Source organism: Pararhizobium sp. P1_E7 (genome assembly GCF_056405855.1).
Map to the genome: position 1 here is coordinate 1 of NZ_JBFUBH010000001.1, position 115343 is coordinate 115343.

Sequence of the window (115343 nt, forward strand, 5' to 3'; positions counted from 1 at the left end):
CGAAAGCAGCCTAAATGCGATATTCGGCTCCGCCGAATACGCAGATCAAGGCGACAAGTCCTTCGGACTTGCACCGGCGCGATTTTGCTGACGCAAAACGCTGATGCGACAATCCTTACGGATTGCACGGATACACAGACGCGACAAATCCTTCGGATTTGCACGGATAACGCGGGGTGGAGCAGCCCGGTAGCTCGTCAGGCTCATAACCTGAAGGCCGCAGGTTCAAATCCTGCCCCCGCAACCAAAATTTACAGGCAATATCAAAGGGCTCCGAGGAAACTCGGAGCCCTTTTTGCGTTCAAAATATCCCGCTAGCACAAAACCGGGGGCGGTTTGACAAGTAGGCATACGGTGAAGGCTGCACATACGGAAAGGGCGGGGAGATAGCGGCAGTATCTTTGACCAAAGGCGCAGGACGCCATTGCCACCTATGACCTGCTGGTGACCCCTGATCGGGGCGGCATTGAGCGCCGTTGCGGTTGCGGCATTCGCCGATCAGACAATTATTTCGCAGGTTGTCGATGCGATGTTTCGAGTTTCGGAGATTGATCCGCCTATCGCATGATCTGCAAGGGAAGCTCGGTGCTCTTCTTCAGAGTGCGCAGGACGATACTTGACCTCACGGACGCCAGCCCGCCGGCGACCTTGATCATCCGTTCCAAGAACGCGCTGAGGTGATCAAGGTCGCTGGCCACTATTTTCATCAGGAAGTCGGCCTCGCCCGTCTGCGAATAACACTCCAGGATTTCCGGAGAGGTTTCGATGAAGCGGTGCAACTGTTCATTGCCTTCCTCCGTATGGGCGCGCAGGCTCACCAATGTATGGGCAACGACGGAAAATCCGAGCTTTTCCGGATTGAGTATGGCCACGACATTCTGAACAAAGCCGTCGCTCCGGAGGCGGTCAAGCCTTCTGGAGCACTGCGCGGCAGACAGGTTGACGAGTTGCGACAGCTCGGCCTGCGTCAGTTCCGCGTTTCTTTGGATTGCCGCAAGGAGCCGGATATCAAACTGGTCAAGTGCCTCCCCTTTGATTCCCATGTCGATTCTCTTGCGTAAATATGGAAAAAACAAAGAATTCCGTGCGCAAGTTTATACGCTTGCGAACGAAAATGCAAGAAATCGCCATCGCCGTGGCGGTATGGTGACGTCATATCCTACAAGCGAGGTGGACGATGTTCAACAAACTCAAAGAGCAGCCAGCCGATAGCCTTCTGGCGCTTATCAAGGCGTTTCACGCTGACCCACGTCAAGCCAAGATCGACCTCGGTGTCGGTGTCTATCGTGACCAACAGGGCAAGACGCCGGTTATGCGCGCCGTCAAGAAGGCGGAAAAGTTTTTGCTCGAAACGCAGGACAGCAAACGCTACCTCGGCCCAGAAGGCGATTTGACTTTCGTGAATTTGCTCAAGCCGATTATTTTCGGCGCCACGAACAACTTGCTTGATTGTATCGTCGGCATTCAGACGCCTGGCGGAAGCGGCGCCTTGCGGCTTGGCGCTGAATTGATCGCGGCTGCCAATCCGAATACTCAGGTCTGGTTGGGGACGCCGAGCTGGCCTAACCATGCGCCGATCTTTGGATCCGCCCGGCTGGACGTCAAGGACTACCGGTTCGTCGATCTGGCGACGCAGAAGATCGATTTCGATCGCGTTGTCGAGGCGCTGTCATTGGCGAATGCGGGGGATATCGTTCTTCTCCATGGCTGCTGCCATAACCCCACGGGAATCGATTTTACCACTGAGCAATGGAATCAGATCACGGCGCTGCTGGTTGAACGCGCGCTCATTCCGTTCATCGACCTCGCCTATCAGGGGCTAGGCGATGGTCTTGAGCAAGACGCAGAGCCGACACGCCTTGTTCTCAATGCTGTCGACGAAGCCATGGTCGCCTATTCCTGTGATAAGAATTTCGGACTTTATCGCGAACGGGTCGGCGCTCTTTATCTCATGAGCCGGAATTCCAGGGAACTTCAGGTTGCCGAGAGCAACCTGGCGTCCTTGGCTCGTGTCAACTGGTCGATGCCGCCTGATCACGGCGCGGCAATCGTTCGCGCCATTCTGGAGAGCGCGGAGTTGACGGAAGTGTGGAAGGCTGAGCTTCAGGAAATGTGCTCTCGCGTCAACGGAAATCGCGCCGCACTCGCTGCGGCGCATGCTGATCTTGCATTTATCGCCAAGCAGCGTGGTCTGTTCTCGAACCTGGCCATTTCAAAGGAAACCGCCGCGGCGCTGCGATTGAAGCACGGGATCTACATGGCGGATTCGGGCCGCATGAACCTTGCGGGAATGCAGCCCGACGACGCCGACGCCATCGTGACGTCTCTTCACGCAGAAGGCGCGTTGAACGCGCGGTCCGCTGCCTGATCTCATTCCAGATTCAAAGCCAGATTCAAAGTTGGACAAGTGATGACGAAAATGGAAACCACGGGTCAGGCCATTGCCCGCTCCCTGATCGAAAACGGCATTGATACGGTATTCGGCATTCCCGGCGCCCACATGTATGATTTCAATGACGCTCTCTACGAAAAGCGCGACGAACTCCGTTTCATCCACACCCGCCACGAACAGGGTGCCGGCTACATGGCTTACGGCTATGCCCAGTCAACCGGTCGGATCGGCGCCTATACAGTCGTCCCCGGTCCCGGCGTCTTGAACTCCGGCGCTGCTCTGTGCACGGCTTACGGCTCCAATTCGCCGGTTCTCTGCCTGACGGGCAATATCATGTCTCACTTGATCGGCCAGGGGCGAGGGCAGCTTCACGAACTGCCTGACCAACTGGCGACCATGCGGGGGATCACCAAGGTTGCCGAGCGTATCGATCACCAATCCCAGAGCGGAACGGTGATGGCCGAGGTTATCGGCAAGATGCTTTCCGGACGGCGCGGGCCGGGCGCCGTGGAAGCGCCATGGGATGTCTTCGGCATGGCGGGACCGGAACTGGATCTTCCGCAGACCAGACCTGCTCCCGCCCCGCAGGTCAATCCAGAGCAGATCAAGGCAGCCGCCGCCATCCTCGCAAATGCAAGGAACCCGCTTATCATGGTCGGCGGAGGCGCCGTGGAGGCTGGCGATGAGGTGGCTCTGCTGGCAAAAGTCCTCAACGCGCCGGTCACATCACACCGTTCAGGCAAGGGCGTCGTCAGCGACGATCATCCCAACTATCTCAATTTGGTGGCTGCCTTCGATTATTGGAAGGATACAGACGTCCTGATCGGTATCGGTAGCCGCCTTGAACTTGAATACATGCGCTGGCGGTGGTTGCCGAAGGGACTGAAGGTCATTCGCATCGACATCGACCCGACCGAGATGGTCCGGCTGAAGCCGGACGCCGGTGTGGTTGCCGACGCGAGGGCAGGGACCAAGGCTCTGATCGACGTTCTGACGCCGACGACCGCTGCCGACAGGACGACCGAGTTTGCAGAACTCAACCGCAAGGCCAGGGAGCGTTTTTCGGCTGTGCAGCCGCAGGTCGATTATCTCAACGCGATCCGTGAGGCCCTTCCCAGAGACGGCTTTTTCGTCGAGGAAGTCAGTCAGATAGGTTTCACTGCTCGATTTGCGTTCCCGGTTTACGGCCCAAGACAATATGTCACGTGCGGCTACCAGGACAATCTCGGCTTTGGCTTCAATACCGCGCTTGGCGTCAAAGTCGGCAATCCCGACAAGGCCGTCGTATCCGTGTCCGGCGACGGCGGGTTCATGTTCGGTGTCCAGGAGCTGGCGACCGCCGTTCAACACAATATCGCGGTTGTAGCGATCGTCTTCAACAACAGTGCCTACGGTAACGTCCTGCGCGACCAGAAGCAGACCTATTCAGGTCGCTACATTGGTTCCGAACTGACCAACCCGGACTTCGTGAAGCTGGGTGATAGCTTCGGCGTCAAGACATTCCGTGCCACATCGCCAGACGAACTCAAGTCGCTGATTATCGAGGCGTTGGTTCTTAATGCTCCCGTCTTTATCGAGGTGCCGATCGAGAAGGGTTCGGAGGCGAGCCCGTGGCCCTTCCTCCATCCAGCGCCGCCTGCCGTGTAGGCGCTGGGCGTGACGCGCCGCGCAGCTCAAGATCGCATTGGATAACCGATCCTTGTATTGAAAAGCTCCTGTCGAAGACCCCGTTCCAAGTCTCCGAGAAATCAGAAAGGCTATTTATGTCCAAAGATGACCTACCCCTGAAACTTGATAGAATTGAGAGCTATCATGCCCATGTCTATTTCGACGGCTCCGAGCAGCGCGAGACTGCGGAATTGTTGCGGGAGGAGATAGCCGAACGTTTCTCCGTTCTCCTCGGTCGCTGGCATGATCGACCGGTCGGACCACACGCGCTGGCAATGTATCAGGTGGCCTTCTTGCCCGTCGAGTTCGCCCATCTTGTGCCCTGGCTCATGGTCAACCGGCGCGGTCTGACCATACTGATCCATCCCAACACGGGAGAGCCCAAGTCTGACCATCTTGAACGTGCGCTTTGGCTGGGCGCGGTATTGGAAATCGATTCCGCACCATTATCCGACCATGAAGATTCAGAGGTGGAGATTGTCCCTAATACCCATCCGACGGTCAGCCCATAATCAATCCATAGCGCGACCCAGGTCGGGCACTAGCGAACAATGACGGTCGAAAGCGTGAATTTTGCCAGACGCGTTCAAGCGACAGTAACTAAATCGCAGTCTTAGCCCGAAAATAATGGCTCAGGCGTTTCGGCGCCAATTGCCGGGTGTCACGCCGACGATATTTGAGAAAACGCGGGTGAAATGGCTTTGATCCGCAAAGCCGCAGGCGATGGCGACCTCGGCAAGCGGTGCGTTCGAGGCCCGAAGCAACTCTCGGGCGCGATTTATCCGTTCGCTGAGAAGCCACTGATATGGTGTCATCCCGGTCGTTTCCCGAAACGCACGAATGAAATACCCGCGAGACAGATTGCAAGCCTGCGCAACGTCCAGGATCGAGATGTCGCCTTCGAGGTTTTCGAGAAGGATATTTTTCGCCAGATCCTCATGTGAGCGCGAAAGGATTCGTGTTCGGCTGGCGATCACAGCCGGCCGGCCGCCGTAGCGTTGGACCAGATAGGTGCCGATCGCTGTCGCCATCTGATCGACGAGACGCTCTCTGTCGTCCATCTCAGCCATTCCTATGAAAATGGAGACCATCCGGTCTTCCTTCCGCCGGACAATGCCTTTCTGGTCATGCTCTATCTCGTCGATGTCGACCACTTTGACATCTGGCCGGACCGACCGCCGGCACCTTTAAAGAGGTATCCCAAGGGCTCGATCTGCCTGATCAATCTGAAGGATGGTGCTGCAATTTCGGTTCGCGGTCAATTCGAAGCGCTCGCCTTTTATATCCCGCGCACGCATCTTGCCGAGCTCGCGGAGGAAGCAGCAGAACCCTATGTCGATGACCTGGTGACCTGTCGCGGGATTGACGATCACGTCATTCGCAATCTTGGGTCAGCCCTGATGCCGATGTTCGACATGCCGGACGAGGTGAGGGACACGCTGCTTCCGCATGTCGGGCTGGCGTTCAATGCTCACCTCGCGCATCGTTACGGACGGTCGCCTGCCCAGAGCCTTTCGGCTACCGGGCGGCTATCTCCCACGCAGGAAAAGCGCATCAAGATGTACATAGCTGCGAACCTATCGGGCGACAAACCGCTCGATGACATCGCCGAAGCGACCGGTTTTTCGGTGGATGAGCTTTGCTCCGGCTTTGTGGAGACGACTGGGCAATCCGTTCTCGAATGGATTTCGGCATGTCGCATCGACAGGGCCAAGTCACACCTGAGCAGGACCGGCGAACCCATCGCCCGAGTGGCCGAAGCGTGCGGTTTTTCGGACGAAAAGACGTTCATCGAAGACTTTACGAGGGCGGCAGGGGTCACCCCATTCGAGTGGCGCTCACGCAACCGGCATTAACACGCTTTGCGGTCGAGCAGCGCTGCGGCAATGCCATACCTGGATGGTCGTTTCAAAGGTGACCGGGTGCGGCTGGTATACGCCGCACCCGGATTGACAGGTTCAGCCTTTGATGAAGGCAAGCAGGTCGGCGTTCAGAACATCGGCATTGACGGTCAGCATGCCGTGCGAGAAGCCGGGATAGGTCTTCAGCGTGCCGTTCTTCAAAAGCTTGATGGCCTTGTGCGCGGAGTCTGCGATCGGCACGATCTGGTCGTCCTCACCATGCAGGATCAGCGTCGGTACACTGATCGACTTTAAGTCCTCGGTCTGGTCGGTTTCCGAAAAGGCCTTGATGCCGTCATAGTGGGCCTTTGCGCCGCCCATCATGCCCTGACGCCACCAATTCTGAATGACCCCTTCATGTACGGTCGCACCTTCGCGGTTGAAACCGTAGAACGGCCCAGCCGGAACATCGCGGAAGAACTGCGCGCGATTGGCGGCGAGTGCTGAACGGAAACCGTCGAAGACTTCGATCGGCAGGCCTTCCGGATTGGCGGCAGTCTTCAGCATCAAAGGCGGTACCGCTGAAACGAGAACAGCCTTTGCGACACGGCCGGCCGGTTCGCCGTGCTTGGCTACATAACGCGCAACTTCGCCACCGCCTGTCGAGTGACCAATATGGACGGCATTCTTCAGGTCGAGCGCCTCGACGACGGCAAAGGCGTCGGCGGCGTAGTGGTCCATGTCGTGACCGTCGGAGACCTGAGCAGAGCGGCCGTGACCGCGGCGATCGTGGGCAACGACGCGGTAACCCTTTGCAAGGAAGAACAGCATTTGCGCATCCCAGTCGTCAGACGAGAGCGGCCAGCCGTGATGAAACACGATCGGCTGTGCGTCCTTCGGACCCCAGTCCTTGTAGAAGATTTCGGTTCCGTCTGCGGTGGTGACAAAGCCCATGGTATTTTCTCCTGTGTTTGCCTGGGTGATGGTTCCAGCGGATGCTGCGAAGGTTGAACGGATCGGAAGCGCGAGGCCGGCGGCGAATACAGCGCCGGCACGAAGGGCGTCACGACGGCTGATGGGGAAAGATATTTCGGTCATGTGGCTCCTTGATACTCCGATGTGGTTGTTTTGCCGTGTGTTGCGATTGTCTGTGCAGGGACAATGGACCGGGGAGACACTGCGGACAATTACAATAAAAGTTCCTAGTTAATTGCGAATTTTGCAATATTGGAGGCAGGTGCACTGCCCCTGATGCATCAGGTCGCCCTGCCGGGGTTGTTGATCGACAGCAGGTGGCGCACGACAGGCCTTTCCTGACCCGTATGAAACGCCAGGACCTTGGCCTGCAGGTCGGCGTCGGCGTTTGAGACCCGCCTGTGCTGACGCAGATGCTCCGCCCAGGATTCGACCATGAACCATTCCGTGATCTTTTCGGGATCGGCGGAATCTTCGGTTACGCCCCAGCCATAGGCACCGTCGCGACGACGCTCCGCGGACATGTCGTTGAGAGCATGCAGGAACTCCGTGCGGTTGTGCGTGGCGACGTGGTAGTCGATCAGGATCAACACGGGGCCACGGTCGTTCGCCACAGGCGCAGCCACGAGCGGTTCGGGCCAATGATTGGACGGCACCAGATCGGCCTCGCCGGACGGAAGCTTGATTCGGTGCATGATGAAGCCTGCGATGAAAAGGCCAGCGGCGCCGATCAGCAACGTGCCGGGTACGCCCACTGCTTCACCAACGGTACCCCAGCCAAGGCTACCGGCCGTCATCGCTCCATTGAACACCGTCAGATAGACAGCAAGGCCGCGCCCCCGTACCCAGTTCGGCAGGACAGCCTGCGCTGCGCCATTCAGGGTGGTCAGCGCCGTGATCCACGCCGCGCCGAGAAAAAGCAGAACGACGACTGCAAACCACTGCGGCGGAGAAAGGGAAAGAGCGGCCATGACGATTGATGTCACGATCGCCGACCCCAAAAGGAGGCCGTCGGAATCGAAACGCTCGCGCAACCGCGGCATGATGAGCGCGCCCCCGATTGCGCCAGCACCGACCGAACCGAGCAGAATTCCGTAGAAGCCTGCATCGCCGCCGAGAAGTTGGCGCGCAACCAGCGGAAGAAGCGCCCAAACCGCGCTGGCAAAGGCAAAGAAGATTGCCGCCCGCAGCAGCACGACATGCAGCGGCTTGCTTGCACGCGTGTATCGCAATCCGGCCCGAAATCCGCCGAAGAAACTTTCCGACAGTTCGTCGTTGGCATTCTTGGCACGCGGCCACCAGACGAGCGCCGCGATGACAAGGATGTAGCTCGCCACGTCCGCCCCGTAGGTGACGGCGGCTCCGAAGGCGGCGAGCAATAGGCCACCAGCCGCCGGGCCGATGGAACGTGCAATATTGATTCCGAGCGAATTCAAGGCGACAGCGCCTTTCACGTCTTCGCGCGGTACCAGTTCCGGAACGATTGCCTGCCATGTCGGCCCCATCAGGGCCGCGCCGATACCGCCCAGGAACGTCAGCCCAATCAGTGCGCTGACCGACAACATGCCCATGTAGGACAGTGTCATCAGCGATATGCTGACGCAGGTGAGCAGAAGCTGAATGGCAATCAGGAATTTGCGTCGATCGAGGATGTCCGAAAGAACCCCCGCCGGGATCGCCAGCAGGAAGATCGGCAGCGTAGCGGCTGCCTGCACCATGGCGACGGCTGCGGGTGCGGCCGAGAGATCAGTCATCAGCCAGGAGCTGGCCACGTCGCGCATGAAGCTGCCCGTGTTTCCCAAAACCGTCGCTGTCCACAACACTGCGAAAACAGGCTGGCGGAGCGCCGCGAAACTACCGCCTGCGGTTTTTGTGGCACTCATCTGCTCGCTTCCTTGGCGATATCGATGCCTGCGACGATCACGAACGCACCGGCGAGGCCTAGATGTTCGAAGAAGGCGTTGGTCGCCATCATTCGCTCCATGCCCAAGGGCATTTCCCAGAACCGGAGGGCGATGAAGGTCGCGAGAAGTGTGAAGGCGGCAAGCGCCAAAGCGCCGAGCCAACGCAGGAAACCGGACAGGATCATGGCGGACGCCGCCAGTTCGAACGCGATGACGGCGACCGCGAAGAATGCGGTTGGATGAAGGCCGAAATGCTCCATCTCGGCAATCGCACCGGGGAAATCGAAGAGCTTGGTGAGCGGCCCCTGAATATAGGCCGCACAGAGAGCGAGGAGTGCTGCGAAACGGACCACGGGCGCATTGACGAGCAATGCAAGGCTCCTCTGGATACTGGTCTTCGATATCATGATCGTCTCCTCACACGGCCCAGCAGGCGCAACCGAGCGCACCGAAGAAGCCCTTCAGATCGGCGATCGGCAGCTTCGATGTCCAGGCTCCGGCGTGGTCGTGGCCATGAACAGTGCAGGAATTTGCGCAGCCGCAGCTCGAGATCGCGGTTCGGCGCAATGAGTTCTTGCCTGCGCCCTGCGGCTCGCCCCAGGCCGCATAGCCGCCGAATGCGCGCACGGGGGACCAATCGGGCATGGCGGGAGGTACGTCGTTCTCGTCGAGCGACCTGAAGTCGCCCGCACCGTAGACGATCTTGCCGCCGACCATGGTCAGGTCCGACGTCAGGAAGGAAATCTCACCCTCGGAGCAGGTGAAGAAGTCCTTGTCCGGCACGACCAGATCGGCAAACTGACCCTTTTCGATCCGGCCCTTCTTGCCTTCCTCATTGGAGAACCAGGTAACCTTTTCGGTCCACATGCGCAGCGCGGTCTCGCGGTCGAGGCAGTTGGCGCGTGGATAGAGCTGCATGCCGCCGACCGTCTTGCCAGTGACCATCCAGGAAAGCGAGACCCAAGGATTATAGGAGGCAACGCGGGTCGCATCTGTGCCGGCAGAGACGTTGACGCCCTTCTCAAGCATGCGCTTGATCGGCGGCGTCGCCTCGGCAACGCCATGACCATAACGCTCGACAAAATATTCGCCCTGATAAGCCATGCGATGCTGGGTCGCGATGCCACCGCCGAGCGCTGCGATCCGGTCGATCGAACGGTCCGAAATTGTCTCGGCGTGGTCGAAGAACCAGTTCAGGCCCTCGAGCGGGATATCCTTGTTGACCTTCTCGAAGACGTCGAGGGATCGGCTGATGGTTTCGTCATAGGTGGCATGCATGCGCCAGGGCCAGCGGTTTTCGGCCAGGACTCGAACCACCTCTTCAAGTTCGCCTTCCATCTCCGGAGCCAGCTCGGGCCGCGGTTGACGGAAGTCTTCGAAGTCCGCGGCGGAAAACACGAGCATTTCGCCTGCGCCATTGTGGCGGAAGTAGTCGTTGCCCTGCTTGTATTTGACCGACTGCGTCCAGTTGAGGAAGTCCTGCTTCTCTTCCTTCGGCTTCTGCGTGAACAGGTTGTAGGCCAGGCGTACCGTGAGCTGATTTTCGTCCGAGAGCTTCTGGATAACGGCGTAGTCGTCCGGATAGTTCTGGAAGCCGCCGCCCGCATCGATGACCCCGGTGACGCCCAGCCGGTTGAGCTCCCGCATAAAGTGGCGGGTGGAATTGATCTGATATTCGAAAGGAAGCTTCGGCCCCTTGGCGAGAGTCGAATAAAGAATGCCGGCGTTCGGCTTGGCGAGCAGCAACCCTGTCGGATTGCCGTTGGCATCGCGGATGATCTCGCCGCCGTGTGGGTTCGGGGTGTCCTTCGTATAGCCGACAGCGCGAAGGGCAGCACCGTTGAGCAGCGCGCGGTCGTAGAGGTGCAACAGGAAGACAGGCGTATCGGGCGCGACCGCATTGATCTCGTCGATCGTCGGCAGGCGCTTCTCGGCGAACTGGTGTTCGGTGAATCCACCGACGACGCGGACCCATTGTGGGGCAGGCGTGATCGCGACCTGGCGCCTCAGCATGTCCATCGCATCGGCGAGCGAGCGGACGCCGTCCCAGCGGAGCTCCATGTTGAAGTTAAGGCCGCCGCGCACGACGTGGGTGTGGTTGTCGATCAAGCCAGGCAGGGCGCGCTTGCCCTTGAGATCGACGATCTTCGTGTCGGGTCCAGCGAGTGCCATGACTTCGCTGTCTGTGCCCACCTCCATGAAGAGACCGTCCTTGACGGCGATCGCAGTGGCGTTCGGATTTGCGCGATCAAGCGTCGTGATCAATCCGTTGTAAAGGACGATGTCTGCGTGCATGGAAGCGGCTCCGGTTTTGACGGGATCGGCGGCATCGGCCGATGAAAACAGATTCGAAAAGGCGAGGCTCGATGCTGCGCCCAGGAATGTGCGGCGTGTCGTCATCAGCTTTTCTCCGATGTCGGATCTTCCCGGGAAGGCGTCACATCGACAACTTTCAGTCCGCCTTTTGGTAGGTGACCGAACATGTGCGGTTTTACCTGATGATACCATGAAAGGGCAGCAGGCTCGCGAGCCCAGATGCTTTTTGCCAGCGGCAGGAGCTGCTCGCCGACAAGGATGCCGAGTAGTCCGATAAGAGCGACGACGGGCGGTGCGGGCGAGCGGACATTGAGCAGGCTGTAGACCACGCCCACCAGCAGGCCGGCACCGAGTGACAGGAGATAGAGTTTCATGGGGGGACCTCGCGTGGTGAAAAAAAACACTCCGGCAGGAAGCAACCTGCCGGAGTGGTTGGCGTTTACTTGGCAGGGTTCGGGCCGATCCGTTTGCCGTGCTTGACCCGCTCGGCGCCGCCGTGGACATGTGTAACGGCATAATCGATGCCCATGCCGTAAGCGCCGGAATGCTCCTTCACCAAGGAAGTGACGGCGTCGTAGGTTTCCTTGCGGGCCCAGTCGCGCTGCCATTCGAGCAGGACCTGCTGCCAGGTGACAGGAACAACACCAGCCTGGACCATGCGGTCCATGGCGTATTTGTGTGCATCGACCGACGTGCCGCCGGAAGCATCGGCGACCATGTAGATCTCGTAGTCGGTGTCGTTCATGCAGGAGAGCGCGAAGGTGGTGTTGCAGACCTCGGTCCACAGACCTGCGACCACGATCTTCTTGCGGCCGTCGGCGGCATTCTTGGCAAGCGCATCGCGGACGTTCTGATCGTCCCAGGAGTTCATCGAGGTGCGCTCGAGGATGTCGTTCTCGGGAACGACGGCGAGCAGTTCAGGAAAGGTGTTGCCCGAGAAAGAGTCGGTCTCGACAGTTGTAATCGTGGTCGGGATTTTGAAGATTTTGGCAGCCTTGGCGAGGCCAACGACGTTGTTCTTCAAGACCTGGCGGTCGATCGACTGGACGCCGAAAGCCATCTGCGGCTGCTGGTCGATGAAGATGATCTGGCTGTTCTGTGGGGTGAGAACCTGAAGCTTGTTGGACATGTCGTGTTTCCTTCTCGTTGGGTTGAAGATAGGCAATGGAGCAGGGAAGGCTGCGCGTCTTGAACGTTCGGACGCTGGTTTGTTTGAAAGCAATGTTGAACGACGTCAGGCGGCGAGCGGCGTGAGCCCGGCTTCGATCTGATCGCGGAAAGGCTCGTAGCGGGCCGGCAGTTTGAGAACCTCGCCGAGATGCGCCGTGTCCTCATCGCGGTCGAAACCGGGTTCGTTGGTCGCGATTTCGAACAGCACGCCGCCGGGAGTGCGGAAGTAGATCGCCCAGAAGTAGTCGCGGTCGATCACCGGGGTGACCTGGTAGCCCGTATCCATCAGCGCCTTTCGGACTTCGAGCTGCTTGGCGCGGTTTTCGACAGCGAAGGCGATGTGATGAACTGAACCAGCGCCCTGCCTCGCGAGAGGCACCTTTGGAGCCGCCTCAAGGTCGATGGTGTCGGCGCCGTTTCCGCCTGGGATCGTAAAGCGGGTGACATCGCCTTCGGTCTCGGTGCGCTGGTAGCCCATGAACCCCAGCAGTTCAGAGGTGGCGGCGGTGTCATGCAGGCGGAACTTTGCCCCGGAAAAGCCCCGGATGGCGACATCGTCGGCAATGCCGGCTCCGTTCCAAGCCTTGCGGGCATCGCCCTCTGCTTCGATCAGTGCGAACCCTTCGCCGTCTGGCCCATTGAACCGAAGGCGATTTGCACCAAAGGCAGTGTCGGCTTGCAGGTTGCTGACGCTCTTTGCTGTCAGGCGATCCTGCCAGAAGGGAAGGGAGCCTTTCGGGACTGCGAACTGCGTCTCGCCCACTTCTCCAATGCCTGGGCGGCCGCGCATCACGTCAGGGAACGGGAAGTAGGTCATGACAGAGCCGGGGGTGCCAACCTCATCGCCGTAGTAGAGGTGGTAGACGTTCGGATCGTCGAAGTTCACGGTCTTCTTGACGCGGCGCAGTCCAAGGGTGTCGGTGAAAAACGTGTTGTTTTGACGAGCATCAGAAGCCATCGAGGTGATGTGATGCAGTCCTTTGATATCCTTGATCATGATGCTTGCCCTTCCGTGGCTGACTTCGTTTGTCTGGTGTGATTAGAAATCTACGTCAGTTGATCAATGATCGGAATTGCAATAAAACTTGTGAATGAATTGCGCTGGATGAAATAATAAAATGAACGACTACAAGGCCCTCCGAACGTTTCTGCTGGCTGCCGAAAAACGAAACTTCGCCCAGGTCGCACGCGAGCTGGACATGACGCCCGCAGCCGTTACGCGAGCGATTGCCGCCCTGGAGGAAGACCTTGGCGTGCAGCTCTTTGTCCGAACGACGCGTCAGGTCTCGCTCACCACCGACGGCGCGATCTTTGCCGCCCAGATTCAACCCGCTGTACAAGCGCTCGAAAATGCCCGCACAGATGTGATGAACACCCACAAGGCTGATCACGGTCGGCTGCGGATCAGCGCGCCGACCTGGTTCGGCCAGCAAATCCTGCCACCTATCCTGTCGGGCTTCAGGGAGCGCTTTCCGAAGATCAGCTTTGAAATCTCCTTGGCGGACAGTCTCGTCAACATCATTGACGATGACTACGATCTGGCGATCCGCATCTCCTCAGCACCATCGGACAAGTTCACGATCTGGCGTAAGATCAGCGTCGTTCACCGTATTCTCGTTGCAGCGCCAGGTAGTCGTTTTGCGGGCATGCAGCATCCGAACGAACTGACCCCTGATGATTGCCTGGCATACAGCGGCGAAAGCAAGCGGGAGACCTGGTCATTGTCGGACGGCAGCGGTAGCGCCACGATATCGGCGGGTCGAGCGTTCAGTGCAAATAGCGGAGGCGTTCTGGCCGATATGGCTGCTGAAGGCGCCGGGGTGGCCATGCTCCCGAGGTTTGATGTGGCCGAGCATCTGCGCACGGGAAAGCTGGTCCATGTCCTGCAAAGCTGGTCGCCGCCGGACTTGTGGCTGACACTCTATTATCCACCATACCAGGCGCTGCCACCGCGCATTGCCTCGTTCTCCAAATTCTTCGAACAGCAAGTGCCGGCGTTTATGACGACGATGGAATGACCTTTGCCGTCATGAAGCGGACTCCTGCGCTTTTATAAAAGTCTCCGAAGACAATATTATAGCATCCCGGGCGCAGGCTTTGCAAAAGGGTTTAACCGCGTCCCATCGGGCCGCCAGTTCTATCGATTTCAAGTCGGTCACTATTCTCATCTGGCGAACCGGCTCCCCTCGCCAGGACGGCGACGGGACCCGGAATCGCTATCATCGTAAGGCCTCGGGTTCTTCGCGTTTGGCGAAGGCAAGTGTCGCTGGTCGTGACCCAGGGTCTCAGGTCACCGGGGTTATGAAGTTGCGGGATGAGTGCCTGGAGGGGCGATCGCCGGAGATGGGTTCCGCAGGCCGCTACGCCAGCAGGACGAGGTGAATGTCCGTGACATTCGAGACCGTATCACCGACGAACAGCAGATCACCGGACGCCGCCAGCGCCGGCGACGGGTCGCCGCTCGCTACCTGCAGCGCAGGATCGAATCCGAGTTGCCGCATCCAGGCACACGAGCCAGCATCGACGACTGCCCCGGCAGATTTGCCGGATCCGCAACGTCCCGCCGTGTTGCCGCTCAATAGCACCCACGGACGGCCGACCGGCTTGCGCTCGGCCAAAAGCGCAAAGCGCAGCGCGAACTCCTGATTGCGGCCGCTGGACGCTATCCGTCCGCAAACCAGCGCAACAGGACCGTTGCCTGCGTCTGTTTCACACACGTTGCGATGGAGTTCCGCGACCGCTCTTGCGATGTCATCATCGAGCCAGCTTTGCCCGACGAGCGGCGTGCCGTGGCAAGCCATTGCCCGGTCGGCCGCTGCTTTCAGACTTGCGCCGTTGCTGCCGATGACGAGATTCTCGACGTTTTCTGCAAAGCGCGTTGCGCCTGAACCCGAGCGGTTCCTGATATATTCAACAATCGCCGGATCGATAACATCCATCAGGCCGTATTTGGCTATCACGGCAAGCGCTGCCACGCGCTGATCGGCCAGTCTGGCCGCCGGGCCATTCGCAATCGCCAAAAGGTCGTCGCCCGAAGCTTCAGAAAGGATCAGGGAAAGAACCTTCGCCCGCGACATTCGCTGCACGAGGCCGCCATTGCTGAACCTTGAGACCGCATTTCGGACCGTCACGATCTCCTTCATGTCGGCGCCCGCGCGATGAAGCATGTCCTGGAGCCTGGCTTTCGAGCCCGGCTCGATGCCCGGCACCGGTGCGCAGAGCATTGCAGGCCCACCGGCACTCACCAGCAAGAGAACCAGATCCGCAAGCGTCGCCTTGGAAACCGCCTCTTCGATCTGCAATGCGGCCTGAATGCCGGCACCATGATCGACAGTCAGGGCGCGCGCGCCATCGCATGGATCGTCGCCGCAAACCACCACGACCGTTGAGGCTGCCTTCTGACCGACAACGTCGATTGCGGCTTCCGCCATCAGGCGCGCCGCGCCCCCGATGGCGACAATCACGACCCGTCGCGCCTCGTCGAGTGTCGCCTGCTTGCGCCTCAAGGCCACGGTGACCGCGCGCGCTGGTTCCACGGCCTCGACGCCCGCGAGGAATATAGCCCTGGCGTCGGCGCGCATCTTCAGCATCAGGCGAGATGAATGGGTCAAGGCTTCCATCGGCAATCCCTTCTGCGCGGTCGGGCGCGGTGTGCGTCGAGGAAACAGACCCGAAGCGGCCACGAAATCGCGGCCGCGAGCCCAGGATTCTGCCTCTACGCGGATTTGCGGTGCGAGTGCCGCATCACAATGGAGCCTTCGTCTTTCGGCTGAAACACCCCGACGGGTACAAACGATGTTCAAACGGGTAGGTCTCGGCCTACCCGAATGCTTCATTCAGTTTCGGTGTTTGAGCTCTGCAAAATGAACACGGACGGCCATGGTCCGGTTTTTGACCGCCAGCTTCTGATACAGGTTCTTGAGATGGAATTTGATCGTGTTTTCGGAGATCCCCTCCTTTGCCGCGATCTGGCGGTTTGACCACCCTTGCGCGAGCATCAGCAGGAGTTCCCGTTCGCGCACCGTCAGCCGTGCCAGCGGAGAGCGGGCTGCACGCGCCAGATCGATCGAGGGAACGCAAATGTGTCCATCGGCGACGGCAGCAAGCGTATTGAAGAGAACGGAAATGTCTTCGAACTGAAAACAAAAGCCGCGCGCTCCAAGCCGGACTGCCAGCTTGACAAGCTCAATGTTATGCTCCGCACTGAAGATTGTGATCCGAGCGGCAGCCTTGCATTCACGCAATCTTACCAGCAGCTCAGTCGCATCCATGTCCGCGAGGCGCCAGCCGACGATCGCGACGTCGAACTGCGCGCGTGACGCAGTCTCCAGAACCGAGTTTCCATCCTTTGTCGCGCCAACAAGAACAAAACGATCGTCGGCAGCGATTTTCTCAGCCAACGCCGATGCGACAATTGGATTCCGCTCGGCCAGCAAAACCCTGATTGGCTGACAATCGCGCGCGCCCGGCAACGCCGAAGCCACAGCGTGCTCCTTCAACAGGGCTTCGCTGCTGCTCATATCGACGGTGCCGGCCTTCTCCCGCTGTCGGTCAGGGGGGCGTGGGCCGGCCCTTCTCATGCGGACAAGACCTGCTGCCAGGAGACACACGCCTGTGGCCCCCAAGCGGTGGCTTGTTGATGCCTTCGTCGCGCCACTATAGCGATCCGCATCTGTTGGGGCGCGCATCCGTAGTTTTCCCGGTACGTCTTTGAGAAATGCGAGGCGGACACGAACCCGCACGCGATCGCTATATCGATGATCGGACGCGACGAGTTGATCAGAAGCAGGTGCGCACGTTCCAGTCGCATCTCGAGATAATAACGGCCCGGCGTCCGACCCATCTCGCGAAGGAACAGTCGCTCGATCTGCCGTCGTGAAAGCCCGGTTGCCGGAGCGAGTTTGGTGAGTGTCAGCGGTTCGGCTACGTTGGCCTCCATCTGCTCGATGATCTTGATCAGCGCAGCGTGATCGATCCCGACTCTTGCCTGCAGCGGCAGGCGTTGTCGTTCGCCTGCCTCCCTGAGGCGTTCAGAAAGCGCGACTTCGCAAATCCGGTTTGCAACACTCAGTCCACAATCATCCTCGATGACCCTCATGAACATGTCGAACGGCGCGTTGCCGCCCGCGCAGGTATGGACATCCCCGTCGATCTCGAACGCCGTCTGATTGGCATCGACCTTCGAGAATTCCTCCGAGAAATGAGGGAAATGCTCCCAGTGCACCGCACATCGACGGCCGTCAAGAAGACCGCTACGCGCCAGCACATAGGTGCCGCTTGCGAGCCCGGCGGGCGCGACGTGGCGGCGACGGCACTCCCTGAGCCAGGCTTCGAGCGGCCTGCAGGCGCCAGGCGCCCGGTTGCCGCCGCATACGACAACCATGTCAGGTGCCAATGGTCCTCCAAGACATTTCCGTTCACTGGCAATTGACGCATCTGCCGCCACGCGCGTTCCGCAACTGGAAACGACGGACTCACCGTTCAAGGAAACGACACGCCATTGGTATATGCGCGAGCCGGCGACCTCGTTCGCCAGGCGAAGGACCTCGATAGCCGACGAAAAGACATGCAGCGCAAAATCCTCGACCAAATAGAAGCTGAACCGGCGTTCCTCCGCACTCATCCGCTGCATAACCCGCGCTCCTTGCCCTGGTGGCCGTAAAGTTCGTGCTGCTCAAGCCCGTCACCGCCCGCCCGCATGCACGGGCCGCGTTTGCGCGGGGCAGCACGCAACTGAGTGCGGCAGGCAGCGGGCGACTTTGGCACGGCACCGCAGGAGAATGCAAAAAAATAACACAAAATGCAACAAAATAAAACAATGTGGCGAAGGTTCGTAGTGTGGGGGCGCTCAGCGCGCCAAGGCTTCCGCTGCGGAGACCATCTGCAGCAGCCAGTCCTGGAATGCCGAAACCTTCGGCATTTTCGCCTTTTGCGCCGAGGTCACGAACCAATACCCGCCGGCACTCTGAAGCCGTTCCCTGAAAGGAGCGACGAGCAGACCGGCGCGCAACTCCCGCTCGATCAGCGTCGAGCGTCCGAGCATGATGCCCTTGCCTTCGATCGCCGCGCGGATCGCCATGATCGATTGATCGAAGGCAGAACCCGCAGTGGTGTCGATACCCGCGATGCCGGCGTGGGCGAGCCAGGCCTCCCAGTCTTCCGCATAGCCCGGCACATGCAGGAGATCGCTGCCGCACAGCGTACCGGCGGTCGAGAGTTCGGCGGCAACTTCCGGCGCGCAAACCGGAAAGATCTCGTCGCGCATCAGCAAGACTGCATCCTGCCTCGGCCAGTTGCCCCAGCCATAGCGGATCTCGACATCCACCTTGTTCTGCCCTTGATCAAGCGCCGTCAGCCTGAGATCGACGTTGGGATGCGAGGCACGGAAAAGATCGAGTCTTGGGGCAATCCATTGGCTGGCAAAGGATGTCGGCACGTGCACAACAAGCACGTCGCGCGCGCGCCGGCCGTTGAACTTCTGCGTCGCTTCCTCAATCAGCGCGAAGGCGCGTCCCAGGTCCTCAGCGTATCGGCGACCCGGCCCCGTGAGCCTGACGCCATTGGCATGACGGTCGAACAGGTCCTTCGCAAGACGCTGTTCCAGGGCGCGGATATGCTGGCTGATCGCCGATGGCGTCACATGGAGCTCGGCGGCCGCGGCCGCAAAGCTGCCGAGCCGGGCGGCGGCTTCGAAGGCTCGGAGCCAGTTCAGGGGAAGGCGTTCGGCAGGCATGGCACCATTAGATTTTCTTGCTCTAACCCAAAGGTATTCGCGTTTGCTCGACAGAACAAGGGGCATGTAGCCTCACCTCCAATCGATCAAGGTTCCGTTGGGGAGGCGCTGATATGGATATGTTTTCGACCTATTGTCCGGGGAAGGGGCTGCCGCGCGAGTTCTATCTGAGCGAGCAGGTCTTTGCAGCCGAGCAGCAGAAGATCTTCCGCAGCAACTGGTTCTTTGCCGGACACTCGGTCGAGTTGCCGAAGCCCCGGGATTATATCACGCTCGATGTCGGCGGTGCGCCGGTCGTCGTCGTGCGGGACGGCAACGGCAAAGTGCACGCCCATCACAATGTCTGCCGGCACCGCGGCTCGATCATCTGCACCAAAGAAAAGGGCACGGCTGCGCGCCTCGTCTGTCCCTACCACTCCTGGTCATACGCCCATGACGGCGCGCTGATCGGCGCACCGATGATGGGCGACGATTTCGACAAGAGCGCGCACGGGTTGAAGCCGGTTCATGCCGAGCAATTGGACGGACTGATCTTCGTCAATCTCTCCCAGACGCCTTCGCCGTTCCACGAGTTGCGCGATCACCTTTCGCCAATCCTGAAATCCCAGGGCATCGCCCGCGCGAAGATAGCGCTCATCCGCGACTATCATCTCGACGTGAACTGGAAGATCGTCGTCGAGAACAACCGCGAGTGCTACCATTGTGAGGCAAACCATCGGGGCTATGTTTCGGTTCAGTACGACACCGAAAACGACAATCCAGCGCTCAAGGACGAGATCGCCGCGCGCCTTGCCGACTGTTCGATCCGTTGGGAAAAGGCGGGCCTCGACGTCGCCCGGGTCAACACTTCGTCGAACAACACCGCCGAGTGGTTTCGCGCCAACCGCACGCCGGTGCGCAGGGGCATGGTCACCGAAAGCCCGGACGGCCAGCTGGTGTGCAACGTGCTGATGGCCGGTTTCACCGATCCCGACATGGGGACGGCCCGCGCCAACACGAACATCAATTTCTGGTGCCATGCCAACTCCGACTATGCCCATACGGTGCGCATCACGCCGGTCTCGCCGACGAAGACGATCGTGCGCGGCTACTGGCTTGTCGATGAGGCGGCCGTTGAGGGCCGCGACTATGATCCCGAAAAGGTCGCGGCCTTCCATGACCAGGTGATGTCGGAGGACTGGGAGATCTGCCGCCGGCAATGGATCGGCGTGACCTCGCCCGGCTTCGAACCCGGTCCCTATTCCCCAACCAAAGAGCAGAACGTCGATCGCTACATTCGCTGGTATGCCCAGCGGATGAGCACCTGATCCTGTCAAATTGGTGCCAGCCATGCCCTCCGAGCCGGAAATCCTGCTTCAAGTCACCGATATCAAGGGGCTGACCGCCCGAGCTTCGGCCTACAGGTTAGTCTCGCCCTCTGGTGAGCGCCTTCCGGCCTGGGACGCGGGCGCTCATCTCAACTTCCACCTCCCAAGCGGACACTTGCGTTGTTACTCGCTGTGTGGCGACCCCGCCCGGACGTCCGAATATTGGGTCGCCGTCCAGCGCGAAGAGCAGGGCCAGGGCGGGTCACTGGAGGTGGCCAGAACATTCACGCACGGGGCCCTGGTGCGCGCCGACCGCCCGCGCAACGGTTTTGCGCTGGCCGAAGATGCCCAACGTCATCTCCTGATCGCCGCCGGAATCGGTGTCACCCCAATCATCGCTATGATCCATCATTTGCGGCAGGCCGGGACAGACTACTTCGCCCATGTCTGTGCACGCTCTCTCGAAGAAACAGCGTTCTGCACATTCATTCTCGACGAAATCGCCGCTGGCCACGCAGCGCTCCATCACGACGGCAACGATCCCGCCCGTCGCCCGGACATGACCGCAATGGTCGGCAAGGCTGCCGCCGGAACGCATGTCTATGCCTGCGGCCCGCCAGGGTTCCTCAAGGCCTTTGGCAAGGCGACCGAAAGCTGGCCGCCTCATCAGATTCATGTCGAGTCCTTCGGGCCGAACGAGCGCTTGGCCGACAGTGACCAGGCATTCGAAGTCGAGATCGCCTCGAGCAGGGAGGTCATCATAGTACCGGCCGACAAGACGTTGCTCGCCGCACTGGCGGAGCGTGGGCATGGGATTGCGACGAGCTGCCGGCAGGGAATCTGCGGCTCCTGCATGGTCCGCTACATCGACGGCATTCCTGACCATCGGGACGAAGCGCTCTCCGATGTCGAGCGGCAGGATTATCTCACGGTCTGCTGCTCCCGGGCGCGCTCGTCAAGACTCGTCCTCGACCTCTAAGAAGATCGCGTTGCGCCGGCAAGAGGCCGCTTCAACGGGCAAGCAAACAATCTCGCTTTCGAAAGCCCCAACCGGAAAGGCCGAAAATGTCCAGCAAAGTTCCCTCGCACGCCCGTATCGTCATCGTCGGCGGCGGCGCCATCGGCACCAGCATTGCCTATCATCTCGCCAAGGCCGGAGAGAAGGATGTGCTTCTCCTCGAAAAAACCGCGCTGACCGCAGGGTCCACCTGGCATGCCGCCGGACTGATGGGGCAGCTGCGCAGCAAGGTGAACCTCACCCGTCTGATGCAGTACAGCGCCGACCTCTGCGCCCGGATCGGCGCCGAGACCGGCCAAGACGTCGGCTGGAAGAACGTTGGCAGCCTCAGGCTTGCCGCATCCGATGCCCGCTGGGAGGAATTGAAACGCGCCCACACCGCCGCCAAAAGTTACGGCTTCGACATGGAACTGATCGGCCCCGACGAGATCAGGCGGCTGTTTCCGCTCGTCGATACCAAGGGGCTGCGCGGTGCGACCTGGATAGCCTCGGACGGCCATGTCGATCCGTATTCGCTCACCCATGCCTATGCCAAGGGTGCACGCGCCGGCGGCGTGCGCATCGTCGAGGGCGTCACCGTCACCGGCTTCGCCATCAAGGACCGCCGCATCACCGCCGTAAAGACGAGCGAAGGCGAGATCGGTTGCGAGATCGTCGTCAATGCCGCGGGCCTCTGGGCACGTCAGCTCGGCGAGCTCGCGGGCATCGACCTGCCGATCACGGTGGTTGAGCACGAATACTTCGTTACCGAGAAGTCACCCCTGGTACCGGACGATCTACCGACGCTGCGCGACCCCGACGCCAATTTTTACGTCAAGCCGGAGCCGGGCGCGATGGTGATCGGTGGCTGGGAGAAGGAGACGCGCGCCGCCTACGGCCTCGGCAAATTACCGATGAGCTTCGGCCAGGAACTGTTCACCGATGACCTCGAGCGCATCGCCGAGGTGATCGAAGGTGCGTCGAACCGCATTCCGATCTTAAGCGAACTCGGCGTGCGTGCCGTGGTCAACGGCCCGATCCCAATCTCCGCCGATGGCGAGCCGGTGATGGGTCTTGCCGGCGATTTCGAGAACTTCTTCGTTGCCTGCGGTTTCACGTCCGGAATCGCAGCCTCAGGCGGTGCCGGGCGCGCCATGGCGAACTGGATCATCGAGGGCGACCCGGGCATGGATCTCTGGGCTTTCGACCTGCGCCGCTTCGGCCAGCCGCACGGCGGGCTTGCCTATCTGCGCGACAGCGCCATCGAGGCCTATTCGAAATATTACGCCGTCGCCTGGCCTGAAGAGGAACGCTCGGCCTGCCGGCCGCTGCGCCGCTCGCCACTCTACGAGACCCTGACGGGCAGGGGCGCCATCAACGGCGTGAAGTTCGGATGGGAACGACCCAACTATTTCCTGAAAACCGGCGAAGCAAAACCGCCGCTCGAAACCTTCGAGCGCGCACCCTATGCCGAGGTCATCGGCCGCGAGCACAGGACAGTGCGCGAGGGTGTGGCGCTGGTCGACCAGTCGTCCTTCTCCAAGTTCGAGGTGACAGGCCGAGGCGCTCTTCGCTACCTGCAATGGCTGGCGGCCGCCAATGTCGATCGCAGCGAAACTGCCGTGATCTATACGCAACTCCTCAACAAGCGTGGCGGCATCGAGGCCGACCTTACCATCATGCGGCGGCGCGAGGATCAATTCCATGTCGTGACCGGCTCGGCCTTCGGCACACGCGACGGCGGCTGGATCCGCCGCCACATGCCGCGCGACGGTTCGGTTCAGGTGCAGGAGGTGACCGGTGCCTACGGGGTCATCAACCTTTGCGGCCCGCTTTCGCGCGACGTCCTTGCCAAGGTGAGCGAGGACGATGTCGGCAACAACGCCTTCCCCTATATGACCTGTCGCAACATTCGCATCGGCTGGGCACCGGTCATGGCTGCGCGCGTTACCTATGTCGGCGAGCTCGGCTGGGAACTGCATGTGCCGGTCGAATACATGGCCTACGTCTACGAGCTGTTGAAAGAGGCAGGCGCCGCGTTCAACATCGCCGACGTCGGCTACAAGGCAATCTCCAGTCTGCGCATGGAAAAACGCTACCTCTATTGGGGCGCCGACATCACCCCCGACGATACGCCGCTGGAGGCCGGCCTCGGCTTTGCTGTGTCGATGAAGAAGGGCGATTTCCAGGGCCGCGATGCGCTCGTCGCCCAGAAGGAGCGCGGCATCGCCCGCAAACTCGCCTGTTTCCGGCTCGATGAACCCCTTCCGGTCTATGGCGGTGAAGCGATGGTGGCGAACGGCCGCGTCGTTGGCATGACCACCAGCGGCGATTTCGGTCACAGCGTCGGCGCTTCGCTCGTATTCGGTTATCTCAAGGGCGAGGACATCGGGCTTCGCGAAATCGAGGTCGAGGCCTTCGGCCGCCGTAGCAGGGCAAGGGTCGTAGAGGGCTGCGCTTACGATCCTTCCGGCGAGCGCATCCGCATCTAACGTCGATGCAAAGGGACCTGTTGCCACAAATTGCAACATCACCTTGCCCTGAGCGAGCGATGTTGCCACAGTTGGCGCATGTCCGACTCGCAGAACCATCGGGCGCTTGCGCCGCGCCGCCACGACGAAATATTAAGGCGCCTCGCCACCGACGGCTCGGTGAGCATCACGGAGCTGGCGGCTTTCTTCGACGTGTCGCGTGAGACGATCCGCCGCGACATGAAACAGCTGGCCGAGCGCGGCCAGCTTGACCTCGTCCATGGTGGCGCCGCGCTGTTTGAGGCGACGGAACCCGCACTTTCGTTGCGCAGCCAGGAGAATGCCGCCGGGAAGGAGGCGATTGGCCGGGCGGCGGCGGCGCTCATCGAAGACGGCATGGTGGTGTTCCTCGACTCCGGCACGACGACGCTTGCGGTCGCCCACGCGCTCACCGGCCGGAAAAGCCTGACAATCTGCACCACCAGCCTGACGATTGCGCTGTATCTTTGCCGGCAGCCCAATCTGCGCGTGCACATGCTTGGCGGCGAGATCGACCCTGCCGAGGAAGCGGCCACCGGGATCGATGCGATTGAGGCGATCGGCCGCTTCCGTGTTGATCTGGCCTTTCTGGGCGGAGGCGGCCTGTCGCCCGACGGCGAGGTCACAGACTTCACCCGCAATGGCGCCGAGCAGCGCTCGCGCCTGGTCGCGACCGCCGGGAGAGCCTACTTCGTGCTTGATAGCGCCAAGTTCGGGCGTCTCACGCCCCTGCGCATCCCCGGCTTCGAGCGCGCGGTCGGCGTCATCGTCGATCAGTCCCCGCCGGCCCTGATAGTCGAGGCGCTCGAGCGCAAGGGCCCGAAGCTGATCCTGGGATCGTGATGCGCACAGAAGTTTAGTTTTGTGGTAATTTGTTTCATTTTGTGTTGTCTTTTGCCGCGATCCCGCTAAGGTCGAACTGGCGGCTGATCTTTCATCCGCTCGGCCCCTCCCGCCCCGGGTTTGCCCATGTCAGCCTTTGCGCTTACCATTGTTTTTGTCGCGGCTTTCCTGCATGCGAGCTGGAATGCGCTGGTCAAGGCGGCGAAAGACCGTGCCGTCGTACTTGCGGCGGTTTCCGCCATGCACACTGTGATCGGCGCGGCGCTCGTCCTGCTTGCCGAGCCGCCGGCGCCGGCCAGTTGGATCTGCATCTTCCTATCGACGGTCATCCACTACGGCTACTACGTCTTCCTCTTCCAATCCTACCGGCTCGGTGACCTGTCGCAGGTCTATCCGATCTCGCGCGGGCTCGCACCGGTGCTGGTAGCCGCCAGCTCATTTCTGCTGATCGGCGAGAACCTTTCGCCCGCGGGCTGGACCGGCCTGGCGGCGATTTCGGCCGGCATCGGATATCTCGCGATCCAGAGGGGAGCAGCAAAGGCCGATCCGCGGGCGGTCGGCGTGGCGGCAATCAACGGCCTGCTGATCGCCGCCTATTCGGTGACCGACGGCATCGGCGTGAGGCTGAGCGGCAATCCCTTCGGCTATATGGGCTGGCTCTTCCTGCTGGAGCTGCCGGTGTCACTGTGCGTATTCGCCCACAAATGGCGCGGCTCCGCCGCCATAGAGAGCCGCACTGTTGCGCTCGGCCTCCTAGGCGGCGTCGGGGCCGTCACCGCCTATGGGCTCGTCATCTATGCCAAGACGATCGCTCCGCTCGGGGCGGTATCGGCGGTACGAGAATCGAGCGTGATCATTGCGGCACTGATCGGGCTTTTCATCTTCGGCGAGAGACCATTGCTCGGGCGGATCGTCTGTGCCGCGATCGTCGCCGGCGGTGTCGTCACCCTTGCGTTCTCCGCCTGAGGAGCATCTGGGCGCGCTCGAAAAGTATAAGTCACACCTTCCATATTATAAGAATAATAGATTTTACTTATTGACTGCCGGTTTCCAGTATCGGGTTGGAAGAGGCGTAATTCCAGGCATCTGTCATCTTCAAAATGGCAGTTGTCGCCTTTCCAAAATACATGGCGCTTAAGCCAAAAAAAGGGGAGCAGATACGAATGCATCAGCAGAAATCTCTCATACTTGCCGCTTTTACCGCAACGCTCATGTCGACGGCTGCATTGGCCGAAACTCAGCTAACGGTCTACACCGCTATCGAGGCCGAGGACCTCAAACGCTACGCGGAAACGTTCAATCAGGATCACCCCGACATCAAGCTCAACTTCGTCAGGGATTCGACCGGCGTCATCACTGCCAAGCTTCTCGCCGAAAAAGACAACCCGCAGGCCGATGTTATCTGGGGGCTCGCCGCCACCTCGCTGCTTGTCCTGAAGGCCGAAGGCATGCTTCAGCCTTACGCGCCGAAGGGCGCCGAGCTTCTCAAGCCGAAGTTCCTCGACAAGGATACGCCGCCGAGCTGGGTCGGCATGGATGCCTGGTCGGCCTCCATCTGTTTCAACACGGTAGAAGGCGCCAAACTTGGCCTGGCCGAACCGACGAGCTGGAAGGACCTCACGAAGCCGGAATACAAGGGCTATGTCGTAATGCCCAATCCAGCCTCGTCCGGCACCGGTTATCTCGACGTGTCGAGCTGGCTTCAACTCTTCGGCGAGCCGGGCGGCTGGGCCTACATGGATGAACTCCACCGAAACATCGCCACCTATACGCATTCCGGCTCCAAGCCGTGCAAGATGGCGGCGGCCGGCGAGATTCCGATCGGCATTTCCTTCGAGTTCCGGGCCGCCAAGTCGAAGGCGGAAGGAGCGCCTCTCGACATCATCATTCCGAAAGAAGGCATCGGCTGGGACATGGAAGCGTCCGCGGTCATCGCCGGCACTGCCAACGAAGAGGCGGCCAAGACGCTCCTCGACTGGTCTGTCAGCAAGAAAGCCAATGAGATGTACAATGTCGGCTACGCCGTTGTGGCGATGCCGGGCGTGGCCAAGCCAGTTCCGTACCTGCCCGCCGACATCGAAAACAGGATGATCGACAACGACTTCGATTGGGCTGCCAACAATCGCAAGGTGATCCTGGAGAAGTGGGAGAAGCGCTACGACGGCAAGTCCGAGCCGAAGGGCTGACACAGTCGACCGGAGGCGGGGCGGCCCCTGACGGCGCGCCCCGCCGCAACGCATCAGATCGCCGCAGAAGCCGGAATTGATGTGAACCCTGGCTGCGCAGCCAGCAACCGCGACAGAGACACGCAGGATGAGCGCCGCCAGGACCAGGGCCGAGCGCACCTACCTCAGAACAACAATCTGAAGGAACACGGGCGTGACGTGGTGCATGACAGTATGCTCCGGTCAGATACGTCCAGGTGTGGCGCACATGCATTTGGCCGGGCGGCAGGCTTGACCACGGTTCGCAGTTTCACGATAGTGCACGTGTTAAGTGATGAGCCGCAGTTGGACTGTTCTGTTGGGAGGCGGAATTGGAACTTTTGCACACGCGCAGTCTCGTGCCGTCCAGTTGGACGGCTGTGCCCTATGATCAGTGGGCCGACGATCTTCATTCCATATGCGGCAGTTTCAATCCACGGCTCACCGAGCGCGGGCGCGATGTCCGGGGGGCCGCGCGCGGCATCGACGTTTGCGGCATGCAGTTCGCGCATGTTTCGAATGACCTCGATTGCGTGCATCGAAATTGGGATGACATCAGACGCGACACGGCCGAGCACCTGTTTCTGATCGTCCAGCTCGAGGGATCCTGCGGCGTCGACCATGTCGGCCAGCGGGCCACGCTGGATGTCGGCGATTGCATCCTAGTCGATTCCACCAAGCCCACGACCTTTCATTTCGGCGGCAATTTTTCCAACCACCTCTCCATGCACCTGCCACGCCAGACCATGTATTCGGGAAAGCGGGACACGTTCGATATCGCCCGCAAGCTTGAAGGTTTTGATCCGATGGCGATCATGCTGCGCGCGCTGATTGCCAAGATCATGTCGACGCCCGACACCGACGGGAATTCCGCGAGCCTCAAGGAATTGATGTTCAACGCCACCCGCCAGGCATTCGTGTCGGATACGGACCTGTTGCTGCATCCAACCTACGAGAGCGCAACGCGGCGCATGCAGATGGTGGACATGCTGATCGACCAGCACCTGACCGACACCAACCTGTCGGCCAAGTGGCTGGCGACCCGTATCGGCATTTCGATCCGGACGCTGCAGCAGGATTTCCACGGCGTCGGTGTCACCTGCACGACCATCATCCGCGACAGGCGGTTGCGTCTCGCCAAGGAACAGATCGAGCAGATCAGGGATGTCAAAGGTGCCAAGACGATCGCGGAAGTCGCTTACTCCGCGGGTTTCAACGATATTTCCTACTTCAATCGCAGCTTCAAGGACCTGTTCGATTGTGCCCCTACCGATTGTCTGAAGCAGGGGAGCGGCAAGGCGGCAGACTTAAGGTGCCACAACGACTTTAGCGCCCCTTGAATGACGCGCGGCGCTGGCGTGCTTTTCTGCGGCACTGCACCTGCGCTTTTCTCCAAATCGAGCTGCGCAATCCTCCAAGACAGGAAAATCCACTCGGCCCATGATGCCTCCATGCAAAAGCGCGGTTTCCACTGCGCGTGCGGGAGGAGTAGCATTACATGGAATACACCCTGCTCATCGGCGGGCAGCGCGTTGCTGCCGCAAACCATGCCGAGGTGAGAAATCCGTCCACGGGCGCGCTTGTCGGCCTGATGCCACTGGCAACGCCCGGGCAGCTCGACCAGGCCGTGGCCGCCGCGGGCCAAGCCTTCAAGACCTGGAGCCAGACGTCCGACCACAGCCGTATCGAGGCCTGCCGCCTGATCGCCGAAGCCATATCCAAGCATGCGGAGGAGCTGGCAACGCTGCTGACGCTGGAGCAGGGCAAGCCGATGAACGGTCTCGGCTCGCGTTTCGAAATCGGCGGCGCCATGGCCTGGACGCGCCACACAGCCGAGCTCGCGCTTCCGGTCGAGGTGCTCCAGGACGACAATGAGGGTCGCGTCGAGCTGCATCGCAAGCCGATCGGCGTCGTGGGTTCGATCACGCCCTGGAACTGGCCGGTGATGATTGCTTGCTGGCATATCATTCCGGCGATCCGCGCCGGCAACACCGTCGTGATCAAGCCGTCGCCGATGACGCCGCTTTCGACCATCCGCCTCATCGAGATCGTCAGCGAGGTCCTGCCGCCCGGCGTCGTCAACGTCATTACCGGCGAAAACGCGATCGGCGCCATGCTTTCTGCCCATCCCGGCATCGCCAAGATGACCTTCACCGGCTCGACAGCGACCGGCAAGAAGATCATGGCCTCGGCGGTCGAGACCCTCAAGCGCCTGACATTGGAACTTGGCGGCAACGATGCCGGTATCGTGCTGCCCGACGCCGATCCCAAGGGCATAGCCGAGGGACTTTTCTGGGGCGCGTTCATCAATAACGGCCAGACCTGCGCGGCTCTGAAGCGCCTCTATGTGCATGACAGCATCTATGACGCCGTCTGCGAGGCGCTTGCCGACTATGCCGGGCGGATCACCGTCGGTGACGGCATGGACGAGAAGAGCGTGCTCGGTCCGGTCCAGAACGAAATCCAGTTCAACAAGGTACGCGACCTCGTCGAGGACGCCCGTGTCAATGGCGGCCGGATCCTGACGGGTGGCGCGCCGATGGAACGGCCCGGCTATTTCTATCCGGTCACACTGGTGGCCGATGCCGCCGATGGCATGCGGATCGTCGATGAGGAGCAGTTCGGTCCTGCTTTGCCGATCATCCGCTACAGCGAAATCGACGAGGTGATCGAACGCGCCAACCGCAACCCGGCAGGGCTTGGCGGCTCGGTTTGGTCGTCGGACCCCGAAAAGGCCAGGCACTATGCGCTCAAGCTCGAATGCGGATCGGTCTGGATCAACAAGCATGGTGCAATCCAGCCGAACGCGCCCTTCGGGGGCGTCAAGAGTTCCGGCATCGGGGTCGAATTCGGCGCCGAGGGGCTCAAGGAGTTCACCACCATCCAGACCGTGTTGAGCTGACCATGGAAAGCTATGACTATATCGTCGTCGGCGGCGGATCATCGGGTTGCGTGCTCGCCAACCGGCTTTCGGAAAATCCGGCCAACATGGTGCTGCTGATCGAATCCGGCCGCGCCGACAAGGATCCGTTCATCCATATCCCGGCCACGTTCTTCAAGGTGCTGGGCAAAGGGATCGATGTTCATCCCTACGCCTCCGAACCCGAGAAGGGCCTCAACGGCCGGCCGGCGATGGTGCCGCAGGGCAATGTGCTGGGTGGCGGCAGTTCGATCAACGCGATGATCTATATCCGCGGCCATCGCAATGACTACGACACCTGGTCGCAGATGGGTTGCCAGGGCTGGAGCTACGAGGACGTGCTTCCCGCGTTCCGCTCGCTTGAAAATAATGAGCGGCTCAACGGGCATTATCACGGCACGGCGGGTACGCTTTCGGTCTCCGATCCCCGCCACCGCCACCCCCTCAGCGAAGCCTTCGTCAAGGCCGCCGTCGAGGCCGGCTTGCCGCTCAATGCGGATTTCAACGGCGAGAGCCAGGAGGGCGCCGGTTTCTACCAGAGCACGACGCGCAACGGCCGCCGCTGGAGTTCCGCCCAGGCTTTCCTGCGTGAGGCCGAGAAACGGCGAAACGTGCGGATCATGACGGAAACAAAGGTTGCGCGTGTTCTCTTTGAAGGCAAGCGGGCGTCCGGCGTCGAGCTTCTTGACGGTACAAGACTGAGGGCGACGAGGGAAATCGTGCTGACATCAGGCGCGATCGCGACGCCGAAGATCCTGCAGCTTTCCGGTATCGGTGAAGCCGGCGCGCTGGGTGCTCTGGGCATCCCGGTCGTGGCGGACCTGCCGGGCGTCGGCGCGAATTTCCAGGACCATCTCGAAGTTCCGGTTCAGGGCGAGACCCGGGATCCGATCTCGATCCTCGGTCATGACGCCGGTCTCAAGGCCATCATGCACATGGCGCGCTACCTGCTGACGCATCGCGGGCTTCTCAGTTCCAATGTCGTTGAAAGCGGCGGCTTTATCGATACCGCCGGTACGGGCCAGCCGGATATCCAGTTCCACGTGCTGCCGGCGTTGGTGGGCTTTGCCGACCGCACGCCAGAGCCGGGGCACGGCCTCAGCATCGGGCCCTGTTTTCTCAGGCCGCGTTCGCGCGGCACGGTTCGCCTGAAATCCGCCGACCCCCACGAGGGCGCGCTGTTCAATGCCAATGCGCTGTCCGACCCGGCCGATGTCGAGACGCTGATGCGTGGCGTTACCACCGCGATCCGCATTCTGGAGGCCCCATCGCTTGCAAGGCTCATCAAGCGCCGCGTCCTGCCAAGGCCAGGGGTCGAGAAGGACCCCGACGCGCTGCGCGACTACATCCGCCAGACCGCCAAGACCGTGTTTCACCCGTCCGGCACCGCCCGGATGGGCAGGACGGACGATCGCATGGCGGTCGTCGATTCCAGTCTCAAGGTGCATGGCGTGCAGGGTCTCAGGGTCAGCGATGCCTCGGTCATGCCGACGCTCGTCTCCGGCAACACCAATGCACCGGTGATGATGATCGCCGCGCGGGCGGCTGCGTTCATCACCGGCAAGGCGATCCCGACCTGACCGATTAGGCGACGAGGCCGATCGGGCGAGAAGGACCGGCGCATGGGAGTTCGCCGGTCGTGGATAGCGAAAAACAACGGAGGAGAAATTCATGAAAAGATCAGCTTATCTGCTTGCTGCCACGGCAGGCTTCATCATCGCCTCGAGCGCGGGTGCATGGGCCGCGCCCAAATGCGGCCTCAGCAATGGCAACAAGGCCGAGGGTGACCCGATCCTGGTTGGCGCCGTCGTCGGCCGGACCGGCCCGGACGACTTCTCGTCGTCTGCCGATGCGGCCGCCGCCTATTTCAAATGCGTCAACGAAAACGGTGGCATCAACGGCCGGCCGATCGAATATCTGGTCGAGGACGACCAGTGGAATCCCGAAGTCGCGGGCCAGGTCGCAACCAAGCTCGTCAAGGACAGACAAGTCGTGGCGCTGGTCTCCAGCGGCTCCTTCGTCGAGATGGGCGTCAATGCCAAGCTCTACGAGGACGAGGGCGTGATGTCGATGGCGGCGGCCTGTGCAGTCTCCGAGTGCTTCGAGTCCCGGAATATCGTCTCGACCAATGAGGGGCCATTGCCTTCGACGGTGGGTGCCGCGCAATGGGCGGCCGGCAATCTCGGATCGAAGAACGTCGTCTGCATCGGTCTTACCATTCCCTCCGTCGGCCAGTATTCCTGCGGCTGGATGGAGAAATACATGGCGTCCAAGAGCTTGAAGGGTTCGAGCGTGCTGCTCGATCCCGGCGCGGCCGACATGAATTCCGCCTATCTGGAAGCGGTGGCATCGGGCGCCGATACCATTCTCGTCAACCTGCCGGCCGGCATGGCCGCCGCCTTCCTGCAGGTGGTGATCGAATCGGGCGCAAGGGACGATTACAAATGGATCTCCTCGACGCCGCTCTATGACAAGGACGTGCCGGGACTTCTCGGCGACGCCTGGTCGGGCGTCATGCATGTCAACGCGGAACTCATGCCGATCGACGGCACCGGACCCGATGCCACCAACTGGCGTGAGGTGATGGACAAATACGCATCCGAAAGCGATCCGCGCGACACGTTCAGCCAGTCAGGCTATCTCTCGGCCCGCTTCTTCGTGGATGCGATGCTGAAGCTCGATCCGGCCAAGATCGATCGCGCCACAGTCACGGAGGCGATCCGCAACATCAAGAATGAGAAATCGGACCTGCTCTGCGGTCCCTATTATGTCGGCGACGGCGATCGCCATATGCCCAACCACGCCAATATCATGATGCAGATGGTCGATGGCGGCTTCAAGCAGGTCGGCGATTGCGCCGACGTCGACAGTGCCTATCTCGACCCGATCCGGGCCCAGGAAAAAGAGCTCGGCGTCGTCCAGAATTGAGTGAGAAACCGATGGGTGCTTATGGTCTCTTCCTGGTATCCGGCCTTGCCGTGGGCGCGCTTTACGCCCTCGGCGGGGTCGGGCTTGTGCTTCTGAACCGCGCGACCGGCGTGCTGAATTTCGCCTATGGCGCGATCGGCGCGCTCGGGGCCATGTGCGCCTGGCAGGTCCTTCAATGGGGATATCCCGAACCGATGGCGTGGCTTGCATGCCTTGCCATCGGGTTCCTGCTCTCGACCGGTTATGGCGCGCTTGTCGCGCCCGGCCTCAGCCATCGCGAGCCCGTGGTCAAGGCTGTCGCGACGCTTGGCTTCGGCATCGCCATTCTGGGCGCCATGAATTTGCTGTGGGTGGTCAATCCACGCAAGCTGACGCTGGCAATGGATGGAGTATCGCTTAACATACTGGGTCTGAGAATGACCGCGACGCGTCTGCTTGCCCTCGTCGCCGGCGTGGCGATCACGGCCGGTACGGGTATCTTTCTCGTTCGAACGCGGCTGGGCCTGATGATGCGCACGCTTGCCGACGATCGCCAGCTGGCAGCGGTGCTCGGCGCGCCGATCCGCAAGGTCGAGACCATCGCCTGGGGATTTTCGGGCCTGCTTGCGGGCATTAACGGCATGCTGTTCGGCGATCTCGTGCGGCTCGATCCCGTCGTGCTGACCTTCATCGTCATTCCGATCATCGCCACGACGGTGGTCGGCCGGCTGACCTCGATCAAGGTCACGTTCTTCGCCGGTCTTGCGATCGGCATCATCGAAAGCTTCATCACGCTCTATAAGCCGCTGGCAGCCTTTCGCGTCGCATCGCCGTTCATTGTTGCGATTCTCGCACTGATGTGGCTGCAGCGCGGGCGCAAACTCACATTTTCGGGAGCGGATTGATGGCGCTCGCATCGCACTTGTCCGCTATACCGGACGCTCCGGCCCGCAAACCGAGCCTGATGATGGCCGGCCCGCCGCTCGTGCTGCTGGTTGCCGCCATCGTGCTGCCGATGGTGGCCGCGGCGCTCTGGCTGAAAGTCATGACGTCGGTGGCGATCTATGCGCTGACGGCCGCCAGCATCGCCTTGCTCTATCGAAAGCTCGGACAGGTTTCGCTTGCCCAGGTGGCCTTCATGGGATGCGGCGGCTGGATTGCCCTTCGCCTCGCCCATGGCACCGGCCTTCCGTTCGAAATCAACATTCTTGCCGGAGGCGTTTTTGCCGCCGTGGTCGGAATGCTCTTTGCCTATCCGGCCTTGCGCATGCGAGGGCTTTATCTCGCGCTGGTGACCCTGATGGCCGCCGGAGGCTTCGGCATTCTCATCAATGTCATCCAGTTTCCGAACGGCGGTGAGGGCGTGCTTGGCTTTGCCGTCAAGTCAGTCTCGTACATGCCGCGACCCTGGATCGCGCAAACCGACGAAGCCTATTTCCGCTATTGCATCGGCGTGGCCTTTCTCGGCTTCATGGTGATCTACCTGCATGAGCGGGGCAAGCCCGGCCGCGCCTGGTCGCTCATCCGCAAGAGCGAGGCCGCGGCCATGGCGGTCGGCATCAATGTGACGGCGTACAAGGTGTGGGGCTTTGCGCTTTCCGGCTTCCTGGCCGGCGTCGCCGGCGGGCTGCTCGCCGGCAACCTGCAACTCCTCGACGCGCGCTCGTTTCCGCCGGCGGAATCGGTGATGATCTTCGCGCTCACCATCGTCGGCGGCGCATGGCATTGGTATGGCGCGGTCATCGCAGCGCTGCTCTATCGTTTCGTGCCGGCGCTTCTCAACGATCTCGGCGTCAGCGGCGATGCGGCCTTCATCATCTTCGGTGCGGCGCTGATCCACGCATTGATGACGGCGCCGCGCGGCATCGCCGGACAGTTGGCCGATCTTGCAGGCAGGCTCACCCGCAAGGAGGACGGCCGATGATTGCGATCCACGATATCACCGTCGCCTTCGGCGGCGTCTTGGCGCTCAACCGCCTCACCGTCGATCTTGCCGACCCGGTGGTTGGCATCATCGGCCCCAATGGCGCGGGCAAGACCACGTTCCTGAATGTGATGTCCGGCTTCGCGGTGCCGAAGGCGGGCGCGATCAACGCTTTCGGCACCGAAATCCTGGCGCTCCGGCAGCACCAGCGCAGCCGCTGGGGCCTGCGCCGCTCGTTCCAGAAGGAGCAGGTGGTGGACGAGCTGACAGTCGAGGACAATGTCGGCGTCGTGCTGGACAGCCTGTCGCTTGGGGCCACCGAGCGCGAACGGCAGCTGTCTGCCGCATTGGAATTCGCGGGCCTCGCGCCCCTGAGAAAGATGCCGGCGGCCGGGCTGAATGCGTTTCACCGGCGAATGACGGAGATAGCCCGTTGCGTCGCCGGCCAGCCGAAACTGCTGCTGCTTGATGAACCGGGGGCGGGACTGTCCCAGAATGAAGTGGAAATCCTGCGACGGACGATCTCCGATATCCACGGGTTCAACGGTGCGATGACGCTGCTCATCGATCACGATGTCGATCTCATCCAGGCGGTGTGTTCATCGACGATGGTGCTCGATTTCGGCTCGCTCGTCACATCAGGCCCGACCGGCGATGTGCTGAGCGATCCGCGTGTGCGGGCCGTCTATCTCGGCGTGGAGGAAGTGGCATGAGCCGGGTCGTCATCAGCAATCTTTCCGTCCGCCGCGGCAACAAGCTTGCCGTCGACGATCTGTCGCTGACCCTGGAGGCGGGCCGGATCACCGCGCTCCTGGGGCCGAACGGCGCAGGCAAGAGCACGCTCGTTCTGGCGCTTGCAGGCGCGCTGCCGATCGAAAGCGGCACGGTCACAATCGACGGCAAGCTGTTGAGCGCCAAGGCACCCGAGGCGATCCGCGCGGCCGGTCTTGCCGCTGTCCCGGAAGGCCACCGCGTGCTCTGCGGGTTGAGCGTGCACGACAACCTGCTGGCCGCGGGGTTCGGTCACAGCGCCGCGGCCGCCAGGGAGGCGGTGACGGAGGTTTACGGCATTTTTCCCGAACTGGCCGAGCGTAAGGGCCAGAAAGCCGGCTCGATGTCCGGCGGCCAGCAGCAGATGCTGGCGCTCGGGCAAGCCCTGGTGGCGCGGCCGAAGTTCATCCTTGCCGACGAAATGTCGCTCGGGCTGTCGCCTCTCATCGTCAAGCGCCTGATGGGTGTGGTGGTGAAGCTGGCAGAGCAGGGCACGGGTATTCTTCTGATCGAGCAGTTCACGCATATTGCGCTGAAGCTGGCCGGGGCGGCCAATGTCATGTCGCGCGGCAGGCTGACATTCTCCGGCGCTCCGGGCCGGCTGATCGACGAGCCGGATATTCTTCATCGCGCCTATCTTGCGCAATAGGGGGCCAAGATGGGAAACGCAATTGCGATCGCCGATGGCGCGGATTTCCCCGGTTTGGCCCGGCAGCTCTTCGGCGCCGTGCGGCTCGATTTTTCCGCTCAGCCGGGTGAAAACAGGCATCTGGCGTCGGTCATGCTCGGTGATTGCCGGATTTCGGAGCTGGAGGCCGGCGCCCATACCGTGCACGGCGAGCGGGTGGCGCGGGCCAGTCACGATCCCGATGCGCTGAAGCTGTTGATCCAGACGGAAGGACGCTCTCAAATTTCGCAAGGCGGGCGCACCGTCGATTTCGGCGGCGGCATGCCCGTCGTCTATGATCCGACGAAGCCCTATGTTCTGGTCAACCGAACGCGGGTGCGGCTGGTGATGCTGCAGGTGCCGCGCAATATGTTTTCCGGTGCCGTGCGGGACGCGCTTGTATCGCCGTTCCTGCCACAAAGGGCGCTTGCCGGGCTTTGCCATGTGCTGCTTTCGACGACGGAAACGACGCTACGCGAGGCTGGCAGCCTGGATGAGACGAGCCGGGTACGGCTTGGCCGGACGCTGGTGGACATGGTGCGTCCGCTCATCGAGCCGGATATCATCGCTGACAGCTTCTCGAAACCGAACTCGCTGGAAATATTGCTGGCAAGAGCCAAGGCGTTCATCGAGGCGCATCTGGAGGACCCGGATCTGCCGGTGGAGCGCATTGCCGTGCGGATGGGCTGTTCGCCGCGCTACGTCTTTCGCGCTTTCGAGGCCGAGGGGACGACACCCTCGCAGTTCATCTGGAATGCACGGTTGGCGCGGGCGCAGGCGGACCTTGGGTCGACGGCCTGCGCCGGCCGGACGATCAGCGACATCGCCTTCTCGCTCGGCTTTTCCTCGAGCGCGCATTTCTCGCGTCTGTTCCGCGAGCGTTTCGGCCTATCGCCGCGCGACTTCCGCCGCGCGAAAATTCCGTCCCTCAGGCCATAGCCTCTGCAACCCGCAATGTGTCGGTAAACTGCTCGAAACGCCGGATCTTGCCCCCGGATGCGCCCCAGACATGCACGACACGGACGTTCATTGCCTTGCCCGTGGCCTTGTGGGTCGCCGTGTAGTTGCCGATCGCGACTGCTTCATCGCCAGCGTCAAGCAGGCGCTCGAGCGTGAAAGCGTAATCGTCGAACTGACTGCCAAGAGGTTTGAAGACGCCTTCGACGATGGCATCCGGGCCGACATAGGTGCCTGCGCAGGGAAAGCCGTCCATCTCCGTCCACCGGCAGTCCGGTGCGATATCGGCCAGCATGCCGATAAGGTCCTTGCGGTCATTGGCAGCATAGTGGTCGCGAACGAGTTCGTATGTGCTGCGCATCAGACTGGCTCCTGGCCGGGCAGGTAGTAGGTCATCGACACCTTGCGGATGAAGGCGCCGGCCGGATTGTTCTGGATCGAACCGTTGCCGGCAATCCCGAGGAACTTGCCGGTCGAGCGCATATCATTGAGATTGTAGAAGAAGGTGGAAGCCACCGGGATCTTGAACTCGCGGAACGTGAAGACGTACTGCTCCTCGTCGAATTTGTATGTCGTGGCGAGATCGACGTCGCCGTGGCCGCGCTGCACACCCACCAGGCACTGCCATGCATAGCGTTCGGAGGAGAGATAGGTGTGCTCGTAGGTATGGTTGGGGCTGTAGGTGAAGTGTGCCCTCAGCCCGATCAGGTCGCGGGTCTTCTCCGGCTTGAAGCCTGTCGCGTCGCCTGACGTGCCGGGGCGGAAGATCTGGGTCACCTGCGGCTCGCCGATCGCCTGCTCCTTTTCCCGGACGATCGAGTAGATCGAGAGCGCGCGGCCGGTGCCGATATTGAGGATGAGTGTCTCGGATTCCTTCGGGCGCGAGGCAAAGACGATCTCGACGAAATATGTCGAGGGCGCGACTTCGATCACTTCGGATTTGTCGATGCCGCTGCCTGCACCGTCCGACCATTCGACCTTACCGGATGAGAAGGCGAGATCGAGTTTGCGGCCATCCTCGAAGGTCACGCGGTGCGACGTGCCGTCGAGCGCGGCCGTCGGCGGCAGCCGGTTTGTGTCGATCCCGTAGGCGAACTGATCATAGGTCTTCCAGTCCTTGGGGGTCTGCTGGTTCATGTGTTCCTCCTCGTTCCTAATCGACCATGGCAAGTGTGGGCAGGTCGACGGTGCTCGCGCCGCCATCGACGGTCAGGATCGCGCCGTTGATCATCCGTGCCTCGGACGAGGCGAGAAAACAGACGGCATTGGCGACGTCTTGAGGGGTGGCGGGCATGCCGAGCGGCACGTCCTTCGTCACCAGCCGATAGGCCTCCTCGATCGAGCCCAGGCTGTGCTTTTCCATCACGAACTGCATTTCTTCGTCGGCCATCGGTGTCGTCACCCAGCCGGGGCAAACGGTGTTGGTCCGGACCCCCTTGCGGCCGTAGTCGCGGGCAAGCGATTTTGCGAACCCGATGCAGGCGTGTTTCATGGTGACGTAGCCAGCCGCATCGGGCCCGGCAAACAGCCCGGCGATCGAGGCGAGCACGACGATGTTTCCCCTGCGTGCAATCAGCTGCGGCAGGCACTCGCGCGCGCTGACGAAGGCAGTGTTGAGATTGAGCCGTGTGGCAAGCGCCCAGGTCTCGTCCGACATTTCGGTTGTCGGCCCCATGCCATGGCCACCCGCATTGGCGATCAGGATATCGATGCCGCCGAATTTCCCGGTGATCGTGGAGACGGCCTCTTTCATCGACGGGGTGTCGGCCGCGTCGGCCTGGACGACGAGGGCGCCGATCTCGCCGGCGATCGCCTGCAGCGGTTCCCGGCGCCGGCCGATCAGCGCCACCTTGCCGCCCTCGCTGGCGATCCTGCGCGCCACCGCGGCGCCGATGCCCGTACCGCCGCCGGTAATCACCGCGGTCTTGCCGTGAAATTTCATGGAACTCCTCCTTGCGTGATATGCAATCTAGCGAAGTACCCGCGCACCGGCTTTCCCCGGCACGAACCTGAATTTGTCCGGGAGTGAAAAATCCGCGCAACGGGAATGCGGCGCCGGCCCGGCTCAAGCCGCCGTCTGACCGGCGTCGCCGAGATAGAGGCGATGCAGATGGGCCGGATCACGGGCGAGGGCCTCGCATCCGCCATCATAGACCATCTGTCCACGCCGCAGCACATAGGCACGGTTACCGATGGCGAGCGCGAGCGACGCAAACTGCTCGACCAAAAGGACGGCCATACCCTTGTCGGCGAGCCTTCGGACTGCCGTCATCAGGCGGCCGACCACGACCGGCGCCAAACCCGACGACATTTCGTCGATCATGATCACCTTCGGCCGGTTGACGATCGATCGGGCGATCACCAGCATCTGCTGCTCGCCGCCCGACAGCATGCCGGCCCTGATATCGCGGCGCTGCAGCAATTCCGGGAAGAGATCGTAGGCCTCCTGCAGGCCGGCAGCGGGATGAAGCGCGACCTTGAGATTCTCCTCGGTCGTCATCTGCGAAAAGACCGTGCGCCCCTGTTCGACATGGCTGAGCCCGGCGCGTGCCCGGATGCCGGGCCGGAGCCTTGCAAGAGCGATGCCATCGAGATCGACCGAACCAGCCGCGACAGGAATGATGCCGGAAAGGCTTTCGAGCAGGGTGGTCTTGCCAGCGCCGTTCGAGCCGAGCAGCACGCTGACCTCGCCGCTTTTGACTTCGAGATCGACCCCGCGCACGACGGAGATCCCGGCGCGGTTGACGACGAGGCCGTTGACTAAGAGCGCGGTCATTCTGCAGCCTCCTCCAGTTCGATGCCCATATAGGCTTTCTGCACGATCGGCATGGCGAGCACGGCCTTAGGCGCGCCGCTGGCGATGACGCGCCCGAAATCGAACACGGTGATCTCGGTGCAGGCCCGCCGTACCAGGTCCATGTCGTGTTCGATCAACAGCACCGCCGAGCCGAATTTCTCCGGGATGGCGGCGATCCGCTCGCCAAGCTTGAGCGCCTCGTCATAGGACTGGCCGGCCGCGGGCTCGTCGAGCAGGATGACAGGCGGGCGGGCGGCAACGACGCCCGCGACGTCGAGCAGGCGCCGTGTGCCGGCATCGACCGATGCGATCGGGGTTTTCGCCGGCGGGCAATCGAACCATTGCAGGATTGCGGCGAGTTCCGCATCGCCGATCGGCCCGGCGGCCAGGCGGACATATTCGCCGACGCGGAGTTCGGGCGCGATGCGGGTCGTCTGCCAGGTGCGGCGGATCCCGGCGCGTGCGCGCATCGCCGCCGAGGCGCCTTCGAGCGGTTTTCCGTCGAGCTTCACCGAGCCTTCGTAATGGGCGAGGAAGCCGGCGATGGCATCGACCATGGTCGATTTTCCGGCACCGTTCGGTCCGACAAGGCCGACGACGGTCTTGGCGGGAACCTTGAGATTGACCTTGTCGAGCGCCACGACCGCGCCATAGCGGACGGTCAGGTCCGTAACCTCGAGCGCCAATCCGTCTTCATGTGCGACCGCTGCCGGCAGTTGGCCGGACAGATCCGCGGTTGCGGCCGCTACGCGTCCTGGAAGCCACTTGCGCCCGAGCCGCGCCCAGGTCTCGCTGATCGTCTCCCCGGTCGAGAGTGCCTGCACAGCACCCAGCGCGAAGAAGACATTGCCGACATCCTGCGGCAGGTTCAACCGCCTGAGGAGTTCCGGAAACAGCGTGATCAGGATGCCGCCGATGATCGCGCCGAGCGTGAAATGCGCGCCGACCATGGTCGATACCGCAAACAGCGCCAGCGACTGCATCATGTTGAAATTCTCGGCCACCAGCGTACCGAGATAGCCGGCAAGCAAGCCTCCCGAAATGCCTGAGATGAAGGCGCTGATTGCAAAGGCGCTGAGCTTTGCGCTTGGAATGCTGACGCCATGGGCCGCCGCGGCCCGCTCGGAATGCCGCACGGCGAGCCAGGATGCGCCAAGTCTCGAGCGGCTGACGAACTCCAGCACCACGGCGATGACGCCGTAAAACCCGAGGATGAAGACGAAGTAGCCACGGTCGCTGTCGAAGAATTCGGGGCGAACGACCTGGGTGAAGGTGGTCTGGCCGGGAAATGTGATCGTTGCCAGCACGGTGTCGAAGGCTGCGGCAAAGCCGAGGGTGACGATGGCGAGGTTGATGCCGCGCAGGCGCAGCGCGGGAAGGCCGATCGCCACGCCGACCGGTACGGCGGCAAGCCCGCCGATCAGGACCCAGACGGTCAGTCCGCCGGGTGCTTGGATGAGGTTGAGATAGCCTGTGACCCAGGCCCCGACGCCGGCAAAGGACATCTGGCACAGCGAGATCATGCCGGTGCGGCCGGTCACCAGCCCGAGACTCTGCAACGCGATCCCGACGATGAAGACGGCGGTGATCAGGAACACCCAGTATTTGGGCAGCAGGATCAGGACGAGGGCGCCGAGGACGGCGAGAGACAGCGCGGTTGTCGCGGCGGCGCGAATGCTAGCGTGCTTCATCCCAGCGGGCTCCTCTTTGCGACCAGAGAAGGACGGCAAGAATGACAAGGAAGGGAACGGTCGAGCGATACTGGCTGAACGCATCGAGGCCGCTTGCGAGGCCCTCGATGACACCGATCATGACGCCGCCGAGAAGGGCTGCACGGAAGCTGACGAAGGCGCCGATCAGCGCTGCCGCCAGGGCCGGAACCACCAGCAGGCTGAGCGACATGAAATCCGGCGAGCGCAGCGGGGCGATGATCATCAGCGCGAAGGATGTAACCGCGCCCATCAGCGCCCAGACGCCGAGTGCAAGTAGCCGCACGCGAATGCCGATCAGTTCGGCGGCCATCGGGCGTTGCGATAGCGCGCGAAGCTCAAGGCCGGTGCGGGTGCGGGCGAGGAACTGCTCGGTGGCAACCGTGAAGACGACGGAGATCAACAGCGTGACGACCGCCGCCCAGGTGACCTCGACGCCGGCAAGGCGAAAGGCTGAACCCGGTATCAGCTCCGGAAAGAAATGGGGATGCTGACCGCCCGTCAGCCGAAGGCCGACTGCGATGATGCCGACAAGCAGGGCGGCGGTGACGGCTGCCTTTGTCGAAGCATTGGAATTGGCAAACCACGTGGTCATGACGAGGCCTACAAGCACTGCCGCAAACGCGCCCGCGGCAATGCCGAGCAGGGCTGCGGGCATGAGCGGCATGCCCAGCTCGTAGAGCGCGACCATTGCGAAGGTGCCTGAGGCACCGATCGCGGCGCCGGTAAAATTGACCACCGCCACGAGCCGGTAGGTGAAGATCGCGCAGACCCCGAGGATGGCATAGGCGCCTCCGGCGGATAATCCGGCGACTGCGGATGTGAAGAGAGAGTTCATTCCGGAGCTCCGGTTATGGCGTCATTGGCGGCGCAGCCGGTCCCCTTCAAAAAAGGGGACCTTGCGCAGTGTCGGGAAACATCTTTCGATGCCGCCTCACTCAGTCTTGGGCAGGGTAAACCATTCTGGCGACTTCACCGTCCACTTGCCGTCCACGAGCTGCATGATCTTGGAGGCCTGCATGGGCGAGTGGCTGCCGGCATCGCCGAAGACATACGGGCTTCCGGCGATCGGGTATTTCAGTTCCTTGCCTTGCTTGAGGGCGGCAGTCACGGATTCGCGGGTGACTTCGCCGTCGATCCCCGAGATGGTGTCGATCAGCACCTTGGCGGCCATGTAACCGCCCTGGGAAAATGCCGTTTTCGGAAGGCCCGCCGTTTCCATCGACTTGGTCCAGTCCGTATTGGCCTCGCTGGCTTCCGTGTAAGGCTCCCACTCGGTGCCGACATAGATCGGCTGCCGGCTGCCGGCGAGCGCCTTGGCAACGCCTTCGGTATAGCCGGGAGCAAGGAATATCCAGTTGATGCCGGAGATCTTCTGCGCTTCCGCAGTCTTGACCCACTGCACCACACCGGGTTCGACCTGGTTTGTCAGCACCGCATCACAGCCTGCGTCGCGCGCCTTGATCACATAAGGCGTCAGGTCGCCTTGCAAGGGAAGCGTCATGTCGACGAGGGCGATCGTCTTGCCGCTCATCTTTTCCCAGCGGGCGACAGCACCGGCATAGGCTTCCTGCGTGCCGCCGATAATGGCGAAGAAGGCGCAGGCTTTCTGGGAATTCAAGGTCTTCGACGCATAGTCCAGCATGACGGTGGTCAGCGTATACGGTCCGACATTGACCGGGGAGACGCTCGGCGCATTGAAGCAAAGCGGATCGACGCCAACGCCCTGGACCGAAAGAAGATCGTTCTTCTTGTAGGTGCCGGCGTTGACAGCGCAATCGAGCAGGCTGGCGCCACCGCCGAGAACCACGACCTCCTTATTGTCGATCAGGTCACGCGCGGACTGGGCTGCGACCTGCGGGTCGGCCTTGTCGTCGGCCATCGTGTATTCGATCTTGCAACCATTGATGCCGCCGGCCGCATTGAGCTGTTCGAAGACGGCTGCTGCTGCCTTTGGGGCGTCGGAAAAATCCACAATGCCGGTGATCGTCGAGACGCTACCAATTTGGATCGGCCCGTTCTCGCAGGCCGGTGCGGCAAGTGCCGCAGTGCCCGACAGAACGAGGCCGAGTATGGCCGCACTGAGCACCGGGATGATGGTTCTGATTGTCATGTCGTTCCCTTTCTTGTTTTTGAAGCACGGCGGTTTCCTCTCCGCCGGAAAACTATCGCTGGAAGACGGCTCTCCCCTCGAAGTAGGTCGTCAGCACCCTGGTGGCGGCGATCCGGTTGGCGGGTATGTCAAACACATTCTGGTCGAGCACGATGACATCGGCTGACTTGCCTGGCTGGAGCGAGCCGGTCTCGCCGCCGATGCCCATCGCGATTGCGGCGTTAAGCGTGTAGATTTCGATTGCCGAGGCGAGATCGATCGCCTGTTCGGGCCAGAGCGAGACGCCGGGGAAGGCGCCTGACGGATTCTGCCGTGTCACCATGCCCTCGATGCCGTGCCACGGATCGGGCACGGGGATGACCGGCCAGTCGGAGCCGCCGGCAAGCAGGGCGCCCGAATTCTTGAGGTCGGCGATCGGCCAGAAATGCGTGGCGCGCGCCTCGCCCATCACCGCCTTGTGGCCCTCAAGGAAGGTGGTCGGATACCAGATCATCGGGCAGAGGTCGGCGACCACGCCCAGTTCGGCAAAGCGCTTGATGTCATCGGCGCGGATGTAGCTCGCATGCGCAATGTGATGCAGAACCTTTGCCGGGCCGTTGAAATGCCGCACCGCTTCGACCGCATCCAGCATCTCGGTCACCGCATAGTCGCCGGTGCAGTGGATCTTCAGCCCCATGCCGAGCTTTTCGGACTTGTCGATGTGCCTGACAAGATCGGGATAGGTGACGAGCACGTCGCCGCGATGGCCGTGCGGATGAGCCGGATCCTGGACGTAGGCGTCGTGGAAGGCTGCCGTCTGCGCCCCTGGCACGCCATCGAGGAAAATCTTGGTAAAGTTCGGCCTGACGTGGCTGGTGCGATATTGATCGCGAAGCGCGAGCAGTTCGTCGCCGGAAAGGCCGAACATGAAGCTCGGTTCGATCAGCGGCAGCGAGGTCACGGCCCATGCCGTCAGCTTGTCCTTGCGGTCGAGACTGGCAAGCGCGGTGAGGATCGGCAGCACCGTGGCGGCGTCCTGGAAGGCGGTGACGCCATAGGAATTGACAATCTCCACGGCGCGCGCCACGGCGATCTCGCCCATCGCTTCAGTGAAATGGGCGGCCGCCACGCGCTCGACGATGCCGGCCGCAGATTCGATCAAGAGGCCGGTCAGGCGGCCGGTCTTCGGATCGCGGCCGAACGCGCCGGCAGGCGGATCGGGCTGGTTGGCCGATATGCCGGAGAGGCGCAGCGCCTCGCTGTTGACCCAGCGATTGTGCACGGTCTCGTCGCGCAGCAATACGGGACGGCCGAGGCTGGCGGCGTCGAGCCTGGCCAGAGCGGTCTCGGTGTTCAGGGTTGCCATCATGTCGGCACCCCACTGGTTGGCGACGATCCACTGACCGGGTGCTGCCTTTTCCGCCTGGCCGCGCACATGGGCGCAGATGTCATCGACGGTGGCTCCGGCGATCAACTGCGTCTCGAAGAGATCGGCCTGTCCGCCCATCATGATGTGGTTGTGGACATCGACGAAGCCGGGCATTGCCATGCGGCCCTGGAGGTCGACGGTCGTGGTGCCGGACCCTGAAAAGCCAGCGATCTCCGCATCGCTGCCCACCGCGACGATCCGGCCGCCTGCGACCGCTATGGCCTCGGCCCAGGGCTTTTCAGGATCTACCGTATAGATCCGCCCATTGGTGAGAATGAGATCGGCGCGACCGGCACCATGCGACATGCCTGCTCCCTTCGACACTGGTTCAATAAATGAACTGCATATTCAATAGTTAGAATGACGCGGGTTGGGAGGCGTGTCAATATAGTTCACACGTTAAATATATCGGATACAGCGCCGCGCGTCATACCTGACGCACAAAGGTCGCGGTAGCACTTTAAATTTGCTGCATAATTTTTCCCTAAATCGATTCCGATCTAAAAAATATGCGGTAGCGAAGAAAGTGCGGGGCCTATTGTCCGGCAAGATGCCGGGCCCGCCATTCGCTGGGTGGCAACCCGGCCCGGCTCTTGAAGAACCGCGAGAAGTAGGCAGCGTCGCGCAGGCCGATCTCGAAGGCGATGTCTTCGAGCGGACGAACGGTGAAAAGCAGCAGGCGCTTGGCCTCGAGCAGCCGCCGTTCGTTGAGGAATTCCTTGACCTGAAGCCCGAATGCCGACTGGCAGGCCTTGGCAAGCAGGTGCGGCGTGGTGTTGAGCGCCGCCACGTAACGCTCCACGGGCCAGTTGTTGCGAAAATTGAGATCGACGAGGCGCCGGAACTCCGAGGCGAGGATGGCATGCACAGTCCTGGCGTCAGATGGTGCCTGGATATCGAACCTGCCGATCTCGGTCAGGGCCGCGGCCGCAAGGCTTGCGAGCGCCTTCTCCATCCCCGGCCGGCCGTCGCGATACTCCTCCATGATCATGTCCATCAGCGATGCAAGCCTGATCCAGCCGGCGGCATCGTCCTTGCCTGATATCATCAGCGGTGAGTCCAGCGGCAGGATCGTGCGCTCGCGCAGCGGTACCAGGGCGCTGTCGGCGATCGAGACGACAATGGCATCCGTTTCGCTCGGCTCGACCGTGAATCCATGGATCACGCCGCTTGGCACGAAGCTCACCGCTGGCGCCAAAAAATCCAACCGCTCTTCCTCGATGAAATAGGTGCCATGTCCCTTCGTCCAGAAGGTGATCTGCGCCATGCGACTGTGCTGATGCGCCTCGACATGGCCAAGGTGCATGTTTTTCCGGGCCATGACGGTCTCGACATGCATGAAGCCGACTTCCAGTGGCCGGTCTGGCTCGCCATATACGAAGAAGCTTGGGATCGAACTTGTCATGGTGTCTACCTGAAAAAGTACAAGCGATTTTGTCATTCTGTGCATGGAGGGGGAGGTGTGCAAGCCCTAATGTCGGGCAAAATCGGAGGAGGATTTCCATGAATTTGCAAGATCATCGCCAGTTCGCACTCGCTGAGGACTATCGCGCCGACAAGACACGGCCTTTTACGGGCGCCGAATATCTCGCCTCGCTGCGCGACGGCCGCGAGGTTTACGTCAATGGCGAGCGTGTGGCCGACGTTACCACCCATCCCTCGATGCGCAATTCCGCCCGCTCGCTTGCCCGGATGTATGACGCACTGCATGCGGAAAAGACCCGCGAACGCCTGACATCGCCGACGGATACCGGCAATGGCGGCTACACCCACAAATATTTCCGCGTGGCGAAATCGTCCGCCGAACTGGTGGCCCAGCAGGGCGCCATCGCCGATTGGGCCCGCATGTCCTATGGCTGGATGGGCCGCACCGCCGACTACAAGGCGGCACTGATGAACACGCTCGGCGCCAATGCCGACTGGTACGGTCCCTTCAAGGACAATGCGCTTGCCTGGCATAAGCGGGCGCAGGAATCCGTGCTGTTCATGAACCATGCGATCGTCAATCCGCCGATCGATCGTCACAAGTCGGCCGACGCGGTGAAGGACGTCTTCGTCCACATCACCAAAGAGACGGATGCCGGCATTTATGTATCCGGCGCCAAGGTGGTGGCGACATCATCGGCGCTGACGCATTACAATTTTCTCGCCCAGAGTTCGGCCACGGTGACCGAAGACCCGTCGCTGTCGGTGATGTTCATCGTTCCGATGAATGCGCCCGGCATCAAGATGTTCTGCCGCGTCTCCTACGAGCAGACGGCCAACACGGTCGGCACGCCTTTCGACTATCCGCTGTCCTCGCGTTTCGACGAGAATGACGCGATCCTGGTGCTCGACAATGTGTTCATCCCCTGGGAAGACGTGCTGGTGCTGCGGGATGCGGTCAAGATCCTGTCTTTCCATCCGGCGTCCGGCTTCATGCATGGCTATTGCTTCCAGGGCTGCACGCGCTTCGCCGTCAAGCTCGATTTCCTTGCGGGCCTGCTGGCGAAGGCGTTGCGGGCGACGGGCGGCGATGCCTTTCGCGGAAACCAGGCGGCACTCGGCGAAGTGATTGCGCTGCGTCACATGTTCTGGACCTTCTCGAACGCCATGGCCTACAATCCTCAGCCATGGGCAAACGGGGCCGTGCTGCCGAACATGGAGGCGGCACTTTCCTACCGGACCTTCATGTCGGAAGCCTATCCGCGTGTCATCGACACGGTGCGGCGGGTCATCGCGTCCGGCCTCATCTACCTGCCGTCCTCGGCCAGGGACTTCAACAATCCTCAGATCGACCGCTACCTTGCGCAATATGTGCGCGGCTCGAACGATATGGGCCATATCGAGCGGATCAAGATCATGAAGCTGCTGTGGGATGCGACCGGCACCGAATTCGGCGGCCGCCATGCGCTCTACGAGCTGAATTACGCCGGCGCGCCGGAGGAAGTTCGCCTGCAGGTGCTCAAGGGTGCCGAACGCGGCGGGCGCCTGCGCGAGATGGAAGCGCTGGTCGATACCTGCATGAACGATTACGACGAAAATGGCTGGACGGGCGACACCTGGCTGCCGCCGCTCAATCGGGCTTGAGGAGAATGGCCATGGAGGAGGCAATCTCGAAAACCGGGTTCCGCGATGCGATGGCGCGCGTCTGCGCGCCGGTCAATGTGATCACCACCAATGGCGAGGCCGGCCGTGGCGGGTTTACCGCCACCGCGATGTGCAGCGTCACCGACGAGCCGCCGACGCTGCTCGTCTGCATGAACGGCAAGTCGGCGCAATGCGGGCTTTTCCTGGAGAACCGCCGTTTCTGCGTCAACGTGCTCGCCGACGACCATCAGGAACTGGCCGGTTATTTTGCCGGCCGCCAGGCCGACATGGCGGCGCGCTATGCTGCCGCCCAATGGATCGACATGCCGTCCGGCAGTCAGGCGCTTGCGGACGCCATGGTCTCCTTCGATTGCCGCCTCACGGAAGCGCGGCTGGTCGGCACGCATCATATCTTCATCGGCCAGGTCATCGGCATCCGTTCGCGCGACGACGGCAATGCGCTGCTGTACTTCGATCGCAGCTATGTGAACGTGCCGACGCAGGCCGGGAGCTTCGGGGGGTAATCAAGAGCGAGTAACGAGTAGTTCGATAGCGAATAGTTGACTGGCTCCACGGCCGCGGCAACTATTCGCTATTCGCTATTCGCTATTCGCTATTCGCTCACAACTGTATCCACGCGGTCTTGAGGTCCACATACTTTTCCAGCGCATGCAGCGACTTGTCGTGGCCGTTGCCGGATTGCCCGACGCCGCCGAGCGGCACGGTGTTGTCGGCGCCGCCATAGGTGTTGACATGGACGACGCCCGCCCTGATGCCGCGCACCATGCGGTGGGCCCGCGACAGGTTGGAGGTCCAGACGGCCGAGGCGAGGCCGTAGTCGGTGGCGTTGGCGATTTTCAGCGCCTCTGCTTCGGTGTCGAAAGGTATGATCGACAGGATCGGGCCGAAGACTTCTTCCCGCGCAAGCGTCATGTCGGGTGTCACGTCAAACACGGTCGGCTGCATGTAGAAACCGCCGGTTTCCGCAAAAATCCGCTTGCCGCCGGTGCGCAGTTCAGCCCCTTCCGACAAGGCCTGTTCGGCAAAGCCGATATCCTTGTTCAACTGGATCTCGCTGGAGATCGCGCCTGCCTCCGTGGAAACCAGGAGGGGATCGCCAAGCTTCATGGCTGCGGCAATGCTCGCCACCTTCTGGGAAAACGCCTCGTGGATCGAGCGCTCGACGAGCAATCGCGAGCCGGCCACGCAGACCTGCCCGGAATTGCGGAAGATGCCATAGGCCGAGACCTTGGCGGCCTGGTCGATATCCGGCGCATCGGCGAACACGACATTCGGCGATTTGCCGCCAAGTTCGAGATAGACGCGCTTGAGGTTGGAACGGGCGGAATATTCAAGCAGCCGTCGGCCGACTGGACCGGAACCGGTAAACGCCAGAACATCGATATCCATGTGCAGGCCGAGCGCTTGCCCGGACACCGCGCCGCGACCGGTAACGACGTTGAAGACGCCGTCCGGAAGCCCGGCCTCGGCGCAAAGGGCGGCAAGCCTGAGAAGCGAGAGCGAGGCGCCCTCGGCAGGTTTCAGCACCACGGAATTGCCCGCCGCAAGCGCCGGGGCGATCTTCCAGGCGCCGATCATCATGGGAAAGTTCCACGGCACGATGGCCGCGACCACGCCGACCGGTTCGCGATGAATGAGGCCGAGAATATTTCCGGCCGTCGGCGCGATCTCGCCATAGACCTTGTCTATCGCCTCGGCATAATAGCGGAACGTGCCAGCGGCGCTGCCGGGCTCCGCTTTCAATGCCATCGAGATTTCGGTGCCGTTGTCGCGCACGCCGAGTACGGCGAGTTCGAGCGCGTTTTCCTCGATCAGGTCGGCAATCCTGAGCAGAGTTTTCTTGCGCTCGGCCGGCGCTGCTTTCGACCAGCTTCCCTTTTCGAAGGCGGCGCGCGCAGCCTTGACGGCAAGGTCCACATCCTCAGTGCCGGCATCGGCAATCGTAGTCAAAAGGCTGCCATCGATCGGGGAAATCACGTCCATGGCCGCTCCGCTTGACGGCGCGCGCCATGCCCCGCCGATGAACAGCGACTGCGGCGCGATTGCCCGCGTGCGGAGTTGATCGATTTTGTCCTGCATCATTCCATCCTCAAACAAAAATGGCGGGCGAGGCGCCCGCCATTGTGGTCCAATACCGGTCAGGCTTGCTGGCCCGCGCCAAGCCGCGAGAAGCCCGCGGCGTCGGCTGACTTCAGCCGCGCGGCAAGCGCGAAGCCAATGATCGCTGCGATGACGACAAGCCCCGGGAGAAACACGGCGAGGAAGCCGCTCGCCCCGGCGATTGCGCCGAAATTGACCGCAATATAGATCACCAGCGCCAGAAGGATAAGGCCGGTGACGATGGGCAGCACCTTCGTCGCGAGGAGATTGCCCCCAAGGTTCGGGTTGCGAGTGAAGAAGGCGACGATGGCGAAGGCGGTGAACGCCATCAGAAGCATGATCGCAAGGGTCGCGACATTGGTGAGCCAGGAGAACAGCCCGAGGACCGGATCCTGCCCGGTGAAGGCGAAGAGGCCGACGACCAGTGCAGCGATCACCGTCTGGATGATCGAGCCCACATGCGGGCTCTGGAACACCGGGTGGGTGACACCCACCGACTTCGGCAACAGTCCCTCGCGACCCGCGACATACATGTAGCGTGCGACACCATTGTGGAAGGCCAGCACGCCTGCGAACAGGCTGGTGATGAACAGGACGCTCATGACGGTGCCGATGCCGTTGCCGACATAGCGCTCGCCGAGCCCGAACAGGAAGGTCGTCGGATCGGCAAGGGCCTGCAGCTCCGGAACCAGCTTGTCGACGCCGGCGCCATTGACCATCAACCACGAGGTCAGCGTGTAGAAGATGCCGATGAGCAGCACGGAAATATAGGTAGCGCGCGGAACTGTGCGCTGTGGTTCGCGCGCTTCCTCGCTGTAGATCGTCGTTGCCTCGAAGCCGATGAAGGCGGCAAAGCAAAACAGAATACCGATCGCCGGCGTTCCGCTCCAGAAGGCCGCCGGTGTGAAGGGCACGGCCGAGAGACCGCTGTCGCCGCCCTTCAAGAGGATCGCGGCATCGATGACCAGGACGACGAGGTATTCGAAAATGACGAGCACCGAGAGGACCTTGGCCGACAAATCGACGCGCCGGTAGCCGAAAACCGCGACGATCGCGATGCCGATATAGGTCCAGACCCACCAGGGCAGTTCTAGTCCGATGCCGGCGAAAAAGCCCGACGTAGCTGCGCCGAACAGGCCGAATACGCCGATCTGCATGGCGTTGTAGGCAAGGATGGCGACGAGCGCGGCAGCGCCGCCCATCATGCCGCCGAGGCTCTGCGCGGTATAGGCATAAAAGGCGCCGGCATTGCGGATGTGGCGCGCCATCGCGACATAACCGACGGAGAACAGCAGCAGAATAACGGTGACGAGCAGGAAGGCCAGCGGAATGCCTGCTCCATTTCCGAGCAGCATCGAAAGCGGTACGCCGCCCGCAACCGCGGTCAGCGGGGCTGCCGCGGAAACCACCAGAAAGGTGATCGCCGCCACGCCTAGACTGTTTTTGCGCAGCTGGTTTTGACCGCCGGCGGATGAATTGTGTGTCTCCATATCGCGTAAGCTCCCCTTGATGACTTGCGATTTTTCGTCTGCCGATCTCGCGGCATTCCCAGTTCGAACCCACCTTGAAGCAGCGCGTCTCTTGTTGATTTTGTGCTTGTAACGCCGCCACTCCGCATGGTTCATTATGTGAACCAGTGCTTCAAATATAGACTTGCAAATAGTTCTGGTTCCTGTCAAGTTAATTCGCATGTTAAGTATCTCGGCGTCCTGGGAGGCGCGCTTGACGGGTGGAAAACCACCGCTTCGGACACTGGAACGGTTGTCCGGACAAATGAGGAATCGAGAGAAATGGGAACGATCGGCAAAGCGTTGACACTGCTCGACACATTGTCCCTGATGGAGAAGGAGGCCGGTCTGACCGAGATCGCCGAGGCATGCGCGTTGGACAAGGCGACGACGCGGCGCTTCCTCGTGGAACTCGAGAAACACGGCTTCGTTGAGCAGCTTGCCGATACGCGGAAATACCGGATCGGTTCGGCGCCGGTGCGGCTTGGCCGCATTCGCGAGGCGCGCTATCCTTTTCTTCGCACAGCGGCTCCCTTCGTCAGGCAGCTGGCCGAGACAGTCGACGAGACGGTGCATCTCTCGGAATTCACCGGCGGATGCCTATCGACCGTGCATGTCGAGGACTCGACCAGGGCGCATCGCGTCTTCGTCGCGATTGGAATGCCGCTGCCGTTTCATGCGACCGCCTCGGGACTGGCCTTCATATCGGCGTCCCCTGAAGATGAGATCGAGGCTGCGCTCGCAGGCGCCTTGCCGGGATTTACCGGCTACACGATCAAAGATCCGGCCGCGTTCCGTCAGGCGATCGCCGAGACCCAGGCCAACGGCTATTCGGTCAACCGGCAGGGCATGGAGGCCGGCGTAATCAGCGCGTCTGCGGCGATCCGGGCGCCCGGCAGGCGGCCGGTCGGCTGCATTACCATCGCTGCACCGCTCGTGCGCACGGATGCGGAGACGATCCGCAAGCATGGCCTTGAAGCCGCAGCGGCGGCGAAACGGATTTCAGACGCATTCTTCGGCGCCGATCGCGGGCAAGGCAGCGCGCCGTCCATGAGGAGGAACATTGAATGAGCGGCAGCGCTCGCATTCCCAACATTCTGGTGATTGGCACCGGCGATACCAAGAGCGAGGAACTGCTGTTCATGGCTGAGGTCATCGGCAAGGCCGGCGGACTGCCTGTCATGGTTGATGTCAGCGTGCTTGGTGATCCACCCTACATGGCGGACTATTCGAGGCTGGATATTGCCGCCGCCGCCGGGACGACGATCGAGGCAATCATCGGCAGCGGTGACGAGAAAAGCGCCATGGCGCTGATGGCCAAGGGGACCGCGGCGCTTGTCGAAAGGCTTCATGCCGCCGGCGACGTCGATGGGCTGATCGTGCTGGGTGGGTCCATGGGGACCGATCTTGCGCTCGATGCCGCCGCGGCACTGCCGATCGGCGTGCCGAAGTTCATCATATCGACCATAGCCTATTCTCATCTTTTGCCGCCTGAGCGCATCGTTCCCGATCTGATGATGATCCTGTGGGCGGGTGGCCTGTACGGCCTCAATCCAATCTGCCGCGCGGTACTTTCGCAGGCTTGCGGCGCGGTGGTGGGCGCTGCGAAGGCAAGCATCAGGCCCAGCGGCGAGCGGCCGCTGATCGGCATGACCTCGCTCGGTTCGTCCTGCCTCAAATACATGAAGATCCTGAAGCCGGAACTCGAAAGACGCGGTTATGACGTCGCTGTGTTCCACGCTACTGGAATGGGTGGCCGCGCCTATGAGGCGATCGCTGGCCAAAAGGGCTTTGCGGCGGTGTTCGATCTCTGCATCCAGGAGGTAACGAACCATCACAACGGCACGGTCGTGACGTCGGGCCCGGACCGCATGGAGAATGCAGCGCTTGCCGGCATCCCGCAAATCGTGGCGCCGGGGGCCGTGGACATGGTCGATCTTCCGGCCTGGCAGGCGCTTCCCGCGCGCTTTGCCGGCCGGCCCTACCACGCCCATAACCGGCTGATCGGATCGGTCACCACCTCGCCTAGAGGGCGCCGGGAGATTGCGCGCGTGGTCGCGGCCAAGCTCGCATCGGTACGTTCCCCTGTCGCGCTCATCCTGCCGTCGCGGGGCATCCAGGAATGGGACCAAAAGGGCGAGCCGCTCCATGAGCCGGAAGCGCTGGAAGCCTTCCTTGACGAAATGCGAAATGCGGTTCCGGAAACGGTCGAATTCGAAGAGGTCGATGCGCATATCAACGCGCCGGAATTTTCCGCCAAGGCGCTTGAAATCTTCGACCGCTGGGTTGCCGAAGGCGTCGTCCCGAGGGGCAGGCCATGACTGTTGCAAACTCCGACAAAGCCCTCATTCTCGATTTCGGCGGCGTCGTCACCCGGACACTTTTCGAGACACATGACGAAACCGAACGCGCGCTCGGCCTGAGGAAGGGTACGCTGACATGGCGCGGCCCATTCGACGTGGCGTCCGACCCGCTCTGGGCTCAGATGCAGGCGCGCGAGATCACCGAGCGTGAGTACTGGCTGACGCGGACACGCGAAGTCGGCGCGCTCGTCGGCGAGACGTGGACGGATATGGAGACCTTCGTCCAGCGCGCCCGTGGTGCCGAGCCGGGCCTTATCCTCAGGCCGGAAGCGCGCGATGCGATTCTCAAGGCGAAGGCCGAAGGCATCCGGCTGGCCATCCTGTCCAACGAACTCGACCTTTTCTATGGCGCAGACTTGCGCAAGCGCTTCCCGCTGATCGGCCTTTTCGACGTGATCGTCGATGCGACCTATACGAAGATCCTCAAGCCCGATCCCCGGGCCTATGAGGCGGTGCTGACCGAACTCAGGCTCGAGCGGACGAATTGCGTCTTCGTCGACGACCAGAAGAAGAACATCGAAGGGGCGGCGGCCGTCGGCCTGCCGCATGTGCATTTCGACGTGACCCGCCCTGCCGAAGGCTATGCCAAAGCATTGCAAATGCTTGGAATTTGAAAGGACATATGATGCGCGAGACCAATTTCCTGATCGAGAACAATGCCCGCCATCTCTGGCATCCGATGGCGCATCCAGCCGAGATGCAGGCCAAGCCGCCCCGCATCATCACTGCCGGTGCAGGCGTGGAAGTGACCGATCTCAACGGCAAGACGGTTCTGGATGCGGTCGGCGGCCTGTGGAATGTCAACCTGGGCTATTCCTGCGAACCGGTGAAACAGGCGATCCGCGACCAGCTCGACGCGTTGCCCTATTATTCGACCTTCCGCGGCACAACCAATTCGCCGCTGATCGAACTGTCCTACGAGCTTGCCGAATGGTTCAGGGAGGACGGCCTGACGCGCTCCTTCTTCACCTCGGGCGGTTCGGATTCCGTCGAGACGGCGCTCAGGCTCGCCCGCCAGTTCCACAAGATCAACGGGCAGCCGGAGCGGACCAAGTTCGTGGCGTTGAAGAAGGGCTATCACGGCACCCATTTCGGCGGCGCCTCGGTCAACGGCAATTCCAACTTCCGCCGCAACTACGAGCCGCTGCTGCCGGGTGTGTTCCATCTTGCCGCGCCCTATCCCTATCGCAATCCGTTCAACACGCCGGACCCGGCCGAAATCGCGCGCGCCATCGCCAACCAGTTCGAGGACGAGATCGCCTTCCAGGGCGCCGACACGATCGCGGCCTTCATCATGGAACCGGTCCTCGGCGCCGGCGGCGTCATCGTCCCGCATGAGACGTTCATGCCGCTGATGCGCGAAATCTGCGATCGTCACGGCATTCTCCTCATCGCCGACGAGGTCATCACCGCGTTCGGGCGCACCGGTGCCTGGACCGGTTCGCGTGGCTGGGGCGTCAAGCCGGACCTGCTGACCGCCGCCAAGGCAATTACCAACGGCTATTTCCCGTTCGGCGTGGTGATGATCTCGGAAAAGGTTGCCACGGCGTTCGAGACCAACAAGGACAGCTTCGGCTCGATCGGCCATGGTTATACCTATTCCGGTCATCCCGTGGGTGCCGCGGCAGCCCTTGCGACACTCAGGGAAACCGCCCGGATCGACACCGCGTCAAACGCCGTCGCCCGCGGGGCCGAGCTGATGAAGGGGCTCGAAGGGCTGAAGGCAGAGCACGCGCTCGTCGGCGACGTGCGCGGGCTTGGCCTTATGGCCGCACTCGAACTGGTCTCAGACCGGGCGAAGAAGACCAGTGCTGCGAAGGACGTCGTGCAGAAGGTCTATGATGCGGCCTACGAGGCGGGTGTCATGGTCCGCACCTCAGGCGCCAACGTCATCATCTCGCCGCCGCTCGTCATCACATCAGGCGATGTCGGGCGGATCATTGCTGCGCTCGATGCAGGCCTATCGGCTGCGGAAGGACAATGAGATGGCCGGCAATGACGCACTTCTTGCACGGCGCGAAAGTCTGCTTGGCCGGAACATGTCGACCTTCTACCAGGACCCCGTCCATCTCGTGAAGGGTGAGGGCGTCTGGCTCTTCGACGCGGACGGGCGGAAATATCTCGACTGCTACAACAACGTCCCGCATGTCGGGCATTGCCATCCGCGGGTCGTGGAGGCGATCTGCCGCCAGGCCTCGACACTCAACACCCATACCCGCTATCTCCATGAAGGCATTCTCGATTATGTCGAGCGGCTGACGGCGACGTTCGACAAGAGCCTCGATACGGCGATCCTGACCTGCACCGGCAGCGAGGCCAATGACATCGCGCTGCGCATGGCACAGGCCGTGACGGGCAAGACCGGCGTCATTGCCACGAACCACACCTATCACGGCAACACGGCGGCAGTGTCGCAGCTTTCCACCCGGATGCCACCGGTCGGCGGTTACGGCGGGCATGTGCGCCATGTGCCGGCGCCGGATGGTTACCGTCCGCTCGCAGGCGAGCCCGGTCAGGCTTTCACCGATGCCTGGGCGGCGGAAGTCGAAAGCGCGATCGCCTCGTTGAACGAAACGCCGCACGGGTTTTCAGCGCTGATCATCGATCCGTACTTTGCCAATGAGGGTTTCCCGGAACTGCCGGATGGCTTTCTCAAGAAGGCGGCCGGTATCGTCAGGCAGGCCGGCGGGCTGTTGATTGCGGATGAGGTTCAGCCGGGCTTTGGCCGTACCGGCACGCATATGTGGGGCCATCAGCGCGCAGGCATCGTGCCTGACATCGTGACGCTCGGAAAGCCGATGGGCAATGGACACCCGATCGGCGGCGTGGTTGCGAACGCGCAAACACTGAACGCCTTCCGCAAGGCCTTCCGCTATTTCAATACGTTCGGCGGCAACCCGGTCTCCTGCGCCGCGGCGATGGCGGTACTCGACGTGCTCGACGACGAGCAGCTGATCGAAAACGCCCGCGTCGTGGGCGGCCACGCCATCGCCGGCCTGGCGAAGCTTGCCGAAAAGCATTCGATCATCGGCAATGTGCGCGGCAGCGGCCTGTTCTTCGGCGCCGAACTGGTTCTGGACAGGGCGGAAAAAACGCCGGCCACCGACATCGCCACGCGCGTCATCAACCAGATGCGCGAACGCGGCGTGTTGATGGGCAAGCTCGGCATCCATCAGAACGCCACCAAGATCCGGCCGCCGATGCCGTTCAGCCGGCAGGACGCCGATTTCATGCTGTCGGTCCTCGACGACGTGCTTTCGGGGCTCTGAGCCATGACCGTTATGATCGATGAATTGAAGCGCATGGCGCGGCGGGCGCTCGCGCGGTGGGCCCTGCCGGATCAACAGCCGGAGCTCCTGAAATACCGCGAGAACGCGGTGTTCAGAGTCAGGCTTGCCAATGGCGGCCAAGCGGCGCTCAGGCTGCACCGGCCGGGCTATCATTCGCAGGCATCGCTTCGTTCGGAACTTTTGTGGATGGATGACCTGCGCCGCCGTGGACTTCGCGTGCCGCAGCCGCTGCCTGCCACCGATGGCTCGCTGCTGGTTGCCATCGAGGGCAGGCAACCGCAGTTCGCCGATCTGATCGGCTGGGTCGCAGGCAGGCAGATCGGCGAGACCGGGAAACTGCTGGAACACTCGCCTGGCGAACTCGCCGTCATCTACCGGGCGCTGGGCGAGGCGATGGCGGATGTTCACAGCGCGGCGGATCGCTGGACCAAACCGGCGGATTTCCATCGCGCTGCCTGGGATGCCGAAGGGTTGTTGGGCGATGCCCCGCTCTGGGGCCGGTTCTGGGATTGCGCCTTGATGTCCGAAAACGACCGCCTGTTCCTGGGCGATCTGCGCCTGCGTCTTCGCAAGCGGCTTCTGGCCGTCGCAGCCGGCCTCGATTTCGGCCTGATCCATGCCGACCTCGTGCGCGAAAACGTGCTGGTCGATGGCGACAGCGTGGCGCTGATCGATTTCGACGATTGCGGTTATGGCTGGCGGCTCTTCGACATTGCCACGACATTGCTGCGCAACCGGCAGGAAGAGCACTACGCGCTGATCAAGTCTTCGCTTCTGGAAGGCTACCGGTCCCGGCGAAAGCTCGAGGCGGCGGCACTCGCGCATCTGCCGCTGTTCCTGCTCCTTCGCAGCCTCACCTATATCGGCTGGGCAGGGGAGCGGCCCGAACTGCCCGATGCCGCCGCTCGCATGGCGCGCTATGTCAAGGATGCCCGGCAGTTAGCGGACGCGCTCGATGAAAAGCCATAGCGCCTATTTTACTTCGTTGAAGGTCGCCACTTCGTCGAGCATGTCGAGCAGATGGTCGATCTTCTCGCGGCCGAAACGCTTTTCGAGCCTGTCATATATGAGGCGGCTTTCCGGGGCGACCTCGTGGATGATCGCCAAACCGGCTTCGGTAATCTGCAGCAGCACGCGCCGGCCGTCGTTTTCGTCCTTGTGCTTGGAAATGATGCCGCGTTCCTCAAGCGAGCGGATGATGCGAGTCAGGCTCGGCGCCAGGATGAAGGCGCGATCAGCCATCTCGGATGCATCAACCGTATCGGCCTCGGCCAGGATGCGAATCACCCGCCATTGCTGTTCGGTCATGTCGTGTTCGGCGAGCATCGGGCGGAAATGGCCCATCAGGGCTTCCCGCGCGCGAAGCAGTGCGATCGGCAACGAGCGTTTGCTGTTCTGGGGGAGCAGGGCATCCTGCTGCAACTTGGGCTTGCGTGCGGACTGGTCGTTCATAATCGATTCTATGATGCATTTCACCGTGGTTTGCAATCATGCGAGGTGCGAACACCACACAAAGCGCTTGACGGTCATTTCGAATATCTTTAACATGTTAAATATATAAGAAAAGCCCGGGGAGGTCAAATGCCACACTTTACGATGGAATATTCGTCCAACCTGGACGGCGCCGTCGATTTTAAGGCGCTGTGTGCCGAGGTGCACGCCACCATCATGGCGTCTGGATTGTTCGAGCTGGGTGCCGTTCGCGTGCGGGCGATCCGTTGCGAAGCCTATGCCGTGGCCGATCGCTTGGCCGAGAACGGCTTCATCGACATGTCCTTCCGTATCGGTAAGGGACGCAGCGAGGAGGAGAAGCGCCAGACGGGCGAAGCGATCTTTGCTGCCGTCACGCAGTTTCTTGCGCCGCTTTTCCTAAACCCGCATTTCGCCCTGACGCTGGAGATCCGGGAGATCGATCCGCACCTCAGCTGGAAGAAGAACGCCATCCATCCCAGGCTCCGCCAGCCGGCGAGCTGAACCGATCCCTCCCAGGATGCCCGCGCAGACCCCAGAGGGATTGCGCGGGCGGCCGCACCCAATCCGGAGAAACGAATGTCGAAATTCGACGAAAACATCACAAGAGCCAAGGCCTATCTCGCAAGGTTCGAGACGGGCGTGATGAACAGGATCAACGGCGAAGACATGTGGGCGTCTGATGGCGCCACCTATGAGACGATCTCGCCGGTCGATCTCAAGCCGCTTGCGACCGTGGCGCTTGGCAAGGCCGCCGACATCGACCGCGCCGCGAAGGCTGCCAAGGCTGCGTTTCCGGCCTGGGCTGCCATGGATGGCACCGCGCGCAAGAAGCTCATGCACAAGATCGCCGACGCCATCGTTGCGCGTGCGGAAGAGATCGCCTTCGTTGAATGCATGGATACCGGGCAATCGCTGAAATTCATGGCCAAGGCGGCCCTGCGCGGCGCGGAGAATTTCCGCTTCTTTGCAGACCGCGCGCCGGAAGCCCGCGACGGCAAGACGTTGCGCGGTCCCGGCCAGGTCAACATGACCACTCGCGTTCCGATTGGGCCGGTCGGCATCATCACGCCGTGGAATACACCCTTCATGCTGTCGACCTGGAAGATCGCCCCGGCGCTCGCCGCAGGCTGCACGCTGGTTCACAAGCCGGCGGAGTTTTCGCCCTTGACCGCCCGCTTGCTGGTGGAGATCGCCGAAGAGGCCGGTTTGCCGAAAGGCGTGTGGAACCTCGTCAACGGTTTCGGCGAGGATGCCGGCAAGGCGCTGACCGAACACCGCGATATCAAGGCAATCGGCTTTGTCGGCGAAAGCCGCACCGGTTCGATGATCATGAAGCAGGGCGCCGACACGCTCAAGCGCGTGCATTTCGAACTCGGCGGCAAGAACCCGGTGATTGTCTTTGCCGATGCCGATCTCGAACGGGCGGCCGATGCCGCCGTCTTCATGATCTATTCGCTCAACGGCGAGCGCTGCACCTCGTCCTCGCGGCTTCTGGTCGAGGAAAGCATTTATGACAGGTTTACGGCGCTGGTCGCCGAGAAGGCCAGGCGGATCAAGGTCGGCCATCCGCTCGACCCGGAAACCGTCATCGGCCCGCTCATCCACCCCGTTCATGAGAAGAAGGTGCTGGAATATATCGAGATCGGCAAGGCCGGCGGTGCGACCGTCGCTGCCGGCGGGGAGAAATTCGCCGGTCCGGGCGGCGGATGCTATGTCTCGCCGACACTGTTCACCGGCGCCAGCAACAAGATGCGGATTGCCCAGGAAGAGATATTCGGCCCGGTGCTGACGGCTATTGCGTTCAAGGACGAGGCAGAAGCGCTCGAACTTGCCAACGACGTCGAATACGGCCTGACCGGCTATCTCTGGACCAATGACGTCACCCGTGCCTTCCGCTTTACCGATGCGCTGGAGGCCGGGATGATCTGGGTCAATTCCGAAAACGTCCGCCATCTGCCGACACCGTTCGGCGGCGTCAAGAGCTCAGGCATCGGCCGCGACGGCGGCGACTGGTCCTTCGATTTCTACATGGAAACCAAGAACATCGCGTTTGCCACCACGGCGCACGCCATCCAGAAACTCGGTGGCTGAGGTGACCATGCGCCGGTCACTCGCTGCACGCCCAAATCTGAGGAGGAAATAATGGCCCTGCCGAAACCCAATCTCTACCCGCCCTTCAACATCATACGGCTCAGCCATGTCGAACTCGCCGTCACCGATCTCGCCAAGTCGCGCGCTTTCTATGTCGATACGCTCGGCCTGCAGGTGACCGACGAGACATCCGACACGATCTATCTGCGCGCCATGGAAGAGCGGGGGCACCACTGCATCGTGCTGAAGAAATCAGACACGGGAGAAGCCCGCGACCTCGGCTTCAAGGTGTTTTCCGAAGACGATCTCGACAAGGCCGAGCACTTCTTCAAGGGCAAGGGCCTGCCGGTGGAGTGGGTCGAGCGTCCCTATCAGTCGCGCAGCTTCCGCACCCGCGACCCCCATGGCATTCCGCTCGAATTCTATTCGAAGATGGACCGCCTACCGCCGATCCACCAGAAATACGCGCTCTACAAGGGCGTCAAGCCGCTGCGTATCGATCATTTCAACTGCTTCTCGCCCAATGTCGACGAGAGCGTTGCCTTCTATAACGAGATCGGCTTCCGGGTGACCGAATATACCGCCGACGAGGAAACCGGCCGCCTGTGGGCCGCCTGGACGCATCGCAAGGGCGGCGTGCACGACATCGCCTTTACCAATGGCCGTGGCCCCCGCCTGCACCACACCGCCTTCTGGGTGCCGACGCCGCTCAACATCATCGACCTGCTCGACCTGATGTCGACCACCGGCTGGCTGGCCAACATCGAGCGCGGTCCGGGCCGGCACGGCATTTCCAATGCGTTCTTCCTCTATATCCGTGACCCCGACGGCCATCGCATCGAGATCTATTGCTCGGATTACCAGACGGTCGATCCCGACCTCGAGCCGATCAGGTGGGACCTCAAGGACCCGCAGCGGCAGACGCTCTGGGGGGCGCCCGCGCCGAAATCCTGGTTCGAGGAGGGCAGCCTTTTCGCCGGCGCCGACGTGGTCGATTCCGTGCTCAAGGCGCAGCCGATTGTGGCGCCGTGAGGGTTTGCCCCTCGACCTTGATCCTCTCTCCGCATCAGGGAGAAGGGACCCGGAGCAGCCGGGCGAGGGGCCATTTGGAGTGAAGTCGTAATGTCCAAGTTTGTCAGTTTCTCCACCACAGGCGGCCGAGGTTACGGCGTCCATACCGATGGCGGCATCGTCAACCTGTCCGCCCGCTATGGCGGCGTCTGGCCGACGCTGCGCGAAGTCGTTGAAGCCGGTGCATTGTTGCGTCTCGCCGATGAGGCCGCGACGATGGAGCCGGATCTCGCGCTCGCAGATGTCACCTTCGAAATCCCGATACCGGCGCCGGAAAAGCTGATCTGCGTCGGGGTTAACTTCCCCGATCGCAACGAGGAGTACAAGGACGGCCAGGCAGCACCCGCCAATCCCTCGCTGTTCATCCGCTTTCCGCGTTCCTTCACCGGTCACGGCCAGCCGCTGATCCGGCCGCCGGAGAGCCCGCAACTCGATTACGAGGGTGAGATCGTCATCGTCATCGGCAAGGGCGGGCGGCGGATTGCCGAGAGAGAGGCGCTTGATCACATTGCCGCGCTCTCGCTGTGCAACGAAGGCACGATCCGCGACTGGGTGCGGCATGCCAAATTCAACGTGACACAGGGCAAGAATTTCGACCGGACCGGCTCGATTGGCCCCTGGCTGGTGCCGTTCACAAACGAGGAGCAGATCGCCGATATCGAGTTGACGACCCGGGTGAATGGCGAAGTCCGCCAGCAGGATCGCACATCGCGGATGATTTTTTCCTTCCGCAAGATCATCAATTATATCTCGACCTTCACGACGCTGGTACCCGGCGATGTGATCGTCACCGGCACGCCCACCGGCGCGGGCGCGCGCTTCGATCCGCCGGTCTGGCTGAAGCCGGGCGATGTCGTCGAGGTCGAGGCCGAAGGCATCGGTACGCTGCGCAACACCATTGCCGACGAGGTTTGAGATGCTGACCGAGGATGAAATCAAATCCGCCGCTCAGGCGCTGGACCAGGCCGAGAAAAGCCGCAAGCAGATCGGTCTCCTGTCGCAGTGTTATCCGCAGGCGACGATGGACGACGCCTATGCCATCCAGGACGCATGGGTGCGCGACAAGATCAAGGCCGGCCGCAGGGTGATCGGCTGGAAGATCGGCCTCACCTCCAAGGCGATGCAATATGCGCTGAACATCGACATTCCCGATAGCGGCGTCCTGTTCGACGACATGCTGTTCGAGGACGGCGCAGTGATTGCCGGAGACCGTTTCATCCAGCCGCGCATCGAGGCTGAAATCGCCTTCGTGATGAAGGCGCCGCTCAAGGGCGGCGATGTCTCCATCTTCGATGTGCTCAACGCCACGGATTATGTGACGCCCGCGCTTGAGATCCTCGATACCCGCATCCTGCGCGCCGATCCGGAAACCAGGAAGGCGCGTACCATTGTCGATACGATTTCCGACAATGCGGCCAATGCCGGTATCGTCATCGGGGGCCGCCAGATGCGGCCCGACCAGGTCGATATGCGCTGGATGGGTGCGATCGTCTCGCGCAATGCCGAGGTCGAGGAGACCGGGCTCGGTGCCGGCGTGCTCAACCATCCCGCCCGCGGGATCGCCTGGCTTGCCAACCGGCTTTCGCACTATGGCGCCGGCATCGAGGCGGGGCAGATCGTGCTTGCCGGTTCCTTCATCCGGCCGATCGAAGCCCGCCATGGCGATACGATTTCAGCCGATTTCGGCCCCTGTGGCACCATTAGCTGCTTTTTCAAGTGAGACCCCGATGCCCGCACCCCTAAACGAGTTCAAAGCAGCGCTTAAAGACGGCCGCACCCAGATCGGCCTCTGGGTGGCGCTCACCAGCGCCTATACGGCGGAGGTCTGCGCTGGCGCAGGCTACGATTGGCTGCTCATCGACGCCGAACATGCGCCCAACGATATCCAGACACTGGTTGCGCAGCTTCAGGCGCTGGCCAGATATCCGGTCCATGCGATCGTCCGGCCGCCGATCGGCGAAGCGTGGATGATCAAACAGATACTCGACATCGGTGCGCAAACCATTCTGGTACCGATGGTCGAGACCAAGGCGCAGGCCGAAGCCCTGGTGCGTGCCGTTCGCTATCCGCCGCACGGCATTCGCGGCGTCGGCGCCTCGCTTGCGCGTGCATCGGGTTTCAATCGCATTCCGAATTACCTTGAGACGGCCAATGACGAAGTCTGCCTGCTGTTGCAGATCGAGAGCCGGGCGGGTCTCGCCAATCTTGAAGAGATCGCCACGACCGAGGGTGTCGATGGCGTCTTCATCGGTCCCGCCGACCTCGCAGCCGACATGGGCTTTCTCGGCAAGCCGGGCGTGTCCGAGGTGCAGGCGGCGGTGGAAGATGCGCTCAGCCGCATCAAGGCCAATGGCAAGGCGGCAGGCATCCTGACCGCCGACCAGGGGCTGGCAAGGCGCTATGTCGAACTCGGCGCCAGTTTCGTCGGCATCGGCAGTGATGTCGGGCTACTGGCGAACTCGACGACGAAATTGCTCAATGAGTTCAAGGCGGACGGTGTTGCCGCTCAGGCGATTGGCTCTGCCGGTCAGGTGTATTAGGGACCCATAAGATCGTTTAAACGGCCCCTGCCGACGGCAGTTTCGCGCAGGGCCGAACGAAACCGATGTCCGGCGGAAATGCAACCCTACATATTAGGTGGTGCCGTTGGGGCGCCGGATACACGCCGGAATACCGGCTCTTGGCAACATGTTCGTACATGTTCGCACCTACCGCATATTTAATTCAGAGCGATAGTGAAGCGGCTGAGTGTTCGAAATCTCACTGCAACTGGCAGTCGGCTTTCTGACGCTGAGCGACGCGAAGGAACTGCCGCTTTCCCCTGTGCGCCAAGCGGATGGAGGGCCGCAACTGCCGTGGGTGCGCTTTGGCCTGCAACCAAGCCGCCAATGCGTCAGTTGTTGCCGTTTGACTGGGTCGGCCATCGGGCGCTGTTGTCAGACATCGCCGGCTCTGGATTGCGGGACTTTGCGAAGCATTTGAGATTTTCATCCGGACCGAGGAGCAGAGCATGAGCCTTGAAACGCCAAAGAAAGACCAATCGCCGAGTATCAATCGCCGTGACCTGCTCTTGGGCGGCACGATACTCGCCGCCGCGGCAGCAGCGGCCGGTGGCACCGCTGTCAGCAGTGCGCAGGCCCAGGAGGCTGGATCGACCGGCGCTGCAAAGACGCCGAACATCCTCGTCATCTTCGGCGACGACATCGGTATCCCGCAAATCAGCGCCTATACGATGGGGCTCATGGGATATCGCACCCCGAACATCGACCGCATCGCGGCCGAAGGTGCGATCTTTACCGACAGCTACGGCCAGCAGAGCTGCACGGCTGGCCGCGCCTCCTTCATCCTCGGCCAGGAACCGTTCCGCACCGGCCTCCTGACCATCGGCATGCCCGGTGATCCGCATGGTATCCAGGACTGGATGCCGACCATCGCCGATGTCATGAAATCGAAGGGTTATGCGACCGGCCAGTTCGGCAAGAACCATCTGGGCGACCGCGACGAGCACCTGCCGACCAAGCACGGCTTCGACGAGTTCTTCGGCAATCTCTACCACCTGAACGCCGAGGAAGAGCCGGAAGGTTATTTCTACCCGAAGGACGCCGAGTTCCGCAAACAATACGGCCCGCGCGGCGTCATCAAGTCCACGGCGGACGGCAAGATCGAAGATACCGGCCCGCTCAACACGAAGCGCATGGAAACGGTGGACGAAGAATTCCTGGCGGCGGCCAAGGACTTCATCGATCGCAAAGCGAAGGCTGACGAGCCGTTCTTCTGCTGGTTCAACTCGACGCGCATGCACATCTTCACCCACTTGAAAGCGGATTCGGTCGGCAAGACGGGCAAGGGCATCCATGCCGATGGCATGGTCGAGCATGACGGTCATGTCGGCCAGCTTCTGCAGCAGCTCGACGATCTTGGCATTACCGAGAATACGATCGTGCTCTACACGACCGACAACGGTGCAGAATTGGCGTTGTGGCCGGATGGTGCCATGACCATGTTCCATGGTGAAAAGGGTACGACCTGGGAAGGCGGTTTCCGCATTCCGATGATGGTACGCTGGCCGGGCGTCGTAAAGCCGGGCACGCAGATCAACGAGCCTGTCACTTTGATGGACTGGTTGCCGACCTTTGCAACCGCTGTCGGTATTTCCGACATCAAGGAACAGATGAAGACAGGCTATCAGGCGGGGAGCAAGACCTTCAAGGTGCACCTCGATGGTTTCGATCTCACCTCCCTTTTGAAGGGCGAGGCAAAGGGGCCGCCGCGCGAATCGGTCTATTACTTCGACCAGGGTGGCAACCTGAATGCCATTCGCTGGAACGACTGGAAGCTGGCTTTCGCCCAGTCCAGCGAAGGCAATATCGCGACCGCGACCCGCGAAATTACCAGTTGGGCGATGATCACCAACCTCCGCATGGACCCGTATGAAAAGGGTCTGAAGGAAGGTGGTGGCGCCATGGAGTTCCTGGGCCGCAACATGTGGCTGCTGGTCCCGATCCAGGGCAAGATCAAGGAGTTTTTCCAGGACTTCGACCAGTATCCGTTCCAGATGGGAAGCACGCTGAATGCCAGCGGCATTGGCTACGGCTGGCTGCAGCAGCAGGCGGCGCTGAAGAAACTCAACGCGCTGGAAGGGCTTGCGCCGCGCTGATCGGCAAGCCGAACATTACAAACAGGAGGGCGGGGCGTTTGCCTCGCCCTTTTTTGTCTCGACCGTCGTGGAGCATCGAACCTTCCGATACGTCTCCAGCGAAACCTGTGTCCGCTGAAAATTTTCTCGAAAACAATTCCACGGAAGGATCGGCGCAGCTGCGGGAAAACACGCGCGGGGAGACCGGCGCGGGTTGCCTCCCTCTGTATCCCCGCAAGGCATCGTGTTGCGCTTCGTGTGCGGCAATCTCGTTGGCGTTACGGGCTGTCCCAGCCGGGGTTGAGCTGCGGCAGGGCTTTGCCCCGCCAGCGGGCCGGTTTCGGGTCCGTCTTTGTCAACCAGGCGGCGCGGGCCTTTTTCAGGCCGGTATCCAGGCCGTGAGCATGGGCATGGGGCTTCCCGCCATAGATTGCCTGTTGCTGGCTGTCGTAGACCTTCACCGTCTGCTCGTCGGCATAGTGCAGCAGCCAGGACCGTAGCGGCATGATGCCCGTTTTGCGTGACCAGGCATCGAGCGCCTTGGCGATCCCGGCGGGCGAGCCGTCGTGGCAGGCCTGTTCGACAAGGCGGAAATAGGCGGCTTCGGATTGGCGCCTGTCGGACCGGCTTGTCTCCCAGGCCAGCTCCAGCTTTGAAAGGAGCCGGGCGAGAAGCCAGATGATCAGGCTGGTGGCAAGGGCTGCGGCGGTGGTAGCGCAGACCAGGAACCAGTTGAAGGGCGGTGCTTCCGGCTCCGGCTTCGGCGGTGCAAGGCCGGTCGTGGAGGCGGGGACCGCCGTGACGGAAACGCTGACGGCCGGTGCAGAGACGGTTTCGGTTTTCGCCGTTGCGGGATCCAGCCAGCTCAGCTCGATGGCCGGCAGGTCGTATTGACCGGCATCCGGGAAAAGATACTGCGCTACGTCCTTACGCACGCCGGCAATGGGTTGGCTTCGGGCGTCGGTTTCTTCCGAGAGCACCGGGTCCTGCGGGTAGATGCGGATACCCTGCGGCGCTGAAAATTCCGGCGCGGGGATCATCATGGCGCGCAGGCCTTCGGCTCGCACAGTGATGGTTCTGGTGAGGGTATCGCCGGCCTTGAGCGTCTTGGGATCTGGGTCCAGGTCTTGGCGGACGGTGACCTTGGAAGCGACGACGCCGGGAGAGCCTTCCGCACCGCCTGGCGCTGCAGCAACGGTGAAGCGGAGCTGCGGCAGGCTTGCCTTGCCCTGTGACATCTGGCCCGGAACGGCGGCATAGCCGAAGGTGATTTCGGCCGCCGGCAGGGTGAAGTCGCCATCTCTTCGGGGCACGACGATATAGGTGCGCCGGATGCCGGCATAGGGCGTGCCGTCGATCGTCTCGTTCAGGTTCAGCGCCTGTCCGTCCTGCAGGGTCACTGTTGCATCCGGCAGGCCGATGGCGGGAAACTGCGGCGGTTGCAGGAAATAATTCGGCACGAAGATATCGACATCGATCAGCACCTGCTGGCCGACATAGAGCGTGCCCTTCGACTGCAGCGCTGCCCGCGCGACCGGGTCTGCGGCAAGGGCCGGCGTTGCGATGGCGGTCCACCAGAACAGGAGTGCGAGAAGAATGGGCGGGGCGATTGACCGGCGGCTCATTGCGGCTTTTCCCCGGAAGCTTCGATCGAGAACTTGCGCGCCAAGAGCTGGGCAGGTGATACCTGGATATTGCGCATCCACATTTCGGCCGTCTGGGCCGCGACATTGACCTGGCCTTCCTTGCCTTTCTTGCCCTTGTCGTCGAACTGGATCTGGTCGGGGTCGAGGCCGGCCTGTTCCTGTTGCTGCTCTTCTTCCTGGTCGTCCTTTTCCTTCTTGCGCCGTTCGGCAAGCTTCAGGTTCGCCTTCGCCTCCGGCCATTCCGGCCGTTGTTTCAGGGCCTGTTGGTAGGCAGCGATGGCTTCCTCGGTCTTGTCTAGCTGCATCAGTGCGTTGCCCTGATTGTAATAGCTCTCGGGATCTGCCGATTGCGCAAAGGAATCGATGGCATCCTGATAGCGGCCGGCGCGGTAGAGCGCCGCCCCATGCCAGGCAGGACTGGCGAAATGTTCGGCGGCGGCAGCGTAGTCGCCGCGCAGAAAGGCGCGCTTGCCCTGCTGATCCGGCGTAAGCCAGGCATCGGCAAAATCGGCGGCTTTAGCCTGTGGTGCGGCGGCAAGCGGCAGTATGATGAGCATCAGCGCACCCAGCCAGTGGATCTTGTGGCCGCGGCGGAAGGTGAGCATGGTGAGCAGGGCGATGGGGATCGTCAGATACCAGCCGAAATCGCGCCAGCGCTGCAGGCCTTGGTCCGTCTTCTGGGTGAAAGCGCTCTGGATGCGGTGGACGATCCAGTCGATATCGGCATCGTCCAGCGTCACGGTCGCGACCTGCACTGACGAGGCCGATTGCAGTGCCTTCAGGGCATCGACGTCGAGCTTTGCCTGGACGCGGGCGCCGCTCGCATCGGTCAGATATTCGCCATTGCCGATCCTCACGGGGCCGCCCTCGGACGTGCCGACGCCGAGCACCATCAGGTCGTTACGGCCTTTGTATCCGGCAAAGGCGGAAAAGGCGGTGCGCTCGACGCCGTCGGTCATGAACAGGATCGTGCCGGGCGCGGTCTCGTCGGCGAAAGCCTTTTCGATGACATCGAGCGCCTTGGCGGTATCCTTACCCTTGACCGGCATCAGTGCCGGCGAGAGGGCGGCAAGATAGGTTGCGACAAGCGATGCATCGTCGGTGAGAGGCAGCACCATATGGGCCGAGCCGGCATAGGCGAAGAGCGCCGTGCGCGCACCCTTGCGCCGCTCCATAATGTCTTGCACTTTCAGCTTTACGCGATCGAGCCGGGTCGGCGAGATATCGGTCGCGTCCATCGTCGGGCCGAGATCGATGGCGATCGCAAGCGGTGCGCGGTCCTCGACGAAGGGCGGGCGTTCCTTTTCCCAGGTCGGTCCCGCCGCGGCGACGGCCGAAAGCGCCAGCAGTCCGGCAATGAGATGAACCGGCCGCAGGCCGCGGGTGGGGACGCGGTCGATCAGCAGATGGTCCAAGAGGTTCGGGGCGATGAGGTTTTTCCAGCGCGCCCGCATATCGCTCTGGCGGTCGAGCAGCCAGACGAGCAACAGCGCGGCAAGCACAACGAGCAGCCACCCCGGGCGAAGGAAATGGAAATCCGTGATCATGCCTCGGCTCCCCCGTCCTGCCTGTGGCCTGCATAGGCCGAAAGGGCCCACATCAAGAGATGATAGGCCAAAACGAGCAGGATCGCCGCGCCGAGCGGATAATGGAAAAGCTCGATGCGTGGCTGCCAGCTCAGCGTCTTCTGGTTGGCCGGGGTGATCTGGTCGAGCAGGGCATAGATATCGGCGAGCGCCTTCTCGTCGCCGCCGAAGAAGTAGCGACCGCCGGTGGTGGTGGCGATCTTTTCCAGCGTGGCGGGATCGAGCTTGTCCTCACCCGTTGCGTTCGGGTCGCCGATACCGACGGTGTGGATCAGGATGTGGTTTTGCTTGGCGATCCCGGCGGCCTTGTCCGGTGTCATCTTGCTGGCCGTGTCGTTACCGTCGGTCAGCGCGATCAGCACCTTGTCCGGCGCCTCACTCTTCGCGAAGAGCTTGATGGAAAGGCCGATGGCATCACCGAGGGCCGTGCGTGGCCCCGCCATGCCGGGCAGCGTATCGGCGAGCATCATGCGCATCGTGCCGTGGTCCATGGTGAAGGGCACCAGCGGATAGGGAGCATCGCCAAAGGCAATCAGCCCAAGGCGGTCGTTCGGCCGTTTGTCGATGAAATCGGCGACGACCTTCTTCACCGCCTCGACGCGCGCTTGCAGGTTGCCCTGCGGATCGCGGAAATCCCTGGTGTCCATGGATTGCGAGAGGTCGAGCGCCAGCATTAGGTCGCGCTGCGGCTCGGTCTTTTCGATCGGCGGCTCGACGAATTGCGGCCGCGCCAGCGCCAGCAGGACAAGCAGCCAGCAGATCGGCGCGATGATCTTCTGCAACAGATTGGCCCGGGGCACGACCGAGCCTTCGGTGGCGCCGAGGCCGGCGGCCTTGGTGATATCGTCGAAGAAGGGGATGCGCACGGCGGGCGTCTGCTCGCGATAGGGTGGCAGCAACCACCAGACGATCAGCGGCGCGGGCAGCAGGAGCAGCAGCCAGGGATAATCAAGGGTGTACATCGTGCCCCTCGATCCATTGGCGGGCGGCCGCAAAGCTGCGCTGCGCGGCAGCTTCATCCGGGGCGGCGCCGGCCAGCCGGTATTCCGCTTCGGCGAAGAAAGCGTAGCTCTCCGCATCGATCCTTGCCTTGCCGGCATGGGCTTTCAGAAACTCCACCCATGGCTCGCCGCTCAAGAACGCGACCTGTTCGCGCGGCCAGACGGCAAGGGCGGTGCGCTTGACGATGGCGGGCAGCGCAGCAAGCGCCTGCAGGCGTTCCGGCTCGGCGCCGATCCGGGCTTCGAGCACTGCGAGTTCGGCAAGCGCATCGCGCCGGTAGCGATTTTGCGCGCGGCGGTGCAGCCAGCGCCACAGCGCAAAGGCGAGTGCGAGAACCACAAGGCCCGCGAGCACGGCCCAGCCCCAGGTCGCCGGCATCATCGAAACGGGCGGCGGCAGGGAAATATCGGCCATCTGCCGAAGCGTGGCCTCAAGCATCGGGTCTTTCGGCGGTGTGGCCGGGTCCATCAGCGCCTCCCTTGCCGAAAGGAGAGTTGGCCGAGCAGGGCGCGCAGCTGTGGTGCGACTTCTTCCGCCGCGGATATGGCAAGCATGGGCAACCCCATGTCGCGCTGCCAGGAGCGCAGCTCGCGGCCGCGGTTGCGGGCGAAATTGTCGACCGCATCGCGCACCGAACTGCGCGAAAACTGAAGTTCCGCCTGCAGCGCGCCGCCGCTCACCACCATCTCGCCCTGGCGCGGCAGTTCGAGCAGGAAGGGGTCGTAGATCAGGATGCAGATGACGTCGTTTGCCACTGACATCTTCAGGAGAAGATCGCGGGTGGCGGTGCTGTGGCCGTCGAAATCAGAGACGACGATGACCAGGTGATCGTGCTGCGCGACGGCTGCGACCTTCGACAGGACGGCATCGAGCCGTGCCGGTGTTCTCGGCATGTCAGACGTGGCGCTGAGCGCATTGTTCTTCTTCGAGATCACTTCCGCGAACCGGATGACGGCTTCGCGGCTGCGGTGGGGGCGCAGCGTTTCCTCCTCGATATCGTTGAACACCAAACCGCCGACGCGGTCACCGAGCGCCGTCACGCGCCAGGCGCAAAGGGCCGCCGCTTCGGCGGCTGCGACCGATTTCAGGGAGCGGCGGCTGCCGAAGAACATATTGATGCGCTGATCGACGATGACGAGCGCCGGACGGTCCTTCTCTTCGTCATAGACGCGCACGAAAGGCTGGCCGGTGCGCGCAGTAACGCGCCAGTCGATGGTGCGGATGTCGTCGCCGGGAAGATAGTTGCGCAGCTCCTCGAAGCTTAAGCCCCGGCCGCGGATGCGCGATTCGTGACGGCCGGCAAGCAGGCGGTGCACCGGCGCCTTGCGCAGGAAGCTCAGGTCGCGGGCGATCGGCTCGAGGGCGGCGAGATCATCGACGCTGACATAGACGCCTTTCGTGCCGGCTTGCGTCGATCGCTTGATCCCCTTTGTCCGGCCAAGGGCGGGCAGAGAAATTGCCATTGCAGGTCCTTCCGGTCAGGCGGTCGCCACCTTCTCCAGGATCCGGTCGATCGCCTGATCCGCAGTCGTACCGCCGGCATGGGCCTCATAGGAAAGAACCAGCCGGTGGCGGAAGACATCGTGAACCGTCTGCTGCACGTCGTCGGGTGTCACGAAATCGCGGCCGTTCATCCAGGCACGGGTGCGGGAAACCTTGTCGAGACCGATGACGCCGCGCGGGCTGACGCCGACCTGCACCCATTTGGCAAGCTCGGCATCGATCTTGTCGGGGTAGCGGGTCGCCATGACCAATGCGACGATATAGTCCTCGATCGCCTTCGAGACGGTGATGCCGGTGATCTCCTTGCGCGCGCCGAGCACGACCTCGGCGGCGAGCTTCTGCGGTCCTTCGCTATGTGCCGCGGCCTGCTTTTCTTCCGAGCGCACCAGTTCCATGATCGCCGCTTCCGACTTGGCATCCGGGTAATCGACGCGGACATGCATCAAAAAACGGTCGAGCTGCGCTTCGGGCAGGGGATAGGTGCCCTCCTGTTCGATCGGGTTTTGCGTCGCCATGACGAGGAAAAGCTCCGGCAGCGGATGGCTCTTGCCGCCGACCGTCACCTGCCGCTCTTCCATCGCTTCGAGAAGGGCCGATTGCACCTTGGCCGGCGCGCGATTGATTTCGTCGGCGAGAATGAGATTGGAAAAGATCGGCCCTTCCTGGAACTTGAACTCGCCCTTGCCCTCGGCGCTGAAGTAGACCTCGGAGCCGGTAATGTCGGAAGGAAGAAGATCCGGCGTGAACTGGATACGGGAAAGCTCGGCCTGAAGGTTCTTGGCAAGGCTCTTGATCGCGCGGGTCTTGGCAAGGCCCGGCAGACCTTCCACCAGGAGATGCCCATTGGCAAGCAGGCCCATCAGCAGCCGCTCGATCATCGCCTCCTGGCCGATGATCGACTGCCCGATGCGTTTGCCGAGCGCCTGAATGTCTTCCCGATGTGCCATCATGTTTCCCCGATATTCGTCAAGCGGCCTAATTCGTGATTGCGAGGCGTTTTCCCGCTTCTACTCGGGAAACAGGAACGTGATGCCCGCCCGTATGCCCCAACCCTTGGGACCGTTGTCAGGCGATTGTGCCCAATAGCGGGCGCCGAGCTGCAGGCTGACAGGTTGCGCGCCGAACTTGGTCAGCTTTGCGACCGAGGCATTGATCGGCACGCTCCACTGGTCGTTCTTCCAGTCATAGGTGCTTTCCGTATTGAGCGCGAAGGTCCAGGCAGTCGGCGTGGTGTAGGAGAGGAAGGGCTGCAGAAAGGTCGAGCTAACGTCGTCGCGATTATGATCGCCGGCGGCGGACCAGATATGGTTGGCGAGCACGCCGTAGGTCCAGTGGCCTTCCTGCTTCAGCAGAACCGCGGTCGGCCCCACCCCCCATTTTTCACCGCCGAGCAATTCATCTGTCGCGGTCGGCAAAAGGAACGCTGGCCCCACGCCCCAGATGATGCCGCCGGCTGTCGGCTGCTTCGGTGAAAAGAAGAAGCTCTGCAGCGTATCGCCAAGACCGAACTGTGTGCCGGAATTGCCGGCGATGTCGTTCTGCCAGGTGACGGGGACGATGGTGCGTGAAATGAGGTTCCAGTCTTCGTTCAGCGAGATGGGAATGACAGGCTGGATATTCATCACCGCCTTGTCGCCATCTTGCGGACCGTAACCGTGGTCGTAATTGAACTGCAGCGGAACGCTGATCAGCGAGGAAACAGGATTGGAAAGCTGCTTGGCAAGATCGGCGTCTTCGGCCCAGACAGAAGGCGCCAAGGCGAACACCATCGCGGCGAGTATTCCACTCCGGCGAAACCTTAACATCGGCACCTTCGACCTCTTACAAATGCAGCGCGTTGTCCGGTGCAGTTCGAATGCGTTCTCCTGCCCGGCCGGCCCCTCAAGCGCAATCCTATTATCGGAAACCAATTCTGCCAAACACCGGATTCTGATTTTCCCATTGAAAATAGTCAGCTTTTTTCCGCGCGCGATAGGTACGAACAGGTGCGAACCTGTAACATTTTAGCGAAAGATGAGTTCGTCAGTCATTTTATTGGCAACCAAATCGCTCCACAAGCTGAAATTGTGCTGGATTTCAACGCGACTTCGAAGTTGAATGCGCGGGCCTCAAGGATAGGCCAGTTGCGGGGGATGTCGCCATGCCGACAGGGTTGCCGAACGAGAATATCCAGGTACGTTCAGGTCCCGCGCCGGCCCCGGAATGCGTCGCGGGAGAGCTGGACCGAATTCTTGAAAGTGCGGCTTTCAAGGCCACGCCGCGGCGCAAGAAGCTGTTGCGCTATCTGGTCGAGGAGACGCTTGCCGGCCGCGGACGCGAGCTGAAGGGTTACACGATCGCAACCCTCGTCTTCGGTCGCGACGACAGTTTCGATCCGCAAACCGACCCTGTGGTACGGTTGGAAGCACGCCGTCTGCGGCATGATCTCGACGGCTATTATGTTTCGGCCGGGCGCGGCAACCCGCTGCGAATATCGATTCCAAAAGGGCAATACGCGCCGGTGGTCGAACAGCCGGATGCTTCCTCCGCTCCGTTGCCTGCAACGGAGGCGTCCGGCGCCGGCGATGCGAAGGATGTGGTGTTCCAGGCAGCTCCGCCGTTTCGCCGTGCCATCCTGGCGGTGCTTGCCGCTATCGCCCTTTTCGCCGGCGTGATCGTTTACGCCCATGTGAGATCGGACATGGAAACGGCGGACGGCCGTCGGGACGAAAAGGGTGCATCGCTCGTCGTGCTGCCTTTCGAAGCGAATGGCAACAACTCCAAAAATGCCCTGCTGGGCGATGGCATGGCCGACGAAATCATGGCCAGTATCAACCGGTTTGGGAGCGTTCGCCTCTATTTGCCATCCGGCAAGGAGAAAAACCTGCCCGGAAGGGATCCCATTGAAATAGGCAGGGACCTCAGTCTGTCCTATGTCGTGAACGGCACCATCGACCTGGATGACGGCGATCAGTCGCTGCGGGTCAATGCCCGTCTGATCGACGTGCAGACGCAGCGCATCCTCTGGATCGGCAGTTATGATCGAGACTATACGGCAAGCTCGTTGCGCTCCGTGCAACAGGAGATCGCCCACGCGATCGCGTCGGCCCTGGGGCAGCCCTATGGTGTGCTGCGCAATGCCGATGCCGGCCGGATAACCGACCCGACGGCGATGTCGAGTTACGAGTGCGTCTTGCAGGCCTATACCTATCGATGGTCTCTGACGCAGGCGCTGCACACGCCCGTTTTGGCTTGCCTTGAGAAAGCCGTCCAACGCGATCCGCATTATGTGGATGCCTGGGCGATGCTGGCCTGGCTCTATATGGATGAGGGGCGCTTCGGCTGGAGCCAGAAGGGGGCGCCGGAAGCTGCCTATCGCCGTGCCATATCGACGGCGCGCCACGCGCTTGCACTGGACCGCAACAACATACCGGCGCTGAAGGCACTGTCCTCTACCCTGCACTATATGGGCGATTATGCCCAAAGCGAGCGCGTCCAGCGCCAGGCTCTTGCGCTCAACCCCAACGATCCCGACACGCTTGCCCAGCTTGGCTGGCGGCTGGCCGTGCGCGGCAATTTCGATGAAGGCATTCCGTTCCTGAAGCGGGCCATTGAGCGCTCCGTCAACCCGCCCGGCTGGTATTACCACCTGATTGCGATCGACCTGTATCTGCGCGGGGATTACGAGGAGACGCTTGCGGCGGCCCAACGTTCCACGATCGACGGGTCTGGAATCAGCTGGTCGCTCGTCGCCATTGCCGAGGCCGCGCTCGGCCAAAAGGACGAGGCACGCGCGGCGCTCGCGAAGATGGCGGAAAAGTCTCCCCTGCTCGCGCGCGACCCGGCCGCCGTCTATCGCCGCCACCAGGCGATCGATCGCATCGTCGATGCTCTGGTTTCCGGACTGCACAGGGCGGGATTGCACGAGATGGCCGCGACCACAAACCCGGCCTAATACCAAGTCTCGATGATAGAGACTTGGTATTGGATAGCGGGGCAGGCGTTATCGCCGGACGATGCAGCGGAAGCCGACATGGCTTGTCGAGGTATCGATCTCCTGCGCATGGCGAGCGGCGGGGCGATAGCGCCGGCAATAGTTGGGCGCGCAGAGATGCGAGCCGCCCTTCAGCACCTTGCGGGGAATGGCAAGCTGAGCCTGGGCCGGATTGAAGCTGCCCTCAGGATCGAGATTGCGCGGATTGGAGGGAATGCAGCAGGGCTTTGCCGCTGCTTCCGGGTGGCGCGTCGTCCAGAAGTCCGTGGTCCATTCCCAGGTGTTGCCGATCATGTCGTAGAGGCCGTAGCCATTCGGTGGATAGGAGCGGATCGGCGATGTGCGCTCAAACCCGTCTTCCAACAGGTTCTGGCTGGGAAAGCCGCCCTGCCATGTGTTGGCCATGTGCTTGCCGCCGGGGGTCAGCTCGTCGCCCCAGGCGAATTCCACCTGCTCGAGCCCGCCGCGGGCGGCAAATTCCCATTCCGCTTCGGTCGGCAGTTCCTTTCCCGCCCAGGCGGCATAGGCTTCGGCATCGCTAAAGGCGATATGGACGACAGGGTGGTCAAGAATATTGCCGATGCTGCTCTTGCGGCCGAGCGGCCGGCGCCATGTGGCGCCGTGGGTGAACACCCACCATTGCGAGATATCGCGGCTCTGCAGCGGCTTCGTCGGCGGCGTGAAGACGAGAGAGCCGGCGCGCAGGTTCTGCGGCGGCGCGCCGGGATAGCTGCGCGCCTCGATCCGTTTTTCGGCGAAAGTGACGTAGCCGGTCGCATTGACGAAGGCGAGAAACTCCCCGTTCGTCACCGGCGCTTCGTCCATCCAGAAACTGTCGACCTTGACGGGATGGGCAGGCGCTTCCTCTGGATAGTGATCGTTCGACCCCATCATGAAGGTGCCGCCTTCGATCCGGATCATGCCAATCCGGGCGGTTTCCTGGTCGATGCGGATTTCCGATGTCTGCATGTCTTTCTTCCTGCGCTTCACCGTTGACGCCAAGGCGGATTGCCCCGCATGCGAGGCTCACCCTCGGCTGTGCTACTTCACGCCGTCCGTGGCCGCCGTCGTCTGCTTGTCGCCTTTTTTCGCGTGTTCAGCCAGCATGTCATAGGCGACATAGTATTTGTAGATGTTGCTGACATATTGCACGGTTTCACGCCCGACGACGGCGGCGGCGCCGTTTTCGACATTGCCGAACCAGATATTCGGATCGAGACCCATCTCGCTTGCCTTGGCGCGGAACTTGTGCAGGTTGCCCGGACCGGCATTGTAGGCCGCAAAGGCAAAGAGCAACTGCTCGCGCGGAGGCAGGTTCGGGTCGGCGATATAGGTGTCGATCAGATAGCGCAGGTACTTGCTTCCCGCCTCGACGTTGCGGTCCGCTGACGATATATCCTTGATGCCGACGGCTTTGTCGGAGGCGGTCGCGGGCAGGAGCTGCATGATGCCGACAGCGCCGCGCGGACTGCGACGCGATTGGTCGAGCTGTGATTCCTGATAACCCTGAGCGATCACCATCAGGTAGTCGAAGGAATATTCGCCGGCGTGCTTGCGGAAGATGTCGACGAGCTTTTTGAATTTCTCCATCTCGGCCGGCGAATAGGCGCGGCGCACCATCTTGTCGCTTTTGTAGTAGCGGCCCCGCAGAATGTTGCCGAAGGTGGTGCCGATCTTGTGGTCTTTGGCAAAGGCATCGAGCTTCGCCTTGAGGAGCGGGCTTTCCTTGCGGATTGCCCAGGCGACCTGGCCATCGGTGTTGATGGCGATGTCGTTGCGAACAGTGATGTGGGGGAAGACGCCCTTCCAGATCGCCGCCTTGTAGTCATCGACGACAACCCATGGCAGGAGCCCGGCATCGGTCATCTCCAGCAGGTCCTCGTCCTCGAGGTTTTCGTCCATCGGCATCAGCGTTATTTCGGGCTTGCCTTCGGTGCGGCGCTTGTCGTTCAGCGCCGACAGATGCTCGTAGTAGCTGCTGGAAACGCGCAACCGGATTTCCTTGCCGCCGAGATCGTCGAGGGTCTTGATGCCCGGAGCGCCTGGTCCCGTCACCAGAACTTCGGATGCCTTGGCGTAGAGCGGAGCTGAAAAATCCACCTCCGCCTGGCGCGCAGGCGTGATCGTCAGGTTGGCCATGACGATGTCGCCGCGACCGTCGTTGAGGGCGGCAAGCAGTTCGTCGCGCGCCACCGGCACGAAGGCGACACGGATTTTCTCGATCTCCTTCTTCTTGCCTGCGTTCAACACCTTTTGAAACTCGGTGCCGAATTCGACGGCGGTGCCGTATTGCGCGCCCTTGTCGATGAAGTAGATGGTCTTGCTGAAAGGCACTATGATGCGCACCAGCCGACGCTTTTCCATCGCATCGAAATCATCGGTGAACTTGCCCATCAGAAGAGGCGTTTCCTGGCCCAGAGCTGAGCCAGGACGAAGGCTCATGCCGGCGATCCCGCACAGCATCAGGAGCATGACGAGAAGCCGGTTTGCCATGGAACACCCTGTCAGTCTTCGACGACCTGCCAGTCGTCGTTCGGGTTGAACGTCTCGATTTTAGCTGCGATATCCGATGTTTTGTCGCCAAGATCGGCTTCGTAGACAATGCCGCTCTTGTTGACGACGAAGGTCTTCACGCCGCTGATGCCATAGTGGATGGGCCAGGCCACAGCGGCGAAACCTGCGATCATGTTGCCATTGATGACATAGTCGTAGGCGCCACCGGCGATGGCGTTACCCTGACGGGTGAGGATGCGGTAGCGGTAACCATTGAAGCCGGCACCGGCCTTGGCCGCCTTCAGGGCCTTTTCATCGGCAAGCGCCGGTCCAGCAGGGCTTTCCTCGCCGCCAAAGGCTTCGGCCGGCCAGTAGAGCCCGTCCTGCGTGCCCTCGCTGCTGATGAACTTGCGGGCATATTCCAGAACCCCATCGCCATCATGGTCGGCAAGCGCATAGGTCTCCTGGGCGCTGACATAGGCGCGCATGGTGTCGATGGTCGCCAGTTCGTCTTCGCCGACCCGGCGGTTTGCGACCTCTTCCAGCCCGACATAGGTGTCAAAAGCCCATTTTCCATCGTCACCCTTGGCGATCGGGAAGGGGAAGGGCCAGCGTTCGGTGCCGACCTCGATGACCTTGCGGTTGTTGACATCCGTCAGAGCGAGTTTTTCTTTGGCGCCGGCCTTGATTGCCGCAAAGGCGTCCGCCACGCCGGCACTGTCGGCGATCTTGGCTGCATCGAGGCCGAGCAGGGCCGCGAGCTTGGCGACATCTCCGCCTTCGAGCGTGGACTTGAAGGCCGCGAGCGCCTCTTCCGGCGTGGCGAAAATCGGTGGATCCTGTGGCGAGATATAGGCCGAGATCGGGGTATCGGCGCCCGCATCCTGTGCGTGGACGGCCGGCGCCAGTGCTGCTGTGGCGATTACCACGGCGCAGGACAGGGAGCGAAGCAAGATTTTATGGCAAGATGGCATGGTCATGTTCTCCTTTGCACCCGGTTTCAGCGATGGCGTCCGCCGCCGCCATGCCTGACGGCCTTGTGGCCGCCGCCGCCACGATGACCGCCACCCATTGACTGCTGGCCGCGGCTGGACGCGCGCTGGACCTGATGACGGTTTCCGGGGTTGCCGATAACGGAATTCTGTCGGGCCGGACGGTTCTGGACGTTGCCGCCGGGCCGCTGTTCCCGTGCCTGGCGGGTTACGTTCTTCGGCCGCTGGACGTTGTCGGGCCGGGCGTTCGACGCTTTCGGCCGGTCGACGGCGGCACCTTGTCCGGTATTGCGCGGCCGTTGGCCCGCAGCGTTGGCATCGCGGTTGCGGATACGATCCGCATCCACCTTGCTCTTGCGGATATCGTTGGTGCTGACCTTCGGGTGGTTGTTGGCAATCGTGTTGCCGCCCTGGCGCCGCACGTCCTTGGCTTTTATGCCGATGTTGTTTCCGCGGTCCGCCTTGAAGTCGTTGCGCATCGCATTGTGGTCGATGCGGTTGAACTGGTTCTTGTCGAACTTGATCTTCGAGCGGTCGACATTCTTCCAGTCGACATCGCCCATCTTGAACTTGTCACGGTCGATATCGATGTCGTTGAAGCACTTGTTGCAGTCGATATCGACGTCTCCGCCGCGCCAGCCGCCGCCCCAGACGCCCCAGTCGTCCCAATCCACCACCGAAGCCCAGATCGCCCCGGTCACTGCACCTGCAAAGAAGGTAGCCGTCGGGTAGTAATAGTTCGGATAGGGATCGGGATAATAGCTAATCGGCGCCGGCGCATAGCCCGGTTCGTAGAGCATCTCCGGCGCATATTGCGGCACGTAGATCTTTTCCGGGTCCTTGGCCTGGATGACGATATTGTCGCCCTGGTTGACAACGGTGACCTTGTCGTCGCTTTTGATGATGTTATCGGCGACAGCCTTGTCGCGCAGGGCCTGGATCGCCATCAGCACGTCCTTCTGCTGATAGGTGAGCGCGGCGCCGAGCGACTGGGTCCATTCGAGATCGTCGCTCATCATCTTGACGATGTCTGGATAGTTGAGCAGCGAGATGATGCTGCCGTCCCACGTATCCTTGGGCTTCAGGTCCTTTTTGGTCTTCGACTGATCGAGGAAGCGCTGGGCTTCCACGATCTGCAGCGGAAAGATCGAGGCTGATGTGACGACGGCGACGAGATCGTCCGGATAAAGGGCGATGCGGGCGACCAGCACTTCCAGCTCGTCTTCCGTCAGAAGATCGGGCGTATCGTCATCGGGTTGCGCTGCTGCGGCAGCCGTTTGCGTCGCATCCTGTGCTTTTGCCGGCGCGGTGAAAACCGGAGCGGCGGCGACGGACAGCAGAAGAGCCGCCGTTGCGAATGAACGCCCGATGGGGCCGAATGGATTTAGCATGCTGTAGACTCCCAACCGTGGATTCGGATTGCTTTTGCGTTTTCGAACAGGGTGGTTCGCGGCTGTCAGCCTGCCCCATGCTGCTGGCCGCTACTCCGGATAGACCTGCTTCCAGTCGTTCTTCATGCTGACGATTGTCCAGCCGCGCTTCGGTCCTTCGTCGAGCCCCTTGTCGAGCTTGCCGACATGGGACTGGCGGTCATAGGCATATTCGCGATCGGCATCGTCGTGATGCACGATCAGGCCGAAGCTGCGCCCCGGTCTTGAGGTCGTCCATTCCAGCATCTGGAAATCGCCGTCGGAATTGCCGAAAGCGGCAATGGGCCGTCGGCCGATATGGGTATAGATGCCAACCGGCTTGCCGGGGCCGTCATCGACGAAATCGACGTCCGGCAGGCGCATGATCTCCGGCTTTCCGTCCTTGACCTCGTATTTCGACTTGATCGACGAGCCGACCACATTTTCCGGCGGAATTCCGTAAATGCGCTCGGTCCAGGGCCGCATGAACTCGATGCCGCCGCCGGAAACGATGAAGACCTCGAAGCTGTTTGCCTTCAGGTACGAGATGAGCTCCAGCATCGGCTGGTAGACCATTGATGTATAGGGCTTGCCGCTCTTCGGATGTCTTGACGTCTCGATCCAATCGCTGGCGATCTTGGTGAACTCGTCGCTCGTCATGCCGGCATGGCTGGTGCCGACCAGCTGAATCAGGCCTTTTTCACCGGATGCCGCGATGCCCGCGGCATCGCCGGCGAGCACCGATTTGAAAGGCTCGGTGTCCTTCCATTCCGGGTGCTCAGGCGCGAGCGCCTTGATCCGGTCGAGCGCGAAGGCGAGCTGGACATACATCGGCTGCTCGCCCCACAGCGTCCCGTCGTTGTCGAACACCGCGACGCGCTCGCCGGGTGCAACATAATCGGCGCCGCCTTCCTTGGAGACTGCCGTGACGAAATCGACGATCGCCTGTTTCGTTGAGCCGTCGTTCCAGGACGAAAGGTCGTCGGCTCGCGCCGCGAGCGGGGGTAGCGTCAACACGAGGAGGGCGAATGCCGCGATCTGGCGCAATAGACTCATGATCAATCTCCGAAGTGACGCTTCTACAGTGCGTCCCGACCTGTTGCGAATTGTGGTCATGCCGACGTGTGCGGGCAAGCATCGCGTCGGCGCGTGGACATGGTGTCAGGTTTTCTCCTGCGGATGCTGCTGGCGCAGGGCCTTCAGCGCACCCTGGATGAATTCCTCGATTTCCGTTTCGATCTCCTCGGTCAGCTGCTGAAAGTCGCGGACCTTGCCTTCGTCGGCCCGCCAACGTTCCAGCGCACATCGTGCTGCTACATAATCTTCGCAAAGACTCCTGAATTCCGGCATCCGCAGGTAGAGCCGGCGGATTGTCAGCTCGTGTCTTGGAAAATGTCTGATCACTGCGGCTAAATCCGGCATGACGGCAACCTCGGATTGGTCTCATCATATTGCTGATAGTGTTACTTGTTTTTATCTGCGCGGGAGGTGCGAACATGTACGAACATGTTCCTTGAAGCGCAGCAGCGGGTATTCGGGCAAGGTGCCGTTGAGGATGGGGGACAGTCTTGCGCGCGCCGATCTCAATTGTTCCCGCCAGCCGGGGTGGCCTTGATCAAAACTTGGATCAAGGCCTACATCAAAACTTGGTGGATACCATGACAGAGACGACTTCCCAGGAGACTGTGGCTTCCGCCCGGCACACTGCCTCGCGGGGCATCAGCGAGTTTCTCGTTTCCCACGGCGGACCTTTCTATCATTTGCAAGCCCAGTTGCGGCTTCTGCATGACAACAGCCTGCGCGCCGGGCAGCGCGCAATGCTGTTTGTTGCGCTCGCCTGGGGTGTCCCGTTCCTGCTCGGCCTGCCGCGCAGCTTTTCGCTGGATCATGGGCAGGGCGCCTATCTTGCCGATCTCAGCGTATGGTCCAAATTCTTCATCGGCATCGGCGCCTTCGTTCTTGCCGAGCAGCCGATGGAAACAGGTCTGCGCGCCAAGCTGAAGCAGCTGATCTTCGCTCCCATCGTTGCGCCAAGCTCCATGGCGCGGGCTGCCTCGATCGTCACGACGGCCCTGCGCCGGCCCGATCTTTGGGCGGCGGAACTCATCTGCCTTACCCTGGCGATCATCGCCTCGTTTCTCTCCTACGAAAACTTCCAGGCGCTCCAGGCCTCTTCCTGGGCGGTCGAGCATCTGCCGGAGGGTAACAGAGTGACAGTTGCCGGATGGTGGTCGATCTGTTTCAGCCTGCCGCTTTTCGTTTTCCTGTTTACGCGCGGAATCTGGCGTCACGTCGTCTGGGCACAGCTGCTTCGCGGCATTGCCGGGCTCGAACTGCGACTGGTCGCCAATCATCCGGACGGGAAGGCGGGGCTCGCATTTCTGGCAGGCTATCCGAACACCTACGTCCTTTTCGTGTTCGGCATGAGTTGCGCGATCGCGGCGCAGATCGCCAAGCACTTCATCAGCCTGGAGGTTTCGGCGACCACGCTCAGCGTCGTGATGGCCGGTTGGCTCGTCGTCGTACTTGCTTTCTTCGCCTATCCGCTGTCGGCCTTTACACGGCCTCTGAAGAGGCTCAAGGAAAACGGACTTGTCGTTCTGGGCGCCCAGGCGACGCGCTTCTATCGCTTAGCCGAACGCAAGGCGATCGGCCGGAACATCTTCGCCGATCCAACACCGGAACCGGACGGGGAACTTGCCGACCCCTCCAAGCTCTACGACGCCAACGCCAAGCTTTCGACGATGCTGATCAGCCGGACGGCCGTGATCCCCGTTGCCGCCGCCGCTCTCATCCCGTTCGCCATCGCCGGCGCAACGAAACTCCCCTACAAGGAAGTTTTCTCGGTGTTGAAGAAACTGCTGCTGTTGTGACGGCGGCAGTGAATAGCCCCGAGTTTTGTTGAGGCCTTTTTCCCAGGCTTGAGGCAAGACGATTGTCACGAACAAACCCAATTTCAGTGACGCGTTTAAGCGAGATGGCGCGTGTGGCCTGTGATCAGCCCGAAAGGCCGTAGACCTTTTCGAGCTTTTCCCAATTTTCGTCCATCGCATAGCTGGGCGAGAAGAACGGGATGCTGAAGTGGCCAAAGCGGATCGACAGTTGCCGCTCTGCCGTATCCTCGTCGACGCCTGCAATCTGATTGAGGTAAAGGACGGAGGCGAGGCCGGTCCGGTCGGCGCCGGATTTGCAGTGGATGAGAATGGGTTTCGGTGCGTCGCGCAACAGGGCGACGAGCCGGTGCGCCTCCTCCGGCGTCAATTGTCTGCTTGCGACCATTTTGAAGTCGATATGCCTGATACCGAGAGCGCCGGCTGCGGCGACCTCGTTTTTGTACCATGCCGCGTCCTCGCGGATTCCACGCAGGTTGACGATGGTCCGGATGCCGTAGCGCTGTGCGTATTCTGCCACCTGCAGGGCCGTGGGCTGGTTCGAACGGTAGAGCGCCCCCGGCACGACTTCGGAAAAGTTGCCCGTGACCTGGATGGCAAACAGATAGGCCGCCAGCCCCAGACCCGTCACGCAGCCTGCCAGTCCAACCAATTTCAAGATTTTGAGCATTGTTTCACCGGCGATGTCTTCGATGAGCCCACCTTTTCGCGGTTTGGCTGACAACAGCCTGAACACCGTGTGATGCTATCTGGAAGCAATGGCGAGGGAACGAACCGGCAAGTCAGCCGGGCCATGTCCAAACAGGCGCGCTGGATTTCTTGTTTGTACAGCCATGGGCAAGATTGTATGAAATATATTTCATAGTATGAATTATATTGACAGCGTTCTGCCGTTGGGATTATCTGCCCATACCGGACTTCGAGGAGGAACTCCGGTCTTCATTGGATCATCGGGCCGCCGCTTAAGGCGCCGCCGGGTATTTGGGAGGGGCTTCGGCCTCAAGGAGGAATCTTGCGCAAATTTCTAAGCACGACCGCATTGGCGGTCCTTGCATCCACACTTTTCGCCGGTGCCGCCAGTGCGGAAACGGAAAATCCGTTCCGCTGCAAGCCGGGCGAAAAATACGTCATGAACGTCATGGTCTCGGGTGTCGAATATTGGTTCCCGGTCTATGAAATGTTCAAGCAGGCGGGCCAGCAGCTCGGCTGCGAGACGGCCTATACCGGTACGCCGGAATATGACGTCAACAAGCAGATCGCCACCTTCGACCAGGCTCTGGCCCAGAACCCGGCCGGAATCCTGGTTCATCCGATGAACTCTGACCCGTTCATCGAGCCGATCAATCGCGCCATCGACCAGGGCACGGCTGTCGTCACGTTCGCCGCCGACGCACCGCTCTCCAAGCGTATCTCGTTCATCACCTCGGACAATACCCGCGAAGGCACCTATGCCGCCGACGCGATCGCCGAAAAGATGGGTGGCAAGGGCGAATATGCGGTTCTGGAAAATCCGGGCCAGGACAACCACGACAAGCGCATCGCTGCCTTCATCGCTCGCATGGAGGCAAAATATCCGGACATGAAGCTGGTTGGCCGCGCTGCCTCCAACCAGGATCCGAACAAGGCCTATCAGGGTCTGATGAGCCTGGTGCAGGCGCATCCGAACCTTGGCGCCGTGTTCATGCCGGAAGCCAATTCGGCGATCGGTGCTTCGCAGGCCAACAAGGAAAGCGGCGGCAAGATCCTCGTGATGTGCGCCGACGTCAACGCCAATATCCTCGACATGATCAAGGCGGGCGAAGTGTTCGGTTCGATCAACCCGAATCAGGGCATGCAGGGCTATATGGGCTTCATGCTTCTGTGGCTTGCCAAGCATCCGGAACTCATCGACCCGATGAACGACGCCAAGCGCGCCGGCTTCAACCCGATGAGCATTCCGTTCGTCGATAACGGCCTGTCGATCGTCACGGCCGACAATGCCGACGATTTCTACTGGGACAAGTATCTGAAGCGGCGTGGTACGAAGGGCATCGAGGAGTAAGCCTTTTGTGTCGGCTGTCTGGAGCATAAGGCTCCGGACAGCCACCGCAAGCGTAGGAGGGAGGATGTCATGGCACCGGTGCCGGTTCTGGAAATCCGCAATGTCAGCAAGCACTTCGGTGCGGTGAAGGCTTTGACGGATGTGAATTTCAGCCTGGAGAAGGGCGAGGTTCATGCGCTTTGCGGCGAAAACGGCGCGGGCAAATCGACGCTGATGAACATCATTGCAGGCGTGCTGCAGCCGACCGAGGGCGAAGTGCTTGTCGATGGTGCGCCGGTGAAGGTGACGTCGCCGGCCGTCGCGCAATCGCTCGGCCTTGGCCTCGTGCATCAGGAAATCGCGCTCTGCCCGGATGCGACGGTGGCGGAAAACATGTTCATGGCGGCGACCAACCGCCGCCGCTCGCCTTTCATGAATTATGGCAGGCTGGAGCGGGACGCGCAGGCCGTGATGAACCGGCTGGCGCCGATCGACGTGCGCCGCAAGGTTGCCGACCTGCCGATCTCAAGCCAGCAGCTGGTCGAGATCGCCAAGGCGCTGACGCTCGATTGCCGCGTTTTGATCTTCGACGAGCCGACGGCGGCGCTGACGGAATCCGAGACGCAGGTGCTGTTCGGGATCATCCGCGATCTCAAGGCGCAGGGCATTTCGATCATTTATATCAGCCACCGCATGGCCGAGATTTTCAGCCTTTGTGACCGGGTGACCGTTTTTCGCGACGGCCGCTATGTTTCAACGGAGAAGGTGGCGGATTTGACGCCGGACGATGTGGTGCGCCGCATGGTCGGGCGCGAAATCACCCAGCTCTATCCGGAAAAGCAGTCGCTGACCGAGCGGACGGACGAGACCATTTTCAGCGTCCGCGATCTTGGCGACGGCAGCCGCTTCGGGGATGTCAGCTTTGCGCTGCGCAAGGGCGAAATTCTTGGGGTCGGCGGGCTGATCGGCTCGGGCCGCACCGAGATCGCCGAAGGTATTTGCGGATTGCGGCCGGTGACAGCAGGCGAAGTGCTGTTGCATGGGCAACGGCTGTCGGCCCGATCCTATGCGCAGGCCGTGGCGGCGGGTGTCGTCTATCTTTCCGAGGACCGCAAGGGCTCCGGCGTCTTCCTCGATTTGTCCATTGCCCAGAATATTGCCGTTCTCGATCTGAAGTCGCTGACCGGGCCGATGGGGCTGTTGAATTCCAAGGCCGAGGCGGACCGTGCCAAGGACCTTGTCCGGCGGCTCGGCGTGCGGATGGGCGGCATCGACATGCCGGTCTCGTCGCTGTCGGGCGGCAACCAGCAGAAGGTGGCGATTGCCAAGCAACTGGCGGTCAATCCCAAGGTCATCCTGATGGACGAACCGACGCGCGGCATCGATGTCGGCGCCAAATCGGAAATCCACCGGCTGCTGCGCGATCTCGCGCGCTCCGGCATCGGCATCGTCGTCATCTCTTCGGAACTGCCGGAGCTTCTCGGTCTGTGTGACCGGGTGCTGGTGATCCGCGAGGGTACGGTTGCAGGCGAGGTCGAGGGCGAGACGATGACGGAAGAAACGATCATGCGGCTGGCATCGGGTATCGGCGGTCACAATCATTCAAAGGCATCAGAGCATGCCGCATAAAGAAGAAGCAGGGGCAGGAGAAAACGTCATGGCGGACGCTACATTGATACCGGCACATCAGGCGCGCGCGCCCGGCTGGAAACGCCTGGGAACGATGCGTGAGGCGGGACTGATCGCCATCATCCTGGCGCTCTGCATCGTCATGAGCTTTGCCTCGCCGCACTTTCTGACGCTTGGCAATTTCCGGGCAATGCTGATGTCGTTCTCGGTGGAAGGCATCGTCGTCGTTGGCATGACCATCCTGTTGATCGTCGGCGGTATCGACCTGTCGGTCGGCTCGGTCGTCTGCTTTTCGATGGTGCTGTCAGGCTCGCTGTTCCTGATGGGGCTCGATCCGTGGAGCGCGTCGCTGATCGGCATTATCGCCAGCGGCCTGATCGGTTGCGTCATGGGCTTCTTCGTGACGGTCGTGGGCTTGAACCACTTCATCACCTCGCTTGCGGCCATGGTCATCGTGCGCGGCATCTGCCTGATCATCACCAAAGGCACGCCGCTGTCGCTGTTCACTCTGCCACCCTCGTTCAAGGCGGTCGGGCAGGGCACCTTCTATGGCGTCCCCTATGTGATCCTGATCTTCGTCGCCGTCGTGGTGCTGTTCGATTTCCTTTTGCGCCGGGCAACGGCCTTCCGCAAGGTGTTCTATACCGGCAGCAACGAGAAGGCGGCGCTCTATTCCGGCATCAAGACCAACCAGGTGAAGTTCTGGGTGACGGTGCTCTGCGCCACGCTGTCGGGTGTTGCAGGCGTCATCTACATGTCCCGCTTCGGCGCCGCGACCCCGACCTTCGGCGTCGGCATGGAGCTCAACATCATCGCAGCCGCGGTGATCGGCGGCGCCTCGTTGAATGGCGGCTCCGGCACGATCCTTGGCGCGATCCTCGGCATCGCCCTGCTCTCGGTCGTGACTAGCTCGCTGATCCTGCTCGACGTATCCGTCTATTGGCAAGACATGATCAAAGGCTGCATTCTGCTCGCCGCCGTCTCGATCGACCATTTCCTGCACAAACGGAAGGCTGCCTGATATGTCGCCCAATAGGCCCGTCGCCAAGCTCAAACCCGCCAATGCGCCGCGCGAGGAAATCGTCATCGCCCGGCAGATGCATCAGGCCCTGGTCCTGCATTTCCTCGAGGGACTGACGCAGGCGCAGATTGCCGATCAGCTCGGCATCTCGCATGCCACCGTCAACCGGCTGATCAAGCGTGGCCGCCAGCTCGGCCTGGTCGAGATCAAGATCAAGTCGCCGGTCGAGCCGCTGGTCGATATGGAAGAACAGCTTCTGGCGCTCGGCGGCATCAGCCGCGCGGTGGTGGTGCCGACCGTGTCGGACAATCCGCAGACGGCGCTCCAGGCCGTCGGCGAAGCGGCGGCAAGGCTGCTGCTGGAGGAAATCATCGATGGCGATACGATCTGCATCACCGGCGGCAAGGGTGTCAGCGCCGTGGTTGCCGGGCTTCAGGCGCAGCGCCGCTTCGATGTCGAAGTCATTCCGGCGACGGGCTGTGTTCAGGGCAAGCACTATACCGACGTCAATCACGTCTCGACGATGATGGCCGACCGGCTTGGCGGGCGCTCCTATCAGATCCACGCGCCGCTGTTTGCCGATAGCGCCGCCGAACGCAGCATGCTGATCAACATGCGCTCGGTTGCCGACGTCTTCAAACGGGCGCGCGAGGCGAAGATCGCGGTGGTCGGCATCGGTTCGATCCTGTCGGACGATTCGAGCTATTACGACCTGCATCCGTCCTCAAGCACCGATCGTGCCGCCATCGAGCGGTCCGGTGCCTCCTGCGAGTTGCTGGCGCATCTGCTCGACGTCCACGGCCAGGTCTGCGACTACAGCCTCAACCGGTCGCTGGTGTCGCTGACGCTTGAGGAATTCGCCTCGATCCCGACCAAGATCGGCGTGGCAAGCGGGCCGAACAAGGCGGGGCCGATCTTGAGCGTCCTGCGCGGCAATCATCTGGATACGCTGGTGACCGACGAGGCGACGGGTGCGCGGGTGCTGGCACTGGCGAATGGCGAAGGAAAATGGGCATGAGCGGGCAGTACATGAGCGGACAGCAATTGACACGCGAGATCGGCAAATCCGGCGTTTCCGCCTCGGCAGTCGGGCTCGGTACCTGGGCGATCGGCGGCTGGATGTGGGGCGGGACCGACGAGAAGGAATCCATCGCCGCGATCCAGGCATCGCTTGATGCGGGCGTGACGCTGATCGACACGGCGCCTGCCTATGGGCTTGGACGCTCCGAGGAGATCGTCGGCAAGGCACTGGCCGGGCGCCGCGACAAGGCTGTTATCGCCACCAAATGCGGCCTTGTCTGGCACACGCAGAAGGGCCGGCATTTCTTCGATCAGGACGGCAAGCCGGTCCACCGCTATCTCGGCCGCGATGCAATCCTTCACGAGGTCGAGGAAAGCCTGAAACGGCTCGCAACCGACTATATCGACCTTTACATCACCCATTGGCAGGACCCGACGACGCCGGTCGAAGAGACGATGCGGGCGCTGGAAGACCTGCGTACATCCGGCAAGATCCGGGCGATCGGGGCGAGCAATGTCAGCCGCGACGACCTTGATGCCTATATTGAAGTCGGTGGCCTCGATGCGATCCAGGAGCGGTTCAGCATGATCGACCGCGAGATCGAGGTGGACCTTCTGCCGCTGACCAAGGCCAACGGCATTGCGACGCTCAGCTATTCGTCGCTGGCGCTGGGGCTGCTGTCCGGCACGATTGGACCGGACCGCGTGTTTTCCGGCGACGATCAGCGCAGGGACAATCCGCGCTTCTCGGTCGGCAACCGGAAGAAGGCGGCGGCGCTTGCCGATGTCATCCGGCCGGTCGCGGAAAAACACGGAGCCAGCATCGCTCAAACCGTGATTGCCTGGACGCTTTCGCAGCCCGGCGTCACCTTTGCGCTGTGCGGCGCGCGCAATCCGGCACAAGCAATCGACAATGCGCGGGCCGGGACCATGCGGCTGGATGCGGCCGATCTTGCGGCCATCGACAAGGCCATAGCGGCGAAACTGACTGATATGGACAGGTAGCGGATCGCCATCATGAAACGTGAAGAGATATTGGACGGGCTCCGCCAGAGCCCGAAGGTGGACGTGTGTGTCATCGGCGGCGGCATCAACGGTATCAGCGTCTTTCGGGAACTGGCGCTGCAGGGGCTGAACGTGCTTTTGGTCGAGAAGCACGACTATTGCTCTGGTGCCAGTTCCGCCTTGTCGCGCATGGTGCATGGCGGGCTTCGCTATTTGGAAAACGGCGAGTTCAAGCTGGTGCAGGAATCGCTGGTCGAGCGTGACCGGCTATTGCGCAACGCACCGCACTATGTCGCGCCGCTGCCGACGACAGTGCCGGTGTTCGATATCTTCTCCGGCCTCGGCAACGGCATTGTCCGGTTCTTAGGCCTCAGCCGACGGCCGAGCCGCCGGGGTGCCGTCGCCATCAAGGCGGGGCTCAGCATCTATGATTTCCTGACGCGCAAGCGGGCGCTGATGCCGCGCCACCAGTTTCGCGGCCGTCGCACGACGCTGCAAAAATGGCCTGCACTGCATCCGGGCATCAAGAGTTCCGCCACCTATTTCGACGCTTGGGTCAGCCATCCGGAACGGCTGGGTATCGAACTGCTGCAGGACGGTCTTGCCGCCAAGGCCGGGGCGGTGGCGCTGAACTATGCCGAACTGCACCGGACAGAAAATGGCCGCTATCGCGTCGAGGACCAGATCGGTGGCGCATCCGTTGCGGTCGAACCGGCGCTCATCATCAATGCCACGGGCGGCTGGATCGACATCGCCAATGAAACCCTGTTTTCGCCAGAGGCGCGCCCGGCACCGCTGATGGGCGGCACCAAGGGGTCGCACCTGATCATCGACAATGCGGAGTTGCGCGACGCCCTTGCCGGTCACATGATTTACTACGAGAACGAGGACGGGCGGATTTGCATCCTGTTTCCCTATCTCGGCAAGGTTCTGGTCGGCTCGACCGATATCCGCGTCGATGATCCGGGAACGGTGCGCTGCGAGGCCGACGAGCGGGATTATATCCTGCAATCGCTCGCCTTCGTTCTGCCTGATATCGTCATCCGGCAGGACGAGATCGTCTTCCAGTTTTCCGGCGTGCGGCCGCTTCCGGCCAGCACCGATAGCTTTACCGGCCGCATTCCGCGCGATCATTTTTGCACGGTCCTGGAACCGGGCGATAGCGGCCCGCCGGTGCTGTGCATGATCGGTGGCAAGTGGACGACGTTCCGGTCCTTTGGGGAACTGGCGGCCGACATGGCCCTGGAAAGGCTCGGCAAGCAGCGCCGCGTTGCGACGACCGACCGGCCGATTGGCGGCGGGCGGTCATTTCCTGACAATGTGCCCGCCTGGCTTGCGCATGCCGCTACAGCCAAGAGCATGTCCGGCGAGCGGATGGCTGAGCTGTTTGGCCGGTACGGCACAGATGCCGAGGCGATCGCCGGTTTCATCGCAACGGGTCCCGATACACCGCTGCCGCATGCCGGCTACTCGGTGCGTGAATTCCAGTTCCTGATCCGCCATGAGGCGGTGGAACATCTCGACGACCTGCTTTTGCGGCGCACGACGCTTGCCGTCTCGGGAGAGCTTTCGCTCGCCATGATGGATGAAGTGCTCGAGCTTTTGGCGCAGGAAAAGCGCTGGGCGCCGGGGCAGCGCGCGACCGAGCGCACCCGTTTTCTCACCCTTCTCAACGAACGCCACGGCGTCGATGAAGACATGCTTTCCGCAAGGAACGAACCAAGGAGCATAGAATGCGACACAACAGCAAAGTCCGGATGAACCGGCTGTTCGGCGGCGGCCGCTGCCTCGACGTGGCGATCGATCACGGCGTCTGCAACGAACCGTCCTTCCTGAGTGGGCTGGAGGACATTCAGGCTGTCGTCAAGGCGCTGGTTTCTGCCGGCCCGGATGCGATCCAGATGAACTACGGCCAGGCGGACCTGTTGCAGGACGTGCCCGGCAAGGACAAGCCGGCGCTGGTCATGCGCATCGACATGGGCAATCCCTATAACCGCATCCGCCACCGCGACATGTGGGCGGTGCTGCAGAACGAGGCCGAGCCGCTGATCGGCGCGCTTGAGATGGACGCGGCCTGCGTCGTCGTCAACCTGTTCATGCTGCCGGACGAGCCGGACCTGTTCCGTCAATGCGTGCAGAATATTTCCCGCGTGCGGGCCGATTGCGACAAGTATGGCATGCCGCTGATGATCGAGCCGCTGGTGATGCAGCCGGTGACCGAAAAGGGCGGCTACATGGTCGATGGCGATGCCGACAAGATCGTCACGCTGACGCGCCTTGCCCGCGAAATGGGGGCCGATATCGTCAAGGCCGACCCGACCGATAATGCACAAGATTTTCACAGGGTCGTGGAGGCGGCGCGCTGCCCGGTTCTGGTGCGCGGTGGTGGCAAGGAAGACCTTCGCGCGGTGTTCGACAAATCTGCGGCCTTGATGCGGCAGGGTGCAATGGGCATGGTCTACGGGCGCAACATCTATCAGCACGCCAATCCGAGCGCCGTTGTGCGCGGGCTGATGGCGATCGTGCATGAGGACGCCAGCGGCGAACAGGCCTTCGCGCTCTATCAGCAGGGCTGAGCAGCGATTTCGAACCTTGGGAGGGGTTCAGAATGAAAGAATATCTTTTGGGGCTCGACGCCGGAAACACCGTGATCAAGGCGGTGATTTTCGACCGGGCGGGCAACGAAATCGCCGCTGCATCCGAGGAAGGACACAGCCGCATGCCGAGCCCGGGGCATGTCGAGCGCGGGCTGGATGAACTCTGGACGAATGCACGCCACGTCATCCGCGCCTGCATCGAAAAGGCGAAGATAAAGCCTGAGGACATCGCTGCGATCGGTTGTGCGGGGCATGGCAACGGCCTTTATACGCTTGATCGTGACGGCGCGCCGCTTCTCGGCATCCAGTCGCTCGACACGCGGGCGGCCGGGTTGGTTGACGAATGGCGGGAAGCCGGTGTTGGCGACCGGACCTATCCGATCGGCCAGCAGCGGCCCTGGCCGTCGCAGACGCCGACGCTGCTGGCCTGGCTGAAACGCCACCGGCCGGAAACCTTCGGCAAGATCGGCACGGTCTTCCTCTGCAAGGATTTCATCGTCAACCGGCTGACCGGCAAGCGCGTCAGCGACGTCTCGGACATGACCGGCTGCGGGCTGCTCAACGTTGCTGCTCGCCGTTACGATCAAGGCCTGATGGATGCCTATGGACTGGGCGAATGCATGGGGCTTTTGCCGCCCTTGATCGAAAGCGCCGATATTGCCGGGACTGTCACCGTGGAAGCCGCCGCACAGACCGGGCTTGCCGCGGGCACGCCGGTTGTCGGCGGCCTGTTCGACGTGGTGGCATCGGCGATCGGCTCCGGCGTGACGCGCACGGGCGCTGCCTCGATCATCGCCGGAACCTGGAGCATCAATCAGGTGATCATCGACCGGCCGGAGCTGAATGGCCCGGTGTTCATGTCATCGACCTTCGACCGGAACCGCTATATGGCGATCGAATCCAGCGCCACGTCGGCGGCAAATCTTGAGTGGCTGGTCCGCGAGTTTTTCGCGGATGCCTGCCCGGAGGGGCGCTCGCCGTTCGATTTCTGCTGCGAATTCGCAGCCGCAGTCGAGCCGGCGTCTGACGATCCGATCTATCACCCCTTCCTCTACGGCGCCCAGCAGGACGGCAATGCGCGAGCCGGTTTCTATGGCATTGCGGGCTGGCATACGAAGGGGCATCTGGTTCGCGCCGTGCTGGAAGGCGTGGCTTTCGGGCATCGCGCCCATATCGAGACGATGCGCTCGGCCGGTGCGCCGTTTAGCGAGGCGGTCCTGTCGGGCGGCGGATCGCGCAGCCTGGTCTGGCCGCAGATCTTTGCCGATGTGCTCGGCGTTCCGGTTTCCGTTGCACGGTCGCGCGAAACCGGCGCGCTCGGGGCGGCGATTGCGGCTGGAACCGGCGTCGGCGTCTTTTCTGACTTCGCAGCCGGTGCTGCGGCCATGGTGCGCACCGAACGGCATTATCGTCCGAACGTCTCACTTGAGGCGCATTATGCGCGGCGCTACGCTCTCTATCGGGATATTGCCGAAGCGATGGCGCCGCTGTGGCGGCGTCTGACGGCGGTCCAGCCGGTTGTTGCGGGAGTGGCGGCGTGAACATGCGTGTGAATGATCAGGCCATCGATGCGGGAAGCTACGACTTCATCGTCGTCGGCGCGGGATCGGCGGGATGTGTTCTGGCCAACCGGCTGTCGGCCGATCCGAAAACCCGCGTCCTTTTGCTCGAGGCCGGCGGCAGCGACCGGTATCACTGGGTACATGTGCCGATCGGCTATCTCTACTGCATGGGCAATCCGCGCACCGACTGGATGATGAAGACGGCTGTGGAAGCCGGGTTGAACGGCCGGTCCTTGCCCTATCCGCGTGGAAAAGTGCTGGGCGGCTGCTCCTCGATCAACGGCATGATCTACATGCGCGGCCAGGCGGCGGATTACGACGGCTGGCGGCAGGCGGGAAATTCCGGCTGGGGCTGGGACGACGTGCTGCCCTATTTCCTGAAATCCGAGGACAATTATCGCGGCAAGTCGGGGATGCACGGGGCAGGCGGCGAATGGCGGGTGGAAAAGCAGCGGCTCTCCTGGCCGATCCTCGATGCCTTTCGCGATGCAGCCGAAGAACTCGGTATTCCGAAGACCGACGATTTCAACGACGGCGACAATGAGGGGTCTGGCTATTTCGAGGTCAACCAGCGTGGCGGCCTGCGCTGGAACACCACCAAGGCTTTCCTGCGCCCGGCGATGAAGCGGGCCAACCTGCGCGTCATGACCGGGGCCGAAACCGAGCGGCTGGCGTTCGACGGCAGAACAGTGACCGGCGTGCGGTTCCGATTGAACGGGCAGACACATTTCGCCCGCGCCAACCGCGAAGTCATTCTGTCTGCCGGGGCGATCAATTCGCCGAAAATCCTGGAGCTTTCCGGGGCCGGTCGTCCGGATGTGTTGTCCCGTGCCGGAATCGAACCAATCCATGACCTTCCGGGTGTCGGCGAAAACCTGCAGGACCATTTGCAGATCCGCACGGTCTTCCGCATCGAGGGCGCAAAGACGCTGAACCAGCTCTATCACAACCTGTTTACGCGGGCGGGCATGGGGCTTGAATATATGTTGCGCCGTTCCGGACCGCTGTCGATGGCGCCGAGCCAGCTCGGCATCTTTGCCAAGAGCGATCCGGCGGTGGCGACGGCCGATCTCGAATATCATGTGCAGCCCTTGAGCACCGACCGGCTCGGCGAGCCGCTGCACAAATATCCCGCCGTCACCGTTTCTGTCTGCAACCTGCGGCCGGAAAGCCGCGGGACGGTACATATCGGTGGACCGGACCTTTCCGTTGCTCCGGAAATCCGCCCGAATTATCTCTCGACGGCCGGAGACCGGATCGTTGCGACGAAATCCATCCGGCATGCCCGCCGCCTGATGGAGGCCGGCGCCATCGCCAAGTACCGGCCACAGGAAATGCTGCCGGGCACGCAGTACCAGAGCGATGAGGACCTGATCCGCCGCGTCGGCGATATCGCCACGACGATCTTCCACCCGGTCGGGACCTGCAAGATGGGCAGCGACACCATGGCAGTGGTCGATCCGCAGCTGCGGGTGCATGGGCTGGCGAAATTGCGGGTGGTCGATGCCTCGATCATGCCGACGATCGTCTCGGGCAACACCAACTCGCCGGTGATCATGATTGCGGAAAAGGCAGCAGAACTGATTGCTGCAGGCGCCTGATCACGTTGTGCCAGGGGATCCGTCCGTCTGATTGCGGCAGTCAGACGGACGTGAAACTGCGATACGCCATCTGTTTATAGGATTCGACAAGGGCGCGGCCTTCCGCCTCTTGCGTTGATACGGCAAGCCGCATGACACATTCGCCGAGGTACATCACCAGCAGGGCGGAAACCTGAAGTTTTTCAAGGTCCTCATCCGGCAAAGCACGCTTCATGGCGGCAGTCAGAAGCGTGGCGTTCTGCCGGCTTTCCGCAAGCTCGATCTCCCGCAGGGCCTTGTCCGCCTGCATCGCCGACCAGATGTCACGGATGACCGGCTCGGCCAGGAATATCTCGTAATATTCGTCGATCAGCACCGAGAAGGCCTGCCGCAGGTCTTCAACCGTTTTTACGTGTGCGAGGCCATCGGCGATGCAGGCGCGCGAGACGGCATTGTAACGCTCGGCCAGCGTCCGGATGATTGCCGCCTTGTCGGGAAAATACTGATAGAGCGAGCCGATCGAGATGCCGCTCAATTCGGCCACTTCGCTCATCCGCATCGTATCGCTGCCGCGCTCGGCAATCAGCCGGGAGGCAGAGCTCAGAATATGCTCGACCCGCTCGCGGCTGCGCTTTTGCGTCGGCGCCTTGCGCATCGCCCCATCGTCCTCCGGGGCCGGCGAGGGGGCTGTCTGGTTCACGGCCACGATCTGTCCTTTCGGCAATATTTCTCTTGACGACCAAAATACGAGGGTTTATCACATTTAGCAAATGTGAGGATTACTCATGTTTAAGGTCAAAGGGAGCGAGATAATGAGCAAAACGATTTTGATCCTTGGCGGCAACGGCAAGACCGGACGCCGGGTGGCGGAACGCCTGGCGGCAAAGGGAAAAGAGGTCAGGCTTGCGTCGCGGTCGACCGCTCCGGCGTTCGACTGGACCGATCCGTCGGGCTGGGCAGCCGTGCTTGAAGGCGTCGATGCCGCCTATGTCAGCTATCAGCCGGACCTAGCCGTTCCGGGTGCCGTTAAGGCGATTGGCACGCTTTGCCGGGTCGCGGTCGAAAAGGGCGTGAAGCACCTGGTCCTGCTGTCGGGACGCGGAGAGGACGAAGCCCTGGCGTCTGAAGAAGTATTGAAGCGATCCGGTGTCGGCTACACCGTCATCCGCGCCAGCTGGTTCTTTCAGAATTTCAGCGAGGCATTTCTCGTGGAGGGGATTCAGGCCGGCGAACTGGTCCTGCCGGTCGGTGATGTCGGAGAGCCGTTCATCGATGCCGATGATATCGCCGATATTGCCGCTGCCGCTTTGACGGAACCGGGGCATGCCGGCAGGACCTATGAGGTGACAGGTCCGCGTCTGATGACATTTAGCGACGCCGTGGCGGAGATCGCCCGGCAGACCGGACGCGATATCCGCTTCACCACAGTCGATATCGGCGACTATGTTGCTCTGCTGAAACAGGCGCAGATTCCGGCAGACACCATCTGGCTGGTGCATTATCTGTTCACCACGGTGCTTGACGGCCGCAACGAGAGCCTGACGGATGGCGTCCTGCAGGCACTTGGCCGTCCACCGCGCGATTTTGCCGATTATGTGCGTGAAACGGCTGCAACCGGTGTCTGGGAGGACCTGAAATGATTGCCGCACTTTTTCCCTGGCTGATCTTTTCGGCCGTGCTCGGGGTCGGGCTCAACGCGGGCCTGTTCTTCATCTTCTCGGTCTGCATCATGGGGGCGCTTGCCCGTTTGCCGGCCGAACAGGGCATTGCCGCCATGCAGGCGATCAATGTCGTGATCCTCAATCCCTGGTTCCTGCTGGTCTTCATGGGAACGGCGGTTCTGGCGCTCGTGCTCGCTGCCGGTGGGTTCGTTTATGGCGGACCGGCTCGTTTCTACCTGATCGCCGGCGCGCTGCTCTTTCTCGGCGGCACGATCCTGGTGACGATGACCTTCAACGTGCCGATGAATGACGCGCTCGACGCGTTGCAGCCGGGTAGCGAAGACGCCGCCCGTTTGTGGTCATCGACCTATCTCGTCGACTGGGTCCGGTGGAACCATGTGCGCACTCTGTCGTCGATCGGCGCATTGGGCTGCTTCGTCATGGCTTTCCGGGCGGCTTAACGTCAGCCCAGCGCGTTGGCCCGCGTCTTCAGGATCGCCGAAAAACGCGGGTCGAAGGCGCGGCTGATCGGTTCGGCGGCAGCGCCGAGCGCCACCGACCACGGGTCGGTCATGCCCAGCTGCAGGCGCGGTATCGAACGGCCCGGACGGTTTGCGTTGGACGGAAGCAGGGGGTGGATGGCCTCCAGAAGCTTGCGCGTCAGCGCCTCCGGCCCGGTGGAGCACAGGATGACGGTCTGCGGATCGAAGATCGTCTCGATGATCTGCACGCCCCAGCGCAGTTCCTCGGCGGCGGCATCGATCCACGATGCAATGGCCGGATCGCCGGTGTTCACCAGCAAGTTCACCCGTTCGGCAAGGCCGGGATCGGCGGGGTCGGCGCCGAGATGCTGGTAGAGCGAGGCCAGCGATGCGCGGTGTTCGAGCGGCATCCGGTCCGGGCGCCGGGCGGTGGGCGGCAGAAGCACCATGCCGATTTCCCCGGCATTGCCGTTGCCGCCGGCGTAGAGTTCGCCGTTGAGAATGAGGCCAGCGCCGATACCGAAGCCGACATAGAGACAGACGGCGTGATCGATGCCGTGGGCGGCACCCACCATGCGTTCGGCGGTGGCGCAGGCCGCGGCATCGTTCTGCAATGCGACTTCCAGTCCCGTGCCGGCCGCCAGCGTTTCGAGCAGCGGAAAGTTCTGCCAGGCGGCCATCATCCATTGGTCGTCATTGTCGGCCGCCAGCCCGAACGGGCCCGGCATGGCAACGCCAAGACCGACAAGCCGCTTCTCGGCCTGACCGTCGAGGCTGGCGAGTTCGGTGCGGACCTGTTCGATGAGATCGAGAATAACCTTGGCGCCGTTGGACGGCCCGCCCGGCGGCAGGTTTGCCTGGGCGCGTACCAGAACGGTGCCGACGAGATCCACCGCGATGGCGCGGGTGATATGCCGGTCGATCTGCAGGCCAATGGCAAAGGCGCCGTCCGGCACCAGCCGGTAGGGGGTCGAGGGCTGGCCGCGGCCGTTGCGAACGGCTGCCAGCGACACGACCAGTCCGTCCCGTTCCAGGTCCTCGATGATGTTTGAAACCGTCTGCTTGGTAAGCTTTGTCGCCCGGGCGAGATCGGCGCGCGACAATTGTCCGTTCAGCCGCAGCGCATCGATCATGACGCGGCGGTTATGGGCGCTAGTGCCCTCCTGATTGGTGCCGCTCTTGGCCCGGATCGGCCGCATCTCGTTCATCCCGTAAAATCCCCTTGACACCATTAGAATATTGAACAAGAAATAAGTCAAAGCAATTGACTTAATAAAAAGAGCCGCAGAGCTTTTAAGGGAACAATCGGCATCACGGGATCAGTCCTAGCGGCCGCACAACACTTCGACAAGGCATGCCGGACGCCGCATCAGCGCGGTTTCACGGAAGGCGCGCGTTTCAGCGGGCCGGCGACTGTTATCCATCACTGGAGGGAAAAGAAATGCTGAAATCCAAACGCAACGCACTCATGGGGGCTGCCCTGGCCGGTGCATTCTTTGCGACCAACGCCTATGCCGAAACGACGCTCAATGCGTTGTTCATGGCGCAGGCCGCCTATAGCGAAGCCGATGTCCGCGCCATGACCGAGGCCTTTGCCAAGGCCAATCCGGACGTCAAGGTCAATCTCGAATTCGTGCCTTACGAAGGCCTGCACGACAAGACCGTTCTGGCGCAGGGGTCGGGCGGCGGCTACGATGTCGTTCTGTTCGACGTGATCTGGCCGGCCGAATATGCCAGCAACAAGGTTCTGGTCGATGTCTCCTCGCGCGTCACCGGCGATATGAAGAAGGGCGTGCTGCCCGGCGCCTGGACGACGGTCGAGTATGACGGCGCCTATTACGGCATGCCGTGGATTCTCGATACGAAATACCTGTTCTACAACAAGGAAATCCTGGAGAAGGCCGGCATCAAGACGCCGCCGAAGACCTGGGACGAGCTTGCCGAACAGGCCAAGACCATCAAGGACAAGGGCCTGCTGGCGACCCCGATCGCCTGGAGCTGGTCGCAGGCGGAAGCTGCGATCTGCGACTACACCACGCTGGTCAGCGCCTATGGCGGCAAGTTCCTCGACGGCGGCAAGCCGGCCTTCCAGACGGATGGCGGTCTGGATGCTTTGAAATACATGGTGTCGAGCTATACGTCCGGCATATCCAATCCGAATTCCAAGGAATTCCTCGAGGAAGACGTCCGCAAGGTGTTTGAAAACGGCGAAGCCGCCTTCGCGCTGAACTGGACCTATATGTACAACCTCGCCAATACCGGCAAGGACAGCAAGGTGGCCGGCAAGGTCGGCGTCGTTCCGGCGCCGGGTGTTACGGGCAAGAGCGAGGTTTCGGCCGTCAACGGTTCGATGGGCCTTGGCATCACCGCGACCAGCAAGCATCCGGACGAGGCCTGGAAATACATCACCTTCATGACCTCGCAATCCGTGCAGAACCAGTATGCCAAGCTCAGCTTGCCGATCTGGGCATCGTCCTATGACGATGCGGCCGTCAGCAAGGGGCAGGAGGAGCTGATCGGCGCTGCCAAGCAATCGCTGGCCGCGATGTATCCGCGGCCGACGACGCCGAAGTACCAGGAGCTTTCCGTCGCGTTGCAGCAGGCCATTCAGGAAGCGCTGCTTGGCCAGACCAGTCCGGAGGATGCCCTGAAGACCGCCGCCGACAATAGCGGTCTCTAAGGCGCCGGGTCCGCCCCCTCGTCTCGCATCTGCCGATCTCCGGGCGGCGGCCTCCCTGCCGCCCGGATAGTTTCATCCCCCTTGCATCCCATTATTTCAGGAAGAGTTGCCCCATGTCCGGGACATCGATGACCACACGCGCATGGCTGCTGATGCTGCCGCTGCTCGCCGTCATGATCGCCGTCATCGGCTGGCCGCTCGCCGATACGGTCGGGCTCTCCTTCACCGATGCGAAACTTGTCGGCACGGCCGGCAATTTCGTCGGCATCGACAATTATGTGAAGACGCTCACCAGTTCGAATTTCCAGCGCACGCTGGTGACAACGACGATCTTTGCCGTCGTCTCCGTCTTTGCCGAAATGGTTCTGGGCGTTCTGGCTGCCCTTCTGCTCAATCAGCAATTTTACGGCCGTACCCTGCTGCGCGGGCTGATGATCCTGCCCTGGGCATTGCCGACCGTCGTCAACGCCACACTCTGGCGGCTGATCTATAATCCGGAATATGGTGCGCTGAATGCCGCACTCACCCAGATCGGCATGCTCGATGTCTACCGCTCCTGGCTTGGCGAACCGAACACGGCGCTCGCCTCGCTGATCATCGCCGACTGCTGGAAGAATTTTCCGCTGGTGGCGCTGATCGCGCTTGCGGCTCTGCAGGCCGTGCCGCGCGATATCACCGCTGCGTCGCTGGTCGATGGCGCCGGACCCTTTGCCCGGTTCCGCTTCGTCATCCTGCCATACCTTGCCGGGCCGCTGATCGTCGCGCTGGTGCTCAGAACCATCGAGGCGTTCAAGGTCTTCGACATCATCTGGGTGATGACCCGCGGCGGGCCGGCCAACAGCACGCGCACGCTGTCGATCCTTGTCTATCAGGAGGCGTTTTCCTTCCAGCGGGCAGGCTCGGGTGCTTCGCTGGCTTTGATCGTTACCTTGCTGGTGGCGGTGTTGGCGGCCGCCTATGGCGTGCTTGTTCGGCGCACTGCGGGGAGTACGACATAATGGAACGCAAGAGCTTTCTGTTCTCCTTCTTCATCCATGCCTGCGCGCTGCTGCTTGCCATCGTCATACTTGCACCGGTGGTCTGGCTGTTCATCATGAGCATCTCGCCCGCCGCTGGACTGACGGCCAAGCCGCTTGTCTGGTGGCCACAGTCGGTCGATTTCTCGCGTTATGGCGTGTTGCTCTCCAGTATTGAGAACAGCGCCGGCGCTGCCTTTGTCGCCTCTCTGGTGAACAGCATCCTCGTCGCCGGCATGGCGACCATCGCGGCTTTGGCGCTTGCCATTCCCGCCGCATGGGCCGTGTCGCGGACGCCGTCGGTCGGCTGGTCGCTCTATATGGTGATCGCCACCTACATGCTGCCGCCGGTGGCGCTGGCGGTGCCGCTCTATTTCGGCCTTGCGCATCTTGGCCTGCTCAACAGCGTGTTCGGGCTGGCGCTGGTCTATCTCACCATTCTGGCGCCGTTTACCACCTGGCTGATGAAATCCGGTTTCGATGCCATCCCGAAGGAAATCGAGGCGGCGGCGATGATGGACGGGGCCGGGCTGTTTGAGACACTGCGCATCATCACCCTGCCGCTGGCCGCACCCGTCATGGCGACCTCGGCGCTGTTTGCCTTCCTGCTGGCCTGGGACGAATTCTTCTACGCGCTTTTGTTCACCTCCGACCTGCGCGCCAAAACACTCACCGTCGCCATCGCCGATCTCGCCGGTGGCCGTGTTTCCGACTACGGACTGATCGCAACCGCGGGCGTGCTTGCCGCCCTGCCGCCCGTGGTGATCGGCCTTGTCATGCAGCGGGCCCTGATTTCCGGGCTCACAAGCGGCGGCGTCAAGGGATGACCATGACCTCAAACGATAACCGCCCGATCGGGCTTCAAGCGATCGACCGCGAAATGGCAAGGCAGAATGCCGATGCCATCGCATCCTTCGAGAGCGCAGGTGAGCGCGCTAAGGTGATTGCCGCGTCATTGCGGGAAACCGGCGGACTGCTTTTGCTCGGCATGGGCGGCTCGCATGCCGTCAACCGGGCCGTCGAGCCGCTTTATCGTGCGCTCGGCATAGAGGCGATTGCCGTCACGTTGTCCGAACAGCTTGGCATGCCGCTTGCGATCGAAGGCCGCGCCGTGCTGATTACCTCGCAATCGGGCGAGAGCGCTGAAGTTCTGCGGTGGTTTTCGGAAACCGGTGGATCAGAGGATACGTTCGGCCTGACGTTGGAGGGAACCTCCTTTCTTGCCAAAAGAACCGTGTGTCTCGTCGGGGCTGGCGGCACCGAACTCGCTTTTGCTGCAACCCGCAGCCTGACGGTCAGCTTCGCGCTGCATCTGGCGATTCTCTCGGCACTCGGCGAGGACCCGGCATCGGCGCTCGCCGCACTTGCAGCGCCAGCTACCAACGATATTTCCGAAGCGCTCGCAGCATTCGAAAACGTCGCTGCAGTCGTGACATCAGGCCGTCGTCTGCAAGGACTTGCCGAAGCGCTGGCACTCGGATTGACCGAGCTTTCACGCTATCCCTGTTTTTCGCTGGAGGGCGGGCAGCTTCGGCATGGGCCGATGGAAATGCTGGGCCCGAAAGTCGGGGTCGTGCTGTTCCGGGGCAATGACGCGACCGCTGATCTGGTGACGGCGATGGCGGCATCGGCGGTGGAGACCGGCGCGCCGGTCGTTGTGTTCGACGCCTCCGGCCAGGTGCCGGTGGCGGGAGCGACGACACTCAGCTTTGCGCCGGCGGCCGGGCTTGCTGCAATTTTCTCGATGCTGCCGGTTGCCCAGCGCTTCATGATCGCCTTTGCCGAGGCCCGCGTGGACAATGCCGGAACGCCGGTGCGCTCCACCAAGATTACCCGGAGCGAATGAGATGCGTCCGCTTGCCGTGATCGGAAACGTCAATGTCGACCTGATCCTCGGGCCGGCCGAGCCCTGGCCGAAGGCCGGCACGGAGATCATCGTCGACCACGATGAATTGCGGGTCGGCGGCTCGGCCGGCAATTCCGCCCTTGCGTGGAAGGCGCTCGGGGTCGATTTCGACATTGCCGCCAATACCGGCACCGACGAGTTCGGCCGCTGGCTGCGCGAATCCTTTGGCCTTCAGGCGGAAAAATGGCCGGTCCGGCCGGAAGGCACGACGCTGTCTGTCGGCATCACCCATCCCGATGGCGAGCGGACGTTTTTCACCACGCGCGGTCACCTGCCGCGATTTTCGCTCGATTGCGTGTTCGCCGCCCTCGATGGCGCTCGCCTGTCTGGCGGCTACACGCTGCTGTGCGGTTCCTTCCTGACCGACGATCTGACGGCGGATTACCCCCATTTGTTCGATTGGGCCGACCGTCACGGCATCACGCTGGCGCTCGATACCGGCTGGCCGCTCGATGGTTGGACCGAGAAAAACCGCCAGGCGGCGCGCGACTGGCTTTCCCGCTGCGGCTGCGCGCTCCTGAACGAGGTGGAATCGACGACGCTCTCCGGCCTTGCCGATCCCGCAGAAGCAGCCCGTGAACTCAAGCGCCATATGCCGCAGGACGCCATCGTGGTGGTCAAGCGCGGTCCGGCCGGCGCGCTCGCCATCGATGCCGACGGCAGGCTCGTTTCCGCGACGGCGCCAAGCGTCAAGGTCGTCGATACCATTGGTGCTGGCGATGTTTTCAACGCGGCCTTTCTGGCGGCACTTGCTGATCAAAAGCCGCTCGCCGATTGCCTGGCGGCAGGGACCGCCGTCGCTTCACGCGCCATTTCCACGCTTCCCCGCAACTATGGCGGCCCGTTGGTGGCCGCGACCGGAGAGACCGCACCATGAGCGCGCTCGAAATTGAAAATATCCGCAAGACCTATGGGGCGTTCGAAACGCTGAAGGGCATCGATATTTCGCTGGAAAGCGGCGAGTTCCTGGTGCTTCTGGGATCATCGGGCTGTGGCAAGTCGACCCTGCTCAACATTATCGCCGGCCTTGCCGAGGCCTCGGGCGGCGATATCCGGATCGGCGGACGTTCGATCCTCGGCGTGCATCCCAAAGACCGCGATATCGCCATGGTCTTCCAGTCCTATGCGCTCTATCCGAACCTCTCGGTTCACCGCAATATCGGTTTCGGGCTGGAGATGCGCAAGGTGCCGGTTGCCGAGCGGGAAAAGGCCGTCCAGGAAACGGCCAAGCTGCTGCAGATCGAGAATTTGCTGGATCGCAAGCCGGGCCAGCTGTCCGGCGGCCAGCGCCAGCGGGTGGCGATTGGCCGGGCGCTGGTGCGCAAGCCGCAGGTCTTCCTGTTCGACGAACCGCTGTCCAATCTTGATGCCAAACTGCGCATGGAGACACGCACCGAGCTGAAGCGGCTGCACCAGATGCTCGGCACCACGATCGTTTACGTCACCCATGACCAGATCGAGGCAATGACGCTGGCGACGCGTATTGCTGTCATGCGCAACGGCCGGATCGAGCAGCTCGGCACGCCGGAAGAGGTCTATGACCATCCGGCCACCCTTTATGTTGCCGGTTTCGTCGGCTCGCCGCCGATGAATGTGCTGGATGGCGTGGTAACGGGCGAGGGCGTTCAACTGGACGGATCGGACGCCGTCATCGCCTTGCCGGCCCGGCTCAAACATGCGGTGGCTGCCGGACGACGGGTCAAGCTGGGTGTTCGTCCGGAAGCGCTTCGCCTGGCGGGGCAGGAAATCGAACATCCGGTGCTTAATGTCGAGATCGAGGTTGTCGAACTGACCGGCCCGGAACTGGTGGTGACGGGCAGGGCCAGTGGACAGCGGGTGACCGCCTGCCTGCCGCCGCGTACCAAGCTGGCGGTCGGTATGAAACAGGCTTTTGGCTTTGACGAGGATGCGCTGCATCTCTTCGATGCGCAGACGGAACTGGCGCTCGGCTGACCGGGCTCGGGTAGTATTCGGCTTGGGGCCTTGGTTGCGGATTTGAGCAGGTTGCCGCCCTTCGGGCTAATGTTCTTCAACAGCTACAAGCGCCTCGGATACGGGTTCCATAGGCGCTGTTGGCCGCTTTATTTGCCGCGAGGCGCGCATTCGGGTGCGGCGACACGAATGGGACGTGTTCCGACCGGAGCGCCGGTCGCGCGGTCGATGGTGACGGGATCGATCTCCGTTCCGGTCTCGGCGTCGAAGAAACGGGTCACTTCACCCCCGCCGCGGTGCTTGCGTCCCCACGCGCCGATTGCAAACAGAACCGGCAGAAAGTCACGGCCGGCTTCCGTCAGCACATATTCGTCCCGTGGCGGACGGTCGGAATAGCGGTGTTTCTCCAACAGCCCATCCTCGGTCAGTGACGAAAGCCGCCCCGTCAGCATCGTCGGCGCAATACCGAGGCTCTTGCGAAAGTCATCGAAGCGGGTCAGCCCCGCATGGGCGTCGCGCATGATCAGCATGCTCCAAGCATCTCCCACAAGTGCAAGGCTCCGCGCGATCAGGCACGGCTGGTTCGAAAGATTTTTCATGTCGATATCTTTTTAGTAGTGACTTGATACGTATTTGATAGTAACTGATTGCTCATCGATGTTCCATGATAAAATGAAAGCGGAAACCGATGAGCAAGACAGAACGCGGCATCGCCCTGGTCACGGGTGCTTCCTCCGGCATCGGGCTGGCGACGGCCCAAGCGTTGCGGCGCGACGGCTACGGTGTCTTCGGCACCAGCCGCAAGCCGATGCCCGATACCATGGAGGGTATCACGATGCTGATCTGCGACGTGATCGACGATGCATCCGTGCAGAGCGCCGTGGACGAGGTTCTAAGCCGCGCCGGACGGATCGATCTTCTCGTCAACAATGCCGGGATCGGGCTGCTCGGCGGCGCTGAGGAGTCCACGACGGATCAGGCGAAGGCCGTGTTCGACGTGAACGTATTCGGGACCATCCGCATGACAAATGCGGTGCTGCCCGTGATGAGACGGCAGCGTCGAGGCCGGATCGTCAACCTCAGTTCCATACTCGGGCTGATACCCGCTCCCTATAACGCTCTCTACGCATCGACCAAGCACGCCATCGAAGGCTATTCGGAGTCTCTCGACCATGAAGTGCGAACGCAGGGTATCCGCATCGTGCTTGTCGAACCCGGCGTAACCCGCACGTCCTTCGAAGAGAACATCACGCGACCGGACCGGCCGCTTGCCGTCTACGATGCGGTTCGCGCCGACGCGGAGAAGTTGATGCGAGAGATCGTCGCGAAGGGCGATGCACCCGAGGTGGTCGCCGACGCCGTCGTGGCGGCCGCCAATGCGGCATCGCCAAGGAGACGCTACACCGCCGGAAAAGCTGCAGGACAAGTTCATTTCATGCGCCGCTTCCTGCCAGAATCCTTCGTCGACAAGAACCTTCGGAAATTTAGCAGGCTTCCCGATTGAGTCTGCATCACAGCATTGCCGGCGCTGCCGGCTCACCACGGAAACGAAAGTCAGTCCGATGAAGGCATTCCTGATCGATCGCTACAAGAAGGGCGGCGCTCTGCGGCTTGGCGAAAGTCCCGCGCCGGAGTTGCGTGAGAACGACGTCATGGTCGAGATTCATGCCGCCGGCGTGAACCTGCTGGACAGCAAGATCAGGGATGGAGAGTTCAAGCTCATCCTGCCCTATCGCCTCCCGCTGGTGCTGGGCAACGATGTCGCGGGCGTCGTGGTCCGGGTCGGGGCCAATGTTCGGCGATTCAAGCCCGGCGACGCGGTCTATGCACGTCCAGCGCAGGATCGCATCGGGACATTCGCAGAGTATATCGCCATGGACGAGGCCGATGTCGCGATCAAGCCGAACAATCTGACCATGGAAGAGGCGGCATCCATTCCGCTTGTCGCCCTGACGGCATGGCAGGTGCTTGTCGAGCGAGCCAACCTGCAGAAGGGGCAGAAGGTTCTGATCCATGCCGGCTCGGGCGGTGTGGGCACGATCGCGATCCAGCTTGCCAAGCATCTCGGGGCTTATGTGGCCACGACCACGAGCGCGGCAAATATCGTTCTTGTGAAAAGTCTCGGGGCAGACGTCGTGGTCGACTACAAGAAGGATGATTTCGAGAAGGTGCTGCAGGGTTACGACGTCGTGCTGAACAGCCTCGGCAAGGACACGCTTGAGAAATCCCTTACTGTGCTGAAGCCGGGCGGCAAGCTGATCTCGATTTCCGGCCCGCCCGATCCGGATTTCGCGAGGCAGAGCGGCTCCGGCTGGTTGCTCCAACAGGTCATGCGCCTGCTGAGTTCCGGCATCAGGGGAAAATCGAAACGCCGAGGGATCAACTATTCGTTTCTGTTCATGACAGCGAACGGCGGACAGCTCGGAAAGATCACCTCGCTGATCGAAGCGGGAGATCTGCGCCCGGTGATGGACCGTATCTTCCCGTTCAAGAGGACCAGCGAGGCACTGGCCTATGTCGAAACAGGTCGTGCAAAGGGGAAGGTCGTCGTTACAGTGAAGTGACGCCCGCGCCTCATTTGGCCCAAGGCCGAAGTCAAAGTCTTCGGCTCGTGGCGTTTACCAGGAAACGGTTCGCCCGTCGAAAGCGTGGAAGCTGCCGCTGTCTGCCAGGGTTGCTGTGTCGATGATCCGGCGCAACCCGGCAGCACTGTCCGCGACCGGAACGACGGCCTCATCGCCGCCCATGTCGGTTTTTACCCAACCGGGGTGCAGCGACAGCACAGTCATGCCATCGGCGCGCAGGTCCTGGGCGAGCTTGACGGTTGCCATGTTCATTGCTGCCTTCGAGCAGCGATAGGCATAGTCGCCATCGTCATCATCCAGCGTGCCCTCGGCGATCGAGCCGGCGCGGCTGCTGATATTGGCGACGATTTTTTGGCTGCCGGCCAAGAGATTGGGCAGCAAGGCGCGTGTGACCAGCAGAGGCCCAAGCGTGTTGATGCGCATGACGTTGAGGAAGTCGTCCGGCTCCAGCGTCGCAAGTCCGCCGGTATCGCCACGGATACCGGCATTGTTGATCAAGACGTCGACCGCCACACCGTCAAGACGGTATGCGAGATCAAGGATGGAGGCCGGGTCGGCAACGTCAAGCGTCTCCGGCACGATGCCGTCCCCAACCGGCGATGTGGCGGCGCGGCCGCAGGCGATGACGCGCCAGCCGGCCGCCGCATATTGGTGCGCCATCTCGCGGCCAAGGCCGCGAGATGCACCGGTGATCAGCACCGTCGGGAGCAGGGGCTGGCTGTCTCTACCGGCCAAGGCCAGCGCTCCTTGCCGGCTCGGCATGGCTCTGTGCGGCGATCCGGCCGTAGATTTCGCCGGAATACTTGATGGTCCGCACCTGCGTTTCGAAATCGACATGGGTGATGCCGAACGGCGTCGTGTAACCATAGGCCCATTCGAAATTGTCGGTCAGCGTCCAGGCGAAATAACCCTTGACCGGAACACCTTCGCTGGCGGCTTTGGCGACCTGTTCGAGATGGTCGACATAGTAGGTGGCGCGCAGGTCGTCCCAGACATGACCGTCAGCCGAAACGGTTTCGGGCGCGGTGGCGACGCCGTTTTCGGAAATGAAGATTTCCTTCGGGGCATAGTTTTCGTGCACATAGTGCAGGATGTCGTAGATGCAGCGCGGCCAGATCTCGTAATTGACCTCGGAGTAGGTGCCTTCCGGCTGGATGCGCTGGAAGTTCAAGGGTGCGAGTTCCGTGCCCTCGGCCATGACCGAGCGGCGATAGATGTTGACGCCGAGATAGTCGACCGGTGCCGCGATGATGGCGTTGTCTTCCGCGTGGATCGGCGGCAAGAGGTCGCCGTAGAGGTCGAGCATGTCCTGCGGATAGCTGCCCTTGAAGACGGCATCGAGGAACCAGCGGTTCTGGGCGCCGTCGAAACGCCTGGCGGCCGCGACGTCGCGCGGGTCGTCCGTCGCGGGCTCGGTCACATTGAGATCGAAGACGATGCCGACGGCGGCATCCGGCACTTCGGAGCGGATGACGGGAACGGCGAGACCATGTGCCAGGAGGGCATGATGGCTGGCGGTGACGCCGCCCTTGGTGCCGTCATGCAGGCCGGGTGCGTCTTCGCCGCTCGCATGTCCCGACCAGCAGAATGTCCAGGGTTCGTTGAGCGTCGTCCATTTCTTCACCCGGTCGCCAAACGCGCGCGCTGCTACGGCGGCATAGTCGGCGAAATGCTGCGCCGTCTGGCGATTGTACCAGCCGCCGCGATCCTGCAGCGCCTGCGGCAGGTCCCAGTGGTAGAGCGTCGCATAGGGTGAGATGCCGGCGGCAAGCAGATCGTCGATCAGGCGGTCGTAGAAAGCGATACCCTTCTGGTTGACGGTGCCGGTGCCTTCCGGAATGAGGCGCCCCCAGGCAAACGAAAACCGGTAGGCGCCAAGCCCGATGGCTTTCAGGACAGCGATATCCTCGCCCCAGCGATGATAGTGATCGCAGGCGATGTCGCCGCTGGTGGCGTCGGTGATGACCCCGGGCACCTTGCAGAACCGGTCCCAGATGCTTTCGCCCTTGCCGTCGGCTGAAGGCGCGCCTTCGATCTGGTAGGCGGAGGTGGCGGCGCCGAAGACGAAGCCCTGCGGCAGGACGAGGCCTGAAGCGCGTGTTTCAAGGATCTTGCGGTCGTTAGCGATGTTTGACGTCATATTTTCTCTCGATGGTGTTGACGAGGCTCGCTGCGGCAAGCGTCAGGAAGATGTAGAAGATGGCAGCGGAGTTGTAGGGAGCGAACGGCAGGAAGCTTGCCGACTGGAACTCGCGCATGCGTTGGGTGATGTCGCGGATCGACAGGATGGACAGGAGCGAGGTGTCCTTGAGAATGGCGATCAGCTCGTTGCCGAGCGGCGGGATGATGATCCGGAACGCCTGCGGCAGGACGACGAGACGGGCCGTCTGCCAGCGGTTGAGGCCGATGCTGTAGGCGGCTTCAACCTGGCCTGCCGGAATGGCGTTGATACCCGAGCGGAAGATTTCGGCGAGATAGGCCGAATAGGCAACCGCCATGGCAAAGATGCCGCGCACAAGGTTTGGCGGATCGACGACGCCCTGGGTCGCATCCTTCAGCGCGCCACTGAGCGGCAGGCCGACATAGAGCACGATCACCAGCATCGGGATGCCGCGGATGGTATCGACGATGAATTCCGAACCGATCGCCAAGGGATGCCGGCGGTGCAGATAACCGCCGAAGGTGAGCAGCCCCAAGATGATCGCCAGCACCGCCATGGTGATGCCCGCCGACCGGTCATGATCGTTCAGCGTTTCCACCTGCCAGAGAACCGGCCAGCCGGCCGGAACCGATGCCGCGGGCAGGAGGGCAGCGCTGACATCCTCTTTCTTCTCAAGGGCAGCGATCGCCTCAGCCGGACCAAGGAAGGTTCTGACCGGCGTTTCGGTGCCCGGTCCGCCCGGATACTGGCCATAGCGGACGGCGCCGATCAGCGACGACGGCGTGTTGCTGATGATTGCGGCCTTGCCGCTGAGCGTGCCTGCAAGCACATAGCTGTCGCGCGGCTGCAGCAGGAACCAGCTCGATGCGATGGCGAGGAGAAGTGTTGCTGCCATGAAGTACAGGCCGGTCCGCTTTGCATAATGCAACTGCAAGAGCCCGACCCAGATCAGCCCCATGATGGCGGCAAGCACATAGGCGGCAAGTGCTGCGCGGATGGTGGTGGCAACGCCTGCGGCAAAGGCGATATGGGCAAAGAAGAAGACGAAGAGTGCGCCTGCACCGTTGGTGAGGCCGAGAACCCAGCGGCCGGCGCGGCGCAGGCGGTTGTCGGCAGTGGCGCGCAGCGTGGCAAGGAAAATGCCAAGGCCGAGCAGCGTCAGCCCGAGATAGGCGGGATAGAGCACGGCTTCGACACCGCGCACCATGATATCCGCAGCCTCCGTCAACTGCCGGGGCGTCACGCCTTTGGCAACGAGGGGTGAGGTGAAGGGATCGACGGCATTGGCGGCGATCGATGCGGCGAAGGGATGGACAGCGCCACTGGCAACAATGGTCACGGCTGCCACGAGATTGAGGGCGGCTGAGGCAAGGGCCAGCTGAGGCTGGTTTGCCTTGGTGCGCGAAAAGACCAGCACGGCGATGCCGGACGAAAAGGCGATCGCCAGCGCCAGAAAGCCCGGTACGAAGGCGGACGAGCCGTTTTCGACGCCAAGAATGGCGCGAAGCGAGCGCTGGTAGTCTGCCGAGGACGTGAAGAGATAGATGATGAAGGGCAGCGCGGTCAGAATGATGAGATTGCTGGGCCGCACGCGTTTCAGGAATGACATTCATTCCTCCGCAGGTTCGGGAACATTCGAAAGACGATATTCCCGGAACGCATGGGAGCGCTCCGGGATATCGCAACGTCAAAGGCCTACTTGAGGCCCCAGTACTTGCCGATCAGCTGGTCGAGCGTGCCGTCGTCCTTGATCGTCTTCAGGCCTTCGTTGAAGGCGGCGATGTTGGCGTCGTCCTTGCGGAAGACCAGGCCGAGCGGATCGGACTGCAGGTCCTTGATGGCGACAACCAGTTCACCGGCGAACTCGCGCTCATAGGCAGCGGCATTGGCGCCGTTGATGACGACACCGTCGACATCCTTGTTCTTCAGCGCGATGACGGAGGCTGAGAAGCTGTCATAGGCGATGACGTTTTCCTTGCCGACAATGCCTTCGGCAACCTGCGCGTCCGTCGTGTTGGCCTGAGCCGAGAGCTTCTTGCCCTGCGTCTTGAAATCGTCGAGCGAAATGCCCTGATCGGCAACGCGCATCAGCACGGCCTGGCTGTTGACGATGTAGGGGTCGGAAAAGTCCATTGCCTTCTTGCGTTCGTCGGTGATCGAGACACCGGAGGCGACGAGGTCGAAGCTGCCCTGATCGAGCGCTGCGAAGATGCCGTCCCAGCCGGTGGTGACGAATTCCGCCTGGCAGTTGATCTTGGCGCAGATGGCGTTGACCACATCGACATCGAAACCGACGATCTGGCCGCTGGCCGGATCGACGCTTTCCATTGGCGGCGAGGTGGTGTCGGAGCCGACCTTCACCAGCTTGCCGCCGAGATCGGCCGCATGGGAGACGCCGGCTGCAAGAGCAGTCATGGCAAGGGCAATCAGCAATGTCTTCACGTTCATTCCTCCGTTTGTGAATGGATGTCAGGCCGGGCGCGCGCCGAGATTGTCGGGCTGCCTTTCGATCAATGTTGGCCTGAAAACCTGCCGCAGCATCTGCGGATCTTCGCCCGCCATGCGCTGCAACAGGAATTGTCCGAGCGTCCTCCCCAGGACTTCGATGGGTTGGTAGAAAGTGGTGATCGGCGGGGTGAAATAGGCACTGACGTTGATATCGTCATAGGCGATGACATCGATGTCGGTGCCGACCTGCCGCCCGAGGCTGCCAAGCCCCGACAGGACGCCGAGCGTCGTGGATTCGTTGATGCAGATGAAGGCCGTCGGCGGTTCTGGCCGCTGCAAGAGGTCGATGGCGCTCTCGCGGCCGAAGCGGGTGGACAGATCGCCCTCGGCGATGAGATCGGCTGGCGTCTCGAGCTCCGCTTCACTGAAGGCGCGGGTAAAACCGTCGATCCTGTCCATGGCGTAGGAGAGGGGGCGTTGCGGATTGATCAGCGCGATGCGCCGGTGGCCGCCGGCAATCAGCCGCTTGGTTGCGGAAAAGGCTGCCCATTCGTTGTCGATATCGACATGGGCATAGACCAGCGGCTTGCGGCAACGGCCGAGCGAGACGAAGGGAAAACCGCTTTCGACGAGAAGATCGATGCGTGGATCGTCTGCCAGGATACCCGAAAAAATGATGCCGTCGGCAAGGCCCTGATCGATGATCCGGCGCGCGATTTCGCAGCCATCCTCAGTATCGCGAATGACATGCACGGAGATCCGGTAGTCGGAACCATCAAGCGCCTGGCTGATGCCGCTCAAAATCTGGGTATATTCGACACCGTCCCATTCATAGTCCCGCACCGCCGTGACCGGCATCAAGACGGCCGCCTGGTAGGTCTTGCCGGTTCTCAGCGCCATGCCGCGGGCATTGGCCTGATAGCCGATTTCCTGTGCCGCCTTGAAGATCGCGTCCTTGGTGGCCTGAGCCACGACGGGAGAATCCCTGAGCGCCTTGGAGATGGTGGCGATGGAATAGCCGGTGAGATCGGCCAGCGTCTTGATGGTCGGCGGCGTGCGGCGCGCCGAGGCTTCAATCTCCACCATGCCTTGCCTCCCTGGCTGTATTCCCGATGAGGGACTCGTAACAGACAATAAAAACGATTTCAACGAAAATAAAAACGTTTTTATTGTGCGTTGCGTCGCGAGCAGGCATGTGCGCTTGCCGGTGGAAAGGAGGGCGTCTGGGGACAAACAGCGCAAGGCGTCGGGGCGGTTGCAAATCGATGCGGCGGCACTGGTTCCCAACGGCGGTGCTATGTTCTAGAACCGCATCCGATGAAGATCGCTTTCTATAGTCCGCTCAAATCCCCCAATCATCCCGTCCCCTCCGGCGACCGCCTGATGGCGCGCCTGCTGATGGCGGCCTTGGTCAGGGCGGGGCATCAGGTGGAGATCGCCTCGGAGTTGCGGGCTTTCCTGCCGGATGCTTCGGTTGATGCGGTGGAGGTACGGTCTGCAGCGGCGGACGCTGAGCGGGCGCGGCTTTCGGCGCGGTGGCTGGAGTGCGGTGCGCCGGACGTGTGGTTTTGCTACCACCCCTATTACAAGGCGCCCGACCTGATCGGGCCATCGCTCGCCCGAGAATTCAACCTGGGTTACGTGACGGCGGAGGCCTCCTATTCCGCGCGGCGCAATACCGGGCTATGGGCAAGGATGCAGCAGGATGTGCTGGAAACGGTGCAGCAGGCATCTGTGAATATCTGCTTCACGCAGCGCGATCTTGACGGGCTTGCAGCCGCGGCGCCCGGCGCGCGGTTTGCCGTTCTACCGCCTTTCATCGACCCGGCACTGTTTCGAGACAGGCAACCGATGCCGGAACCCGGCCGGTTGATCACCGTGGCGATGA

At 61.9% G+C, this 115343-nt stretch carries 103 protein-coding genes, 1 tRNA gene and 1 pseudogene (1 of these 105 running past the window's edge); 58 read left to right on the top strand and 47 right to left on the bottom strand.

Annotation, left to right across the window (positions count from 1 at the left end; all coding sequences use genetic code 11):
- The first annotated feature begins 170 nt into the window (after nt 1-170).
- Nucleotides 171-247: transfer RNA gene (locus tag AC1D17_RS00005), tRNA-Met, on the top strand.
- A gap of 310 nt (nt 248-557) precedes the next feature.
- On the opposite strand, the gene AC1D17_RS00010 is transcribed toward AC1D17_RS00005, so the two are convergent.
- Nucleotides 558-1043, bottom strand: a complete 486-nt coding sequence (locus AC1D17_RS00010; RefSeq protein WP_477563832.1) for an Lrp/AsnC family transcriptional regulator — start codon at nt 1041-1043, stop codon at nt 558-560.
- Between the two features lie 134 nt (nt 1044-1177).
- Here AC1D17_RS00010 and AC1D17_RS00015 point away from each other — a divergent pair, with 134 nt between their 5' ends.
- The 3 genes from AC1D17_RS00015 to AC1D17_RS00025 all read left to right on the top strand — a co-directional run bounded on the left by AC1D17_RS00015 (nt 1178) and on the right by AC1D17_RS00025 (nt 4572).
- Nucleotides 1178-2368, top strand: coding sequence for an amino acid aminotransferase (locus tag AC1D17_RS00015; protein WP_477563389.1), 1191 nt, complete (start codon nt 1178-1180; stop codon nt 2366-2368).
- A gap of 42 nt (nt 2369-2410) precedes the next feature.
- Nucleotides 2411-4039 (top strand): thiamine pyrophosphate-dependent enzyme, encoded by a 1629-nt coding sequence (locus AC1D17_RS00020; RefSeq protein WP_477563390.1) that lies wholly within the window; start codon nt 2411-2413, stop codon nt 4037-4039.
- 116 nt (nt 4040-4155) lie between these two features.
- Nucleotides 4156-4572, top strand: coding sequence for a DOPA 4,5-dioxygenase family protein (locus AC1D17_RS00025; RefSeq protein ID WP_477563391.1), 417 nt, complete (start codon nt 4156-4158; stop codon nt 4570-4572).
- A gap of 120 nt (nt 4573-4692) precedes the next feature.
- On the opposite strand, the pseudogene AC1D17_RS00030 reads toward AC1D17_RS00025, so the two are convergent.
- Nucleotides 4693-5100 (bottom strand): annotated as a pseudogene (locus tag AC1D17_RS00030) (AraC family transcriptional regulator); the annotation flags it as partial.
- On the opposite strand from AC1D17_RS00030, the gene AC1D17_RS00035 reads away from it, so the two are divergent.
- Nucleotides 5059-5916: a helix-turn-helix transcriptional regulator gene (locus AC1D17_RS00035; RefSeq protein WP_477563392.1), complete on the top strand. Its 858-nt coding sequence runs from the start codon at nt 5059-5061 to the stop codon at nt 5914-5916. The pseudogene AC1D17_RS00030 and the gene AC1D17_RS00035 sit on opposite strands and share 42 nt — an antisense overlap.
- A 102-nt stretch (nt 5917-6018) precedes the next feature.
- Here AC1D17_RS00035 and AC1D17_RS00040 read toward each other — a convergent pair whose 3' ends face one another.
- The 7 genes from AC1D17_RS00040 to AC1D17_RS00070 all read right to left on the bottom strand — a co-directional run bounded on the left by AC1D17_RS00040 (nt 6019) and on the right by AC1D17_RS00070 (nt 13263).
- The gene (locus tag AC1D17_RS00040; RefSeq protein WP_477563833.1) at nt 6019-6855 is read right to left on the bottom strand and encodes an alpha/beta fold hydrolase; all 837 of its coding nucleotides are present in this window, start codon (nt 6853-6855) and stop codon (nt 6019-6021) included.
- 302 nt (nt 6856-7157) lie between these two features.
- A complete protein-coding gene (locus AC1D17_RS00045) occupies nt 7158-8759 on the bottom strand; it encodes an MFS transporter (RefSeq protein WP_477563393.1) in 1602 nt (533 codons plus the stop codon).
- On the bottom strand, nt 8756-9187 hold the full coding sequence (locus AC1D17_RS00050) for a DoxX family protein (RefSeq protein ID WP_477563394.1): 432 nt from the start codon (nt 9185-9187) through the stop codon (nt 8756-8758). The genes AC1D17_RS00045 and AC1D17_RS00050 overlap by 4 nt, the downstream gene beginning before the upstream one ends.
- A 10-nt stretch (nt 9188-9197) precedes the next feature.
- Nucleotides 9198-11180 carry an amidohydrolase gene (locus AC1D17_RS00055; RefSeq protein ID WP_477563395.1) on the bottom strand — a complete coding sequence of 661 codons (1983 nt, stop codon included), beginning with the start codon at nt 11178-11180 and terminating at the stop codon, nt 9198-9200.
- Nucleotides 11180-11470: a XapX domain-containing protein gene (locus AC1D17_RS00060; RefSeq protein ID WP_477563396.1), complete on the bottom strand. Its 291-nt coding sequence runs from the start codon at nt 11468-11470 to the stop codon at nt 11180-11182. Before AC1D17_RS00060 ends, AC1D17_RS00055 begins: the two co-directional genes overlap by 1 nt.
- Before the next feature lie 65 nt (nt 11471-11535).
- Entirely contained in the window at nt 11536-12225 is a 690-nt protein-coding gene (locus AC1D17_RS00065) for a hydrolase (protein ID WP_477563397.1), read from the bottom strand.
- 105 nt (nt 12226-12330) lie between these two features.
- Nucleotides 12331-13263, bottom strand: coding sequence for a ring-cleaving dioxygenase (locus AC1D17_RS00070; RefSeq protein ID WP_477563398.1), 933 nt, complete (start codon nt 13261-13263; stop codon nt 12331-12333).
- Between the two features lie 121 nt (nt 13264-13384).
- Here AC1D17_RS00070 and AC1D17_RS00075 point away from each other — a divergent pair, with 121 nt between their 5' ends.
- Complete coding sequence (locus AC1D17_RS00075; protein ID WP_477563399.1) at nt 13385-14284, top strand: LysR family transcriptional regulator; 900 nt, start codon at nt 13385-13387, stop codon at nt 14282-14284.
- 342 nt (nt 14285-14626) lie between these two features.
- Here AC1D17_RS00075 and AC1D17_RS00080 read toward each other — a convergent pair whose 3' ends face one another.
- From AC1D17_RS00080 to gcvA, 4 genes are all read right to left on the bottom strand, one after another.
- Entirely contained in the window at nt 14627-15886 is a 1260-nt protein-coding gene (locus AC1D17_RS00080; protein ID WP_477563400.1) for a DUF4147 domain-containing protein, read from the bottom strand.
- Between the two features lie 216 nt (nt 15887-16102).
- Nucleotides 16103-16954, bottom strand: a complete 852-nt coding sequence (locus AC1D17_RS00085; protein ID WP_477563401.1) for a LuxR C-terminal-related transcriptional regulator — start codon at nt 16952-16954, stop codon at nt 16103-16105.
- A complete protein-coding gene (locus AC1D17_RS00090) occupies nt 16843-17898 on the bottom strand; it encodes a GlxA family transcriptional regulator (RefSeq protein WP_477563402.1) in 1056 nt (351 codons plus the stop codon). Before AC1D17_RS00090 ends, AC1D17_RS00085 begins: the two co-directional genes overlap by 112 nt.
- A 216-nt stretch (nt 17899-18114) precedes the next feature.
- Nucleotides 18115-18999, bottom strand: a complete 885-nt coding sequence (gcvA, locus tag AC1D17_RS00095; RefSeq protein WP_477563403.1) for a transcriptional regulator GcvA — start codon at nt 18997-18999, stop codon at nt 18115-18117.
- Nucleotides 19000-19112: 113 nt separating this feature from the next.
- On the opposite strand from gcvA, the gene AC1D17_RS00100 reads away from it, so the two are divergent.
- The 15 genes from AC1D17_RS00100 to AC1D17_RS00170 all read left to right on the top strand — a co-directional run bounded on the left by AC1D17_RS00100 (nt 19113) and on the right by AC1D17_RS00170 (nt 36988).
- Nucleotides 19113-20306 (top strand): aromatic ring-hydroxylating oxygenase subunit alpha, encoded by a 1194-nt coding sequence (locus tag AC1D17_RS00100; protein WP_477563404.1) that lies wholly within the window; start codon nt 19113-19115, stop codon nt 20304-20306.
- Nucleotides 20307-20328: 22 nt separating this feature from the next.
- Nucleotides 20329-21285 carry a PDR/VanB family oxidoreductase gene (locus AC1D17_RS00105; protein ID WP_477563405.1) on the top strand — a complete coding sequence of 319 codons (957 nt, stop codon included), beginning with the start codon at nt 20329-20331 and terminating at the stop codon, nt 21283-21285.
- Nucleotides 21286-21371: 86 nt separating this feature from the next.
- Nucleotides 21372-23795, top strand: a complete 2424-nt coding sequence (locus AC1D17_RS00110; protein WP_477563406.1) for a GcvT family protein — start codon at nt 21372-21374, stop codon at nt 23793-23795.
- 78 nt (nt 23796-23873) lie between these two features.
- The gene (locus AC1D17_RS00115) at nt 23874-24656 is read left to right on the top strand and encodes a DeoR/GlpR family DNA-binding transcription regulator (RefSeq protein WP_477563407.1); all 783 of its coding nucleotides are present in this window, start codon (nt 23874-23876) and stop codon (nt 24654-24656) included.
- A 126-nt stretch (nt 24657-24782) separates the two neighbouring features.
- A complete protein-coding gene (locus AC1D17_RS00120) occupies nt 24783-25622 on the top strand; it encodes an EamA family transporter (protein ID WP_477563408.1) in 840 nt (279 codons plus the stop codon).
- Nucleotides 25623-25819: 197 nt separating this feature from the next.
- Nucleotides 25820-26842 carry a putative 2-aminoethylphosphonate ABC transporter substrate-binding protein gene (locus tag AC1D17_RS00125; RefSeq protein ID WP_477563409.1) on the top strand — a complete coding sequence of 341 codons (1023 nt, stop codon included), beginning with the start codon at nt 25820-25822 and terminating at the stop codon, nt 26840-26842.
- A 350-nt stretch (nt 26843-27192) separates the two neighbouring features.
- Nucleotides 27193-28200 (top strand): helix-turn-helix domain-containing protein, encoded by a 1008-nt coding sequence (locus tag AC1D17_RS00130; protein ID WP_477563410.1) that lies wholly within the window; start codon nt 27193-27195, stop codon nt 28198-28200.
- 158 nt (nt 28201-28358) lie between these two features.
- Nucleotides 28359-29762, top strand: a complete 1404-nt coding sequence (locus tag AC1D17_RS00135; protein ID WP_477563411.1) for an aldehyde dehydrogenase family protein — start codon at nt 28359-28361, stop codon at nt 29760-29762.
- A gap of 2 nt (nt 29763-29764) precedes the next feature.
- On the top strand, nt 29765-31360 hold the full coding sequence (locus AC1D17_RS00140) for a GMC family oxidoreductase (RefSeq protein WP_477563412.1): 1596 nt from the start codon (nt 29765-29767) through the stop codon (nt 31358-31360).
- Nucleotides 31361-31451: 91 nt separating this feature from the next.
- Nucleotides 31452-32708: an ABC transporter substrate-binding protein gene (locus AC1D17_RS00145; RefSeq protein ID WP_477563413.1), complete on the top strand. Its 1257-nt coding sequence runs from the start codon at nt 31452-31454 to the stop codon at nt 32706-32708.
- Nucleotides 32709-32719: 11 nt separating this feature from the next.
- Entirely contained in the window at nt 32720-33592 is an 873-nt protein-coding gene (locus AC1D17_RS00150; protein WP_477563414.1) for a branched-chain amino acid ABC transporter permease, read from the top strand.
- Complete coding sequence (locus tag AC1D17_RS00155; RefSeq protein ID WP_477563415.1) at nt 33592-34611, top strand: branched-chain amino acid ABC transporter permease; 1020 nt, start codon at nt 33592-33594, stop codon at nt 34609-34611. Before AC1D17_RS00150 ends, AC1D17_RS00155 begins: the two co-directional genes overlap by 1 nt.
- Nucleotides 34608-35324 carry an ABC transporter ATP-binding protein gene (locus AC1D17_RS00160; RefSeq protein ID WP_477563416.1) on the top strand — a complete coding sequence of 239 codons (717 nt, stop codon included), beginning with the start codon at nt 34608-34610 and terminating at the stop codon, nt 35322-35324. Before AC1D17_RS00155 ends, AC1D17_RS00160 begins: the two co-directional genes overlap by 4 nt.
- Nucleotides 35321-36031 (top strand): ABC transporter ATP-binding protein, encoded by a 711-nt coding sequence (locus tag AC1D17_RS00165; protein ID WP_477563417.1) that lies wholly within the window; start codon nt 35321-35323, stop codon nt 36029-36031. Before AC1D17_RS00160 ends, AC1D17_RS00165 begins: the two co-directional genes overlap by 4 nt.
- Nucleotides 36032-36040: 9 nt before the next feature.
- Nucleotides 36041-36988 (top strand): helix-turn-helix domain-containing protein, encoded by a 948-nt coding sequence (locus tag AC1D17_RS00170; protein WP_477563418.1) that lies wholly within the window; start codon nt 36041-36043, stop codon nt 36986-36988.
- Here the strand turns inward: AC1D17_RS00170 and AC1D17_RS00175 are convergent.
- From AC1D17_RS00175 to AC1D17_RS00215, 9 genes are all read right to left on the bottom strand, one after another.
- A complete protein-coding gene (locus AC1D17_RS00175; RefSeq protein WP_477563419.1) occupies nt 36978-37367 on the bottom strand; it encodes a nuclear transport factor 2 family protein in 390 nt (129 codons plus the stop codon). The genes AC1D17_RS00170 and AC1D17_RS00175 overlap by 11 nt on opposite strands.
- Nucleotides 37367-38143, bottom strand: coding sequence for a MoaF C-terminal domain-containing protein (locus AC1D17_RS00180; protein ID WP_477563420.1), 777 nt, complete (start codon nt 38141-38143; stop codon nt 37367-37369). Before AC1D17_RS00180 ends, AC1D17_RS00175 begins: the two co-directional genes overlap by 1 nt.
- Before the next feature lie 16 nt (nt 38144-38159).
- Nucleotides 38160-38948 carry an SDR family NAD(P)-dependent oxidoreductase gene (locus AC1D17_RS00185; protein ID WP_477563421.1) on the bottom strand — a complete coding sequence of 263 codons (789 nt, stop codon included), beginning with the start codon at nt 38946-38948 and terminating at the stop codon, nt 38160-38162.
- A 123-nt stretch (nt 38949-39071) separates the two neighbouring features.
- Nucleotides 39072-39782: an ABC transporter ATP-binding protein gene (locus tag AC1D17_RS00190; RefSeq protein ID WP_477563422.1), complete on the bottom strand. Its 711-nt coding sequence runs from the start codon at nt 39780-39782 to the stop codon at nt 39072-39074.
- On the bottom strand, nt 39779-41494 hold the full coding sequence (locus AC1D17_RS00195; RefSeq protein WP_477563423.1) for a branched-chain amino acid ABC transporter ATP-binding protein/permease: 1716 nt from the start codon (nt 41492-41494) through the stop codon (nt 39779-39781). The genes AC1D17_RS00190 and AC1D17_RS00195 overlap by 4 nt, the downstream gene beginning before the upstream one ends.
- On the bottom strand, nt 41481-42350 hold the full coding sequence (locus AC1D17_RS00200) for a branched-chain amino acid ABC transporter permease (protein ID WP_477563424.1): 870 nt from the start codon (nt 42348-42350) through the stop codon (nt 41481-41483). Before AC1D17_RS00200 ends, AC1D17_RS00195 begins: the two co-directional genes overlap by 14 nt.
- 96 nt (nt 42351-42446) lie before the next feature.
- Nucleotides 42447-43625 carry an ABC transporter substrate-binding protein gene (locus AC1D17_RS00205; protein WP_477563425.1) on the bottom strand — a complete coding sequence of 393 codons (1179 nt, stop codon included), beginning with the start codon at nt 43623-43625 and terminating at the stop codon, nt 42447-42449.
- 52 nt (nt 43626-43677) lie between these two features.
- Nucleotides 43678-45339 carry an amidohydrolase gene (locus AC1D17_RS00210; RefSeq protein WP_477563426.1) on the bottom strand — a complete coding sequence of 554 codons (1662 nt, stop codon included), beginning with the start codon at nt 45337-45339 and terminating at the stop codon, nt 43678-43680.
- Nucleotides 45340-45568: 229 nt separating this feature from the next.
- Entirely contained in the window at nt 45569-46438 is an 870-nt protein-coding gene (locus AC1D17_RS00215; protein WP_477563427.1) for a helix-turn-helix domain-containing protein, read from the bottom strand.
- Between the two features lie 98 nt (nt 46439-46536).
- Here AC1D17_RS00215 and AC1D17_RS00220 point away from each other — a divergent pair, with 98 nt between their 5' ends.
- Entirely contained in the window at nt 46537-48102 is a 1566-nt protein-coding gene (locus tag AC1D17_RS00220) for a 4-hydroxyphenylacetate 3-hydroxylase N-terminal domain-containing protein (RefSeq protein WP_477563428.1), read from the top strand.
- An 11-nt stretch (nt 48103-48113) separates the two neighbouring features.
- Nucleotides 48114-48626, top strand: a complete 513-nt coding sequence (locus AC1D17_RS00225; RefSeq protein WP_477563429.1) for a flavin reductase — start codon at nt 48114-48116, stop codon at nt 48624-48626.
- A 97-nt stretch (nt 48627-48723) separates the two neighbouring features.
- On the opposite strand, the gene AC1D17_RS00230 is transcribed toward AC1D17_RS00225, so the two are convergent.
- Nucleotides 48724-50202: an aldehyde dehydrogenase gene (locus AC1D17_RS00230; RefSeq protein WP_477563430.1), complete on the bottom strand. Its 1479-nt coding sequence runs from the start codon at nt 50200-50202 to the stop codon at nt 48724-48726.
- A gap of 59 nt (nt 50203-50261) precedes the next feature.
- Entirely contained in the window at nt 50262-51713 is a 1452-nt protein-coding gene (locus tag AC1D17_RS00235) for an APC family permease (RefSeq protein ID WP_477563431.1), read from the bottom strand.
- A 300-nt stretch (nt 51714-52013) separates the two neighbouring features.
- Between AC1D17_RS00235 and AC1D17_RS00240 the strand changes: the two genes are divergently transcribed.
- The 6 genes from AC1D17_RS00240 to AC1D17_RS00265 are packed head-to-tail and all read left to right on the top strand — an operon-like array spanning nt 52014 to nt 58353.
- Nucleotides 52014-52802 (top strand): IclR family transcriptional regulator, encoded by a 789-nt coding sequence (locus AC1D17_RS00240; protein ID WP_477563432.1) that lies wholly within the window; start codon nt 52014-52016, stop codon nt 52800-52802.
- Nucleotides 52799-54052, top strand: a complete 1254-nt coding sequence (locus AC1D17_RS00245) for a Tm-1-like ATP-binding domain-containing protein (protein WP_477563433.1) — start codon at nt 52799-52801, stop codon at nt 54050-54052. Before AC1D17_RS00240 ends, AC1D17_RS00245 begins: the two co-directional genes overlap by 4 nt.
- The gene (locus tag AC1D17_RS00250) at nt 54049-54708 is read left to right on the top strand and encodes an HAD family hydrolase (RefSeq protein ID WP_477563434.1); all 660 of its coding nucleotides are present in this window, start codon (nt 54049-54051) and stop codon (nt 54706-54708) included. Before AC1D17_RS00245 ends, AC1D17_RS00250 begins: the two co-directional genes overlap by 4 nt.
- An 11-nt stretch (nt 54709-54719) precedes the next feature.
- Nucleotides 54720-56078, top strand: coding sequence for an aminotransferase class III-fold pyridoxal phosphate-dependent enzyme (locus tag AC1D17_RS00255; RefSeq protein ID WP_477563435.1), 1359 nt, complete (start codon nt 54720-54722; stop codon nt 56076-56078).
- Nucleotide 56079: 1 nt separating this feature from the next.
- Complete coding sequence (locus AC1D17_RS00260; protein ID WP_477563436.1) at nt 56080-57363, top strand: aspartate aminotransferase family protein; 1284 nt, start codon at nt 56080-56082, stop codon at nt 57361-57363.
- A gap of 3 nt (nt 57364-57366) precedes the next feature.
- A complete protein-coding gene (locus AC1D17_RS00265) occupies nt 57367-58353 on the top strand; it encodes a phosphotransferase enzyme family protein (protein ID WP_477563437.1) in 987 nt (328 codons plus the stop codon).
- A gap of 3 nt (nt 58354-58356) precedes the next feature.
- Here the strand turns inward: AC1D17_RS00265 and hpaR are convergent, their stop codons facing one another.
- Nucleotides 58357-58836 carry a homoprotocatechuate degradation operon regulator HpaR gene (gene hpaR / locus AC1D17_RS00270; protein WP_477563438.1) on the bottom strand — a complete coding sequence of 160 codons (480 nt, stop codon included), beginning with the start codon at nt 58834-58836 and terminating at the stop codon, nt 58357-58359.
- 129 nt (nt 58837-58965) lie between these two features.
- Between hpaR and AC1D17_RS00275 the strand changes: the two genes are divergently transcribed.
- The 7 genes from AC1D17_RS00275 (at nt 58966) to AC1D17_RS00305 (ending at nt 66676) form a co-directional block, all read left to right on the top strand.
- Nucleotides 58966-59358: a 5-carboxymethyl-2-hydroxymuconate isomerase gene (locus tag AC1D17_RS00275; RefSeq protein ID WP_477563439.1), complete on the top strand. Its 393-nt coding sequence runs from the start codon at nt 58966-58968 to the stop codon at nt 59356-59358.
- 75 nt (nt 59359-59433) lie between these two features.
- The gene (hpaE, locus tag AC1D17_RS00280; RefSeq protein WP_477563440.1) at nt 59434-60948 is read left to right on the top strand and encodes a 5-carboxymethyl-2-hydroxymuconate semialdehyde dehydrogenase; all 1515 of its coding nucleotides are present in this window, start codon (nt 59434-59436) and stop codon (nt 60946-60948) included.
- 51 nt (nt 60949-60999) lie between these two features.
- Nucleotides 61000-61980 carry a 3,4-dihydroxyphenylacetate 2,3-dioxygenase gene (gene hpaD / locus AC1D17_RS00285; RefSeq protein ID WP_477563441.1) on the top strand — a complete coding sequence of 327 codons (981 nt, stop codon included), beginning with the start codon at nt 61000-61002 and terminating at the stop codon, nt 61978-61980.
- A gap of 90 nt (nt 61981-62070) precedes the next feature.
- On the top strand, nt 62071-62934 hold the full coding sequence (locus AC1D17_RS00290; RefSeq protein WP_477563442.1) for a fumarylacetoacetate hydrolase family protein: 864 nt from the start codon (nt 62071-62073) through the stop codon (nt 62932-62934).
- Nucleotide 62935: 1 nt separating this feature from the next.
- On the top strand, nt 62936-63739 hold the full coding sequence (gene hpaH, locus AC1D17_RS00295) for a 2-oxo-hept-4-ene-1,7-dioate hydratase (RefSeq protein WP_477563443.1): 804 nt from the start codon (nt 62936-62938) through the stop codon (nt 63737-63739).
- Between the two features lie 7 nt (nt 63740-63746).
- On the top strand, nt 63747-64559 hold the full coding sequence (hpaI, locus tag AC1D17_RS00300; RefSeq protein ID WP_477563444.1) for a 4-hydroxy-2-oxoheptanedioate aldolase: 813 nt from the start codon (nt 63747-63749) through the stop codon (nt 64557-64559).
- Between the two features lie 470 nt (nt 64560-65029).
- Nucleotides 65030-66676, top strand: coding sequence for an arylsulfatase (locus AC1D17_RS00305; RefSeq protein ID WP_477563445.1), 1647 nt, complete (start codon nt 65030-65032; stop codon nt 66674-66676).
- 257 nt (nt 66677-66933) lie between these two features.
- Here AC1D17_RS00305 and AC1D17_RS00310 read toward each other — a convergent pair whose 3' ends face one another.
- The 7 genes from AC1D17_RS00310 to AC1D17_RS00340 are packed head-to-tail and all read right to left on the bottom strand — an operon-like array spanning nt 66934 to nt 74161.
- Complete coding sequence (locus tag AC1D17_RS00310) at nt 66934-68280, bottom strand: BatD family protein (protein ID WP_477563446.1); 1347 nt, start codon at nt 68278-68280, stop codon at nt 66934-66936.
- The gene (locus AC1D17_RS00315) at nt 68277-69848 is read right to left on the bottom strand and encodes a VWA domain-containing protein (protein ID WP_477563447.1); all 1572 of its coding nucleotides are present in this window, start codon (nt 69846-69848) and stop codon (nt 68277-68279) included. Before AC1D17_RS00315 ends, AC1D17_RS00310 begins: the two co-directional genes overlap by 4 nt.
- Nucleotides 69845-70849, bottom strand: a complete 1005-nt coding sequence (locus AC1D17_RS00320) for a vWA domain-containing protein (protein WP_477563448.1) — start codon at nt 70847-70849, stop codon at nt 69845-69847. The genes AC1D17_RS00315 and AC1D17_RS00320 overlap by 4 nt, the downstream gene beginning before the upstream one ends.
- A complete protein-coding gene (locus AC1D17_RS00325) occupies nt 70836-71357 on the bottom strand; it encodes a DUF4381 domain-containing protein (protein WP_477563449.1) in 522 nt (173 codons plus the stop codon). Before AC1D17_RS00325 ends, AC1D17_RS00320 begins: the two co-directional genes overlap by 14 nt.
- Nucleotides 71357-72352, bottom strand: a complete 996-nt coding sequence (locus AC1D17_RS00330) for a DUF58 domain-containing protein (protein WP_477563450.1) — start codon at nt 72350-72352, stop codon at nt 71357-71359. Before AC1D17_RS00330 ends, AC1D17_RS00325 begins: the two co-directional genes overlap by 1 nt.
- Nucleotides 72353-72367: 15 nt before the next feature.
- Nucleotides 72368-73339 carry an AAA family ATPase gene (locus tag AC1D17_RS00335; protein WP_477563451.1) on the bottom strand — a complete coding sequence of 324 codons (972 nt, stop codon included), beginning with the start codon at nt 73337-73339 and terminating at the stop codon, nt 72368-72370.
- A 60-nt stretch (nt 73340-73399) separates the two neighbouring features.
- Nucleotides 73400-74161 carry a transporter gene (locus AC1D17_RS00340; protein WP_477563452.1) on the bottom strand — a complete coding sequence of 254 codons (762 nt, stop codon included), beginning with the start codon at nt 74159-74161 and terminating at the stop codon, nt 73400-73402.
- Between the two features lie 371 nt (nt 74162-74532).
- Between AC1D17_RS00340 and AC1D17_RS00345 the strand changes: the two genes are divergently transcribed.
- Nucleotides 74533-76326, top strand: a complete 1794-nt coding sequence (locus AC1D17_RS00345) for a tetratricopeptide repeat protein (RefSeq protein WP_477563453.1) — start codon at nt 74533-74535, stop codon at nt 76324-76326.
- A gap of 48 nt (nt 76327-76374) precedes the next feature.
- Here the strand turns inward: AC1D17_RS00345 and AC1D17_RS00350 are convergent, their stop codons facing one another.
- From AC1D17_RS00350 to AC1D17_RS00375, 6 genes are all read right to left on the bottom strand, one after another.
- Nucleotides 76375-77286, bottom strand: coding sequence for a formylglycine-generating enzyme family protein (locus tag AC1D17_RS00350; RefSeq protein WP_477563834.1), 912 nt, complete (start codon nt 77284-77286; stop codon nt 76375-76377).
- Nucleotides 77287-77406: 120 nt separating this feature from the next.
- The gene (locus AC1D17_RS00355; protein ID WP_477563454.1) at nt 77407-78858 is read right to left on the bottom strand and encodes an MltF family protein; all 1452 of its coding nucleotides are present in this window, start codon (nt 78856-78858) and stop codon (nt 77407-77409) included.
- Between the two features lie 11 nt (nt 78859-78869).
- Nucleotides 78870-79832 carry a DUF2950 family protein gene (locus tag AC1D17_RS00360; protein ID WP_477563835.1) on the bottom strand — a complete coding sequence of 321 codons (963 nt, stop codon included), beginning with the start codon at nt 79830-79832 and terminating at the stop codon, nt 78870-78872.
- Between the two features lie 26 nt (nt 79833-79858).
- Complete coding sequence (locus AC1D17_RS00365) at nt 79859-81241, bottom strand: DUF3300 domain-containing protein (RefSeq protein ID WP_477563455.1); 1383 nt, start codon at nt 81239-81241, stop codon at nt 79859-79861.
- A gap of 90 nt (nt 81242-81331) precedes the next feature.
- Nucleotides 81332-82315, bottom strand: a complete 984-nt coding sequence (locus AC1D17_RS00370; protein WP_477563456.1) for an HAD family hydrolase — start codon at nt 82313-82315, stop codon at nt 81332-81334.
- A 105-nt stretch (nt 82316-82420) separates the two neighbouring features.
- Nucleotides 82421-82681 carry a hypothetical protein gene (locus tag AC1D17_RS00375; protein WP_477563457.1) on the bottom strand — a complete coding sequence of 87 codons (261 nt, stop codon included), beginning with the start codon at nt 82679-82681 and terminating at the stop codon, nt 82421-82423.
- 236 nt (nt 82682-82917) lie between these two features.
- Here AC1D17_RS00375 and AC1D17_RS00380 point away from each other — a divergent pair, with 236 nt between their 5' ends.
- A complete protein-coding gene (locus AC1D17_RS00380) occupies nt 82918-84132 on the top strand; it encodes a hypothetical protein (RefSeq protein ID WP_477563458.1) in 1215 nt (404 codons plus the stop codon).
- 124 nt (nt 84133-84256) lie between these two features.
- Here the strand turns inward: AC1D17_RS00380 and AC1D17_RS00385 are convergent, their stop codons facing one another.
- Complete coding sequence (locus AC1D17_RS00385) at nt 84257-84820, bottom strand: dual specificity protein phosphatase family protein (protein WP_477563459.1); 564 nt, start codon at nt 84818-84820, stop codon at nt 84257-84259.
- Between the two features lie 342 nt (nt 84821-85162).
- Here AC1D17_RS00385 and AC1D17_RS00390 point away from each other — a divergent pair, with 342 nt between their 5' ends.
- From AC1D17_RS00390 to AC1D17_RS00430, 9 genes are all read left to right on the top strand, one after another.
- Nucleotides 85163-86191, top strand: coding sequence for a substrate-binding domain-containing protein (locus AC1D17_RS00390; protein ID WP_264222675.1), 1029 nt, complete (start codon nt 85163-85165; stop codon nt 86189-86191).
- A 69-nt stretch (nt 86192-86260) separates the two neighbouring features.
- Entirely contained in the window at nt 86261-87799 is a 1539-nt protein-coding gene (locus AC1D17_RS00395; protein WP_477563460.1) for a sugar ABC transporter ATP-binding protein, read from the top strand.
- 28 nt (nt 87800-87827) lie between these two features.
- Entirely contained in the window at nt 87828-88820 is a 993-nt protein-coding gene (locus AC1D17_RS00400; RefSeq protein WP_477563461.1) for an ABC transporter permease, read from the top strand.
- A gap of 1 nt (nt 88821) precedes the next feature.
- Nucleotides 88822-89838: a sugar-binding transcriptional regulator gene (locus tag AC1D17_RS00405; protein WP_477563462.1), complete on the top strand. Its 1017-nt coding sequence runs from the start codon at nt 88822-88824 to the stop codon at nt 89836-89838.
- A gap of 11 nt (nt 89839-89849) precedes the next feature.
- Nucleotides 89850-90845 carry an aldo/keto reductase gene (locus AC1D17_RS00410; RefSeq protein WP_477563836.1) on the top strand — a complete coding sequence of 332 codons (996 nt, stop codon included), beginning with the start codon at nt 89850-89852 and terminating at the stop codon, nt 90843-90845.
- A 12-nt stretch (nt 90846-90857) separates the two neighbouring features.
- Complete coding sequence (locus tag AC1D17_RS00415) at nt 90858-92606, top strand: glycerol-3-phosphate dehydrogenase/oxidase (RefSeq protein WP_477563463.1); 1749 nt, start codon at nt 90858-90860, stop codon at nt 92604-92606.
- On the top strand, nt 92579-93421 hold the full coding sequence (locus AC1D17_RS00420) for a class I fructose-bisphosphate aldolase (RefSeq protein WP_477563464.1): 843 nt from the start codon (nt 92579-92581) through the stop codon (nt 93419-93421). The genes AC1D17_RS00415 and AC1D17_RS00420 overlap by 28 nt, the downstream gene beginning before the upstream one ends.
- Nucleotides 93422-93453: 32 nt before the next feature.
- Nucleotides 93454-94983 (top strand): FGGY-family carbohydrate kinase, encoded by a 1530-nt coding sequence (locus AC1D17_RS00425; RefSeq protein WP_477563465.1) that lies wholly within the window; start codon nt 93454-93456, stop codon nt 94981-94983.
- Between the two features lie 2 nt (nt 94984-94985).
- Complete coding sequence (locus AC1D17_RS00430) at nt 94986-96605, top strand: GMC family oxidoreductase (RefSeq protein WP_477563837.1); 1620 nt, start codon at nt 94986-94988, stop codon at nt 96603-96605.
- A 40-nt stretch (nt 96606-96645) separates the two neighbouring features.
- On the opposite strand, the gene AC1D17_RS00435 is transcribed toward AC1D17_RS00430, so the two are convergent.
- Nucleotides 96646-97284 carry a TetR/AcrR family transcriptional regulator gene (locus AC1D17_RS00435; RefSeq protein WP_477563466.1) on the bottom strand — a complete coding sequence of 213 codons (639 nt, stop codon included), beginning with the start codon at nt 97282-97284 and terminating at the stop codon, nt 96646-96648.
- A gap of 112 nt (nt 97285-97396) precedes the next feature.
- Here AC1D17_RS00435 and AC1D17_RS00440 point away from each other — a divergent pair, with 112 nt between their 5' ends.
- The gene (locus AC1D17_RS00440; protein ID WP_477563467.1) at nt 97397-98224 is read left to right on the top strand and encodes an NAD(P)H-binding protein; all 828 of its coding nucleotides are present in this window, start codon (nt 97397-97399) and stop codon (nt 98222-98224) included.
- Entirely contained in the window at nt 98224-98706 is a 483-nt protein-coding gene (locus tag AC1D17_RS00445; protein ID WP_477563838.1) for an anthrone oxygenase family protein, read from the top strand. Before AC1D17_RS00440 ends, AC1D17_RS00445 begins: the two co-directional genes overlap by 1 nt.
- A 2-nt stretch (nt 98707-98708) precedes the next feature.
- Here AC1D17_RS00445 and AC1D17_RS00450 read toward each other — a convergent pair whose 3' ends face one another.
- Nucleotides 98709-99935, bottom strand: coding sequence for an ROK family protein (locus tag AC1D17_RS00450; protein ID WP_477563468.1), 1227 nt, complete (start codon nt 99933-99935; stop codon nt 98709-98711).
- Between the two features lie 233 nt (nt 99936-100168).
- On the opposite strand from AC1D17_RS00450, the gene AC1D17_RS00455 reads away from it, so the two are divergent.
- The 6 genes from AC1D17_RS00455 to AC1D17_RS00480 all read left to right on the top strand — a co-directional run bounded on the left by AC1D17_RS00455 (nt 100169) and on the right by AC1D17_RS00480 (nt 106282).
- Entirely contained in the window at nt 100169-101407 is a 1239-nt protein-coding gene (locus AC1D17_RS00455; protein WP_477563469.1) for an extracellular solute-binding protein, read from the top strand.
- 113 nt (nt 101408-101520) lie between these two features.
- On the top strand, nt 101521-102405 hold the full coding sequence (locus AC1D17_RS00460) for a carbohydrate ABC transporter permease (RefSeq protein WP_477563470.1): 885 nt from the start codon (nt 101521-101523) through the stop codon (nt 102403-102405).
- Complete coding sequence (locus AC1D17_RS00465) at nt 102405-103250, top strand: carbohydrate ABC transporter permease (RefSeq protein ID WP_477563471.1); 846 nt, start codon at nt 102405-102407, stop codon at nt 103248-103250. The genes AC1D17_RS00460 and AC1D17_RS00465 overlap by 1 nt, the downstream gene beginning before the upstream one ends.
- Before the next feature lie 2 nt (nt 103251-103252).
- Nucleotides 103253-104269 carry an SIS domain-containing protein gene (locus tag AC1D17_RS00470; protein WP_477563472.1) on the top strand — a complete coding sequence of 339 codons (1017 nt, stop codon included), beginning with the start codon at nt 103253-103255 and terminating at the stop codon, nt 104267-104269.
- A gap of 1 nt (nt 104270) precedes the next feature.
- Complete coding sequence (locus tag AC1D17_RS00475) at nt 104271-105206, top strand: PfkB family carbohydrate kinase (protein WP_477563473.1); 936 nt, start codon at nt 104271-104273, stop codon at nt 105204-105206.
- Nucleotides 105203-106282 carry an ABC transporter ATP-binding protein gene (locus tag AC1D17_RS00480; RefSeq protein ID WP_477563474.1) on the top strand — a complete coding sequence of 360 codons (1080 nt, stop codon included), beginning with the start codon at nt 105203-105205 and terminating at the stop codon, nt 106280-106282. Before AC1D17_RS00475 ends, AC1D17_RS00480 begins: the two co-directional genes overlap by 4 nt.
- Nucleotides 106283-106410: 128 nt before the next feature.
- On the opposite strand, the gene AC1D17_RS00485 is transcribed toward AC1D17_RS00480, so the two are convergent.
- Nucleotides 106411-106860, bottom strand: a complete 450-nt coding sequence (locus AC1D17_RS00485; protein WP_477563475.1) for a winged helix-turn-helix transcriptional regulator — start codon at nt 106858-106860, stop codon at nt 106411-106413.
- Between the two features lie 89 nt (nt 106861-106949).
- Here AC1D17_RS00485 and AC1D17_RS00490 point away from each other — a divergent pair, with 89 nt between their 5' ends.
- Together AC1D17_RS00490 and AC1D17_RS00495 are read left to right on the top strand one after the other, a co-directional pair.
- Nucleotides 106950-107765 carry an oxidoreductase gene (locus AC1D17_RS00490; RefSeq protein ID WP_477563476.1) on the top strand — a complete coding sequence of 272 codons (816 nt, stop codon included), beginning with the start codon at nt 106950-106952 and terminating at the stop codon, nt 107763-107765.
- A 58-nt stretch (nt 107766-107823) separates the two neighbouring features.
- Nucleotides 107824-108825, top strand: coding sequence for an NADP-dependent oxidoreductase (locus tag AC1D17_RS00495; RefSeq protein WP_477563477.1), 1002 nt, complete (start codon nt 107824-107826; stop codon nt 108823-108825).
- Between the two features lie 54 nt (nt 108826-108879).
- Here AC1D17_RS00495 and AC1D17_RS00500 read toward each other — a convergent pair whose 3' ends face one another.
- The 5 genes from AC1D17_RS00500 to AC1D17_RS00520 form a co-directional block, all read right to left on the bottom strand.
- A complete protein-coding gene (locus AC1D17_RS00500) occupies nt 108880-109545 on the bottom strand; it encodes an SDR family oxidoreductase (RefSeq protein WP_477563839.1) in 666 nt (221 codons plus the stop codon).
- 25 nt (nt 109546-109570) lie between these two features.
- Complete coding sequence (locus AC1D17_RS00505) at nt 109571-110986, bottom strand: GH1 family beta-glucosidase (RefSeq protein ID WP_477563478.1); 1416 nt, start codon at nt 110984-110986, stop codon at nt 109571-109573.
- The gene (locus AC1D17_RS00510; RefSeq protein ID WP_477563479.1) at nt 110967-112616 is read right to left on the bottom strand and encodes an amino acid ABC transporter permease; all 1650 of its coding nucleotides are present in this window, start codon (nt 112614-112616) and stop codon (nt 110967-110969) included. The genes AC1D17_RS00505 and AC1D17_RS00510 overlap by 20 nt, the downstream gene beginning before the upstream one ends.
- Before the next feature lie 86 nt (nt 112617-112702).
- Nucleotides 112703-113449: a transporter substrate-binding domain-containing protein gene (locus AC1D17_RS00515; RefSeq protein ID WP_477563480.1), complete on the bottom strand. Its 747-nt coding sequence runs from the start codon at nt 113447-113449 to the stop codon at nt 112703-112705.
- Nucleotides 113450-113476: 27 nt separating this feature from the next.
- Nucleotides 113477-114541, bottom strand: a complete 1065-nt coding sequence (locus AC1D17_RS00520) for a LacI family transcriptional regulator (RefSeq protein WP_477563481.1) — start codon at nt 114539-114541, stop codon at nt 113477-113479.
- A 231-nt stretch (nt 114542-114772) separates the two neighbouring features.
- On the opposite strand from AC1D17_RS00520, the gene AC1D17_RS00525 reads away from it, so the two are divergent.
- Nucleotides 114773-115343: the 5' portion of a glycosyltransferase family 4 protein gene (locus tag AC1D17_RS00525; protein WP_477563482.1), read on the top strand. Its footprint extends 533 nt past the window's final position; only the first 571 of its 1104 coding nucleotides appear in the window; the start codon lies at nt 114773-114775; the stop codon falls past the right edge of the window.

Coding starts and splice junctions, on each gene's coding strand:
- AC1D17_RS00065 (WP_477563397.1), bottom strand. CDS start 12,225: ATGTCCAACAAGCTTCAGGTTCTCACCCCACAGAACAGCCAGATCATC.
- AC1D17_RS00155 (WP_477563415.1), top strand. CDS start 33,592: ATGGCGCTCGCATCGCACTTGTCCGCTATACCGGACGCTCCGGCCCGC.
- AC1D17_RS00490 (WP_477563476.1), top strand. CDS start 106,950: ATGAGCAAGACAGAACGCGGCATCGCCCTGGTCACGGGTGCTTCCTCC.
- AC1D17_RS00395 (WP_477563460.1), top strand. CDS start 86,261: ATGGCACCGGTGCCGGTTCTGGAAATCCGCAATGTCAGCAAGCACTTC.
- AC1D17_RS00080 (WP_477563400.1), bottom strand. CDS start 15,886: ATGGAAGCCTTGACCCATTCATCTCGCCTGATGCTGAAGATGCGCGCC.
- AC1D17_RS00510 (WP_477563479.1), bottom strand. CDS start 112,616: ATGTCATTCCTGAAACGCGTGCGGCCCAGCAATCTCATCATTCTGACC.
- AC1D17_RS00475 (WP_477563473.1), top strand. CDS start 104,271: ATGCGTCCGCTTGCCGTGATCGGAAACGTCAATGTCGACCTGATCCTC.
- AC1D17_RS00050 (WP_477563394.1), bottom strand. CDS start 9,187: ATGATATCGAAGACCAGTATCCAGAGGAGCCTTGCATTGCTCGTCAAT.
- AC1D17_RS00470 (WP_477563472.1), top strand. CDS start 103,253: ATGACCTCAAACGATAACCGCCCGATCGGGCTTCAAGCGATCGACCGC.
- AC1D17_RS00260 (WP_477563436.1), top strand. CDS start 56,080: ATGGCCGGCAATGACGCACTTCTTGCACGGCGCGAAAGTCTGCTTGGC.
- AC1D17_RS00370 (WP_477563456.1), bottom strand. CDS start 82,315: ATGAGTCTATTGCGCCAGATCGCGGCATTCGCCCTCCTCGTGTTGACG.
- AC1D17_RS00245 (WP_477563433.1), top strand. CDS start 52,799: ATGAGCGGCAGCGCTCGCATTCCCAACATTCTGGTGATTGGCACCGGC.
- AC1D17_RS00415 (WP_477563463.1), top strand. CDS start 90,858: ATGAAACGTGAAGAGATATTGGACGGGCTCCGCCAGAGCCCGAAGGTG.
- AC1D17_RS00520 (WP_477563481.1), bottom strand. CDS start 114,541: ATGGTGGAGATTGAAGCCTCGGCGCGCCGCACGCCGCCGACCATCAAG.
- AC1D17_RS00425 (WP_477563465.1), top strand. CDS start 93,454: ATGAAAGAATATCTTTTGGGGCTCGACGCCGGAAACACCGTGATCAAG.
- gcvA (WP_477563403.1), bottom strand. CDS start 18,999: ATGCCTGCCGAACGCCTTCCCCTGAACTGGCTCCGAGCCTTCGAAGCC.
- AC1D17_RS00135 (WP_477563411.1), top strand. CDS start 28,359: ATGGAATACACCCTGCTCATCGGCGGGCAGCGCGTTGCTGCCGCAAAC.
- AC1D17_RS00325 (WP_477563449.1), bottom strand. CDS start 71,357: ATGGACCCGGCCACACCGCCGAAAGACCCGATGCTTGAGGCCACGCTT.
- AC1D17_RS00220 (WP_477563428.1), top strand. CDS start 46,537: ATGAATTTGCAAGATCATCGCCAGTTCGCACTCGCTGAGGACTATCGC.
- AC1D17_RS00240 (WP_477563432.1), top strand. CDS start 52,014: ATGGGAACGATCGGCAAAGCGTTGACACTGCTCGACACATTGTCCCTG.
- AC1D17_RS00365 (WP_477563455.1), bottom strand. CDS start 81,241: ATGCTAAATCCATTCGGCCCCATCGGGCGTTCATTCGCAACGGCGGCT.
- AC1D17_RS00190 (WP_477563422.1), bottom strand. CDS start 39,782: ATGACCGCGCTCTTAGTCAACGGCCTCGTCGTCAACCGCGCCGGGATC.
- AC1D17_RS00360 (WP_477563835.1), bottom strand. CDS start 79,832: ATGCCATCTTGCCATAAAATCTTGCTTCGCTCCCTGTCCTGCGCCGTG.
- AC1D17_RS00485 (WP_477563475.1), bottom strand. CDS start 106,860: ATGAAAAATCTTTCGAACCAGCCGTGCCTGATCGCGCGGAGCCTTGCA.
- AC1D17_RS00310 (WP_477563446.1), bottom strand. CDS start 68,280: ATGAGCCGCCGGTCAATCGCCCCGCCCATTCTTCTCGCACTCCTGTTC.
- AC1D17_RS00090 (WP_477563402.1), bottom strand. CDS start 17,898: ATGCAGCGGATGAGTGCGGAGGAACGCCGGTTCAGCTTCTATTTGGTC.
- AC1D17_RS00225 (WP_477563429.1), top strand. CDS start 48,114: ATGGAGGAGGCAATCTCGAAAACCGGGTTCCGCGATGCGATGGCGCGC.
- AC1D17_RS00420 (WP_477563464.1), top strand. CDS start 92,579: ATGCGACACAACAGCAAAGTCCGGATGAACCGGCTGTTCGGCGGCGGC.
- AC1D17_RS00230 (WP_477563430.1), bottom strand. CDS start 50,202: ATGCAGGACAAAATCGATCAACTCCGCACGCGGGCAATCGCGCCGCAG.
- AC1D17_RS00275 (WP_477563439.1), top strand. CDS start 58,966: ATGCCACACTTTACGATGGAATATTCGTCCAACCTGGACGGCGCCGTC.
- AC1D17_RS00075 (WP_477563399.1), top strand. CDS start 13,385: ATGAACGACTACAAGGCCCTCCGAACGTTTCTGCTGGCTGCCGAAAAA.
- hpaI (WP_477563444.1), top strand. CDS start 63,747: ATGCCCGCACCCCTAAACGAGTTCAAAGCAGCGCTTAAAGACGGCCGC.
- AC1D17_RS00200 (WP_477563424.1), bottom strand. CDS start 42,350: ATGAACTCTCTCTTCACATCCGCAGTCGCCGGATTATCCGCCGGAGGC.
- AC1D17_RS00250 (WP_477563434.1), top strand. CDS start 54,049: ATGACTGTTGCAAACTCCGACAAAGCCCTCATTCTCGATTTCGGCGGC.
- AC1D17_RS00140 (WP_477563412.1), top strand. CDS start 29,765: ATGGAAAGCTATGACTATATCGTCGTCGGCGGCGGATCATCGGGTTGC.
- AC1D17_RS00355 (WP_477563454.1), bottom strand. CDS start 78,858: ATGGCAAACCGGCTTCTCGTCATGCTCCTGATGCTGTGCGGGATCGCC.
- AC1D17_RS00100 (WP_477563404.1), top strand. CDS start 19,113: ATGGATATGTTTTCGACCTATTGTCCGGGGAAGGGGCTGCCGCGCGAG.
- AC1D17_RS00235 (WP_477563431.1), bottom strand. CDS start 51,713: ATGGAGACACACAATTCATCCGCCGGCGGTCAAAACCAGCTGCGCAAA.
- AC1D17_RS00020 (WP_477563390.1), top strand. CDS start 2,411: ATGACGAAAATGGAAACCACGGGTCAGGCCATTGCCCGCTCCCTGATC.
- AC1D17_RS00315 (WP_477563447.1), bottom strand. CDS start 69,848: ATGATCACGGATTTCCATTTCCTTCGCCCGGGGTGGCTGCTCGTTGTG.
- AC1D17_RS00170 (WP_477563418.1), top strand. CDS start 36,041: ATGGGAAACGCAATTGCGATCGCCGATGGCGCGGATTTCCCCGGTTTG.
- AC1D17_RS00385 (WP_477563459.1), bottom strand. CDS start 84,820: ATGCTCAAAATCTTGAAATTGGTTGGACTGGCAGGCTGCGTGACGGGT.
- AC1D17_RS00265 (WP_477563437.1), top strand. CDS start 57,367: ATGACCGTTATGATCGATGAATTGAAGCGCATGGCGCGGCGGGCGCTC.
- AC1D17_RS00330 (WP_477563450.1), bottom strand. CDS start 72,352: ATGGCAATTTCTCTGCCCGCCCTTGGCCGGACAAAGGGGATCAAGCGA.
- AC1D17_RS00045 (WP_477563393.1), bottom strand. CDS start 8,759: ATGAGTGCCACAAAAACCGCAGGCGGTAGTTTCGCGGCGCTCCGCCAG.
- AC1D17_RS00085 (WP_477563401.1), bottom strand. CDS start 16,954: ATGCGCGCCCCAACAGATGCGGATCGCTATAGTGGCGCGACGAAGGCA.
- AC1D17_RS00010 (WP_477563832.1), bottom strand. CDS start 1,043: ATGGGAATCAAAGGGGAGGCACTTGACCAGTTTGATATCCGGCTCCTT.
- AC1D17_RS00465 (WP_477563471.1), top strand. CDS start 102,405: ATGGAACGCAAGAGCTTTCTGTTCTCCTTCTTCATCCATGCCTGCGCG.
- AC1D17_RS00015 (WP_477563389.1), top strand. CDS start 1,178: ATGTTCAACAAACTCAAAGAGCAGCCAGCCGATAGCCTTCTGGCGCTT.
- AC1D17_RS00070 (WP_477563398.1), bottom strand. CDS start 13,263: ATGATCAAGGATATCAAAGGACTGCATCACATCACCTCGATGGCTTCT.
- AC1D17_RS00480 (WP_477563474.1), top strand. CDS start 105,203: ATGAGCGCGCTCGAAATTGAAAATATCCGCAAGACCTATGGGGCGTTC.
- AC1D17_RS00320 (WP_477563448.1), bottom strand. CDS start 70,849: ATGTACACCCTTGATTATCCCTGGCTGCTGCTCCTGCTGCCCGCGCCG.
- hpaE (WP_477563440.1), top strand. CDS start 59,434: ATGTCGAAATTCGACGAAAACATCACAAGAGCCAAGGCCTATCTCGCA.
- AC1D17_RS00160 (WP_477563416.1), top strand. CDS start 34,608: ATGATTGCGATCCACGATATCACCGTCGCCTTCGGCGGCGTCTTGGCG.
- hpaH (WP_477563443.1), top strand. CDS start 62,936: ATGCTGACCGAGGATGAAATCAAATCCGCCGCTCAGGCGCTGGACCAG.
- AC1D17_RS00380 (WP_477563458.1), top strand. CDS start 82,918: ATGACAGAGACGACTTCCCAGGAGACTGTGGCTTCCGCCCGGCACACT.
- AC1D17_RS00255 (WP_477563435.1), top strand. CDS start 54,720: ATGCGCGAGACCAATTTCCTGATCGAGAACAATGCCCGCCATCTCTGG.
- AC1D17_RS00350 (WP_477563834.1), bottom strand. CDS start 77,286: ATGATCCGGATCGAAGGCGGCACCTTCATGATGGGGTCGAACGATCAC.
- AC1D17_RS00105 (WP_477563405.1), top strand. CDS start 20,329: ATGCCCTCCGAGCCGGAAATCCTGCTTCAAGTCACCGATATCAAGGGG.
- AC1D17_RS00185 (WP_477563421.1), bottom strand. CDS start 38,948: ATGAAATTTCACGGCAAGACCGCGGTGATTACCGGCGGCGGTACGGGC.
- AC1D17_RS00405 (WP_477563462.1), top strand. CDS start 88,822: ATGTCGCCCAATAGGCCCGTCGCCAAGCTCAAACCCGCCAATGCGCCG.
- AC1D17_RS00115 (WP_477563407.1), top strand. CDS start 23,874: ATGTCCGACTCGCAGAACCATCGGGCGCTTGCGCCGCGCCGCCACGAC.
- AC1D17_RS00495 (WP_477563477.1), top strand. CDS start 107,824: ATGAAGGCATTCCTGATCGATCGCTACAAGAAGGGCGGCGCTCTGCGG.
- AC1D17_RS00375 (WP_477563457.1), bottom strand. CDS start 82,681: ATGCCGGATTTAGCCGCAGTGATCAGACATTTTCCAAGACACGAGCTG.
- AC1D17_RS00450 (WP_477563468.1), bottom strand. CDS start 99,935: ATGAACGAGATGCGGCCGATCCGGGCCAAGAGCGGCACCAATCAGGAG.
- AC1D17_RS00440 (WP_477563467.1), top strand. CDS start 97,397: ATGAGCAAAACGATTTTGATCCTTGGCGGCAACGGCAAGACCGGACGC.
- AC1D17_RS00335 (WP_477563451.1), bottom strand. CDS start 73,339: ATGGCACATCGGGAAGACATTCAGGCGCTCGGCAAACGCATCGGGCAG.
- AC1D17_RS00195 (WP_477563423.1), bottom strand. CDS start 41,494: ATGAAGCACGCTAGCATTCGCGCCGCCGCGACAACCGCGCTGTCTCTC.
- AC1D17_RS00145 (WP_477563413.1), top strand. CDS start 31,452: ATGAAAAGATCAGCTTATCTGCTTGCTGCCACGGCAGGCTTCATCATC.
- AC1D17_RS00205 (WP_477563425.1), bottom strand. CDS start 43,625: ATGACAATCAGAACCATCATCCCGGTGCTCAGTGCGGCCATACTCGGC.
- AC1D17_RS00055 (WP_477563395.1), bottom strand. CDS start 11,180: ATGACGACACGCCGCACATTCCTGGGCGCAGCATCGAGCCTCGCCTTT.
- hpaD (WP_477563441.1), top strand. CDS start 61,000: ATGGCCCTGCCGAAACCCAATCTCTACCCGCCCTTCAACATCATACGG.
- AC1D17_RS00460 (WP_477563470.1), top strand. CDS start 101,521: ATGTCCGGGACATCGATGACCACACGCGCATGGCTGCTGATGCTGCCG.
- AC1D17_RS00165 (WP_477563417.1), top strand. CDS start 35,321: ATGAGCCGGGTCGTCATCAGCAATCTTTCCGTCCGCCGCGGCAACAAG.
- AC1D17_RS00340 (WP_477563452.1), bottom strand. CDS start 74,161: ATGGTGTTCGCCTTGGCGCCTTCTGTCTGGGCCGAAGACGCCGATCTT.
- AC1D17_RS00120 (WP_477563408.1), top strand. CDS start 24,783: ATGTCAGCCTTTGCGCTTACCATTGTTTTTGTCGCGGCTTTCCTGCAT.
- AC1D17_RS00210 (WP_477563426.1), bottom strand. CDS start 45,339: ATGTCGCATGGTGCCGGTCGCGCCGATCTCATTCTCACCAATGGGCGG.
- AC1D17_RS00040 (WP_477563833.1), bottom strand. CDS start 6,855: ATGGGCTTTGTCACCACCGCAGACGGAACCGAAATCTTCTACAAGGAC.
- AC1D17_RS00150 (WP_477563414.1), top strand. CDS start 32,720: ATGGGTGCTTATGGTCTCTTCCTGGTATCCGGCCTTGCCGTGGGCGCG.
- AC1D17_RS00430 (WP_477563837.1), top strand. CDS start 94,986: ATGCGTGTGAATGATCAGGCCATCGATGCGGGAAGCTACGACTTCATC.
- AC1D17_RS00410 (WP_477563836.1), top strand. CDS start 89,850: ATGAGCGGACAGCAATTGACACGCGAGATCGGCAAATCCGGCGTTTCC.
- AC1D17_RS00345 (WP_477563453.1), top strand. CDS start 74,533: ATGCCGACAGGGTTGCCGAACGAGAATATCCAGGTACGTTCAGGTCCC.
- AC1D17_RS00110 (WP_477563406.1), top strand. CDS start 21,372: ATGTCCAGCAAAGTTCCCTCGCACGCCCGTATCGTCATCGTCGGCGGC.
- AC1D17_RS00125 (WP_477563409.1), top strand. CDS start 25,820: ATGCATCAGCAGAAATCTCTCATACTTGCCGCTTTTACCGCAACGCTC.
- AC1D17_RS00305 (WP_477563445.1), top strand. CDS start 65,030: ATGAGCCTTGAAACGCCAAAGAAAGACCAATCGCCGAGTATCAATCGC.
- AC1D17_RS00290 (WP_477563442.1), top strand. CDS start 62,071: ATGTCCAAGTTTGTCAGTTTCTCCACCACAGGCGGCCGAGGTTACGGC.
- AC1D17_RS00455 (WP_477563469.1), top strand. CDS start 100,169: ATGCTGAAATCCAAACGCAACGCACTCATGGGGGCTGCCCTGGCCGGT.
- AC1D17_RS00400 (WP_477563461.1), top strand. CDS start 87,828: ATGGCGGACGCTACATTGATACCGGCACATCAGGCGCGCGCGCCCGGC.
- AC1D17_RS00060 (WP_477563396.1), bottom strand. CDS start 11,470: ATGAAACTCTATCTCCTGTCACTCGGTGCCGGCCTGCTGGTGGGCGTG.
- AC1D17_RS00175 (WP_477563419.1), bottom strand. CDS start 37,367: ATGCGCAGCACATACGAACTCGTTCGCGACCACTATGCTGCCAATGAC.
- AC1D17_RS00180 (WP_477563420.1), bottom strand. CDS start 38,143: ATGAACCAGCAGACCCCCAAGGACTGGAAGACCTATGATCAGTTCGCC.
- hpaR (WP_477563438.1), bottom strand. CDS start 58,836: ATGAACGACCAGTCCGCACGCAAGCCCAAGTTGCAGCAGGATGCCCTG.
- AC1D17_RS00025 (WP_477563391.1), top strand. CDS start 4,156: ATGTCCAAAGATGACCTACCCCTGAAACTTGATAGAATTGAGAGCTAT.
- AC1D17_RS00215 (WP_477563427.1), bottom strand. CDS start 46,438: ATGACAAGTTCGATCCCAAGCTTCTTCGTATATGGCGAGCCAGACCGG.
- AC1D17_RS00505 (WP_477563478.1), bottom strand. CDS start 110,986: ATGACGTCAAACATCGCTAACGACCGCAAGATCCTTGAAACACGCGCT.